Source organism: Rhodanobacter aciditrophus (genome assembly GCF_050026795.1).
GTDB lineage: Bacteria > Pseudomonadota > Gammaproteobacteria > Xanthomonadales > Rhodanobacteraceae > Rhodanobacter_A.
This window is the reverse complement of sequence record NZ_JALBWP010000011.1, coordinates 164853-280195: the sequence shown is the minus strand read 5'-3', so window position 1 is coordinate 280195 and position 115343 is coordinate 164853. Positions and strand designations below refer to the sequence as shown.

89 protein-coding genes, 1 tRNA gene and 1 pseudogene (2 of these 91 cut by a window edge) are annotated in these 115343 nt (G+C 70.2%); 35 read left to right on the top strand and 56 right to left on the bottom strand.

The features are described from left to right. The 6 genes from ACQGNW_RS09970 to ACQGNW_RS09945 all read right to left on the bottom strand — a co-directional run. On the bottom strand, positions 1-142 hold the 5' portion of the coding sequence (locus ACQGNW_RS09970) for a nuclear transport factor 2 family protein (protein ID WP_426662997.1). The gene continues 257 nt to the left of window position 1, outside the view; the window shows 142 of its 399 coding nt (coding positions 1-142); it begins with the start codon at positions 140-142; its stop codon lies beyond the left edge, outside the window. Next, positions 139-2100, bottom strand: coding sequence for a DNA repair helicase YoaA (gene yoaA, locus ACQGNW_RS09965; protein ID WP_426662996.1), 1962 nt, complete (start codon positions 2098-2100; stop codon positions 139-141). The genes ACQGNW_RS09970 and yoaA overlap by 4 nt, the downstream gene beginning before the upstream one ends. 546 nt (positions 2101-2646) lie before the next feature. Further along, positions 2647-3177 carry a tetratricopeptide repeat protein gene (locus ACQGNW_RS09960; RefSeq protein ID WP_426662995.1) on the bottom strand — a complete coding sequence of 177 codons (531 nt, stop codon included), beginning with the start codon at positions 3175-3177 and terminating at the stop codon, positions 2647-2649. Between the two features lie 2 nt (positions 3178-3179). Continuing rightward, complete coding sequence (gene mrcB / locus ACQGNW_RS09955) at positions 3180-5528, bottom strand: penicillin-binding protein 1B (RefSeq protein WP_426662994.1); 2349 nt, start codon at positions 5526-5528, stop codon at positions 3180-3182. A gap of 252 nt (positions 5529-5780) precedes the next feature. Continuing rightward, positions 5781-8378, bottom strand: a complete 2598-nt coding sequence (locus ACQGNW_RS09950) for a glycosyltransferase family 2 protein (protein ID WP_426662993.1) — start codon at positions 8376-8378, stop codon at positions 5781-5783. Positions 8379-8541: 163 nt separating this feature from the next. Beyond that, positions 8542-10014, bottom strand: a complete 1473-nt coding sequence (locus ACQGNW_RS09945; protein WP_426662992.1) for an alpha-L-fucosidase — start codon at positions 10012-10014, stop codon at positions 8542-8544. 395 nt (positions 10015-10409) lie between these two features. On the opposite strand from ACQGNW_RS09945, the gene ACQGNW_RS09940 reads away from it, so the two are divergent. Then, positions 10410-13076, top strand: a complete 2667-nt coding sequence (locus ACQGNW_RS09940) for a M16 family metallopeptidase (protein WP_426662991.1) — start codon at positions 10410-10412, stop codon at positions 13074-13076. Positions 13077-13146: 70 nt separating this feature from the next. Here the strand turns inward: ACQGNW_RS09940 and ACQGNW_RS09935 are convergent, their stop codons facing one another. After that, a complete protein-coding gene (locus ACQGNW_RS09935; RefSeq protein ID WP_426662990.1) occupies positions 13147-13614 on the bottom strand; it encodes a Dps family protein in 468 nt (155 codons plus the stop codon). 146 nt (positions 13615-13760) lie between these two features. Here ACQGNW_RS09935 and hrpA point away from each other — a divergent pair, with 146 nt between their 5' ends. Then, positions 13761-17915 (top strand): ATP-dependent RNA helicase HrpA, encoded by a 4155-nt coding sequence (hrpA, locus tag ACQGNW_RS09930; protein WP_426662989.1) that lies wholly within the window; start codon positions 13761-13763, stop codon positions 17913-17915. Here hrpA and ACQGNW_RS09925 read toward each other — a convergent pair. After that, positions 17907-18122, bottom strand: coding sequence for a hypothetical protein (locus tag ACQGNW_RS09925; protein ID WP_426662988.1), 216 nt, complete (start codon positions 18120-18122; stop codon positions 17907-17909). The two genes, hrpA and ACQGNW_RS09925, sit on opposite strands and share 9 nt — an antisense overlap. Positions 18123-18234: 112 nt before the next feature. Here ACQGNW_RS09925 and ACQGNW_RS09920 point away from each other — a divergent pair, with 112 nt between their 5' ends. The 3 genes from ACQGNW_RS09920 to ACQGNW_RS09910 all read left to right on the top strand — a co-directional run bounded on the left by ACQGNW_RS09920 (position 18235) and on the right by ACQGNW_RS09910 (position 23152). Next, the gene (locus tag ACQGNW_RS09920) at positions 18235-20370 is read left to right on the top strand and encodes a RelA/SpoT family protein (protein ID WP_426662987.1); all 2136 of its coding nucleotides are present in this window, start codon (positions 18235-18237) and stop codon (positions 20368-20370) included. A gap of 211 nt (positions 20371-20581) precedes the next feature. After that, the gene (locus ACQGNW_RS09915) at positions 20582-22294 is read left to right on the top strand and encodes a tetratricopeptide repeat protein (protein ID WP_426662986.1); all 1713 of its coding nucleotides are present in this window, start codon (positions 20582-20584) and stop codon (positions 22292-22294) included. A 6-nt stretch (positions 22295-22300) separates the two neighbouring features. Beyond that, positions 22301-23152: an NAD-dependent epimerase/dehydratase family protein gene (locus ACQGNW_RS09910; RefSeq protein ID WP_426662985.1), complete on the top strand. Its 852-nt coding sequence runs from the start codon at positions 22301-22303 to the stop codon at positions 23150-23152. A 457-nt stretch (positions 23153-23609) separates the two neighbouring features. Here the strand turns inward: ACQGNW_RS09910 and ACQGNW_RS09905 are convergent, their stop codons facing one another. Then, positions 23610-24140: a hypothetical protein gene (locus ACQGNW_RS09905; RefSeq protein WP_426662984.1), complete on the bottom strand. Its 531-nt coding sequence runs from the start codon at positions 24138-24140 to the stop codon at positions 23610-23612. Positions 24141-24194: 54 nt separating this feature from the next. Between ACQGNW_RS09905 and ACQGNW_RS09900 the strand changes: the two genes are divergently transcribed. From ACQGNW_RS09900 to ACQGNW_RS09875, 6 genes are all read left to right on the top strand, one after another. After that, on the top strand, positions 24195-25271 hold the full coding sequence (locus ACQGNW_RS09900; RefSeq protein WP_426662983.1) for a GlxA family transcriptional regulator: 1077 nt from the start codon (positions 24195-24197) through the stop codon (positions 25269-25271). Between the two features lie 344 nt (positions 25272-25615). After that, on the top strand, positions 25616-27394 hold the full coding sequence (locus ACQGNW_RS09895; RefSeq protein WP_426662982.1) for an autotransporter assembly complex protein TamA: 1779 nt from the start codon (positions 25616-25618) through the stop codon (positions 27392-27394). Positions 27395-27605: 211 nt separating this feature from the next. After that, on the top strand, positions 27606-31349 hold the full coding sequence (locus ACQGNW_RS09890; RefSeq protein WP_426662981.1) for a translocation/assembly module TamB domain-containing protein: 3744 nt from the start codon (positions 27606-27608) through the stop codon (positions 31347-31349). 113 nt (positions 31350-31462) lie between these two features. Then, the gene (locus ACQGNW_RS09885) at positions 31463-33529 is read left to right on the top strand and encodes a M13 family metallopeptidase (RefSeq protein WP_426662980.1); all 2067 of its coding nucleotides are present in this window, start codon (positions 31463-31465) and stop codon (positions 33527-33529) included. A 67-nt stretch (positions 33530-33596) separates the two neighbouring features. Beyond that, positions 33597-35207: a tetratricopeptide repeat-containing sulfotransferase family protein gene (locus ACQGNW_RS09880; RefSeq protein ID WP_426662979.1), complete on the top strand. Its 1611-nt coding sequence runs from the start codon at positions 33597-33599 to the stop codon at positions 35205-35207. Positions 35208-35352: 145 nt separating this feature from the next. Next, positions 35353-35730 carry a YciI family protein gene (locus tag ACQGNW_RS09875; protein WP_426662978.1) on the top strand — a complete coding sequence of 126 codons (378 nt, stop codon included), beginning with the start codon at positions 35353-35355 and terminating at the stop codon, positions 35728-35730. Positions 35731-35743: 13 nt separating this feature from the next. On the opposite strand, the gene ACQGNW_RS09870 is transcribed toward ACQGNW_RS09875, so the two are convergent. The 5 genes and pseudogenes from ACQGNW_RS09870 to ACQGNW_RS09850 form a co-directional block, all read right to left on the bottom strand. Continuing rightward, the gene (locus ACQGNW_RS09870) at positions 35744-36094 is read right to left on the bottom strand and encodes a RidA family protein (protein ID WP_426662977.1); all 351 of its coding nucleotides are present in this window, start codon (positions 36092-36094) and stop codon (positions 35744-35746) included. A 70-nt stretch (positions 36095-36164) separates the two neighbouring features. Continuing rightward, entirely contained in the window at positions 36165-37523 is a 1359-nt protein-coding gene (gene murD / locus ACQGNW_RS09865; protein ID WP_426662976.1) for a UDP-N-acetylmuramoyl-L-alanine--D-glutamate ligase, read from the bottom strand. Then, positions 37523-38947 (bottom strand): UDP-N-acetyl-alpha-D-muramoyl-L-alanyl-L-glutamate epimerase, encoded by a 1425-nt coding sequence (gene murL, locus ACQGNW_RS09860; RefSeq protein WP_426662975.1) that lies wholly within the window; start codon positions 38945-38947, stop codon positions 37523-37525. The genes murD and murL overlap by 1 nt, the downstream gene beginning before the upstream one ends. Before the next feature lie 127 nt (positions 38948-39074). Further along, positions 39075-39344, bottom strand: a pseudogene (locus tag ACQGNW_RS09855) (endonuclease domain-containing protein); the annotation flags it as partial. 86 nt (positions 39345-39430) lie between these two features. Then, positions 39431-42061 carry a bifunctional aspartate kinase/diaminopimelate decarboxylase gene (locus tag ACQGNW_RS09850; protein ID WP_426662974.1) on the bottom strand — a complete coding sequence of 877 codons (2631 nt, stop codon included), beginning with the start codon at positions 42059-42061 and terminating at the stop codon, positions 39431-39433. Between the two features lie 179 nt (positions 42062-42240). Here ACQGNW_RS09850 and ACQGNW_RS09845 point away from each other — a divergent pair, with 179 nt between their 5' ends. After that, a complete protein-coding gene (locus tag ACQGNW_RS09845; RefSeq protein ID WP_426662973.1) occupies positions 42241-43668 on the top strand; it encodes an FUSC family protein in 1428 nt (475 codons plus the stop codon). A gap of 157 nt (positions 43669-43825) precedes the next feature. On the opposite strand, the gene ACQGNW_RS09840 is transcribed toward ACQGNW_RS09845, so the two are convergent. After that, the gene (locus ACQGNW_RS09840; protein WP_426662972.1) at positions 43826-45343 is read right to left on the bottom strand and encodes a fumarate hydratase; all 1518 of its coding nucleotides are present in this window, start codon (positions 45341-45343) and stop codon (positions 43826-43828) included. A gap of 315 nt (positions 45344-45658) precedes the next feature. Between ACQGNW_RS09840 and ACQGNW_RS09835 the strand changes: the two genes are divergently transcribed. The 3 genes from ACQGNW_RS09835 (at position 45659) to ACQGNW_RS09825 (ending at position 50518) form a co-directional block, all read left to right on the top strand. Continuing rightward, positions 45659-47581: a S53 family peptidase gene (locus ACQGNW_RS09835; protein WP_426662971.1), complete on the top strand. Its 1923-nt coding sequence runs from the start codon at positions 45659-45661 to the stop codon at positions 47579-47581. Positions 47582-47717: 136 nt separating this feature from the next. Continuing rightward, positions 47718-48251 carry a (2Fe-2S)-binding protein gene (locus tag ACQGNW_RS09830; RefSeq protein WP_426662970.1) on the top strand — a complete coding sequence of 178 codons (534 nt, stop codon included), beginning with the start codon at positions 47718-47720 and terminating at the stop codon, positions 48249-48251. Continuing rightward, on the top strand, positions 48248-50518 hold the full coding sequence (locus ACQGNW_RS09825) for a xanthine dehydrogenase family protein molybdopterin-binding subunit (protein WP_426662969.1): 2271 nt from the start codon (positions 48248-48250) through the stop codon (positions 50516-50518). Before ACQGNW_RS09830 ends, ACQGNW_RS09825 begins: the two co-directional genes overlap by 4 nt. Positions 50519-51259: 741 nt before the next feature. Here ACQGNW_RS09825 and ACQGNW_RS09820 read toward each other — a convergent pair. From ACQGNW_RS09820 to ACQGNW_RS09805, 4 genes are read right to left on the bottom strand one after another with little or no spacing between them, the layout of a single operon-like run. After that, complete coding sequence (locus ACQGNW_RS09820; RefSeq protein ID WP_426662968.1) at positions 51260-51541, bottom strand: hypothetical protein; 282 nt, start codon at positions 51539-51541, stop codon at positions 51260-51262. A gap of 55 nt (positions 51542-51596) precedes the next feature. Further along, on the bottom strand, positions 51597-52091 hold the full coding sequence (locus ACQGNW_RS09815; protein ID WP_426662967.1) for a GFA family protein: 495 nt from the start codon (positions 52089-52091) through the stop codon (positions 51597-51599). 19 nt (positions 52092-52110) lie between these two features. Continuing rightward, positions 52111-54075: a hypothetical protein gene (locus tag ACQGNW_RS09810; RefSeq protein ID WP_426662966.1), complete on the bottom strand. Its 1965-nt coding sequence runs from the start codon at positions 54073-54075 to the stop codon at positions 52111-52113. Positions 54076-54097: 22 nt separating this feature from the next. After that, positions 54098-54985, bottom strand: a complete 888-nt coding sequence (locus tag ACQGNW_RS09805) for a hypothetical protein (RefSeq protein WP_426662965.1) — start codon at positions 54983-54985, stop codon at positions 54098-54100. Positions 54986-55345: 360 nt separating this feature from the next. Here ACQGNW_RS09805 and fusA point away from each other — a divergent pair, with 360 nt between their 5' ends. Further along, positions 55346-57385, top strand: coding sequence for an elongation factor G (gene fusA / locus ACQGNW_RS09800; RefSeq protein ID WP_426662964.1), 2040 nt, complete (start codon positions 55346-55348; stop codon positions 57383-57385). Between the two features lie 157 nt (positions 57386-57542). On the opposite strand, the gene ACQGNW_RS09795 is transcribed toward fusA, so the two are convergent. From ACQGNW_RS09795 to ACQGNW_RS09740, 12 genes are all read right to left on the bottom strand, one after another. Beyond that, entirely contained in the window at positions 57543-57920 is a 378-nt protein-coding gene (locus ACQGNW_RS09795; protein WP_426662963.1) for a hypothetical protein, read from the bottom strand. 100 nt (positions 57921-58020) lie between these two features. Next, positions 58021-58407, bottom strand: coding sequence for a VOC family protein (locus ACQGNW_RS09790; RefSeq protein ID WP_426662962.1), 387 nt, complete (start codon positions 58405-58407; stop codon positions 58021-58023). Positions 58408-58452: 45 nt separating this feature from the next. Beyond that, positions 58453-59010, bottom strand: a complete 558-nt coding sequence (locus tag ACQGNW_RS09785) for a hypothetical protein (RefSeq protein ID WP_426662961.1) — start codon at positions 59008-59010, stop codon at positions 58453-58455. 79 nt (positions 59011-59089) lie between these two features. Further along, on the bottom strand, positions 59090-59290 hold the full coding sequence (locus ACQGNW_RS09780; protein WP_426662960.1) for a hypothetical protein: 201 nt from the start codon (positions 59288-59290) through the stop codon (positions 59090-59092). Positions 59291-59573: 283 nt separating this feature from the next. Continuing rightward, positions 59574-60881, bottom strand: coding sequence for a DUF58 domain-containing protein (locus ACQGNW_RS09775; RefSeq protein WP_426662959.1), 1308 nt, complete (start codon positions 60879-60881; stop codon positions 59574-59576). Continuing rightward, a complete protein-coding gene (locus tag ACQGNW_RS09770) occupies positions 60878-61891 on the bottom strand; it encodes an AAA family ATPase (RefSeq protein ID WP_426662958.1) in 1014 nt (337 codons plus the stop codon). Before ACQGNW_RS09770 ends, ACQGNW_RS09775 begins: the two co-directional genes overlap by 4 nt. Beyond that, the gene (locus tag ACQGNW_RS09765; RefSeq protein WP_426662957.1) at positions 61888-62985 is read right to left on the bottom strand and encodes a DUF4350 domain-containing protein; all 1098 of its coding nucleotides are present in this window, start codon (positions 62983-62985) and stop codon (positions 61888-61890) included. The genes ACQGNW_RS09770 and ACQGNW_RS09765 overlap by 4 nt, the downstream gene beginning before the upstream one ends. Next, the gene (locus ACQGNW_RS09760) at positions 62982-64475 is read right to left on the bottom strand and encodes a DUF4129 domain-containing protein (protein WP_426662956.1); all 1494 of its coding nucleotides are present in this window, start codon (positions 64473-64475) and stop codon (positions 62982-62984) included. Before ACQGNW_RS09760 ends, ACQGNW_RS09765 begins: the two co-directional genes overlap by 4 nt. Then, on the bottom strand, positions 64465-65442 hold the full coding sequence (locus ACQGNW_RS09755; protein ID WP_426662955.1) for a stage II sporulation protein M: 978 nt from the start codon (positions 65440-65442) through the stop codon (positions 64465-64467). The genes ACQGNW_RS09760 and ACQGNW_RS09755 overlap by 11 nt, the downstream gene beginning before the upstream one ends. Next, positions 65439-66119 (bottom strand): RDD family protein, encoded by a 681-nt coding sequence (locus ACQGNW_RS09750; protein WP_426662954.1) that lies wholly within the window; start codon positions 66117-66119, stop codon positions 65439-65441. Before ACQGNW_RS09750 ends, ACQGNW_RS09755 begins: the two co-directional genes overlap by 4 nt. Then, positions 66119-66640, bottom strand: coding sequence for an RDD family protein (locus ACQGNW_RS09745; RefSeq protein ID WP_426662953.1), 522 nt, complete (start codon positions 66638-66640; stop codon positions 66119-66121). The genes ACQGNW_RS09750 and ACQGNW_RS09745 overlap by 1 nt, the downstream gene beginning before the upstream one ends. Before the next feature lie 137 nt (positions 66641-66777). Further along, positions 66778-67245, bottom strand: a complete 468-nt coding sequence (locus ACQGNW_RS09740; protein WP_426662952.1) for an SET domain-containing protein — start codon at positions 67243-67245, stop codon at positions 66778-66780. Between the two features lie 122 nt (positions 67246-67367). On the opposite strand from ACQGNW_RS09740, the gene ACQGNW_RS09735 reads away from it, so the two are divergent. The 3 genes from ACQGNW_RS09735 (at position 67368) to ACQGNW_RS09725 (ending at position 70534) form a co-directional block, all read left to right on the top strand. Next, positions 67368-67850, top strand: a complete 483-nt coding sequence (locus ACQGNW_RS09735) for a hypothetical protein (protein WP_426662951.1) — start codon at positions 67368-67370, stop codon at positions 67848-67850. Between the two features lie 34 nt (positions 67851-67884). Then, positions 67885-69660, top strand: a complete 1776-nt coding sequence (locus ACQGNW_RS09730; protein ID WP_426662950.1) for an acyl-CoA dehydrogenase C-terminal domain-containing protein — start codon at positions 67885-67887, stop codon at positions 69658-69660. Positions 69661-69928: 268 nt separating this feature from the next. Beyond that, on the top strand, positions 69929-70534 hold the full coding sequence (locus ACQGNW_RS09725; protein ID WP_426662949.1) for an OmpA family protein: 606 nt from the start codon (positions 69929-69931) through the stop codon (positions 70532-70534). 114 nt (positions 70535-70648) lie between these two features. Here ACQGNW_RS09725 and ACQGNW_RS09720 read toward each other — a convergent pair whose 3' ends face one another. Further along, positions 70649-72124: an RNB domain-containing ribonuclease gene (locus ACQGNW_RS09720; protein WP_426662948.1), complete on the bottom strand. Its 1476-nt coding sequence runs from the start codon at positions 72122-72124 to the stop codon at positions 70649-70651. 135 nt (positions 72125-72259) lie between these two features. Between ACQGNW_RS09720 and ACQGNW_RS09715 the strand changes: the two genes are divergently transcribed. Then, positions 72260-72733, top strand: coding sequence for a GNAT family N-acetyltransferase (locus ACQGNW_RS09715; protein ID WP_426662947.1), 474 nt, complete (start codon positions 72260-72262; stop codon positions 72731-72733). A gap of 13 nt (positions 72734-72746) precedes the next feature. On the opposite strand, the gene ACQGNW_RS09710 is transcribed toward ACQGNW_RS09715, so the two are convergent. From ACQGNW_RS09710 to ACQGNW_RS09695, 4 genes are all read right to left on the bottom strand, one after another. Beyond that, positions 72747-73094 (bottom strand): GFA family protein, encoded by a 348-nt coding sequence (locus tag ACQGNW_RS09710; RefSeq protein ID WP_426662946.1) that lies wholly within the window; start codon positions 73092-73094, stop codon positions 72747-72749. Positions 73095-73170: 76 nt separating this feature from the next. Next, the gene (locus ACQGNW_RS09705) at positions 73171-76245 is read right to left on the bottom strand and encodes an efflux RND transporter permease subunit (protein WP_426663644.1); all 3075 of its coding nucleotides are present in this window, start codon (positions 76243-76245) and stop codon (positions 73171-73173) included. Positions 76246-76256: 11 nt separating this feature from the next. Beyond that, a complete protein-coding gene (locus ACQGNW_RS09700; protein WP_426662945.1) occupies positions 76257-77348 on the bottom strand; it encodes an efflux RND transporter periplasmic adaptor subunit in 1092 nt (363 codons plus the stop codon). After that, positions 77345-78712, bottom strand: a complete 1368-nt coding sequence (locus ACQGNW_RS09695) for a TolC family protein (protein WP_426662944.1) — start codon at positions 78710-78712, stop codon at positions 77345-77347. Before ACQGNW_RS09695 ends, ACQGNW_RS09700 begins: the two co-directional genes overlap by 4 nt. Before the next feature lie 115 nt (positions 78713-78827). Here ACQGNW_RS09695 and ACQGNW_RS09690 point away from each other — a divergent pair, with 115 nt between their 5' ends. Next, on the top strand, positions 78828-80789 hold the full coding sequence (locus ACQGNW_RS09690) for a CocE/NonD family hydrolase (protein WP_426662942.1): 1962 nt from the start codon (positions 78828-78830) through the stop codon (positions 80787-80789). A gap of 150 nt (positions 80790-80939) precedes the next feature. On the opposite strand, the gene ACQGNW_RS09685 is transcribed toward ACQGNW_RS09690, so the two are convergent. Beyond that, complete coding sequence (locus tag ACQGNW_RS09685) at positions 80940-81719, bottom strand: SapC family protein (protein WP_426662941.1); 780 nt, start codon at positions 81717-81719, stop codon at positions 80940-80942. 304 nt (positions 81720-82023) lie between these two features. Between ACQGNW_RS09685 and ACQGNW_RS09680 the strand changes: the two genes are divergently transcribed. The 5 genes from ACQGNW_RS09680 to ACQGNW_RS09660 all read left to right on the top strand — a co-directional run bounded on the left by ACQGNW_RS09680 (position 82024) and on the right by ACQGNW_RS09660 (position 85921). Next, entirely contained in the window at positions 82024-82623 is a 600-nt protein-coding gene (locus ACQGNW_RS09680; protein ID WP_426662940.1) for an HNH endonuclease, read from the top strand. A gap of 75 nt (positions 82624-82698) precedes the next feature. Beyond that, positions 82699-84591: a 1-deoxy-D-xylulose-5-phosphate synthase gene (gene dxs, locus ACQGNW_RS09675; RefSeq protein WP_426662938.1), complete on the top strand. Its 1893-nt coding sequence runs from the start codon at positions 82699-82701 to the stop codon at positions 84589-84591. Positions 84592-85051: 460 nt separating this feature from the next. Next, positions 85052-85390, top strand: coding sequence for a BON domain-containing protein (locus tag ACQGNW_RS09670; RefSeq protein ID WP_426662937.1), 339 nt, complete (start codon positions 85052-85054; stop codon positions 85388-85390). 26 nt (positions 85391-85416) lie between these two features. Further along, a complete protein-coding gene (locus ACQGNW_RS09665) occupies positions 85417-85614 on the top strand; it encodes a CsbD family protein (RefSeq protein WP_426662935.1) in 198 nt (65 codons plus the stop codon). A gap of 142 nt (positions 85615-85756) precedes the next feature. Beyond that, on the top strand, positions 85757-85921 hold the full coding sequence (locus ACQGNW_RS09660; protein ID WP_077482345.1) for a DUF1328 domain-containing protein: 165 nt from the start codon (positions 85757-85759) through the stop codon (positions 85919-85921). Positions 85922-86109: 188 nt separating this feature from the next. Here the strand turns inward: ACQGNW_RS09660 and prmC are convergent, their stop codons facing one another. The 4 genes from prmC to ACQGNW_RS09640 form a co-directional block, all read right to left on the bottom strand. After that, on the bottom strand, positions 86110-86940 hold the full coding sequence (prmC, locus tag ACQGNW_RS09655) for a peptide chain release factor N(5)-glutamine methyltransferase (RefSeq protein WP_426662934.1): 831 nt from the start codon (positions 86938-86940) through the stop codon (positions 86110-86112). Continuing rightward, positions 86933-91063 carry a hypothetical protein gene (locus tag ACQGNW_RS09650; RefSeq protein ID WP_426662932.1) on the bottom strand — a complete coding sequence of 1377 codons (4131 nt, stop codon included), beginning with the start codon at positions 91061-91063 and terminating at the stop codon, positions 86933-86935. Before ACQGNW_RS09650 ends, prmC begins: the two co-directional genes overlap by 8 nt. Positions 91064-91143: 80 nt before the next feature. Beyond that, entirely contained in the window at positions 91144-92115 is a 972-nt protein-coding gene (locus ACQGNW_RS09645; RefSeq protein WP_426662931.1) for a hypothetical protein, read from the bottom strand. A gap of 134 nt (positions 92116-92249) precedes the next feature. After that, complete coding sequence (locus ACQGNW_RS09640; RefSeq protein WP_426662930.1) at positions 92250-94931, bottom strand: M1 family metallopeptidase; 2682 nt, start codon at positions 94929-94931, stop codon at positions 92250-92252. Positions 94932-95096: 165 nt separating this feature from the next. Between ACQGNW_RS09640 and oxyR the strand changes: the two genes are divergently transcribed. From oxyR to ACQGNW_RS09615, 5 genes are all read left to right on the top strand, one after another. Further along, positions 95097-96068 (top strand): DNA-binding transcriptional regulator OxyR, encoded by a 972-nt coding sequence (gene oxyR, locus ACQGNW_RS09635; protein WP_426662929.1) that lies wholly within the window; start codon positions 95097-95099, stop codon positions 96066-96068. A 118-nt stretch (positions 96069-96186) separates the two neighbouring features. Beyond that, positions 96187-96606, top strand: a complete 420-nt coding sequence (locus ACQGNW_RS09630; RefSeq protein ID WP_426662928.1) for a rubrerythrin family protein — start codon at positions 96187-96189, stop codon at positions 96604-96606. A gap of 85 nt (positions 96607-96691) precedes the next feature. Next, positions 96692-98035 carry a heterodisulfide reductase-related iron-sulfur binding cluster gene (locus ACQGNW_RS09625; protein WP_426662927.1) on the top strand — a complete coding sequence of 448 codons (1344 nt, stop codon included), beginning with the start codon at positions 96692-96694 and terminating at the stop codon, positions 98033-98035. Positions 98036-98173: 138 nt separating this feature from the next. Then, positions 98174-98755 carry a DUF3501 family protein gene (locus tag ACQGNW_RS09620; RefSeq protein ID WP_426662925.1) on the top strand — a complete coding sequence of 194 codons (582 nt, stop codon included), beginning with the start codon at positions 98174-98176 and terminating at the stop codon, positions 98753-98755. Then, on the top strand, positions 98756-99388 hold the full coding sequence (locus ACQGNW_RS09615) for a hypothetical protein (RefSeq protein WP_426662924.1): 633 nt from the start codon (positions 98756-98758) through the stop codon (positions 99386-99388). Positions 99389-99442: 54 nt separating this feature from the next. Here ACQGNW_RS09615 and ACQGNW_RS09610 read toward each other — a convergent pair whose 3' ends face one another. Both ACQGNW_RS09610 and ACQGNW_RS09605 read right to left on the bottom strand, forming a co-directional pair. Beyond that, positions 99443-99961 carry an adenine phosphoribosyltransferase gene (locus tag ACQGNW_RS09610; RefSeq protein ID WP_426662922.1) on the bottom strand — a complete coding sequence of 173 codons (519 nt, stop codon included), beginning with the start codon at positions 99959-99961 and terminating at the stop codon, positions 99443-99445. Between the two features lie 97 nt (positions 99962-100058). After that, on the bottom strand, positions 100059-100343 hold the full coding sequence (locus tag ACQGNW_RS09605) for a putative signal transducing protein (RefSeq protein WP_426662921.1): 285 nt from the start codon (positions 100341-100343) through the stop codon (positions 100059-100061). 254 nt (positions 100344-100597) lie between these two features. Between ACQGNW_RS09605 and ACQGNW_RS09600 the strand changes: the two genes are divergently transcribed. The 4 genes from ACQGNW_RS09600 to ACQGNW_RS09585 all read left to right on the top strand — a co-directional run bounded on the left by ACQGNW_RS09600 (position 100598) and on the right by ACQGNW_RS09585 (position 104722). Beyond that, positions 100598-102358, top strand: coding sequence for a glutamine--tRNA ligase/YqeY domain fusion protein (locus ACQGNW_RS09600; protein WP_426662920.1), 1761 nt, complete (start codon positions 100598-100600; stop codon positions 102356-102358). A 6-nt stretch (positions 102359-102364) separates the two neighbouring features. After that, positions 102365-102925 carry a nucleoside deaminase gene (locus ACQGNW_RS09595; protein ID WP_426662919.1) on the top strand — a complete coding sequence of 187 codons (561 nt, stop codon included), beginning with the start codon at positions 102365-102367 and terminating at the stop codon, positions 102923-102925. After that, entirely contained in the window at positions 102922-103644 is a 723-nt protein-coding gene (locus ACQGNW_RS09590) for a TVP38/TMEM64 family protein (RefSeq protein ID WP_426662918.1), read from the top strand. The genes ACQGNW_RS09595 and ACQGNW_RS09590 overlap by 4 nt, the downstream gene beginning before the upstream one ends. 73 nt (positions 103645-103717) lie before the next feature. Next, the gene (locus ACQGNW_RS09585; RefSeq protein ID WP_426662917.1) at positions 103718-104722 is read left to right on the top strand and encodes a YncE family protein; all 1005 of its coding nucleotides are present in this window, start codon (positions 103718-103720) and stop codon (positions 104720-104722) included. 178 nt (positions 104723-104900) lie between these two features. Here ACQGNW_RS09585 and ACQGNW_RS09580 read toward each other — a convergent pair. From ACQGNW_RS09580 to ruvA, 13 genes are all read right to left on the bottom strand, one after another. Further along, a tRNA-Lys gene (locus ACQGNW_RS09580) sits at positions 104901-104976 on the bottom strand. A gap of 60 nt (positions 104977-105036) precedes the next feature. Continuing rightward, positions 105037-105732 (bottom strand): 7-cyano-7-deazaguanine synthase QueC, encoded by a 696-nt coding sequence (gene queC, locus ACQGNW_RS09575; protein ID WP_426662916.1) that lies wholly within the window; start codon positions 105730-105732, stop codon positions 105037-105039. Between the two features lie 206 nt (positions 105733-105938). Continuing rightward, positions 105939-106628, bottom strand: a complete 690-nt coding sequence (queE, locus tag ACQGNW_RS09570) for a 7-carboxy-7-deazaguanine synthase QueE (protein WP_426662915.1) — start codon at positions 106626-106628, stop codon at positions 105939-105941. 10 nt (positions 106629-106638) lie between these two features. After that, positions 106639-107442 carry a tol-pal system protein YbgF gene (gene ybgF / locus ACQGNW_RS09565; protein WP_483434307.1) on the bottom strand — a complete coding sequence of 268 codons (804 nt, stop codon included), beginning with the start codon at positions 107440-107442 and terminating at the stop codon, positions 106639-106641. A 66-nt stretch (positions 107443-107508) separates the two neighbouring features. Then, positions 107509-108018 (bottom strand): peptidoglycan-associated lipoprotein Pal, encoded by a 510-nt coding sequence (gene pal / locus ACQGNW_RS09560; RefSeq protein WP_077482362.1) that lies wholly within the window; start codon positions 108016-108018, stop codon positions 107509-107511. 242 nt (positions 108019-108260) lie between these two features. Next, positions 108261-109583 carry a Tol-Pal system beta propeller repeat protein TolB gene (gene tolB, locus ACQGNW_RS09555; RefSeq protein ID WP_426662913.1) on the bottom strand — a complete coding sequence of 441 codons (1323 nt, stop codon included), beginning with the start codon at positions 109581-109583 and terminating at the stop codon, positions 108261-108263. An 8-nt stretch (positions 109584-109591) separates the two neighbouring features. Further along, entirely contained in the window at positions 109592-110536 is a 945-nt protein-coding gene (gene tolA, locus ACQGNW_RS09550; RefSeq protein ID WP_426662912.1) for a cell envelope integrity protein TolA, read from the bottom strand. Continuing rightward, the gene (tolR, locus tag ACQGNW_RS09545) at positions 110523-110984 is read right to left on the bottom strand and encodes a protein TolR (protein WP_426662911.1); all 462 of its coding nucleotides are present in this window, start codon (positions 110982-110984) and stop codon (positions 110523-110525) included. The genes tolA and tolR overlap by 14 nt, the downstream gene beginning before the upstream one ends. Before the next feature lie 13 nt (positions 110985-110997). Beyond that, a complete protein-coding gene (gene tolQ / locus ACQGNW_RS09540) occupies positions 110998-111681 on the bottom strand; it encodes a protein TolQ (RefSeq protein WP_426662910.1) in 684 nt (227 codons plus the stop codon). Between the two features lie 32 nt (positions 111682-111713). Next, positions 111714-112124 carry a tol-pal system-associated acyl-CoA thioesterase gene (gene ybgC, locus ACQGNW_RS09535; protein WP_426662909.1) on the bottom strand — a complete coding sequence of 137 codons (411 nt, stop codon included), beginning with the start codon at positions 112122-112124 and terminating at the stop codon, positions 111714-111716. Continuing rightward, the gene (gene ruvB, locus ACQGNW_RS09530; RefSeq protein WP_426662908.1) at positions 112117-113166 is read right to left on the bottom strand and encodes a Holliday junction branch migration DNA helicase RuvB; all 1050 of its coding nucleotides are present in this window, start codon (positions 113164-113166) and stop codon (positions 112117-112119) included. The genes ybgC and ruvB overlap by 8 nt, the downstream gene beginning before the upstream one ends. A gap of 213 nt (positions 113167-113379) precedes the next feature. Then, positions 113380-115278, bottom strand: a complete 1899-nt coding sequence (locus tag ACQGNW_RS09525; RefSeq protein WP_426662907.1) for a potassium transporter Kup — start codon at positions 115276-115278, stop codon at positions 113380-113382. A gap of 5 nt (positions 115279-115283) precedes the next feature. After that, positions 115284-115343: the end of a Holliday junction branch migration protein RuvA gene (gene ruvA / locus ACQGNW_RS09520; protein WP_426662906.1), read on the bottom strand. Its footprint extends 534 nt past the window's final position; only the last 60 of its 594 coding nucleotides appear in the window; its start codon lies beyond the right edge, outside the window — the gene reads right to left on this strand; its stop codon occupies positions 115284-115286.

The following is a 115343-nucleotide window of genomic DNA, read 5'->3' as shown; positions in this document are numbered from 1 at the left end:
AGAAATCCTCCGCCGTCATCGCGCAATGGTCGGCGCGCGTGACGCCGAATTCCGGGCGGTGGAAGATCGGCTCGCGCCGGCGCAGCTCCTCCAGCACGGGCAGCAGCGCGGGATCGGTGTGCAGTTCGGGTTCGCTGTTCATGCGGCGGACTCCTCGCGGCCATCGACGGCTGGTGCGAAGAACGCCCGCACCTCGGCCAGCGCGCGGGTGCGCGGCATCGGCGGCAGGCTGGCAAGGAACAGCCGGCCATAACCCTTGCCGGTGATGCGCGGATCGCACAGCACCAGCACGCCGCGGTCGGTGATGCTGCGGATCAGCCGGCCGGCACCCTGTTTCAGCGCGATCGCCGCGGCCGGCACTTGCCAGCCCATGAAGGGGTTGATGCCCTGCTGCTCCAGCGCCTCCAGCCGCGCCGCCAGCACCGGGTCGTCAGGCGCGGCGAAAGGCAGCTTGTCGATCACCACCACGCCGAGCGCGTCGCCCACCACGTCCACGCCTTCCCAGAAACTGGCCGCGCCCAGCAGCACGCCGTGGCCGGAATGGCGGAACTCTTCCAGCAGCTGGTGGCGCGGCGCCGTGCCCTGCACGAACAGCGGCCAGGGCACGCGCGTCGCCAGCAGCTCGGCGGCGCGGCGCAGCGCGCGGTGCGAGGTGAACAGCAGGAAGGCGCGGCCGTTCGACGCCTGCAGCACCGGCAGCACGGCGTCGAGCACGCGTTCGGTGTAGTCGCGCGCGGCGGGATCAGGCAGGCCTTCCGGCAGGTAGCACAGGGCCTGCCGCGCGTAGTCGAACGGGCTTTCCAGCGCCAGCGTCCGCGGCTCGTCGAGGCCCAGCTGACGCGCGAAGTGGTCGAACTGCCCGGCCACCGACAGCGTGGCCGAGGTGAACACCCACGCGGCCTCGCTGCGCTCGCGCATCGCGCGCAGCGGCGCGGCGAGATCCAGCGGTGTGGCGTGCAGCGCGAAGCCGCGCGGGAACAGCTCGAACCAGCGCACGTCGCGCTCGGAGTCCTGGTCGAGGATGCGCTCCAGCCGTTCCGCCAGCAACGCGGCGCGTTCGTGCGCGTTGGCCAGCCCGCGCGAACGCTCGGCCTGCGAGGCAAGCAGATCGGCCAGCGTGGCCAGCAGTTCGCCGAGTTCGCGCAGGCCTTCGCGCACGGCGGCCACGGCTTCGAGCGCACCGAACGCGCCGCGCGGCGGCAGCGGCTCCATCGCCAGCCGCAGGCGGCGCAGCGCGTCCTGCAGCGCTTCCACCGGCTCCAGCAGCAGGCCGATCGCACCGGTGACGCCGCTGCATTCGCGCAAGGCGTCCTGCGCCAGTTCGGCGAGCTGGCGCGCGCTCACGCTCTGCGAGAAGAACTGCCCGGCCAGCTCGGGCACCTGGTGCGCCTCGTCGAGCACGAAGGCCGCCGCGCCGGGCAGTATCTCGCCGAAGCCCTCCTGCTTCAGCGCGAGGTCGGCGAACAGCAGGTGATGATTCACCACCACCAGCTGCGCCTCCTGCGCCTCGCGGCGCGCCTTCACCACGTGGCAGTCGTCGTAGAACGGGCACTCCACGCCGAGGCAGTTCTCCGGCGTGGAGGTGACGCGCGGCCACAGCGGCGACTCCTCCGGCACCTCGGCCAGTTCCATGCGGTCGCCACGGCGCGTGCGCGCCGACCAGGCGCGGATCGTCGCCAGTTGCGCGGCCTGCGCCCGGTCGAACGAGGCGCCCTCGCGCACCGTCTGGTCGAGGCGGTACAGGCAGAGGTAGTTCGCGCGCCCCTTCAGCAGCGCTGTCTTCAGCCGCGCGCCGAGCACGCCAACGACTTTCGGCAGGTCGCGGAAATACAGCTGGTCCTGCAGCGCCTTGGTGCCGGTGGAGACGATCACCCGCTCGCCCGAGCGCAGCGCGGGCACCAGGTAGGCGTAGGTCTTACCGGTGCCGGTGCCGGCCTCGGCGATCAGCGTCTCGCGCCCCGCGATGGCCTCGGCCACCGCGGCGGCCATCGCCTGCTGCGCCGCGCGCGGCACGAAGTTCGGCAGCTCGCGCGCGAACGGCCCTTCGGCGCCCAGCAGCGCTGCGACGGCGGCGGGCGTCGTGTCGTCGGAGTCGATCATCGTTGCAGTATCGCCCGGCCCGCGCGCGGGGCAAACCCGTTTCGCGCCGGCAGCGCCGCGATCGCGAGGTCTCCCGGCAAGCTGGCGACATGGGGGTGCCGCCAGGTTGCCGGGAAAGCGCCGCTGTCGCACGCACTTCGCGCCCTCCCGGCGCAAACCCGCATGCTTGCCGGGCAAGGCATGCGTACCACTCCCTGACCGCCGATCCCGCCTGCATTGCGGAGCCGACTCCCCGAACGGAAAGCCCGCACCGCCGGCTCGGGCAGGAAATACGTCTTCGCCTGCCGCCGGTTGTCCCGGCACACGCGTCCCGGGTTCGGACGCGCTCGCGCCAGGCGGTGGGCCGCCATAGCCAAGCCGTCCGCCTGCCACGGACCGGGCCGCGTAGTCGCAGGGGATATCCGTGTTGCCGGATCGCCGTTCCGTTGCCGACGAGCCGCTGGCCGTCGCGGCCGCAGGCCGGCTTGCCACCAGTCAGACGTTCGAGGGACGGGAAATTGAAATGGCGGCGACGCGCCCCGGAGCCGTGGCGGCCCGGTCAACCGCTCAGAACCGGTTGACGCCCTGCACGTGGCACTTCGCCACCCATTTCTGCGCGGTGGCCGCGCCGGCGGCATCGGCGGCCTCCTGGCGCAGCTGGACGATGGTTTCCCAGTTGCGCGCGCATAGCGGGCCGAGCTTGGGCCCCAGCGTCCAGGACTGCCGGGCCAGCTTCTGCGCCAGCGCGTAGTTGCGCTGGTACACCGCCACTTCGGCACGGTCCTGCAGCAGTTCCGGCGAATCGGGGCTGCGCTTGAGCGCCTGGTCGAGCAGGGCCGCCGCCGCGTCGTAACGGCCAGCCTGGATGTCGGCCTGGGCCGCCTGGCGCCAGGCGCCGATGCCGGGGTCGGCCAGCGGCTGCACCGCGATCACGGACTGCTCGCGTTCGCCGGCCGCATGGATCGCCGCCACCATGCCGGCGGGTGCCAGCGCAGGGCGCTGCGGCGCCTCGACCGGCGCCGGCGTGGCGCAGGCCGCCAGCAGGGCCGCCGCCAACGGCAGGGGCCACGCGCGCAGGGATCGACGGACGTCGGACATGCTCAATTTCCACCAGGGGGTTGGGCGGCCGCGGGGGCCGCAGCGGGATTGACCGGAACAGCGCCGGAGGCCGCCGCCGGGTTGCCGCCGCCGAACAGCGTCTGCCAGAAGCAGCCCTCGACGTCGCCGGGCAGCGAGCCGGTCACCACCGGCACCTGTTTCGCGCCGGAGCACTGCGGCTCGGTGGGCTTGCCATCGGCGGGATTGACCCAGGCCATCTGCAGGCCATCGCCCGGTGCGGGGGACAGCGGCCGGGTGGGCAGCTTGGCGAACAGGTTGCGCCAGACGCGCAGCGCGCCGGTGGCGCCGAACAGGTGCGCGGGCTTGTTGTCATCGCGGCCCATCCAGAACACCGCGAGGTGCTCGCCGGTGAAGCCGGCGAACCAGCTGTCGCGCAGGTCGTTGCTGGTGCCGGTCTTGCCGGCGACGTGCAGCGAGGCCAGGCTGGAATCGCCGAGCGAATGCGCGGTGCCGTACAGCGCCACCTGCTGCATCGCCCAGGTCACCAGTCGCACCGCCTCCTGGTATTCGCCCTTGCCGCCCCGCACCTCGTAGCGCTTGATGGTGCGCCCGTTGCCGTCCACCACGCCGCGCACGGCCAGCAGCGGCAGCGCGTGGCCGTCGGAGGCGATGTATTCGTACATCTGCGCCACTTGCAGCGGCGCCAGATCCAGCGCGCCGATCAGCAGCGAGGGGCCGGAGTTCACGTCGGTGAGTCCGAACGACTGCAGGAACCCGCGGATGCGCGGCAGTCCCACCGCCAGCCCCAGCCGGATGCTGGCGAGGTTCCACGACTGCGCCAGCGCGTCCACCATCGGCACCATGCCGTGGCTCTGGCCGTCGTCGTTGTGCGGCTCCCACAGCGTGCCGTTCTGCATGCGCATGCTGATCGGGCTGTCGTCCAGCGCGGTGGCGAGATTCCAGCGCGAGGGATCGCTCAGCGCCACCAGGTACACGAAGGGCTTGATGGTGGAGCCGATCGGCCGCTGCGAGTCGAGCGCACGATTGAAGCCCTGGTCGCCGGGGATTTTGCTGCCCACCACCGCCAGCACGCTGCCGTCGTGGGCGTCGGTGACCACGCCGGCGGCCTGCGCGGCGTCGGCGCGCTTGCCCAGTTCCTTCATCGTGGCGGTGATGGCCTGCTCGGAGTAGATCTGCGCGGCCGGGTCCAGCGTGGTGAAGATCGACAGGTTGCCCGCGCGCAGCGTGTCCTCGTCGAAATCGCTGGTGATCTGCTGGCGCACCAGCTGCATGAAGGCGGGGAAGCGGTCGTGCGGCAGCTGGCCGTTCCTGATCACGTCCAGCGGCGTGGCCTGCGCGGCCCTAGCCTGTTCGGGCGTGAGCAGGCCGGTGTCGGCGAACTCCTGCAACACCAGGTTGCGGCGCGACAGCGCGCGATCGGGATAGCGGCGCGGATCGTAGTAGCTCGGCCCCTTCACCAGACCCACCAGCATCGCGATCTCCTGCGGGCGCAGGTCGCGCAGCGGGCGGCCGTAGTAGAACTCCGAGGCCGCGGCGAAGCCGTGCACCGCCTGGTCGCCCTGCTGGCCGAGGAACACCTCGTTGATGTAGGCCTCCAGGATGCGGTCCTTGCTGTAGTGCATCTCCAGCAGCAGCGACATCAGCGCCTCGTTGACCTTGCGCGTGAGCGTCTGCCTGCGGCTGAGGAACAGGTTGCGCACCAGCTGCTGGGTCAGCGTGGAAGCGCCCTGCACGGTATGGCCGGCACGCAGGTTGGCGAAAGCGGCGCGCAAGATCCCGCCGAAGTCGATGCCGATGTTGTGCTTGAAAGTGCGGTCTTCCACCGCCTGCAGGCCGCCCACCAGCAGCGGCGGCAGATCGGCGAGGTGCACGATGCGCCGGTCCACCTGCTTGGCGCCGTACACGGTGGCGATGCGCGCGGGATCGAGATGGGTGAGCGCGATCGGCCTGCCGGTGGCGAGGTCGCGCACCGACGCGACCGTTCCCCTGCCCAGCGTCACCTCGATGCGCTTGGGCAACTCGCCGCCCTCCGGCCCGGCGTAGCCGCGCGAGGAGATCGTGTAGCGCGCGCCCTTCTTCGTCCAGCTGCCCGGCACCTGGCCGTGGCCGTCGTCGTTGTAGCCGGCAAAGGTGAGCTCCAGCTGCAGTGCCGCCGGCGTCATCGGCTCGCCCGCGGCCAGCGGCAGCGGGCGCGCGAACACCCGCGTGGGCACCGCGAACACCAGGTCGTTGAAGCGCTCCTGCACGCGCTTGTTCAGCACCAGCGTGTACGGCAGCACGAAGCCGACCAGCAGGCCCAGGCCGATCCAGAACGGAATGCGCAGCCACGGCCAGCAGGCGCGGACGAACGAGCGGGTTCGGGTCAGCAACGCGGGAAAATCCTGGGCACGGGACTCCGATGATAGGGCCTGCTACCCGGCGCGCATCTGAACGAAATCGGCGCTAATCGGGGCGGAAGCAGTCCCCAGCGCTGCCCGTGGGTCCGGATTCATCCCGACCTGCCCGGCATGTCGGGCTGAAGCCCGTGCCTGCGGCTTGCGGGGGCCGCGTGTGCCTCATTCCGGCGGCCGGATAGCGAAAAAGCGCCGTACCTGATTTCAAGACGTCGCCAAGGCGACGTCTTAGCCGGCCTTGTCCCCCGCCCGGTGCGCGATCCAGGCGCCGATCACGGCCGAGACGTAGGGGACCGATTGCGCCGCGAGGATGAACATCCACAAGGTACCTTCGACGTAGCGCGTGCCGTAGCCGAGCGCCATGCCCACGATGCACAGCATCAGGGCGACCGCCATCAGCAGCTCCTCGCGCACCGGGGCGAACGCGGCGAAGCTGCTGCCGCCCATGCGCCGGCTCTTGGCGGTCACCACGAACGAGGTCTTCTGGCGTGTCAGGCCGTGCAGGATGCCGCGCGCGATGGCGTGGCTGAGCCCCATGCTGGCCAGCGAGGCCATCAGGGTGTCGTACCAGCCGCAGGGCACGCGGGCGCGGTACAGCACGATGCCGAAGATCGCCTTGGCGAAGAAGAAGCCGATCACCGGGATCAGGAACAGCTGCATCGGCAGGCTGAAGTACTGCGGGAACGCCACCATGCCCGCGGTCCAGAACAGCGCCATCAGCGTGAAGATCAAATGCAGCGCATCGGCGAACCAGCTGAACCAGCCGGTGAGGAAGTGGAAGCGCTGGCCGCTGGACAGGGGGCCCTTCCTGGTCATCCAGCTCCAGCGGCCCTTGAGGATCTGCATCGCGCCGAACGCCCAGCGGTAGCGCTGGCTCTTGTAGGCCTTGAAGTCGGCCGGGGTGAGGCCCTTGCCCATCAGCTCGTCGACGTAGACCAGGTCGTAGCCGGCATGCATCAGGCGCAGGCCGAGCTCGGCGTCCTCGCAGATGGTCCACTCCGACCAGCCACCGGTGCCTTCCAGCGCCGAGCGCCGGACCATGGTCATGGTGCCGTGCTGGATGATCGCGTTGCGCTCGTTGCGGTGGTGCATGCCGATGCGGAAGAAGCCGTCGAACTCCCACGCGGTCATGCGGCGGAACCGGTTGTGCTCGAAATCGCGATGCGACTGCGGGCACTGCACCACGGCCACCTTCGGGTCGTGGAAGTAGCCGGTGAGGGTGGACAGCCAGTCCGGCCGCACCACGTAGTCGGCATCGATCACCGCCACCACCTCGGCCTCGGGCGCGGTTTCCTTCAGGCCGAAGTTCAGCGCGCCGGCCTTGAAGCCGGGCCACGGCTCCAGGTGGAAGAAGCGGAAGCGCTTGCCCAGCTTCTCGCAGTACTCCTGCACCGGCTTCCATACCGCCGGGTCCTTGGTGTTGTTGTCGATCACCAGCACTTCGAAGTTGGCGTAGTCCAGTTCCGCCAGCGAATCCAGCGTCACCTGCACCATCTCCGGCGGCTCGTTGTAGCAGGCCAGGTGGATCGATACGAACGGCTGCTTCTCGGGGATGTCCGGGCGCAGCATGCCCGCCTCGCGGACCCATTCCCTCCTCCACAGCACCTCGGTGAACTCGAAGCCGTTGATCAGCAGGATGGCGAGGATCGCGATCTGCGCCGGGAACAGCAGCACCAGCATCGTCCAGTCCACCCAGCTCAGGTAGAACTGGAACGGCAGCGTGGCCGACCACACGATCAGGCCGCAGGCAAGCTGGATCAGCGCGCAGAAGAAGAAACGCCCGGTGAGCTTGAAACGGGCGAAGCGTCGCGCGAACCAGATCATCGGCAGCAGCGCCAGCAGGCTGGCGGCCAGCGCCTTCCACGGCCAGGCGGTGTCCTCGGTCACCGGGCCGGTGAACGGGAACTTCGGCTGGCGGTCGGCGTTGAACATGCCCCAGTACGCCTCGGTGCGGCCCGAGAGCTGCTCCTTCCACGGCTGGTCGAACGCCTCCATCACGTAGTAGTCCAGGTGCAGCTGCTTGGCCACGTTGAACCACTGGCGCAGGAAGATCGCCTCGTCGGACACCGACGGGTAGGCGTATTCGTGCCGGTCGCCGTTCGATGGCCAGCCGATCTCGCCGATCACGATGTGCTTGTTCGGGAACATCCGCTGCAGGTTGTCGTAGCTGCCCAGCGCGGCACCGATGGCGTCCTTGCGCGGGATGCCGTTCCAGTACGGGAACAGGTGCACGGTGATGAAGTCCACGTGCCGGGCGAGCTCAGGGTACTTCTCCCAGATGTAGTCCGGCTCGGCGGTGGACACCGGCTGGTGCAGCGCGGCGCGCACCCGGTCCAGGTAGGCCATCAGCTTTTCGGGCGGGATGTCGTTGCGGAACAGCACCTCGTTGCCCACCAGCACCCGGTTGATGGTGCCTGGGTAGCGCCGCGCCTGGGCGATCAGGGCAGCGATCTCCCTGTCGTTGTTGTCCAGCCGGGCGTCGATCCACGCGCCGGCCAGCACCTTCAGCCCGTCGCGCTCGGCCAGCCGCGGGATCTGCGGGTTCTGCAACATCGAGTAGGTACGGATGTTCGGGCTGTACTGGCGCAGCAGCCTGAGGTCGCCGTCGATCTGCTCGTCGGTGGGGAAGTCGTTCTTCAGCGGGCTCTGGTAGCGCTGGAACGCCGACAGCGCGAAGCCGCCGATCGGGCCATGCCAGTCCTCCGGGCCGTGCGGGCGATTGCTCCACCACCACAGGCCGATGTTCAGCGCGGCCACCACCAGGGCCAGCACGACGGCGGCAAACAGCGAAGGGCGGCGGTGGAGGTTGGAAGGGTCGGCGCTCAAGAAAATCCCCGTGGGCGCCGCTCCGGGCGCGGGCCAAGCCGCGTGAGCTTAACCAATGCATGGCGACGGTCACAATAAACGGCGGCCATGGCGGTCAGCGCAAGCTCAGGCCGGGCGGCGTGCCGCCGACCGCACCGAACGGCAAACGCCCCCTGCCGGAGAATCAGGCTCGCACGGCTGAAATGCGCAGCGTCCAGGCCAGCGAACCCGCCAGTTGCCGGCGCACGGTCTCCGGCAACTCGACATGGATGCCGCCGTCGCGCTGCTGCCACGCCAGCTCGCCACCCGCTCCCAGCACCCGCACGTTCGCGTCCGGTGCCGGCTTGAACGAGCGCAGCATGATGCTGGCCGGCGGCGCCTGCTCGCCCTCGTCGACGAGCCAGATCGCGTTGACGCTGCCGTCCCTGCCCTGCGTGAAGCGGAACCTGCCTTCGCCGTACGGCGCGATGGCCCGGCTGCCGTGGATGGCCGCGCCGTTCACCTGCATCCACGCGCCGATCGCGCGCAGGCGCTCCAGCGCCCCCGCGGGCAGTTCGCCATCCGGCTGCGGGCCGACGCCCAGCAGCAGGTTGCCGCCCTTGGCGACGATGCCGACCAGGGTGTGCACCAGCTCGCGCGGCGACTTGTAGGTGTCGTGCGGATTCCACGACCACGAGCCGCCCGCCGTCATGCAGGTCTCCCACGGGTACGGCAGCGGTTTGTCCGGCACGGCCTGCTCGGGCGTGCGGTAGTTCTCGTAGGGGCCACCCACGTCGCGATCGACCAGCACGATGCCCGGCTGGTTGCGGCGCGCGATGGCCGCCAGGCCCGGCATGTCGATGTCCTGCGCCCACGGCACGTCCATGCCGTAGGCCCTGGCGTCGGGATGTTCGTGCGCGTTCACCCAGCCGGCGTCCAGCCACAGCAGGTCGACGCCGCCGTACTGCGTGGTGAGTTCGTCGATCTGCGCGTGGGTGAAGTCGACGAAACGCTTCCACAGGTCCGGGTACTTGCGCACGTCGTAGTTGTTGTTGCGGGTCGGCGTGGCCCACAACGGCGACCAGTAGTCCGGGTGGTGCCAGTCGGCCTTGGAGAAATACGCGCCGATGCCGAAGCCGCGCCGGCGGAACGCGTCGAACACGGCCTTGGCCACGTTCGCGCGCGGGCTGGCGTGGAACGGCACGTCGGGCGCGGTGACGCGGTAAGCGGTCTGCGCGGTGTCGAACATGCAGAAGCCGTCGTGGTGCTTGGTGGTGAACACCACATAGCGCATGCCAGCGGCGTGCGCGACCTCCGCCCATCGCGCGGGATCGAACTTCAGCGGATTGAACCGCGTCCGCAGCTGTTCGTAGCGCCGCTTCCACTCGACGTAGGCGACGCCGCCGGGACGCTTGATCCAGTCCTCCGAGCACAGCGTCCACGACTCGACGATGCCCAGCACGCTGTAGATGCCCCAGTGCAGGATCAGCCCGAACTTCCAGTCCGACCACTGCGCCAGCTTCGCCTTCACCAGCGGATCGGTGACCGGGACGTAATCCTTGCCCGCGGGCTTGGCATGCTCCTGCTGCGCCACCTGCGCCGCGTCTTTGGCGCGCTCCTGGCCGAAGCCCTTGCCGAAGGGCGCCAGCAGGGCCAGCGTTCCGGCACCTTGCAACATGCGTCGGCGGGTCACCATGGCGATGCCTCGATGGTTGGCGGGCAAAGCCCGAGTCTCGCACAGGCACCACGCCGGCGACGACGCCCTGCCACAGGTCATGCGGCGCCGGGTGGCTTCGCATGGCCATTCCTCGATATCTTTCTTCCGGCCAGCATGATCGGCAGCCAACCCGGTGAGGGCGGAACCCCCATGCGACCATGACGGACGGGCTGGATCGCGATGGCACGGTTGCGCCATGCCCGGCCTGGCGCAACCGACAAAACCGGCAGGCGGTGCGCATCCATTCCTGGCGCCTTGGTGGACTGCCATCCACGCTTGCGGGAAAACCGGACGATGTACACGGCATCGAAGCTGCAGCACGCACTCATCTCCACAAACGACACAAGGACCGCACGATGAAGAAGCAAGCCCTGCGACTGGCCGCCGCGATCGGCCTGGCCCTGGCGGCGGGCAGCGCGATGGCCGCGACCGGCGGCGCCGACGTCACCCGCGCCACGCTGGACAACGGCCTGCGCGTGGTGATCGTGCGCGACACGCTGGCGCCGGTGGTGACCACGGAGATGAACTACCTCGCCGGCTCCGACGAGGTGCCCGCGGGCTTTCCCGGCACCGCGCACGCGGTGGAGCACATGATGTTCCGCGGCAGCCCCGGCCTCAGCAAGGACCAGCTCGCGGCGATCGCGGCGAACATGGGCGGCGCGTTCAACGCCGACACCACGCAGGGCGTGACGCAGTACTACTTCGTGGCGCCGGCGCAGGACCTCGACGTGGCGCTGCACGTGCAGAGCCTGCGCATGCGCGGCGTGGACATGGCGCCGAAGGAGTGGGACAAGGAACGCGGCGCGATCGAGCAGGAAGTCTCGCGCGACCTCTCCAGCCCCGACTTCAAGTTCTACTCGCAGCTGCTGCAGCAGATGTTCGCCGGCACGCCCTACGCGCACACGCCGCTCGGTACGCGACCCTCGTTCGACAAGACCACGGCGACGATGCTGAAGAACTTCCACGACACCTGGTACGCGCCGAACAACGCGATCCTGGTGATCGCGGGCGACGTCGACCCGGCCGCCACACTGGCCAAGGTGAAGCAGGAATTCGGCGACATCGCGAAGAAGACGCTGCCGGCGCGCCCGGCGTTCGACTTCAGGCCGGTGACCGCCAAGACGGTGCAACTGCCCACCGATGCGCCTTACGGCTCGGTCTACCTCGGCTATCGCATGCCCGGCCTCACCTCGAAGGACTACGCCACCGCGATGGTGCTGAGCGGCGCACTGGGCTCGCAGCGCGCGGCGCTGGCCGGCATGCGCTTCGACGGCACCGCGCTGTTCGGCGGCTTCTTCGATCAGGGCATGCCGCAGGCCGGCGTGGGCATGGCGGTGGGCATCTTCCCCAAGGGCGGCAACCCGCAGCCCATCCTTGCCAGGATGCAGTCCATCCTCGCCGAGGCGGCAAGCAAGGGCGTCGACCCGGCGCTGGTGGACGCCGCCAAGCGCAAGGCGATCGCCGCGCTGGAATTCAAGAAGAACTCGGTGGACGGCCTCGCCAATGCGTGGTCGCAGGCGCTGGCCTTCCAGGGCGCGGAATCGCCCGACGCGATCAAGACCGCGATCGAGGCGGTGACGCCGGAAGCGGTGAACGCGCTGGCGAAGCACATCTTCGATCCCGCGCATGCGATCACCGCCATCCTCACCCCGCAAAGCTCGGGCAAGCCGGTGGCGGGCAAGGGCTTCGGCGGCGCGGAAAGCTTCGCCGCCAGCCCCGACAAGCCGGTGCAGTTGCCGGCGTGGGCGGAGCAGGCCTTCGCCAGGCTCGACGTGCCGAAGTCGTCGCTGAACCCCGTTTCCTACACCCTGCCGAACGGGCTCCGGCTGATCGTGCAGCCGGAAACCATCAGCGACACGGTGGAGCTGTTCGGCAACGTCAAGACCAACCAGGACCTGCAGGCCGCCAAGGGCGAGGAAGGCGTGGCCGACGTGCTGGAGGAACTGTTCCCCTACGGCACCGAGCACCTCAGTCGCCTGCAGTTCCAGGCCGCGCTCGACGAGATCAGCGCACACGTGAGCGCCGGCTACGGCTTCTCGCTGTCGGTGCCGTCCACGCACTTCACCGAGGGCGTGAAGCTGCTCGCCGACAACGAACTGCACCCCGCCCTGCCCGCGCAGGCCTTCCCGGTGGTGCAGCGGCAGACCGCCGGCATGCTGGCCGGGGAGTTGCAGTCACCCGATTTCCTGCTGCAACTGGGCCTGGACAAGGCGCTGCTGCCGGCGAACGATCCGCAGACACGCCACGCCACGCCGCAAAGCGTGATGGCGCTGACGCTGGACAAGGTGAGGCAGTACTACGCGCAGACCTTCCGCCCCGACCTCACCACCATCGTGATCGTGGGCAAGGTCGACCCGGCGCAGGCGAGGCAGGTGATCGGGCAGGCCTTCGGCGGCTGGAAGGCCACCGGGCCGAAGCCGGAGACCGCCTACGCCGCCGTGCCCGCCAACGCGCCCGGCAAGCTGCACGTGCCCGACGCCAGCGCGGTGCAGGACAGCGTGGACATGGCGCAGACCATCGCCGTCACCTACGACGACCCCGCCCGCTTCGCGATCAACCTCGGCAACCAGGTGCTGGGCGGCGGCTTCTACGCCTCGCGCCTCACCCGCGACCTGCGCGAGAAGCACGGCCTGGTCTACACCGTGGGCGTCGACCTCGATGCGAACAAGCACCGTGGCACCTACAAGGTGTACTTCGGCTGCGATCCCGACAAGGTGGGCGCCGCCAGCGCGCTGGTGGTGCAGGACCTCAGGCAGATGCAGCAGCAGCCGGTGACCGGGACGGAACTCGAGCAGGCCAAGGGCATCCTGCTTCGCCGCATCCCGCTGGGCGAATCCAGCTTCGGCGGCATCGGCGGCCAGCTGCTCACGCTGTCGCAGCAGGGCAAGCCGCTGGACGCGATGACCATCGCCGCCCGGCACTACCTCGCGCTGACCGCACCCGAGGTGCAGCAGGCGTTCGCGAAGTACGTGCGCCCCGACGGCCTGGTCACCGCGGTGAAGGGGCCGGCGCCGAAGAACTGAAAACGCGCAGGACGCAGCAACGGAAAGGCCCGCCATCGGCGGGCCTTTCCTCATCCGGCTGCCGGCTCGCTCACTTCAGCAGTGCGCGCAGCATCCACGCCGTCTTCTCGTGCGCCTTCAGGCGGCCGGTGAGCATGTCGGCGCTGCCCTCGTCGCCGGCCTTGTCGGCCACCTTGATCGCGGCGCGCGCGGTGTTCGCCACGATCTCGTGGCCTTCGACCAGCTGGCTCACCATCTCCTTCCACTCCGGCACGCCGGATTCCTCCTTGATCGAACTGAGCTTGCCGAACTGGCTGTAGGAACCGGGCGCGAACACGTCGAGCGTGCGGATGCGCTCGGCGATCTCGTCGGCGGCCAGCCAGAGTTCGTTGTACTGCGTCTCGAACATCGCATGCAGGCTGTTGAACTGCGGCCCGGTGACGTTCCAGTGGAAGCTGTGGGTCTTCAGGTAGAGCGAGTAGGTGTCGGCCAGCAGCCTGGACAGCTGCCTGGCGGTTGCTTCGCGATCCTTCTTCGCGATACCGATATTCGTGGCCATGGGCTTCTCCTCGGGTGACGTTGGCTGGAAGGGACGGAGCAACGATAACGACAGCGGCGCCGTGAATGAAATGAATCTTTGCGATGTCTTCGATAGCGACAGGCTATCGGCCCGCCACCGTGCCTGCCGCTATCATGTGCGGTCCCATGAACGACACGAGCCGCCTTCCGCCCGCTGCCGACCGCTCCCTGCGCGAACTGCGCCGGGCGCTGGACGGCGTGGCCAGCCGCGACTTCGGGCGACTGCTGGGGCGCTGGCGCGGGCTGTCGAAACGGCCCGACGAGGCGCGCCTGGCGGCGCTCGCCACGGACATCGAGGCGTCCGCGGCCCGGCGCCGCGCGCGTGCCGAGGCCAAGCCCGCGATCCGCCTGGACGAGTCGCTGCCGATCGCCGCGCGCGCCGACGAGATCGTCAAACTGATCCGCGAACACCAGGTGGTGGTGATCGCCGGCGAAACCGGTTCGGGCAAGACCACGCAGCTGCCCAAGCTCTGCCTCGCCGCCGGCCGCGGCGAGGCCGGGCTGATCGGCTGCACCCAGCCGCGCCGGCTCGCCGCGCGCTCGGTGGCGCGCCGCGTGGCGGAGGAACTGGGCACGCAGCTCGGTGACCAGGTGGGCTTCCAGGTGCGCTTCACCGACCAGGTGAGCGAACGCACGCTGGTGAAGTTCATGACCGACGGCATCCTGCTCGCCGAGACGCAGGGCGACCCGTGGCTCTCCAGCTACGACACGCTGATCATCGACGAGGCGCACGAGCGCAGCCTCAACATCGACTTCCTGCTCGGTTATCTCAGGCGCCTCGCCGCGAAGCGACCCGAGCTGAAGATCATCGTCACCTCGGCCACCATCGACACCGCGCGCTTCGCCGCGCACTTCGGCAACGCGCCGGTGGTGTCGGTGGAAGGCCGCGCCTACCCGGTGGAACTGCGCTGGCGGCCGGTCGCCGACACCGGCGAGCGCATGCAGCAGGGCAGCGCCGAGCACATCGCCGCCGTGCTTGACGAGATCGTGGCCGACCGCAGCCTCGGTAGCGGCCCGGGCGACGTGCTGGTGTTCCTGCCCGGCGAGCGCGAGATCCGCGACGCGCACCTGCTGCTGTCGCGCCGCCAGTACCGCGAGACCGAGATCCTGCCGCTGTACGCGCGGCTCTCCGCCGCCGATCAGGACCGCGTGTTCAAGCCCGGCCCGAAACGCCGCGTGGTGCTCGCCACCAACGTGGCCGAGACCTCGCTCACCGTGCCGCGCATCCGCTACGTGGTCGACACCGGCAGCGCGCGGGTGAAGCGCTACAGCCAGCGCAGCCAGCTCGAACGCCTGCACGTGGAGCCGGTCTCGCAGGCCGCCGCGGACCAGCGCAAGGGCCGCTGCGGCCGTATCGGCCCGGGCATCTGCTACCGGCTGTACGACGAGGCCGATTTCGCCGCGCGCAACGCCTTCACCGACCCCGAGCTGCTGCGCGCCTCGCTCGCCAACGTGATCCTGCGCATGCTGGCGCTGAAGCTGGGCGAGGTGGACGACTTCCCCTTCCTCGACGCGCCCGACCCGCGCGTGGTGGCCGACGGCTACCGCCGCCTCGCCGAGATCGGCGCCATCGACGCGGCGCGCACGCTCACCCCGATCGGCCGCACGCTGGCCAAGCTGCCGATCGACGTGCAGCTGGCGCGCATGCTGGTGGAGGCGGAGAAACTCGGCGCACTGCGCGAGCTGCTCACCGTCGTCGCCTTCCTCAGCATCCAGGACCCGCGCGAGCGCCCCGCCGACGCACGCCAGCAGGCCGACGCCGCACACGCCGCGTTCGCCAACCCGAAGTCCGACTTCGTCGGCGTGCTGAACCTGTGGCGCGCGTACGACCAGGCGCACGAGGAGCTCACCCAGTCGAAACTGCGCGACTGGTGCTCGCGGCACTTCCTCAGCTTCATGCGCATGCGCGAGTGGCGCGAGCTGCACCGGCAGCTGCTGCTGGTGGTGCAGGAGCTGGGGTGGAAGCTGTCGTCTTCTGCTCCCGCAGCTGTTTCTTCCCCTCCCCTCCGGGGAGGCCACGCTGTTTCCCCCTCTCCCCTTCGGGGAGAGGGCCGGGGTGAGGGGCCGAGCTCGCGAGGTGCCGGCAAGAACAAGCGCGCTTCGCACGAGCGTTCGCGCGAGCACCCGCCCCTCTCCTCGCTCCTCAAAGCCGGCGCCATCCCTGGCGCCTCCCCGCGTGCCTCCGAGGGGAGAGGAGGCAAGGGCGAAAAGCCCGTTACCGTTGAAAAAGAAGCTGCGCTTCTTTTCGAGACGATCCACCGCAGCCTCCTGGCTGGTCTGCCCACGCAGGTGGGCCGCAAGGACGAGCGCGGCATTTTCCAGGGCACGCGCGAGCGCAAGTTCCAGGTGTTCCCCGGCTCCGCGCTGGCGAAGGTCCCGCCGAACTGGTTGTTTGCCGCGCAGATCCTCGATGTGGGCGGCAAGGTATGGGCGATGATGTGCGCGCGCATCGAACCGGCCTGGGTCGAGCAGCAGGCCGCGCACCTGCTGAAGTCGTCCTGTCGCGACGCGCACTGGTCGCGCAAGCGCGGCTGCGTGGTGGCCTACGAGCAGGTGAGCCTGTTCGGCCTGAACCTGGTCGAGCGCCGCGCGGTGACGTTCGAGAAACAGGACCCCGCCCTCGCCCACGAGATCTTCCTGCGCGAGGCGCTGGCGCGCGGCGACATCGAGGCGAAAGCCGACTTCGTGCGCGCCAACCAGCGCGTGCTGGAGGACGCGCAGGGCATCGAGGCGAAGCAGCGCCGCGAAGGACTGATCCGCCACGAGGACGAACTGGTCGACTTCTTCCGCGGCAAGCTGCCGCAAGACATCGCGTCCAGCCGCGCATTGGATGCGTGGTACCGCCACGCCCGCCCCGCCGAGCAGGCCGCGCTGCGCTGGTCGCTGGACGACGTGATGGCGGGCGGCGCGGGGCTGGACCCGAAGGCGTTTCCCGCCGCGCTGGAGATCGCCCCGAAGGATGGCCCTGCGCAGCGCTACCGTCTCGAATACCGTTTCGTCCCCGGCGACGAGGCCGATGGCGTCACCCTGCACCTGCCGCTGGCGATGTTGAATGCCCTGTCCGCCGCGCGCTGCGAATGGCTGGTGCCCGGGCTACTGGCCGAGAAGGTCGCCGAACTGATCCGCGGCCTGCCCAAGGCGCTGCGCCGCAACTTCGTGCCGGCGCCGGATTTCGCGCGCGCCTTCGCCGAGGCCGAGGCACCGCGCGACGAGCCGTTGGCCAAGGCGCTCGCCGGCTTCCTCCAGCGCACCACCGGCGTCGCCATCGATGCCGGCGAATTCGCCACCGGCGAACTCGCGCCGCATTACCTGATGCGCTTCCGCGTGCACGACGAGAGCGGCCGCACGCTGGCCGCCGGCCGCGACCTCGCTGCCTTGCGCGCGGAGTGGGAGGGCCGCGCGCGCGAAGCGTTCTCGAAGAAGACCGACGTGGAACTCACCCGAGAAGACATCGTCGCCTGGGACTTCGACGAGATCCCGCGCGAAGTGCGTTCCAAGGGCAACCTCATGGCCTTCCCTGCGCTGGTCGACCTCGGCGACGCGGTGGCGCTGCGCGTGTTCGAGCGCCGCGACGAGGCCGCCACGGCGCACGTGGGCGGCGTGTTGCGCCTGCTGCGCAACGCGCTGGCCAGCGACCTGAAGCAGGCGCGCCGGCGCCTGCCCATCGCGAACCCGCTGGCGCTGAAATACGCCGCGCTCGGCAGCGCGGACCGCCTGCGCGAGGACGTCGTCGAAGGCGGTTTCGCCGATCTCGTGGCGCGGCTCGACCTCGACGCGCGCAGCGCCGGCGCCTTCGAGGCCTTGCGCACGCAGGCCGCACGCGAGCTGTTCGCCTGCGCCGTCGAGCGGCTGAAACTCGTCGAACCCGTCATCGAGGCGCAGGCCGAGCTGAGGCCCTGGCTCGAGCCGCCGCTGATGGGCTTTGCCCGTGCCAGCTACGACGACCTGCGCGAGCAGCTCGACGCCCTGCTCGCGCCCGGTTTCCTGCGCGAACTGCCGCTGGCGCGGCTCGCGCACTACCCGCGCTACCTCAAGGCCATGCGCCTGCGCGGCGAACGCCTGCGGCAGGACCCGGCCAAGGACCAGCAGCGCATGCTGCAGGTGCTGCCCTGCTGGCGCGAATACCTCAGGCACCGCGCCGCCGGCGATGCGAACCTCGACGAGCTGCGCTGGCTGATCGAGGAATGGCGCGTGTCGTTGTTCGCGCAGGAGCTGAAGACCGCCGAGCCGGTGTCGGCCAAGCGCCTGGCGAAGGCGCTGGAAGCGCTCCGCTCAGCGTGACCTGCGGCGGCGCCGCTGCCCCAGCGCCGACACCACCACGATCAAGGTGGACAGCACGCCGAAGGCGGCTCCCGCCATGGGATGCCGCTGCGCAAATTCGGTCAGCGACGGCGCGCCCGCCTCGCTCCACGCCATCAGCAGCGACGCGCCGAGCACGGTGACGCCGGCAGCCAGCATGGCGGCCAGCAGGGATCGCAACCAGCGCATGACGCATCCTGCCGAAGTGGAAAGGGAACCGGCGCGATTCTGCGGCCCGAACAGGGCGAAGCCAAGCGCCGCCGATCCACCTAGAATGGGCATCCGCGATACGCCTCCGACCATGACCACCTCCCCGCCCATCCCCCGCCTGCAGGCCTGGCACGACCGCGCCGGCGCGCCGCCCGTGCTGGCCGCGGCGCTGGAGCGCTGTCTGGCACGGCCGGTCGACCAGGCCGAATGCGCCGACGTGCTCGACCTGCTGGCGATGCTGGGCTGCGACGCGCCCACCCAGGCGGCGGCGCTGTGGTTCGCGCTGTCGCGCGTCGATCCGGCCCTGTGGCAAGCCGAGGCACCACGGCTGTCAGGCGAGATCCGCCGGCTGGTGGAAGGCCAGCAGGCGGCGGAGCAGGTATGGGCGCTGCACGCGCAGCGTGCGCCGGGCGGCGGCTCCGAAGGCCTGCGGCGCCTGCTGCTGGCGATCATCCGCGACCTGCGCGTGGTATTCGTGCTGCTGGCGCGCCAACTCGCGCGGCTGCGCGATGCGGCATCGCTGCCCGAAGCCGAACGGATGGAACTCGCCCGGCTCACCCGCGACATCCACGCGCCGCTGGCCAACCGCCTCGGCATCTGGCAGCTGAAGTGGGAGCTGGAGGACCTCGCCTTCCGCCACCTGCAGCCGGACACCTACAGGCGCATCGCGAAGCTGCTCGACGAGCGCCGCGCCGACCGCGAGGCCTTCATCCGCGAATCGCTGGACGAACTGGGCCGCGCGCTCGAAGCCGCCGGCGTCCGCGCCGAGCTGGCCGGGCGGCCCAAGCACATCTATTCCATCTGGAAGAAGATGCAGCGCAAGAACCTGGAGTTCGCCGAGCTCTACGACATCCGCGCCGTGCGCGTGCTGGTGGACACGGTGGCCGACTGCTACGCCGCGCTGGGCGTGGTGCATACGCTGTGGCCGCACCTGCCGCGCGAGTTCGACGACTACCTCGCGCGCCCCAAGGGCAACGGCTACCGCTCGCTGCACACCGCGGTGATCGGCCCGCGCGGCAGGACGCTGGAAGTGCAGATCCGTACCCACGAGATGCACCGCGCCAACGAACTGGGCGTGGCGGCGCACTGGCGCTACAAGGAAGGTGGCGGCGCCGACGCCGAGTTCGAGGCCAAGATCGCCTGGATGCGCAAGCTGCTGGAGACGCGCGGCGAGGACGAAGGCGCGCTGGCCGCCGATCTCAAGACCGAGCTGATGGAGGACCGCGTCTACCTGCTCACCCCGAAGGGCGAGGTGGTGGACCTGCCGCGTGGCGGCACCGTGCTGGACTTCGCCTACCACGTGCATACCGAGGTGGGGCACCGCTGCCGCGGCGCCAAGGTCAACGGCCGCATCGTGCCGCTCACCTTCCAGCCGCAGAGCGGCGACCGCGTGGAGATCCTCACCGCGAAGCAGGCCGAGCCGAGCCGCGACTGGCTGTCGCCACACCACGGCTACCTCAACAGCTCGCGGGCGCGCGACAAGGTGCGCGCCTGGTTCCGCCGGCTGGCGCACGACGCCAACCTCGCGGTGGGCCGCGTGATGTTCGAGCGCGAACTGAAGCGCCTCGCGCTGCCCGAGGTCGACCTGGCAAAGCTGCCCGCGCACTTCCACCTGAAGACCCAGGACGAGCTGCTGGTGGCACTGGCGCTCAACGAGATCAGCACGGGCCAGGTCGCGCGCGCGCTGCAGGAAATCGCGCAGCCGCTGGAAGAGGACGACGCCGTGCCGCTGCCGCCCGCGCGGCCTGCGCCGGCGCGCGACCCCGGCGCGCTCAGCATCGAGGGCATCGGCAACCTGCTCACCACGCTGGCGCGCTGCTGCCAGCCGCTGCCGGGCGACCCGGTGCGCGGCTTCATCACCCGTGGCCGGGGCGTGTCGGTGCACCGCGCGGACTGTGCCAGCCTCGCGCGACTGACGCGGCGCGATCCGGACCGGGTGATCGAGGTGGACTGGGGCAAGCCCAGCGCCCAGGCGTACGAGGTGGACATCGAGCTGCGCGGCTACGACCGCAAGGGCCTGCAGAAGGACGTCACCGGCACCATCAGCAACGCCAGCGTCCCGATCATCGCCTCCTCCAGCCGCGCCTTTGCGAAGAGCGGCGAAGTGGAAATGCGCTTCGCCCTGCGCGTGCGCGACTTCGAGCAGCTTTCCACCCTGCTCGGCCGCCTGCTGGCGCTGCCGAACGTGGTGGAAGCGCACCGCATCGGCAGCCCGCGGGCATCCTGAACGCGCGTTCCTGCGCGAGGCAGCGGCGCCGGGGCGCGATGCTAAGCTGAGCCTGGCGTTTGCGATCATCCATGGGCGCGGGAATCAAACGGGCGGCCATCCATGACCGCACTTCGGGTTTCACTGCGATCATCCCTGATCGCGAGGATCAAACGGGCGGCCATCCATGGCCGCACTCCTCAATGTTTATTTACTTGAACTGCCAACTTCCATGAGCGGACGCCGCGACCAGCACGAATCCGAATCCCGCGGACGCATCGAGCCCACGCTGGGCAATCTCGACCAGCTCGGTGCACCGCAGCGCAGCGCAGCGCCACGCAACGAGCCGCCCTGGGAAGACGACGAACCGCGGCGTCGCTGGCGACGCGCCTCGGCGATGCCGGATCGCGCTCGCCGCCGCTGGCTGGTGCCCGTGCTGGTGCTGGCACTGGTCGGCGTGGCGGGCACCGCTTGGGTCGAACAGAATCGCCTGCGCAGCCTGCTGCCGCGTACCGAGCTCAACGACGTGCTCAGCCGCGCGCAGCAGGCGCTGGCCGCCGGCCACCTGGACGGCGACGACGGCAGCAGCGCGCGCGAACTGTTCCAGGCCGCGGTGGCGCTGGAGCCGGACAACGACGCCGCGCGCAACGGCCTGCACCAGGTCGGCATGGCCGAGGTCTCGCAGGCCGACGCCGCGCTGCAGGCCGGCCAGCTCGATGTCGCCGCGCAGAAGGCCGCGGTGGCGCGCGAACTGCTCGGCGGCGGCAGCGATGTCGACCGCCTCGACCGGCAGATCGCCGCGAAACGGGCTTCGCAGGTGCAGGTCGGCACGCTGGTGCAGCAGGCGCAGCAGGCCTATGCCGCCGGCCAGTACGGCGGCGAGCACGGCGCCGGCACGCTGTACCGGCAGGTGCTCGCCGCCGACCCCGGCAATGCGGTGGCCCGCCACGGCCTGGACCAGGTCGGCGACGCCCTCGCCGCGCAGGCGCAGAAGGCGCTGAACGCGAACGATGGCGCCGGCGCCGACGCCACCATCGAGCAGCTGGCCGCGCTGCAGCCGAACAATGCCGCCCTGCCGGGCCTGCGCGCGGCGCGTGCGCAAGCGCAGCAGCAGGACAGCGCCGCGCTGGACACCGCCCTGCAGCAAGGCGACGAAGCGCTGCGCGCCGGCCGCATCGACGGTGCTGGCGACGACACCGCGCTGGCGCACTACAAGGCCGCGCTCGCGCTGAGCCCGGGCAACCCGCAGGCCGAGGCCGGACTGGGCAAGGTGGCGCAGGCGCTGACCGTGCAGGCCAGCGCGGCGATGGACGCCGGCGACACCGCGCAGGCGGGCAAGCTGCTCGACCGCGCCGCGGCGCTGGCGCCGAAATCCGCCGACCTCGCCGCCGCCCGCGCGCGCCTGCAAGGCATGGCGCACGGCAAGGCCGGCACCGCGCCGGACACCACGCCGGACGCCGCGCCCGCCGACGACGCCGGCATGCTGCATCCCGCCCTGACGCCGCAGCAAACCGCGCAGGTCGCCCGCCTGCTGCAACAGGCGCAGGCTGCCGCGCAGCGCGGCGACATCATGCTGCCGCCCGGCAACTGCGCCTACGACCTGTACCGCAACGCGCTGGCGATCGACGGCAACAACGCCGCCGCGCAGCAGGGCCTGCAGGCGTTGCCTCGCGTGGTGCTGCAGCTGTTCAACCGCGCGCTGGCCGGTGGCGACCTCGTCCGCGCCGGCCAGATGCTGGACAACCTCGCCGATCTCTCGCCCGGCGATGCCGCACAGGGTGTCCTCAGCCAGCGCCTCGCCAGCGCATGGCTGGACCAGGCCGACCGCCAGCTCGCCGGCGGCGACCGCATCGGCGCCGCGCAGTCGCTGCAGCAGGCGCGCAAGCTGGCGCCGAACCTGCCGCGCGTGCTCGACCTCGCCGCCCGCCTGCAGTCGGGAACCTAGCCGCACATGACGGTGTTGGTATTCGGTGGCAGCAGCCAGATCGGCCATTTCCTCCTGCCGCGCCTGCTCGCCCGGGGCGCGACGGTGACGGCGCTGAGCCGCCACGCGCGCGCCCCGCAACCCGGCCTGCGCTGGCTGCAGGGCAGCCTGCCCGACGTGCTGCCCGGCGAGCTGCCGCATCCCGCAGCGATCGTCAGCTTCGGCCCGATCGGCCCGTTCGCGCAGTGGCTGGCGCGCGCGGACTTCGGCAGCGAGCCGCCGCGGGTGATCGCCACCAGCTCGATGAGCGCGGAAACCAAGAGCACCTCCACCGTGCCCGCCGAACGCGCGATGGCGCAGCAGCTGCGCGACGGCGAGCAGGCGCTGGCCGCCGCCTGCGCCCGCCACGGCGCGCCGTGGACGGTGCTGCGCCCCACGCTCATCTACGGTGCCGGGCTCGACAAGAGCCTCAGCCCCATCGCCCGCCGCGCCTGGCGCACGCGCATCTTCCCGCTGCCGGCCGGCCGCGGGCTGCGCCAGCCGGTGCACGCCGAGGACATCGCGCTCGCCGTGCTCGCCGCGCTGGATCGCCCCGCCAGTGCGGGTCGCATCCTGTCCATCGGCGGCGGCGAACGCCTCAGCGCCGGCGAGATGTTCGCCCGCGTCCGCCAGACCCTGCCCCACGCCAACCTGCCGGTGCCGCTGCCCTCGTGGCTGCTGCACGCCGGCCAGCGCCTCGCCCCCGCAAAACTGCGCGGGCCACTCGCGCGGCTCGATGCCGACCTGGTCGCCGACAACGGCGAACTGGAACGCCTGCTGGGGGTGACGCCGCGGGCGTTCCAGCCGACGGCGGAGATGTGGTTTCCGGTGAGGGAATGACACTCGCCCCCCAGCGCGCCCCTCCTATAGAGAAGCTGGGCTGAGGAACGAGCGCTCGCTCGATACTGCTTCAGGCCACGGTGGCGCCAACCAATCGTGGGCGAAAACAAGAGCGAGAGTGTGCGCTCCCGCCGATAAACGTTAGCCCTCACGACACTAGAGCAACAGGCGGCCCGAAAAAAACGGCTTGTATCGGCAGCCGAGGCGTTGTTGCCATTGCGGGCGGGTATCGGTGGGGGGGCGTGTGCATGAGCAGAATGCTCTGTCGACTGGGCTTCCAGGACCATCTGGCGTACCAAGTCTTCGAGCATTTCAATCAAGCAACGTTTCCGCGCAAAGCTGAAAATTCACTTGAGCTAACGTCCCACCATTCGTCCGAGCCGATGCTGCCTTGTGACGTCGGCCCTGTGCTTCGAATGCGCCCCCGTCCGATGCCACGGCGTCGTTGCGGCTAGAGTCACGGCTGCCTGATACCCTCGCCACGGGCCAGCATCGTCCAATGGACCTTGTCGCTGGACAGCTCGACGCTGACCCTTACCTTGGTCGGCGAAGCATAGTGGTAGACGACGCGGTAGGTCTTGTTGTCGGCGTTTCCGTATGCTGTCCACGTATCGCCTTCGATGGTCATGCGCGCAATGAATGGCTCCGCACCGCTTCCGTCGGAGTCGAACATTTCATAATGCCAATAGCTTTTGTCGCTGTAGTTATACGTGCTGACGGCAAGCGACTTCACTACCTTGCCGGGTTCGCTCATGGTGAAGCTGCAAGCCATGAACGCCCGCGTGGCCGACCATTTGCAGTTTTCCAACCAAGTCCACTTGGCGGCCTTCTGCCTGGCGACGGCCAGATTTTCTCCGTGATAGACCCATGTACCGGCCGTGATGTCCAACGGCCGAAGTTCCGGGGCGAGGGGCCGCGCACCTGAGCACCAGGCGGGCGAGGCAAAGGTCAGCATGGCCAGCGCAGCCAAAGCCGTTGAATCGCGCATAAGAAGTTCTCCCAAGGCAGATAAGGGACGGTCGTTGCGAAGCAATTGCCGCGCATGGCGCAGGCACTCGATCGAGACTGGATCTTGACGATTCGATCCCGGCGAGGCAACGCTAATCAGACCTCGTTTCCTGCCAAACCGATGGCCTCCACGAAGACAGTTGCATTCGTCCTCTTCGACGACGCACTGGCGCTCAACGTCGCCGGACCCGCCGAAGCTTTTTGCAGCGCCAATCGACTGTCCGGCGGAAGCGTTCCGCTCTATCGGCTTGTCTATCTGTCCACCACGGGCGGCCTGGTGAGGACCGGTTCCGGCATGTCGATTCACACCGAGGCCATCGCAACTGTCGATGCGGGCGGGCTGGATACGATCATCGTGGTCGGCGGCGCCACAGTTGCCGAGGCAATGCGCGATACGGCACTGATCGATTGGATAGCGCATGCCTCCACCGTGGCGCGGCGCACTTGCAGCGTATGCACGGGCGCCTTCCTGCTGGCCGCCGCACACCTGCTTGACGGGCGCCGCGCCGTCACTCATTGGGCATCCGTGGGCGATCTTCTGGCGCAGTTCCCGACGGTGGACGTGCAGCTTGACCCCATCTACATCAACGACGGCAACATCTGGACTTCTGCGGGCATCTCGGCCGGCATCGATCTGGCGTTGACCCTAGTGGCAGCCGATCACGATCGGCGCCTGAGTCTGGCAGTCGCCAGGGATCTTGTCGTCTTTCTGCATCGTCCCGGCGACCAAGCCCAATTCAGTCTGACCCTGGCATCGCAAACGGAAATGAGTACGCGCGACGTCGCGTCCCGGCTGAGTGTCCTGTACGCCTGGATCGTCGAGCACCTGGATGAGGCACTCACGGTTGAGCGCCTTGCCGAGCGCGTGAAAATGACGCCACGCACTTTCGCGCGCAAGTTTGTCGAGGCGTACGGTCGCACATCGACGAAACTCGTCGAGGACCTTCGTTTTGAAACTGCTCGTCGGCATCTCGAAGAAGGCTGTGTTTCCATCAAAAAAGTCGCCAGCCTTTGTGGCTTCGGCGACGAGGAACGCATGAGAAGGGTGTTCATGCGGCGTTTGCATGTCTCTCCTGCGAGCTATAGGGAACGATTTTCCTCCACTGGCTAGGCACACTCTCCAAGCAGGCCGCTTCAGGTCTGTGCTGTTTCACGGCCGCGGAGCCTGTTGCCAATTCCGTTGAGCAAACCAACTTCCTGGAACGCCTGGTGCAGCAGGAGCCGCGACGGCGGTCCGAAACTGCTTTGTCGCCTGCCGGGACATACAAGCAAGAGCCCTTCCCCTCCTCTCCCGCAAGCGGGAGAGGAGAACGGTGGCAGTGAGGCGCGCGAATCCCCTCGTCGCCAACGCAATCACGCCGGGCTGCGCGTTCGCGGATTCATCCGCACTCCATCCCCCTTCGGTAAGCTGTCCCACAGCTAACCCACGCTCCCTCGAGGATGGATCCCTTGCGCATGCGCCGCCCCCGCCGACGCCTGGCACTGCTCGCGCTGTTGCCGATGCTGCTGTTCGCGTCGCTGGCGCGGGCCGGCGTGCAGCTGGTGGTGCGCGGGGTGGACGAGCCGCTGCAGCAGGCGATCGCCGCCTCGGTGACTCTGTCGCAGTACGCGCATCGCGAGGCCAGCGAGGCGCAGATCCGCCGCCTGTACGCGCAGGCATCGGCGCAGGCGAAGGCGGCGCTGGAGCCCTACGGCTATTACGACGCGGACGTCGTCGCGCAGCTGCAGGCGGTGGGCAGGGACTGGAAGGTGACGCTGGACGTGCGCACGGGCGAGCCGGTCAAGGTCACCACGGTGGACGTGCGGCTCGATGCCGCCGCGCTCGCCTTGCCGTCGATCCGCCGCGCGCGCGGCGCGATCGAGCGCATGCGCGGCCAGCGGCTGGACGACGCCGCATATGACGCGGCGCGCGACGCGCTGTCCGCCGCGCTCACCGCGAGCGGCTTCCTCGACGCGAGGCTCGTCACGCATCGCGTGGAAGTGGACACGGCGCAGCACAGCGCGGCGATCCGCCTGGCCTGGCAGGCGGGGCGACGCTACCGCTACGGTGCGGTGCATTTCGAGGGCTCGCAGTTCCGCGAGGGCTTCCTCCAGCGCTACGTGCCGTTCAAGCCCGGCGACTACTTCGACCAGGACCAGCTGCTCCAGCTGCAGCAGGCGCTGAACGGCGCGGACTACTTCGCCGTGGTCAACGTGCTGCCGCAGATCGACGAAAAGGCCGACGGCAGGGTCGACGTCAAGGTGGAGCTGGTCCCGGCGAAACGGACGATCTACACCGGCGGCCCGTTCATCGGCACCGACACCGGCTTCGGCGTGCGTGCAGGCATGGAGCGGCGCTGGGTGAACCGGCGCGGCCACAAGTGGAAGAACGAGCTGGTGCTGGCGCAGCGGCTGAAGACGCTGTCCACGCTGTACTCCGTCCCGATGCCCGGCGCCGACCAGCGCAGCTTCAACGTCGGCGCGAACTTCCGCGACGCGAACACCAGCACCTCGCAGTCGCGCACGCTGGAGCTGGTGGGCAACGAGACGCGACAGTGGCACGGCTGGACCCGCACCGTCGGCCTGCACGCGCTGTCCGGCAGCTTCACCGTGGGCAAGCGCGGCGACGAACCGGACTCCACGCCCGGCATCGAGCGCGGCAGCAGCACGCTGCTGTTCGCCGAGGCCTCACTGTCGCGCAAGCAGGCGGACAACTTCGATTTCGTGCACCGCGGCTGGTCGTTCGGCTTCGCGGCGCGCAGCACCGCTGGCGACCTGCTCTCCTCGGCCAGCTTCAGCCAGCTCACCGCCGACGCCAAGTGGATACGCGCATTCGGCGCGAAGCGGCGCAACCGGCTGATCCTGCGCGGCAGCGCAGGGCACATCTGGACCGACGATTTCGCCGCGCTGCCGCCGCAACTGCGCTTCTTCGCCGGCGGCGACCGCTCGGTGCGCGGCTACGGCTTCCAGTCCATCGGCCCCGAGAACAGCTACGGTCGCGTGCTCGGCGGCGTGAACCTGCTGGTGACCAGCGCCGAGGTGGAGCACTACTTCACCCGCAACTGGGGCATCGCCACCTTCCTCGACGCGGGCAACGCCTTCGACGGCACCGACTACCGGCCGAAGCTCGGCGCCGGCCTCGGCGTGCGCTGGCGCTCGCCGGTGGGCATGATCCGGGTGGATCTGGGTACGCCGATCCACGATTCGCAACGCCACGGCATCGTCCTCCACCTGGTGATAGGGCCGGATCTGTGAGCGGGTGCCACGGCACCCGCTCACAGGCGGCCATGGATGGCCGCACGCGCATCGGTCGCTCTGCGACCGATGCGGCGGATCCGGGTCCGTGCCGCGGACCTGGCGAGTCGAAAACGGGCAGGACAGCCCGTTTTCGACATAGGCAAGGCTCTGCTTTTGATTTCGGGATACGACAAACGAGCACGTGCAAATCACGGAGGCCGTTGGTTTCATGAAATGGCTGAAGCGCCTCGCCATCGCAATCGCCGCCCTGCTGCTGGTGCTGGCCGCCACGCTGTGGTGGCTGCTCGGCACCGGCGCTGGCCTGCGCTTCGCGCTGGCGCGCGCGCAATCGGCCACGCACGGCGCGCTGGAGTGGCGGCAGGCGCAGGGTTCGCTGCTCGGCCCGCTGCGGCTCGACGGACTGCGCTACGACGATGGCCGGGGCACCGTGGCCGAGGTGGCGCAGGCCCGACTCGACCTGCGCTTCTGGCCGCTGCTGCTGGGGCGCGTGCACGTGCGCGACCTCGACGTCGACGGCGTGGCGGTGGTGCTGCCGAAAAGCACGGCCGGCAGCGCAAGCTCCGGCAGCTACCCGCTGCAGCCGCCGGTGGACCTGCTGCTCGATCGCGCCCACGTGGGCGCACTGCGCGTGAGCCGCGCCGGCCAGCCGCTGTTCGTTTCCGACAGCCTCGACCTCGCCGGCCGCTGGACGCATGCGGGCATCGCCATCGACACGCTGAAGCTGCGCGCGCCGGATGGCCACGCCGACCTCCAGGGCGAGCTTGTCCTCGCGCGCCGCCAGCGCGGCAGCGGCAAGGCCGACTTCGCGTGGAAGCTGGGCGGCGTCGACTATGCAGGCCAGCTCGCCGCCCACGGCGACGGCAGCCGGGCGCAGCTGGATCTCGCGCTGCGGCAGCCGATGGCCGCGCGCCTGCACCTCGAACTGGCCCAGAACCGCAACTACGACTGGAAGGCCGCGCTGAGCGCGCCCCGTTTCGATCCGAAACCGCTGCTGGGTGACAGCGCGCCGAAGTCGCTCGCTCTGGCCTTGCAGGGTCACGGCGACCGCCACGGCGGCGAACTCACCGGCACGCTGGACCTCGGCCGCTACCGCCTGCTGCTGCAGCCGCTGCGCGCGCGCCTCAGCGACGACGGCAGGCTGCTGGAACTGCAACAGCTCGCCCTGGCCTCGCCGCAGGTGAAGGGCCGGCTCGACGCCAGCGGCACGCTGCAGCTCGATGCGAAGCCGCTGGGCGGCCGGCTGGCGATCCAGTGGAACGACCTGCAACTGCCCGCCGACCTCGTCGGCCAGCCGCTGGCCAGTGCCGGCAAGCTCGACGTGCAGGGCAACGCGGACCGTTTCCACGCCAGCGGCGACCTCACGATCGGACCGCCCGGCAAACCCGCCCACCTGCGGCTGGACCTGGACGGCACCCCGCAGGCGATCGCCCTGCACCCGCTCGTGCTGCAGCAGCCGCAGGGCAAGCTGAAGGTGCAGGGCACGCTGCAGCTGCGACCCGAGCCGGGCTGGCAACTCGAGGCCAGCGCCAGCCGCTTCGATCCGGGCCAGCTCATCGCGGGCTGGAACGGGGCGCTGGATCTCGCGCTCACCAGCCACGGCCGGCTGACCGGGGCCGGCCCCGACGCCACGCTGGAGCTCATGCAGCTCCGCGGCCGCCTGCGCGGACGCGCGGTCAGCGGCAACGCCAGGCTGCACCTCTCGCCCGACAAGGTGGTCAATGGCCGGCTGCGGCTCGTCTCCGGCGGCAGCACGGTGCAGCTCGACGCCAGGGCGGGTCGCAGCAACGATGCCGATGTCAGGCTCGCCATCGCCTCGCTGGGCGACTGGCTGCCCGGCGCCGGCGGACGTCTGGACGGCCAATTCAACGTGCGCGGCCTGCTGCCCCGGCTGGCCGTCAACGGCCACCTGCACGGCAGCGCACTGGCCTGGCAGCATCAGCGCGTGGACGCATTGCAGCTGGTGGCCGGCGTTCCCGACATCAGCCATCCCGCGGGCAAGCTGGAACTCACCGCCGGCGGCGCCCATCTCGGCGGCCTGGCGTTCCAGCGGCTGCACCTGCTGGCCGAGGGCAGCCAGGGCGACCACCGGCTGGAACTGGACGCGCGCGGCCGCCAGCTCTCCGGCACGCTGGCGCTGCATGGCGCGCTGAAGAACGAGGCATGGAACGGCACGCTGTCCACGCTGAACCTCGAACCGCAGGGCCTGCCGGGCTGGCGCCTGCAACGCCCCAGCCAGTTGGCCTGGCGCGACGGTGCCTTCAGCCTCTCCGAGACCTGCCTCACCGCGGGCGATCCCTTGCTGTGCCTGAGCGCGAAGCAGGACAAGGCGGGCGACCTCGACGCCGGCTACCGGCTGCGCGGGCTGCCGCTGGCGCTGCTGCTCAACGCCGCCGGCGAGTCCGGCCTGCCGCTGCGCGTGGACGGCAGCCTGCACGGCGACGGCCAGCTGCGCCGCAGCGCTGCCGGCGCGCTCGGCGGCCACGCCAGCATCGGCTCCGACCGTGGCAGCGTCACCTATGTCGAACACCCTGACGCGCCAATATTGAGCTACGACCACTTCGCACTGGACGCCGAGCTCGGCGCGGACAGCCGGCGCTTCAGCCTGTGCGCCAACCTCGACCACGGTGGCGGCATCGACGGGCAGGCGACCCTCGGCGGGAAGCAGCAGGCGCTGGCGGGCCAGCTCGACCTGCGCCTCAACAACCTCGCCTTCCTGGAGCTGTTCGGCAACGCGCTGGCCAACGTGCACGGCCGGGCCACGGGCAGCTTCCGCCTCGGCGGCACGCTGGCGCAGCCCGCCGTCAGCGGCCATGCCGCGGTGGACGATTTTGCCGCCGAGATTCCGGCTGCCGGACTCAGGCTCGCCAACGGCAGGCTGGCCGTGAGCGCGATCGGCGCGCACAGCCTGCGCGTCGACGGCAGCGTGCAATCCGGCGCGGGCACGCTGACCGTGGCGGGCGTCGCCGGCCTCGGCGGCGATGTCGCCACCGACATCGCGATCAAGGGCAACCGGTTCACCGCCGCCGACATCCCCGCCGCCACGGTGGCGATCAGCCCCGACCTGCGCCTGCGGCGCAACGCGCAGGGCCTCGATCTCGGCGGCTCGGTGCTGCTGGACAGCGCCGACGTGAACCTCGACAAGCTGCCCGGCGCCGGGGCCAGCAAGGCGTCGCCCGACGTGGTGGTGGTCGACCGCCCGCCGCCCGCGCCCGGCGCGGCGTTGCCGTTCACCGCCACGGTGAAGGTGGACCTGGGCCGCAGCACGCACCTCACCGGCTTCGGCCTGGACGGCCGCCTCGGCGGCATGCTCACGGTGAACGAGCGTCCCGGCCGCGCCACCACCGGGCAGGGCCAGGTCACGGTGAGCGGTACCTACAAGGCCTACGGCCAGAGCCTCGCGATCCAGCGCGGCAAGCTGCTGTTCGCCGGCACGCCGATCGACAACCCCGGCCTGGACATCCGTGCGGTGCGCAAGCTCAACCCCAACGCCACCATCGACGAAGGCCAGGAAGTGGGCCTGCAGATCTCCGGCACTGCGCGGCGGCCGGTGCTCACCGTGTTCTCCAACCCGCTGATGGAACAGTCCGACGCGCTTTCCTACCTGATCACCGGCAAGCCGCTGTCGCAGGTGAAGGGCGGCGAGGGCAACATGGTGGGCGCCGCGGCGCAGGCGCTGGGCTCGGCCGCGGGCAACCTGCTCGCCAAGAGCGTCGGCGCGAAGATCGGCGTGGACGACATCGGCGTGTCCAGCAACGAGGCGCTCGGCGGCAGCTCCGCGTTCACCGTGGGCAAGTACCTCTCGCCGCGGCTCTACCTCAGCTACGGCGTGGGCCTGTTCGAGCCGGGCGAGGTGGTCACCCTGCGCTACCGGCTCAGCCAGCGCTGGAATTTCGAGGCGCAGAGCGCCACCGGATTCAATCGCGCGAGCTTCAACTACCGCTACGAGAAGTGACCGCCGCAAGGGCTTGCGCGGACGATTCCGCAGCGCCGCGTGCCGCACGCGGCGGGCGATGGCATGCTGCGGAGCGTTTTTACACCGATACCCGACACTGACGAGGTGATCCCATGCAGCACACCCGATGGATCCTGGCCGCGGCGATCGCCGCCGGTCTCTGCGGCACTCCCGCCCTGGCGGCGGCACCCGCCGCGCACAGCCCCGACATCGGCATCGACCTCGCCGGCATCGACCACGCCGTGAAGCCGGGCGACAACTTCTTCGACTACGCCAACGGCGGCTGGCTGAAGACCGCACAGATCCCCGCCGACCGCTCCGGCACCGGCACCTTCCTCAAGATCTTCGAGCTCACCGAGAAGCACACCGCCGACCTCATCCGCAATGCCGGCGCCAGCCACCCCGCCGCGGGCAGCAACGCGCGCAAGATCGCCGACTACTACGCCGCCTTCATGGACGAGGCCGCGATCGCGAAGCATGGCCTTGCGCCGCTGAAGCCGGAGCTCTCCGCGATCGACGCGATCGCCACGAAGGACGACCTCGCCCGCGTGCTGGGCAGCCGCCTGCGCGCCGACGTGGATCCGATCAACGCCACCAATTTCCACACCGAGCACCTGTTCGGCCTGTTCGTGACGCAGGGCCTGGAAGATCCCTCGCGCAGCGTCGCCTACCTGCTGCAGGGCGGCCTGGCCATGCCCAGCCGCGACTACTACCTCTCCACCGATCCGCACATGGCGGCGTTCCGCGACAAGTACCACGCCTACGTGGTGGCGCTGCTGAAGCAGGCCGGCATCGCCGACGCCGAGGCGAAGGCGAACACCGTCGTCGATCTCGAAACTAAGATCGCCAAGGCGCAGGAAAGCCTCATCGAAAGCCAGGACGTGCACAAGGCGAACAACCTGTGGACGATGGCCGACTTCGCGCGCAAGGCGCCGGGCCTCGACTGGGCCGCCTACTTCAAGGCCGCCGGCCTGGACGGCCAGAAGCAGATCGACGTGTGGCAGCCCAGCGCCACCACCGGCCTCGCCGCACTGGTGGCCAGCCAGCCGCTGGACGCGTGGAAGGACCTGCTCACCTTCCACACCCTGGACAGCGCCGCACCGCTGCTGCCCAAGGCCTACGCCGACCTGCACTTCGGTTTCTATGGCCGCACCCTGCAGGGCACGCCCGAGCAGCAGCCGCGCTGGAAGCGCGCGGTGGGCGCCACCAACGTCGACCTCGGCGACGCGGTGGGCCAGCTGTACGTGCAGAAGTACTTCCCCGCCTCGTCCAAGGCCGAGGTGCAGCAGCTGGTGAAGAACCTGATCGCCGCCTTCGACGAGCGGCTCGACACGCTGAGCTGGATGACCCCGGCCACGCGCGCCAAGGCCAAGGAAAAGCTGGTCACGCTGAAGGTCGGCGTGGGCTATCCGGAGAAGTGGCGCGACTACGCCACGCTCAAGATCAGCGCCGACGATCCGCTGGGCAACCACCTGCGCGCGGTGAAGCACGAGTACCAGCACCAGCTCGCCAAGCTCGGCCAGCCGGTGGACCGCGGCGAGTGGTGGATGACCCCGCAGACGGTGAACGCGGTGAACCTGCCGCTGCAGAACGCGCTGAACTTCCCCGCCGCGATCCTGCAGGCGCCGTTCTTCGATCCGAAGGCCGACGCCGCCGCGAACTACGGTGCGATCGGCGCCATCATCGGCCACGAGATCAGCCACAGCTTCGACAACACCGGCGCCGACTTCGACGCGCAGGGCAGGATGGAGAACTGGTGGACGCCGGCCGACGAGGCGCATTTCAAGGCCGCCACCGCGCAGCTCGCCAAGCAGTTCGACCAGTACGAGGCGCTGCCCGGCCTGCACGTGAACGGCGAGCAGACCCTGGGCGAGGACATCGCCGACGTCTCCGGCCTCACCATCGCCTACCTTGCGTACCACAGGTCGCTTGGCGGCAAGCCCGCGCCGGTGATCGACGGCCTCAGTGGCGACCAGCGTTTCTTCCTCGCGTTCGGCCAGGCCTGGCGCTCGAAGATCCGCGACGCCGCCCAGCGCCAGCGCCTCGCCACCGACGTGCACGCGCCTGCGCAGTTCCGTGCGCTGACCGTGCGCAACCTCGACGCGTGGTACCCGGCCTTCAACGTGCAACCCGGCCAGAAGCTGTACCTCGCACCGGACCAGCGGGTGAAGATCTGGTAAGCCGGCCACGGCCGAACCCGCGAAAAGCCGCGCCCGCAAGGGCGCGGCTTTTCCCATAATGGGCGTCATGGACAACACGCCCCCAACCTCCCCGGCCCTGCGCCAACTGCTGGACGTCGCCCGCCAGGCCCACGCCCGCGGCGACCACGCGCAAGCCGGCCAGTTCGCCGTGCAGGCCACCCAGCTGGATGCCAGCTGCGCCGAAGCGCACTACCTCGCCGGTCTGGCCTGCCTCGACACCGGGCAGCTGGGCCGGGCGCTGGAACACCTCAACCGCGCCGTGGCCATCGAAACCGAGAACGCCGAATACGCCACGCATTTCGCGCGCGCACTGGCGGCGGCGGGGCGCTACGGCCACGCCCTGCAGGTCGCCAACATCGCCTACGCGCTGACCCCGGCCGATCCGCTGACGCTGGACGTGCTGGGCGGCGTCTACATGCAATGCAACGCCCACGAACGCGCCAACGCCATGTTCCGCCGTGCGGTGGCCGCGCTGCCGGACCGCGCCCTCTGCCGGTTCAACGCCGCGGTGACCTCCACCTTCACCGGCAACCTCGCCGCCGCCGAAGCGCACTTCGACGCCTGCATCGAACGCATGCCGACGTGCTGGCCGGCCTACGGGCTGCGCTCGCGCCTGCGCCGGCAGACGGCGGACGACAACCACGTCGACGCGCTGCGCGCGCTGCTGGCCGCGCACGCCACCGAGGTCGATGCGCAGATCCACCTGCGCAGCGCGCTCGCCAAGGAATGCGAGGATCTCGGCGACTACGCGGCGGCCTTCGAGCACATGCGCCTGGGCAAGGCCGCCGCGCGCACGCGCGTGGACTACCGGCCCGAACAGGACCGCGCGATGGTCGATGCGCTGATCGCGGCGTTCCCGGACACCGTGGCCACCGGCACCGGCTACGGCAGCGACGAACCCATCTTCGTCGTGGGCATGCCTCGCTCCGGCACCACGCTGGTGGAGCGCATCCTGTCCAGCCATCCGGAGGTGCATTCCGCCGGCGAGCTGACGGAGTTCGGCACCCAGCTTTGCCGCCTCGCCCCCGCAGGCGCGCCGACCACGCTGTGCCCTGAACTGATCGCGCAGTCACACCGCTACGACTGGCACCAGCTCGGCCTGCGTTACGTGGACGGCACGCGCCCGCAGACCGCGCTCAAACCCCGCTTCATCGACAAGCTGCCGCGCAACTTCCTCTACCTCGGACTGATCGCCAGGGCGCTGCCGAACGCGAAGATCGTCTGCCTGCGCCGCCACCCGCTGGACACCTGTCTCAGCAACTTCCGCGAAGCGTTCGCGGAAGACTCCGCCTTCCACGGCTACAGCTTCGACCTGCTCGACATCGGCCGCTTCTACGTCCAGTTCGACCGCATGATGGCGCACTGGAACGCCGTGCTGCCCGGACGCATCCTGCAGCTGGACTACGAAGCCCTGGTGTCCGGACAGGAAGCCGCCACGCGCCAGCTGCTTGCCCATTGCGACCTGGAATGGCACGACGCCTGCCTCGACTTCCAGCACAACCGCGCCGCCGTGGCCACCGCCAGCACGGTGCAGGTGCGCGAAGGGATCCACCGCCGCGCCGTGGGGCGCTGGGAGAAATTCCGCCCCTGGCTGGGACCGCTGGAAGAGCTGTTGCGCGATGCGGGCATCGACGCCTCGGCGGCGGCACGGAGCTGAAGGACGGGAACCCCGGCCGGGACTGGGCAGCGCGCCGCAGGCCCCAACACGTGGCGCAGCGCGGGCGGCGCGCGGAGTCCCCATGTCGAATGCGGCATCCCTCGTTCGTCGCACTGTCACAGCCCGGCCGATGAGGAGAACCCCCATGCAGTTCATGATGTTCGTGGTGCACGACCCTGGCGCGGAGCCCTACGTTCCCGAGCAGGACAACATCGCCGAATGGGTGGCCGGTACGACGGCCAGCGGCACGCGGATCACCGGCGACCGGTTGCGGCCACCGGCCTACGCGACGACCGTGCGCGTGCGGGGCGGCAAGGTGCTGGCCAGCGACGGCCCGTTCGCCGAAGCGAAGGAATGGATCGCCGGCTTCGACCTGCTGGACTGCGCCAGCCTCGACGAGGCCGTCGCCATCGCCGCGCGCCACCCGATGGCCCGTTTCGGCAGCATCGAACTGCGGCCGTTCTGGCCGCTCGACGTGGAAGAGGATCCGCGCCGGCGCAACGAGCGCGAGTCCGGCGCGTAAGCCGGAGCGGCGGCTACGGCTGCAGCGCGGCCGTCACCACGATCTCCACCTTCCACGCCGGGTCGGCCAGCCGCGCTTCCACGGTGGCGCGCGCCGGCGCCTGGCCCGGCGTCACCCAGGCGTCCCACGCGCGGTTCATGCCCGCGAAGTCGCCGATGTCGGCGAGGAAGATCTGCGCGCGCAGGATGCGCGTCTTGTCGCTGCCCGCCTGCGCCAGCAGCGCGTCGATCGCCGCCAGCACCTCGCGGGTCTGGGTTTCGATGTCGGCGCCCGCGGTTTCGGGCACCTGCCCCGCCAGATGGACCACGCCGCCGTGGATGCAGGCCTCGGACATGCGCGGGCCGGGTTCGATGCGTTGGATCATGGCCATACCCTCGGAAAATGCTGCAATGGCGCCCCGCGGCGGGGCGCGAATCCACGGCCCCGCGGGGCCGTCACGCCACGCCGAGCCCCTCGATGCCCGCGATGCCCTGGGCGTCGAAACCGGCCAGCCCGGCAAAGCACCGGCCGCGCTCGGCGTAGTCCTTGAACTGGTCGAAACTGGGGGCGCCCGGCGACAGCAGCACCACGCCGCCGGTGGGCGTCACCGTTCGCGCCATCGCCACCGCGTCGGCGAAATCCTCGGCCTCGCCCAGCGGCAGCTCGGTCTTCGCCTGCCGCAGCGCCCGTGCGATGCGCGGGCCGTTGGCGCCCTGCGCCACGATGCGCAGGCCGGCGCGGTCCTTCACGGCCTGCACGAAGTCCGACCAGTCCAGCCCGCGGTCGTGGCCGCCCACGATCACCGTGACCTCGCGCCCGGCCAGGCTGTCCAGCGCGGCCAGCGTGGCCTGCGGGGTGGTGCTGATCGAGTCGTTGATCCAGTCGAGTCCGTCGCGCGCGCCCAGCGGCTGCAGGCGGTGCGGCAGCGGGTGGAAATCCGCCAGCGCGGGCGCGGCCCTGATCGCGTCATGGCCCAGCGTTTCCAGCGCGGCCAAGGCGGCGCAGGCGTTGAGCGCGTTGTGCACGCCGGGCGCGGCCATTGCATGGATGTCGAACACGGCCCGCTCGCCGCGGCGGATCGCGCCATCCGCCACATGCCAGCCCGCGGGCGTGCCGAACACGAGGCGGTGCGGATGCGCGGCGGTGCGTTCCAGCAACGGCGCCTGCAGGCCGTTGACCAGCAGCGTGCGCGACACGTCGGCGAGCCTGAGCTTGTCGGCGACATAGCGCTCGCGCGAACCGTGCCAGTCGAGATGCTCCTCGTACAGGCTGGTGACCACGCCCAGCTCCAGCGCTCCTGCTTCGCCGGTCTGGAAGCTGGACAGCTCGATCGCCCACAACTCGGCGGACTGGCCCAGCAGCTCCAGCAGCGGCAGGCCGATGTTGCCGGCCAGCGCGGTGCGCACGCCCAGCGCGCGCGCGAGGTGCGCGACGAGGGCAGTGGTGGTGCTCTTGCCCTTGGTACCGGTGACGGCAACCACGCGCGCCTGCGGGTTCTCCGCGAACCACAGCGCGGTGCCCGAGGTGAACACGGTGCCCTGCGCCTGCGCGGTGGTCACCGCGGGCTTGTACGCGGAGATGCCGGGCGACTTCACCACCACGTCGTAGGCGCACAGCGCCACCGAACCCGGCTCCTGACCGTAGACGGTGAGCGTGGCGTCGAACGCGCGCGCCGCGGCGGCCTCGCCCTCGCCGCAGTACAAAGCCAAGGGCAGCTGCGGCAGCTGTGCATGGATGGCGCGGATCGCGGCGCGGCCTTCGCGGCCGAAGCCCCACACCGCGACGCGCTTGCCCGCCAGGTCGGCGATGCGCATCAGGCGATGGCCTTCAGCGCCGCCTGCAGGCGGGCCGGCACGCGGTGCTCGGAGGAAGGCTGCAGCCACGGCTCCAGCGCGAGTTGCGTCGCATCGAGCTGCGGCAGGATCTCGGCACGGAAGCGCGCCACCAGCGCGTCCTCCTGCCACTCGGGCCGTTGGCTCAGCGCGTACATCGCGGCACGCGCCTCGGCGCCCTCGCCCACGCATTCGAACGGCTTGTGGTCCTGGTATTCCAGCAGGGCGTCGAAACCGGCGGCCTGCGTCTCGTCGTCCAATAGGTTGCGGCCGAAGATCGCGAGCAGGCGCGGCTTGGGCAGGAACGGCGCCAGCGCGAGGAACACGAAATGGCACTTCGGGCACTGCCCGCACCAGCGGTCCGCCGGCTTGGGGCCGAGGATCCTGAAGTTGCGGTTGCAGCTGGAGAAGGCATCGAAATACGGCGTGAGCCTGGCGAACGCGCGGGTGATCGCCAGTTCGGAATACGGGCGCAGCAGCGAGCAGTAGTCGAGGTCGGCGGCGACGTGCGTGTGCAACCAGTCGCCGAGCAGCTGCTCGAACGCGTAGCCCTTGCTCCACTGGTGGTTCACCTGCTGGCCGTCGTACTCCAGCGTGGCGGCGGAGGCTGAGCGCTCGTTGGCGAAGGCGATGGAGTCGTGGCCGTAGAGGATCGCCGCCACGGCGAGGATCGCCGAGTTCACCGCGGTGACCGGGATGTGGCCGTTCCACGCGCCGCGCTGGTTCAGCTCGAACAGGGCGGGTGCCAGCTCGCGCTGGATGTTCAGCATGGGCAGGCCGGTGCGCGCGGCGCAGGCGGCGATCAACGCGGAGTTGCCCACCCACACCGCAGTGGCTTCGCCGCCGATCGACTTGATCGCCTCCACCGCGACGAGGGAATCCTTGCCGCCGCCGATGGGGACCAGCGTGCGCTTGGGCAAGCCGAGCGATGGGGCTTGCGGCGAGCTTGCCCCCTCGCCACGACCCTCTCCTCGCTCCTCAAAGCCGACACCATCCATGGCGTCTCCCCGCGTACCCCGGAGGGGAGAGGGAGAAAGGCGCGGGAAGGCGATGCGTCCCCGCAGGTCCAGGCCATTGCGGTAAGCGAATTCCGCGAGACCGTGCAGGTAAAGCGCGTCGAGCAGGTTCGCGGTGGCGTCGTCCAGCGGGCCGTCGACCACTTCGATCTTCGGCGGTACGCCGGCCTTGTAGTAGCTCACGCCGGCAATCAGGTGGAGCAGCTTCAGCACGGCGTCGAAGGCCGCCTGCCGCTCGCGCGGCAGCTCCGGCGCATGTGGGAACGTGATGCGCTCCACCATCGGCACGCCGTCGTCGAAGGCATAGGCCAGCTCGGCCACGCCGTCGGCGTAGCGCGCGTGCAGGAAGCGGAACACCTGGGTGAGGCGGGGGTTGGTGCTGGTCGTCACTTGTCAGTCTCCGCGGCGTACTCCCTCTCCCCTGCGGGGAGAGGGCCGGGTGAGGGGCCGGACTTGCCAAGGCCGCCAGGATCACCTCAAGCACGCCCTCGATATTTGTCAGTACGTCATTGTCCCAGAAACGCAGCACGCGGTAGCCCATGGATACCAGCTTGCGCGTGCGCACCGCGTCATATGCCATCTGTTCGCCATGCTGGCTGCCGTCCAGCTCCACGATCCGCGCCGCATCGGGGCAGAGGAAGTCGGCGATGTAGCGGTCGATCTCGTGTTGGCGGCGGAATTTCCATCCCTGAAGCTGGCGGTTGCGCAGGTGGTACCAGAGCTTTTGTTCGGCATCGGCTTGACCGCTTCTCAGACTGCGCGCTCGATCCACGTTCAGGCGGTTCATCCTTGCCCCGCTTCGTTGGTCACAATTCCGCGAGCACCCACCCCTCACCCCACCCCTCTCCCCCAAAGGGGAGAGGGAGTAGAGCTTCAGGCGTCGATCACCACTTCTTCCGTTTCACCGCGCAGGTTGTACGGCGAGGACATCACCTTGCCGTAGGCGCCGGCCTGGGCGATCAGGATCACGTCGCCTTCCTGCGGCTCGGGCAGGCGACGGTCGCTGCCCAGCACGTCGCCGCTCTCACAGATCGGGCCGACCACCTGGAACAGTCCGGTGGCGTCTTCGTCCAGCCGCGTGAGGTTGGCGATCTCGTGCCAGGCGTCGTACAGGGCGGGACGGATCAGGCTGTTCATGCCGGTGTCCACGCCGAGGTAGCGCCAGCTGCCCTTGCCCTTGGTCTGGGTGACGCGCGCCAGCAGCACGCCGGCGTCGGCGACGAGGTAACGGCCCGGCTCCATCCACAGCTGGTAATGCGGATAGGCGGCCTTCACCTCGCGCAGCACCTTGTCCAGCGCGGCGATGTCGAGCTTCGCCTCGCCCGGATGCGAGGGCACGCCCAGGCCGCCGCCGATGTTGAGGAACGCGATGCTGCCGATGCGTTCGGCAAGGCTGGCAAGCTGGTTGAACACCTCGCCCCAGTGCTTCGCGTCGAGCACGCCCGAACCCAGGTGCGCGTGCAGGCCGCGAACGGTCACGCCATGCGCGTCGGCAAGCCGCAGGAAGGCGTCGAGCTGCTCCAGTGGCAGGCCGAACTTGCTGCCGCTGCCGCCGGTGCGCACCTTCTCGTGATGGCCTAGGCCGCGGCCGAGGTCCACGCGCAGCGCGATCTCGCGACCGCGGAGCAGCTCGCCCCAGTGCTCGATCGGATGCAGCGCATCCAGCGTGATCGTGGCGCGGGTGGCCAGGCCGCGCTCGAAATCCGCGCGCGAGGCGAAGTTCGGCGTGAACAGCAGCGGCGCGCTTTCCGGCACCGCCGCCGACACCGCTTCCAGCTCGCCGGGCGACACGCACTCGAACGCAAAGCCTTCCGCGGCCAGCACACGCAGGATCGCCGGATGCGTGTTCGCCTTCACCGCGTAGTGCAGCCGGTCCACCGCCGCCAGCGATTTCAGCTCGCGCGCCTGGGCGCGCACGGTGGGCAGGTGGTAGACGTAGCGCGGCGTGGCCTCGGCGGCGATGTCGAGCAGACGCCGGCGCTGCGCCGGCTCACGCCACCATGCGGCAGACATGGCCACTTCGCCGCTGCCGTACAGGTTCTGCCAGCTGGGACCGAACAGCACGCTGTCGTCGGTGCGCAGAGCGCCGGCGGCGATCAGCAGCTCGTGCAGGTGCGGCAGCAGGTCGTCCACCACGTCCTCGTCCACCACGAAGGTGAGGTTGAGGTTGTTGGACGACTGCGAGATCAGGTGCACGCGCAGCTGGTCGAACTCGGCCAGCACGCTGGACAGCGTATGCAACATCGAGCGCATGCCGCGGCCGACCAGGGTGATCGCGGCGCAGGGCGCGATCACCTTGACCCGGCACACCTTGGCGAGGTCGCCGGCCAGCGCGGCGATCGCGTCGGAGTCGAGCAGGTTCTCGGTGGGGTCCAGCGACACGGTGACGTTGGTTTCGGCCGAGCCGATCAGGTCCACCGACAGGCCGTGCTGCTTGAAGTGCGCGAACACGTCGGCGAGGAAGCCGACCTGCTGCCACATGCCCACCGACTCCATCGACACCAGGGTGATGCCCTTGCGCGCGCTGATCGCCTTCACCGACGGCGCGTGGTCGCGCACCTCGGGGCCGATCACGGTGCCCTCCAGTTCGGGACGGTTGGTGTCCTTCACCAGCAGCGGCACGCGCGGCTCGCGCAACGGCGACAGGCAGCGCGGATGCAGCACCTTGGCGCCGGTGGAGGCGATTTCCTGCGCCTCCTCGTAGTCCAGCTTCTGCAGCAGGCGCGCGCCCGGCACCTGGCGCGGGTTCGCGGTGAACATGCCGGCCACGTCGGTCCAGATCTCCACCCGCGCCGCCTTCAGCAGCGCGCCGAAGTAGGACGCCGAGGTGTCCGAGCCGCCGCGGCCGAGCAGCACCGTGCGGCCTCCGCTGCCGTTGGAGGCGGTCTCGCGCGCGATGAAGCCCTGGGTGATGAACACCTCGCCCTGCGCGGCAAGCCGCGCATTGAGCGCGGGATCGGGCTTGGCCTCGACCATCGCCGACAGCAGGCGGGTGCGCTCGTTCTGGTTCGGCAGCACGGCCGCGGCGAGGCAGTCGCGCGCATCCAGCCAGCGCGTGGGCAGGCCGCTCCCGCTGAGGAAGGCTGCGCCCAGCGCGCTGGACATCAGTTCGCCGTGCGCCTGCACCAGCGCCGACCAGGCCAGCTCGCCCAGCCGTGCCGGGCCTTCCGCGGCCAGCGCGGCCAGCTCGTCCAGCCGCGCGCCCAGCGTGGCCGGCAGCGGCAGCTGCATGTGCCCGAGCAGCTCGTGGTGGCGTTGCGCGATCGCGCCGGCCGCCGCCTTGCGTTTGCCCTGGTCACCCTCGCCGCACAGCTGTTTCAGCGCATCGGTGATGCCGGTGAGCGCGGACACGACCACCAGCACGCGCGCGCCCTCGGCGCGGCGGCTGGCGACCAGCTCACGGATGTTCTGCCAGCGCGGCAGGGTGGCGACACTGGTGCCGCCGAACTTCATCACGATCCAGGGGGCGTCCGCAGGCAGCGGCGCGGGGGCGTTGGGATTCACGGCTCTCTTGGGTGGTTGGAGGGAAAGCGATCCCGCCAGTGTTGCGCTGCGGCAACGGGAATGCAACTACGCCCCCATGCGTCGGCGTTTGGACGTCCAGACGTCCACTTGCACGGACCCGCGGCCCCGATCGCGGCGCTGCTAGACTGCCCCCTTTCCGGAAAGGAGCCGGTCCGCGCATGGCCAACGCGTTCCACGTTCCCGTGCGCGGCGCGGCCGCCGCGCTGCACGCGCTGCCCGAGGCGGTCGTGGCGCTGGTTGCCGCCCTGCTCGCGCTGGCCTGCGCGCAGCTGCTGGCGCCGGGCCCGGGCAGCGCGGTGCTGGCGGTGGTGCTGAGCTTGTCGCTCGCCCGCAGCCGGCTCGACCGCGACCGGCGCGGCCGGCTGGAGGCCGCCATCGCCCTGCCCGTGGTGGGTCTGGCCGCCACCGGCGTCGGCCTGCTGCTGCGCGACGCGCCCTGGCTCGGCGCCGCCGCCTTCACCGTCGGCGTGGCGGCATCGGTGTGGTTGCGCCAGTTCGGCGAACAGGCGCGGCGCGCTGGCCGGCTGATTGCGCTGCCTTTCGTGACCGTGCTCACCGTGCCGCACCTGTCAGCTGCGCAACGCGGACCCTTGCCGGCCGTACTGGTGCCGGTGGTGATCGCGTTGCTGGCGCTGGCCTGGGTGTCGGCGCTGGACGCGCTGGGCCGGCGGCTACGCCTGTTGCCCGACGCGGTGCCGCCGGCACACCGCGCCGCAGCGGCGCCGGTCCAGCCAGCGCCGGGCCGGATGCGGCCCTCGGCCACCACCCGCATGGCGCTGCAGATGGCGGTGGCGCTGGCCGGCGCATTCGCGATGGGCCACGCTGGCTTCGGCAGGCATTGGCCGTGGGTGGTGCTGACCGCCTTCATCGTGCACAGCGGCAACCGCGGCCGGCTGGAGGTGGCGTACAAGAGCCTGCTGCGCCTGGGCGGTGCGGCCGGCGGCAGCCTGGCCGCCGCCCTGCTGGCCGCCCCGGCCGGCACGCACGGCAGCGCCGCCGCGGCGCTGATCCTGCTTGCGGTCTTCCTGGGCACCTGGCTGCGCCCGCTCAACTACGCGTGGTGGGCGCTGTTCGCCACGGTGGCGCTGGCCCTGCTGCAGAACTACGCCGGGTTGCCCGCGGCAACGGAGATGACCTTGCGCCTGGCGGCGATCCTGGCCGGCGCCGCGATCGGCGTGGCGGTGGCCTGGCTGGTGCTGCCGGTGCGCTCCACCGATGTGCTGCGCCGGCGCCTGGCCGATGCACTGGCGGCACTCGGCGATGCGCTGGACCCGGCGATCACGCCGCGCAGCGCGGCACCCTTCACGCAAGCGCTCGATGCCGTGCGGCAACTGGCGCCGGCCTTCCGCGCCGCGCGCGTGCTCGGCCTGCAGTCGCGCTGGCGCCAGCCGGCGGACTGGATCGATGCGTTGGCCGCCTGCCACCGGCCGGCAGTGGCGTTGATCGAGCGCGGAGCCGCACCGGGCGACGCGCGGCGCGCGGTCGGCATGGCACGGCGCGCGCTACGGGAGCCGGAGCGCTTGCTCGGTGCGTTGGAGGCGCTGCGCGCTTCACTCCCTCTCCCCGCTGGGGAGAGGTTGGGGTGAGGGGGCGGGCGAAAGGCCCTGATGGAGCGCCGCATGCTGTTGATGTGATTCCTTCGCGAGCACCCTCCCCTCACCTCGATCCTCTTCCTCGCTCCTCGGAGCAGGGCCATCCATGACCCTTCCTCGCGTCCCGGCGGGGAGAGGAAGCAAAGCGGTGTTACACCAGGACCACGGGGATCTTGCCGATCTTCGTGCGCCACTCCGTCGGCCCGGTCTGGTGCACCGAGGTGCCGGCGCTGTCCACCGCCACGGTGACCGGCATGTCCTTCACCTCGAACTCGTAGATCGCCTCCATGCCCAGGTCCTCGAAGGCCAGCACCTTCGAGGCCTTGATCGCCTTGGACACCAGATAGGCGGCACCGCCCACCGCCATCAGGTAGACGGAGCGGTGCTTCCTGATCGCCTCGATGGCCGCGGGGCCGCGCTCGGCCTTGCCGACCATGCCGAGCAGGCCGGTCTGCGCCAGCACCTGTTCGGTGAACTTGTCCATGCGGGTGGCGGTGGTGGGGCCGGCGGGGCCGACCACCTCGTCGCGCACCGGATCGACCGGGCCCACGTAGTAGATGAAGCGCCCGTTGAAATCCACCGGCAGCGGCTCGCCCCTGTCGAGCATCTCCACCATGCGCTTGTGCGCGGCGTCGCGGCCGGTCAGCAGCTTGCCGTTGAGCAGCAGCACCTCGCCCGGCTTGAAGCTGGCGACTTCTTCGCGGGTGATGGTGTCCAGGTTCACGCGGCGCGCGTTGGCCGGGTTGTAGGTGAGCCTGGGCCAGTGCTCCAGCGAGGGCGGATCGAGCGCCACCGGGCCGGAGCCGTCGAGGGTGAAGTGCGCGTGGCGGGTGGCGGCGCAGTTCGGGATCATCGCCACCGGCAGGTTCGCCGCGTGGGTGGGGTAGTCCTTGATCTTCACGTCGAGCACGGTGGTGAGGCCACCCAGGCCCTGCGCGCCGATGCCGAGCGCGTTGACCTTCTCGTACAGCTCGATGCGCAGCTCCTCGATGCGGTTGCTGGGGCCGCGCGCGATCAGCTCCTGGATGTCGATGTGCTCCATCAGCGACTCCTTCGCCAGCAGCATCGCCTTCTCCGCGGTGCCGCCGATGCCGATGCCGAGCATGCCCGGCGGGCACCAGCCGGCGCCCATGGTCGGCACGGTCTTCAGCACCCAGTCCACGATGGAGTCGGAGGGGTTCAGCATCACGAACTTCGACTTCGCCTCCGAGCCGCCGCCCTTGGCCGCCACGATCACCTCCACGGTGTCGCCCGGCACCACCGACACGTTCACCACCGATGGCGTGTTGTCCCTGGTGTTGATGCGCCTGCCGGCCGGATCGGCCAGCACGCTGGCGCGCAGCCTGTTGTCCGGGTGCAGGTAGGCGCGGCGCACGCCCTCGTTGACCATCTCCTCCACGCCCATGGTGGCGTCGTCCCAGCGCACGTTCATGCCGATCTTCAGGAACACGGTGACGATGCCGGTGTCCTGGCACAGCGGGCGGTGCCCCTCGGCGGCCATGCGCGAGTTGATCAGGATCTGCGCCATCGCGTCCTTCGCGGCGGGCGACTCCTCGCGCTCGTACGCGGCGGCGAGGCTCCGGATGTAATCGACCGGGTGGTAGTAGCTGATGTACTGCAGGGCATCGGCGACGGACTGGATCAGGTCGGCTTGCTTGATGGCGGTCATGGCGTTGGCTTTGGCGTGGACGAGGAGCGCCGCGGCGGTGAACCGGCGGCGCCAACCGCCTATTGTGCCGCAGCCCGCTCGCGCCCCCAAGCCGCAGCCGGGTTTCCTGCGAGCACTACCGGCGGCCCGACCGGCGCAGTAGGCTCGCCGGGCGGCGCAACGCCAGTCGTCAGGGGAGACCGACGACGTCGCTTGGGGAAACCCGGATTCCACCGCTCGTCTCGACGAAACGCCCGCGCGGATCGTGCGTAAGGCGCCGCAACGACGCCGCACCGCCCGCGCATGCCCGAATCTTTGCCATCAGGAGGAAGCGCAATGTTCGTGAAGCTGCAACGCAAATCACTGGCCGGCTGCCTCGCCCTGCTGCTTGCAGGCGCGGGCGGCACGGCACTGGCCGCCGACGTGCGGCCGAGCATCGACATGGGCGTGGCCACGTCCGCCCGGCCCGTGCACGTCACGCTGTTGCTGAAGCTGCGCAACGCGGCGGCGCTGCAGGATTACATCCGGCAGACCATCACGCCCGGCAGCGCGCATTACCGCCGCTTCCTCAGCACCGGCGAGTTCGCCAGCCGCTACGGCGCCAGCGACGCCGACATCGCTCGGGTGCAGGCGTTCCTGCGCCGGCACGGTCTGGGCGGCCAGGTGCTGGCCAGCCACCTGGCGATCGAGACCAGCGGCACGCTGGCCCAGTTCGGCGCGATCTTCCACGCGCCGATCCACGATTACGTCGCGCCCGACAGCGGCCGGCACTTCCATCGCCCGGCCACCGCACCGCAGATGCCGGCCGCGCTGGCCGGCAGCGTGATCTTCGCCAGCGGCCTCAGCAACGAGCGGCAGTTCCTGTCGCACCGCATCCGCGCACCTCAGCTGCCGGCCACGCCGCAGCCGGCGCTCACGCTGAAGGCGCTGAGCAAGACCACCAGCGGCAACCCCACCGCCACCGGCCAGCCGGGCAACTACACCGTGGGCGACGTGGCTGACTTGTACAACATCAATCCCCTGTACCAGCACGGCATCAACGGCAAGGGCTCGACGGTGGCGATCGTGACCCTGTCGAACTTCTACCCGGCCGACGCGCAGACCTACTGGGACACCATCGGCCTGGCCACCAAGCCGAACCGCATCACCCAGGTCCACGTGGACGGCGGCGGCGCCATCGACGGCGGCAGCGGCGAGACCGCGCTGGACGTGGAGCAGTCCGGCGGCATCGCGCCCGATGCGGACATCATCGTGTACGACGCGCCGAACGCCGGCAACGGCTTCATCGACGCGTTCGCGCAGGCGGTCGCCGACAACAAGGCGGACAGCATCTCCACCAGCTGGGGCCTGCCGGAGATCTACAACTTCGCCGCGCTGAACACGCCCGGCGCCAGCGTCACCGACACCACCGACGTGGGCGACCTGCGCGCGTTCCACCAGATCCTGATGGAGGCCGCCGCGCAGGGGCAGTCGGTGTTCGCCGCCTCCGGCGACTCGGGCGCCTACGACACCGTGCGCAGCCTGGGCACCGGCACCGGACCCGGCGAGTTCAGCGCGCCGCTGACGGTGGACTCGCCCGCCTCCGATCCGTACATCACCGCGGCCGGCGGCACCACCGTGCCGTACACTTACAGCTTCTTCGGCGGCCCGAGCGCCTCGCTCTCGCAGGAAAGCGTGTGGGGCTGGGACTACCTGCAGACCTACCTCGACGCCAATCATCCGATCACGGGCGGCTGGCGTGCCCGGCTGTTCTCGGTCGGCGGCGGCGGCGGCGTCAGCGTGTACTGGCACGAACCGTCCTACCAGTGGCTCACCCGCGGCGTCCGCCGCAGCGAGCGCAAGCAGTCGCTGGTCTACAACGATCCCGCGGCAGGTCCCACCCCGCTGCTCGATCTGCCCGCCAATTTCCGCGGCCGCAACGTGCCGGACATCTCGCTGAACGCCGATCCGGAAACCGGCTACGTGGTGGTGTCCACGTCCGACGGCGGCGTGGTCTCGGAGGGCGGCACCAGCTTCGTGGCGCCGCAGCTCAACGGCATCAGCGCCCTGCTCGCGCAGAGCACGGGGCACCGCGTCGGCTTCTGGAATCCGCAGGTGTACCTGCTGCAGAACATCTTCGGCTACGGCCCGTGGTCGGCCTTCCACAGCGTGGATGCGGGCGACAACTGGTTCTACTCCGGTGCGCCGAACTACGCCCCGGGCGCCGGCATCGGCACGCTCGACGTGGCCAACCTCAACCTGTTCCTGGGCGGCCGCTGAGGTTCCGCCGCAACGGCTTCACCCGGACGACGGCCGCGCAGGCGGCCGTCGTCCCCCGCCGACCGTTCAGCGCCGCGCATTCCTATGCCGGCCGCGGCAATGCCACAATGCGCGGATACGATTGAGGAGATCCCGCATGGCGCCAGCCCAAGCCCACGGTGTGCCGCTCGCGGCGGACAGCGGCGCCGCGCCCGCGGCGCACGACGGCATCGCGGTCGAGGTCAACGGCGAACGCTTCGTCCATGCCGGCGATCCGCAGATGCCGCTGCTGTGGTACCTGCGCGACGTGCTGTGGCTCACTGGCACCAAGTACGGCGGCGCGCACGGCGGGAACGGCGCCGACCTGGTGCTGGTGAACGGCAAGCCGGTCTCCGCGATCACGCAGCCGATGGCGAAGCTCGACGGCAAGCGCATCACCACGGTGGAGGGCCTCGCCGCCATCGACGGCACCCTGCATCCGCTGCAGCAGGCCTTCATCGACGAGGACGCGATCGGCTGCGGCTACTGCACGCCGGGCTGGCTGATCGCGGGCTGCGAGCTGCTGCAGCGCAAGCCGCAGCCCACCGACGCCGACATCGACCAGCTGCCCAACACCTGCCGCTGCGGCTGCCAGACCCGCGTGCGCGCCGCGATCAAGCGCGCCGCCGCCGGCAAGGCGGGCCAGGCATGAGCGCGCGCACGTCGACCGGCATCCGGCTGTCGCGCCGGCGCTTCCTGCAGATCCTCGCCGGCACCGCCGGCGCGCTGGTGGTCGGCGTGCGCATGGCGCATGCCGACGAGTCGCCGCTGCCGCCGGAGTGGCTGGGCAACCATTTCCACGAACTGGGCGCCTACGTGCGCATCGACGCCGAGGGCAACGTGCTGATCGGCGCGCGCGACCCCGACACCGGCACCGGTGTCGCCACGTCGCTGCCGATGATCATCGCCGACGAGCTGGACGCCGACTGGAACCGCGTCAGCGTGGTGCAGCTGGGCCTCGGCGTGGCGGCCGGCGCCGATGGCCAGCCGCAGTGGACCTATGGCCGCCAGCGCGGCGGCACCGGCGATTCCATCCCCGCCGCCTGGGCCGACCTGCGCCAGGCCGGCGCGCTAGCGCGCTGGCTGCTCACCCAGGCCGCCGCGCGCCGGCTCGGCGTGGCCGCGGACCGCCTGCGCTGCGAGGCCGGCACGGTGATCGCGCCCGACGGCCGCCGCGTCACCTACGGCAGCCTGGTCGACGACGCCAGCAAGCTCGACCTGCCGAAGCAGGCGCCGACGCCGAAGCCACCCGAGCGCTACACGCTGATCGGCAAGCCGGTGGGCGACACCGACGCGCACGCCATCGTCACCGGCCAGGCGAAGTACGCGATCGACCACCACGAGGCCGAGGCACTGGTCGCCGTGCTGCTGCACTGTCCGTGGCCGGACGGCACGCTGGCGCGCATCGACACCGCGCCCGCGCTCGCGGTGAAGGGCGTGGTCAAGGTGATGCAGCTCAAGCCCGAGCCCGGCCAGCCGCCGGGGCAGACCGTGATCGCACCCGCGGTGGCGGTGCTCGCCGAGAACACCTGGGCGGCGCTCCAGGGCCGCGACCAGCTCAAGCTGGAATGGAAGCCCGGCGCCAGCGCCGCCGCCAGCAGCGGCGCGCTGGAACAGCAGGCCACCGCCCTGCTCGACGGCCAGGCCGCGCCCACCACGCGGGTGCGCGACGACGGCGACGTGGAGAAGGCCGGCAAGCACGCCGCCCGCCGCTTCGAGGCCAGCTACTACCAGCCGTGGCTGGCACACGCCTGTCCGGAGCCGATGAACTGCCTCGCGCGCATCGACAAGGACCGCGCCCAGCTCGTGGTGCCCAGCCAGGCGCCGCAGCAGGCCTGGGCCGTGGTGCAGCGCCTCACCGGCCTCGCCCCCGGCCAGATCGAGATCCGCGTGCCGCGCGTGGGTGGCGGCTACGGCCGTCGGCTCGACCATGACTACGTGGCCGAGGCGGTGATGCTGGCCAAGGCGGCGAACAGGCCCGTGCGCCTGCTGTGGACGCGCGAGCAGGACTTTGCCCACGACTTCTACCGCTCCGCCAGCGTGCACAAGATCAGCGCGATCATCGACCGCAAGCGCAACGTGATCGCCTGGAACCAGCGCCTCGCCAGCGCCTCCGCGCTCGGCGGCCGCGGCGTCCCCGCGGACCGGCTGTGGAGCTCGGAGGTGCTGCCCGACCAGCTGCCCGCCGGGCTGGTGCCGAACTACCGCAGCGACTGGTACGCGCTGGAATCCGCCCTGCCGCGCGGCCCGCACCGCGCGATGCCGCACCTCGCCAACGCGTTCGCGGCGGAAAGCTTCGTCGACGAGATCGCGCACCAGCTGCGCGAGGACCCGCTGAAGACCCGCCTGCGCCTGCTCGGCGAACCGCGCACGATCGCGCTGAAGAACGGCGGCACGCTCGACACCGGCCGCCTGCGCAACGTGCTGCAGCTGGTCGCCGACCGCATCGGGTGGAAGAACTGGCTGCGCAGCGTCAACGGCCTCGGCATCGCCTGCTGGCACATGGACGGCGCCTACGTGGCGCATGCCGTCGAGACCTCGCTGCAGGGCGACAAGCTCGGTATCGCCCGCGTCGTCTGCGCGGTGGACGTGGGCCGCGTGATCAACCCGCTCGGCCTCGAGGGCCAGGTCGCCGGCGCCACGCTGGACGCACTGTCCACCGCGCTCAACCTCGCCATCACCTACAAGGACGGGCAGATCCAGCAGCGCGACTGGAAGGACTATCCCCTGGCCAGCATGGCCCAGCTGCCCGACAAGGTGGAGGTGATCGTCGTCCCCGACGACAACCGCCCACCCCTCGGCGCCAGCTTCCTCGCCATGCCCACCGCCGCCCCCGCGCTCGCCAACTCGGTGTTCCGCGTCAGCGCGGTGCGCGTGCGTCGGCTGCCGCTGATGAAGGAATTTTTGCGATTGTCGTAGCTGGATGGGGGCGCTGTCGCGACTCGGAGCGCCTGCGGGTTTTGTTTGCGCTCGACGCGAGGGATGGTGGTCGGTTGCCGCGAGGGACAGCAAGACGGTTTTGGGCGCCTGCCGCTTGGGACAAAGCGGTTTCGAGCGCCTGCCGGCGCCCGAGTTACCTCTCTTTGCTGGCCCACGCCGCCGCAGGAGCTGCGGCGAACGGCGAAGCCGGCCCGAAGGGCGAAGGGCGGGATGCCCGGAGTCAAGAGAAGTAACCAAGAGAGAATGGCCTGATTCAATCCGCCGAAACTACAAGCCGGTTGTGTCGAGGTTTTGGGAGCCACTCCCGCCTGCGCGATAGACGGAGTGGCCACGCCGCGCCGTATCTGGGGACTGAGGGCATAAAGACTTAAACCCTCGCGGCGCCTAGCGCCGCCTTGGCTCCGCTCTGGCCGTTGCCGTGGCTTTTGCGCGCCGGAAGCGCGCTGCTTTTCCGGGGCCCCTGGGCGGCGGTGAGGCGGGGACGAGGAGGCCGCGCAGCGGGCGAGTCCAGGGAGGGACTCGCCTTTTCGCGCGGGCACGATGCCCGCTCCAAAAGCCCGGCACCGCCTCACGCACTCGCAGGGCAGGATGCCCGCAGAGCGCCAACCGGGGTGGCCTTCCCTTTTGGTTACTTTTCTCTTGGCCACGCAAGAGAAAAGTAACTCGGGTGCCGGCAGGCGCACGAAAGCCCGCCGCAGGCGAGCCATCCCGCCGATGCGCTCATCTTGCCCCAAGCCACGAAACGATTAGCGCGACTGGGACAAAGAGCAGCCATATCGCACCAAGCACCCTGCCCACCGTGGTCCGCTGCCGCATTCCTTCATCCATCAACAGTCGACTGAAGAACACGGCATTGAGCTGGTTGCCCATGCTGAGCCGCTCGTAGTCCGGGTGTTGTTTGTCGAAGTAGCGCGACGAGAAAATCACGAACCTCGCCGCGAAAAAGAACACGATGAACTCGGTGAGGAACATCGTCAGCACAAACACGGTCGATATCTGCATGCTGCCTCGCCCAATCATTGATTGCCATGCGTCGGATTGCCCACGACAGCCACCACTAGCCACCTCTTGAAGCCCGCAGTACCCGCCACCGCGCCAGGCTGGCCGCCGGCCAATGGCTCTCCCTGTCGTAATACTCCGCCATCGCCGGCACGCCAGGAGGCAACCGGACCCATGGTTGCTTCGAGGCGGTGAAGATGTGGATGTCAGGCGGGAAGCGGTCGGGGTCGTCCAGCGTGCCCACGCGCACGAAGCTGACCGCGTCGCCGGCGCCGCTGTAATGGCTCCACAGGGCAACGCGGCAATGCGGGCAGCGCGCGATCTGCTGGCCACGGCCGCTGCTGGACGGCGTCGGCACCCGCTCGGGCTCGCCGCCCAGCAGCAGCACGCGGTCCGCCTCGACCATCGCGTTGAGCGCGAAGGCACTCCCGGTTTCGCGCTGGCACCAGCGGCAATGGCAGCAGTGCACGAACAGCGGCGTGGCGGTCATGCGGTAACGCACCGCGCGGCAGTCGCAGCCACCGTCGAAGACATCCACGGATGTATCGCCCATCGTCACTCCCTCCGCCTGATCAATGGAACTGGTCGCTGGCCGGTACCCAAGAGCTAGACGACGCGGCGGGCACGTAGCGCTTCACCACCGGCTCGGTCGGCGGGCAGCCGGGCGGCGGCGGCCCCCCGGCGACGCGCGCCTCCGCGCACTGCACGCTGTTGTCCAGCACCACGCGCGCCGGTGTCGCCGCGCTGGCGGCCGGTGCGGGCGGCGGCACGCCGGGCACGCTGCCGCCGGCCACGGCCGGCAGGTTGAGCCGGTCGTAGACCTTCGGCGCCGCAGCGGCGGGCGGCGAGTCGGCGTCGCCGCAGCCCAGCAGCGCCACCGGCACCAGCGGCATCACCTTGCACTTGATGCGGATGCCGCGCGGCAGATGGAAGGTGTGCTGCAGCGTGGTCTTTTCCGCGGCGTGGCGCAGCGCGGTGTCCACCGAGCTCTCGCCATCGGGCGTCCAGTACGGATCGAAGCGCGTGGCCTTGTAGCTGATGCCGTTGATCTTGTGGCGCATCACCGTGGTGTCGCCGGTGGGCTTGAGCTGGACGTATTCCGGCACGCCGCGCGGCTCGTTGCCCGACGGCTGCGCGCCGGCACCGGCTGCACCGGCCCCGGCGCCCGGCTGCGTCCCCGCGCGCTCGCCCTTGCCGGCGGCGCCCGCGGTGGCATGGCCCAGGCCGTGCGACTCCGGCGGTCCGTTGCCGTGCACGGTGGCCGTCTCCGCGGCGCTGGTCGTGCCCTGCGGTTCACCGGGGCGGGCGTAGTCGCTGCCCTGCGGCCTGGCGTTCGGCGCGGTGCTGACGTCCGGCGCCGCGGTTTCGTCCGGCTTGCCGACGGGCGCGCTTGCGGCGCTTGCCGCCGCGGACTCCGCTGCCGACGCATTCGACGCGCCCGTCGCCGCCGTCGCGCCCTGCGCGGGCGACAGGGCCACCGGCGCAGGCTGGCTGATCCGGGTGAGCGCCTGCTCGCTGGCGATCCGGATCGTGACCGCGGACGACGGCGTCACGCTGGGCGCGGCCGGCGCCGCCAACGGGATCGCGGCGAGCGGCTGCTCCGGCGCCGGAAGCGGCGCGGGGGCCTGCACCTCCGGCAGATGCCGCGGTGCGGCCGGTGCGGGCGCGTTCAACCGCGCCTGCAGGTTCACCTGCGGTGCGGCCTGCGCCGGCAGGGGCACGGCCTGCAGTTCGGGCGCAGGCGGTGCCGCGGGCAGGTCCACGTGTACCGGCTGCGTGATGGCCGGCGCCACCGTGGTCGGCGCCACGCGATCCAGCGCCACGCTGGGCGGCGCGATCGCGGGCGGCGCCTGCGGCGGCAGCCTGGGCATGGCCAGCGACGGTGGTGGCGGCATCGGCTGGTTGCCTTCGAGCTGCGGCGCGCGCACGGGCTGCGGCTGGAATTTCGGCGGCACCGGCGGCTGCAGCGTGGGTGTCGACAGGCTCACCGGCGGCGGCTGGTTCGCCACCGGCACCGGCTGCAGCTGCGGCACCGGTGCCGGCTGCGGCAGGCTGGGCGGCGGCACCGGTGCCGCGACCGCCTTGGCAGGCCTGGCCGCCACCGCGTGCGCGGCGACGGCGGGCGACGTCGGGGCCCTGCGCGCGGCGGAAGCCGCCGCGACACGGCGCACGGCGGGATTCGCCGCGTGGCCCTGGTGCGCCGGCCCCACCCGGCGCGGCGGCTCGCCCTTCGGCGGCGGCGGCGGCGCGAGGTCGGGCAGTTCGATGAAGCGCGCCTGCAGCTTGGCCGGCGGCCCCTCGCGCGGCGGCGGCGGTTCCCAGGCCGGCCCCAGGATGAAGGCGAACAGGAAGAACAGGTGCACCAGCAGGCTGCCCACGACGGCCAGCACGCGCCGCCACAGCACGCGCGGCTGCTCGTTGCGTCGCGCACGCTGGATGCGCAGGCGCGCGGAGGCGGCCAGCGGCGAGCTCAGCAGTACCTGCGCCGGCCGCTGGGGGGACGGGCGCGGCGCGTTCGGGTCCGTGGGCAGCGGCATGCGGCGAGTGTAGCGGGCAAGTTCACTGCCCCGCCGGCTGCCTGGCCTGCCGCGCGCGCTGCCCGCGGAGCTCCTCGTCCACCGCCCGGATCGGCGTGTCGGCGGGACAGCCGCTGGCGAGCGGCTTGCCGGCGCGGTACAGCGCGATGCACTCGGACAGCGGCGGCGGCTTCGGCGCGCTCGGGTTCGGCGCCAGCGGTGCCGGCGCCATGTTCAGGCGCACGTCGCCGTCCTTCGGCGATGGCGGTGGCGGCGGGTCGCCGCCGCAACCGCCGGCCAGCATCGCAAGCGCGACCGCGCAATGGATGCGGAGGCCTGGAAGCGGATGGAAGGTGTGCTTCACCGTGGTCTTGTCCACCGCCTTCTGCAGCACGTCGTCGATCGCATTGGTGGTGCCGTTGCCCCAGTCCTTGTCGAAGCGGGTGGCCTGGTATTTCACCGGGCTGTCGTGCCGCATGATCCGCGTGTCGCCCTGCGGCAGGCGCTGCACGTATTCGGGCGCGGGCGCGCTACCGGTGGCGGCCGGCAGGATCGCCTGCCCGTTGCGGTCGAACAGCCGCGGTGGCGCCACGCTGGCGGCCGACGCGGGCAGCTGCACGCTGAGCGCGTTCTTCGCCGCGGGTTCGGCGGCATGCCGCGACGGCCTGCGCGGCGGCGGCGGCGACGGTACCGGTGGCGGCGGCGCCTGTGCGGCCGGAGCGCTGGCGGCGGGAATGAACCGCACCTCGAGCACGCCGGTGACCGGCGCAACCGGCTCCCCGCGCGACGGCGGCGGACGCATCGCCCACCACACCATCAGCGCGAACAGCAGGTGCAGCAGCACCACGACGGCCAGCACCAGCCACGCCAGCCGGTAGCCGCGCGGCGGCTCGCGCCAGCGCAGCTGGCGCAGGCGCGCGAGGGTCGCCATGTCGAGCGCGAGCGTGCCGTCCCGGTCGGGGCCGGGCGGCGGCGTGGCGCGGGTTGCGGCCTGCGTGCGGTGGACGATGGGAGTGCCTTTGCGCCGGGAAAATGGAGAAGTATGGACGGCGCTGATTGAACCGTATCCCCAAGACCACGGCACGTGGCGGCGGTTCCCGCCGCGCCGCGCCGCCAGCGTTGACGCGAGGCTAACCCCGCCGCGACGTACCATCGCCCGACTCACCCGCCATGACCGCCCCCGCGTCCGCGCCCGGACGACCATGACGGCCCGCCAGTCGCCACGCGCGGCTTTCGTGCGGCGCCGCTCATGCCACACGATCCCGTGCCTTCAACAGAGGAGGGTCGCATCGTGTCCTACAACACGGAAAGCATCCGCAACATCGCGCTCGCCGGCCATGCCGGCAGCGGCAAGACCACGCTGTTCGAGGCCTTGCTGCACGCCGGCGGCGTGATCCAGGCGCAGGGTTCGGTGGAGCGCGGTACCACGCAGTCGGACACCGACGCGCAGGAGAAGGCGCGCGGCCATTCCATCGACAGCTGCATCGCCGGCATCGACCGCGGCGGCTGCCACATCAACCTGATCGACACCGCCGGCTACGACGACTTCCGCGGCGGCACGCTCTCCGCCTTCGCCGCGGTGGAAACCGTGATGGTGGTGGTGAACGCCGTCAACGGCATCGAGCACGGCACCCGCCGCATGATGGAGCACGCGCGCTCGCGCGGCCTCGCCCGCGTGCTGGTGGTCAACAAGATCGATTTCGAGGGTGCCCGCCTCGGCGCGCTGGTGGAGGCGCTGCGCGAGGAGTTCGGCCCCGAGTGCCTGCCGGTGAACCTGCCCGCGCAGGGCGGCAAGCAGGTGCTGGACTGCTTCTTCCACACCGAGGGCGCCACCGACTTCTCCTCGCTGGCCACGGCGCACCAGCACATCCTCGACCAGGTGGTGGAGATCAACGAGGCCACCATGGGCGCCTACCTCGACAACGGCGAAGCCGCGCTGACCCGCGAGCAGCTGCACGACGCGTTCGAGCAATGCCTGCGCGAAGGGCACCTGGTGCCGATCTGCTTCGTCAGCGCGCGCAGCGGCGCCGGCGTGGCCGAGCTGCTGGACATCGCCGAGCGCCTGCTGCCGAATCCCGCGGAAGGCAACCCGCCGCCCTTCGTCAACGGCGAGGGCGAGGCGATCACCGTCAACGCGGACCCGGCGCAGCACGTGATCGCCGACGTGTTCAAGATCGTCAACGACCCCTTCGTCGGCAAGCTCGGCATCTTCCGCGTGTGGCAGGGCACGGTGCGCCGCGACGCGCAGCTGCTGGTCGACGACGGCCGCAAGCCGTTCCGCGTGGGCCACCTGTTTCGGCTCAACGCGAAGAACCACGTGGAGATCGAGCAGGCGGTGCCCGGCGACATCGCCGCGGTGGCCAAGGTGGAGGAGATCCACTACGACGCGGTGCTGCACGACGCGCACGAGGAGGACCGCATCCACCTCGCGCCGATGCGCTTCCCGCAGCCGATGTTCGGCCTTGCGCTGGAGCCGAAGCACAAGGGCCAAGAGCAGAAGCTGGCGAACGCGCTGGCGCGGCTGGCCGAGGAAGACCCCTGCCTGCGCATGGAACACCACAAGGAACTCAACGAGACCGTGCTACGCGGCCTCTCCGAGCTGCACCTCAAGGTGACGCTGGAACGCATGCGCGAACGCTACGGCGTGGAAGTCGTCACCCACCCGCCGCGCATCGCCTACCGCGAGACCATCGCCGCGCAGGCCGAAGGCCACCACCGCCACAAGAAGCAGACCGGCGGCGCCGGCCAGTTCGGCGAGGTGTTCCTGCGCGTGGAGCCGCTGGAGCGCGGCGCCGGCTTCGAGTTCGTCGACGCGGTGAAGGGCGGCGTGATCCCCGGCACCTTCCTGCCCGCGATCGAGAAGGGCGTGCGCCAGGCAATGGAACGCGGCGCGGTGGCCGGCTACCCGCTGCAGGACCTGCGCGTCACCGTGTACGACGGCAAGTACCACCCGGTCGACTCCAAGGAAGTGGCCTTCGTCAGCGCGGGCAAGAAGGCCTTCCTCGACGCCGTGGGCAAGGCGCGCCCCATCGTGCTGGAACCGATCGTGGACGTGGAGGTGTCGATCCCCGAGAGCGACGTGGGCGACGTCACCGGCGGCCTCGCCGGCAAGCGCGCGCGCATCCTCGGCACCGACAGCCGGCGCGGCGGCGAACTGATGATCCGCGCCCAGGCCCCGCTGGCCGAACTCATCGACTACCCCACCGAACTCAAGGCCATGACCGGCGGTCGCGGTCGCTACAGCCTGGACTTGAGCCACTACGAACCGGTACCGGCGCCCGTGCAGAAGCAGCTCAGCGAGGCGTGGAAGCCGAAGCTTGAAGAGGACTAGCGGTCCATGGATGGACCGCTCGCGACTCAAGCGCCCTGGCGCTTGAGTCGGCGGAGCCGGGCCGTGGCCCGGCGAGTCGAAAGCGGGCAGGACAGCCCGCTTTCGACATCAGGCACGCGCTCTTGCTTGAGTTCGACCCTGAGCGGCGGCCCTGCACCTAGTAATCCCGAGCCCCCAGCAACCCCACCGAGTACCCCGCCTTGCGCAGCCGCGAGGTGGCCTTGGAACTCAGCACGAGCAGCTCGATCAGTCCCACCAGCGGAATGAGCATCAGCACCAGCAGCACGATCCGCCACCCCATCGGATACTCCAGGCCGCGGGCGATCTTGTAGATGCCGACCCACGACATGACGAGGCAGGCCAGGAAGGCAAGCGCGGCGATGGGACCGACCGCGGCGCGCAACGCGGCGGCGAGGAAGTACAGCAGGATCGCGTAGATCACCAGCTTTTGGCCGGACGCCACGTCGCCCAGCGACGAGCTCGGCTTTTCCCGGTCTTCCACCACGGCACCCGGACTCTGATACGGATTTTCCATGACTCCCCCTGATCGGTTTTGAATGACGTGCGGGCAGGCGCAACACCCTGCCCCGACTTGCCCGCAATGGGCTTGCTCGTGCCGCTCCCCTCGCTCCGGCTCACCGGCCGGCCGGCGGCTCCCACAGCTCCGCCTTGTTGCCTTCCGGGTCGATGACCCAGCCGAACTTGCCGAATTCCGACTCGTCGACCTTGTCGACCACGTTGCAGCCTTCGCTGCGCAGGGCAGCCAACAAGGCGTGCAGATCGGCCACCCGGTAATTCACCATGAAAGGCGCTTGGCTGGGCGCGAAGTAGTCCGTGTCGGCCGCGAACGGATTCCACGCCGTCGTCCCGGTGCCGGAGGGGTTGTCAGGCGACGCCCAGCAGAACGCCGCTCCGCCCCACGCCTCGACCGGGACGCCCAGGTGGACCCGGTACCACTCGGCCAGGGCCTTCGGGTCCCTGGCCTTGAAGAAGATGCCGCCAATGCCTGTTACTCGTTTCATGCCGGCCTCCAACCAAGATGCGCTTATTCAATCCCCTTTGTCGCACTAAGGCGCTTTTAGGGCTTCCACCCAATAACCGGCCCGCGGGTCCACGGAAGCGTCAAGAACCATGCCGGCATGTTGTGCAAAGGACTCAAGGACATCTATGGGCGCGTGACTTGGAACTGAGGGCGCCGCCATTGCGTCTCTCAACGCTCGAAACAAGTCGACACTCAAGAATACATCACGATCTTCCTCCGTGACACCCTCATTAAGACTGTGGGCGAGGCGATTCCGAATTTTGTTTAAGCGACGAATGCCGGGGATGAGATAAGCAACGGCCCGATCATTTCGGTCAATCAGATCGACTTTTTGCGCAAAAGACAGGCGAGCATCATCAACATCACCGAGGCTCGGATTGTGCAGCTGTAGATATCGCCCCAAATAATACTCGACAAACAGGTGCGATCTAAGAATCAGGCCCATTAACGCAGAATCTTGATTCCACCTCAAATTTAGTTCTGCGACTTGGGCATCTGTATGCGCAAGAAACGCTGCTCGACCTCCGTGAAGTGCGATGACTTTTGCCGCAACCGCATCAGGGGCGAGCCGATAAATGGACATGAGTTCTACGCCTGAGTTAAGCGGACGCCGGAGGCGTCCGCTTTGAACGATTGTTATGCAGCAACGTCACGCACTCAGGTTACTTCTTTGCCGCAGCCTTCTTTGCTTCTACCAAGGCGATACGGAGTTCCTTCTTCTCAGCATCCTTTACCTTACCCTTCAATTTTTCCGCTGCGAGACTCCCCTTTAATGCTGCAACTTGGGCTATCAGTCGCTCCTCACGGGGCGAGTGGTTCTTGCTTCCAGGCCTGCGGCCATTTGCACCTTTCGTAGTTGCCATAAATCTCCCCTTGTTGACGAGTTACGAACTTTGGACCATCGAGTCCGTTGGCTTTACCACCTAATTCAGATTCGCTTGTTAAATGAAACCTAATCCCACAGCCAACCCAAGAAAATCGAGCCGAAGCCAAGAAAAGCTTTCTGATGCAAATCAATGCCCACCTGATCGCACCGCCTAATCTCACCATCTAATCTCGCAGCCTTTACCGATGATGGCCACCGCGCAACGATACTCTCACCCAAAGCCCACGGCGCAAGCTAAGGACACTTGTGTCCCCGCCCCCTCACAACCGATTCCCCCGCTTGATCGCCAGATACCTCTCGATCAACGCCCCCGACAACTCGCTGCACCGCACATCCAGCACATTCACCCCCTCCCGCCGCAGCGTCTCGTGCACCCGCTCGCGTTCGGCGAGGTAGTGCATCGCGGAGGCGCTGCGGATGGCGGTTTCCAGTTCGGCGCCGGTGTCGTGGGCGGCATCGTCCAGCGCCTGTTCGCGCAGGCTGGCCAGCACCACCAGGTGCTGGCGGGAGAGCAGGCCCAGGGCCATGCGCAGCTCCTTGTCGTCCTCGTCGCGCACGTTGGTGACCACGATCACCAGGGCGCGGCGGCGCTGGTGGGCCTGCAGCGCGCCGGCGGCGGCGAGGTAGTCGGTGGCCAGCGGCTGCGCGTGCAGGTCGTAGCCAGCGGCGAGCAGGTGGTCCATGCCGCCGCTGCCCTGCTGCGGCGGCAGCCAGCGTTGCTGCTGGCCGAGGCAGGCCATGAGGCCCACGGCGTCGCCTTCGCGCAGCGCGATGCCGGCCAGCGCCAGCGAGGCGTTGAGCACGTGGTCGAAGTGCGCCAGCGGGCCGTCCTGCGCCAGCATGCGGCGGCCGCAGTCGAGCATCAGGATTACCTGCTGGTTGCGCTCCTCGCGGTATTCGCGCGAGATCAGCCGGTGGCTGCGCGCGGTGGCCTTCCAGTCGATCCTGCGCAGGCTGTCGCCCACACGATAGTCGCGCAGTTCCTGGAACTCGGTGCCTTCGCCGCGGCGCCGTTGCAGGCGCGCGCCCACGCTGCGCGAGGCGAGCTCCACGCTGAGCCCGGCCAGTTCGGCGAGCACGGCGAAGTTCGGGTACACGCGCGTGGAGGACGGCTCGCCCAGCACGCGCCGCGCGTGCCACAGCCGCCACGGCGACGGCAGCAGCGCGTGGCAGCCGCCGAAGTGGAACTGGCCGCGCGCGTCGGGCGTGGTGGCGTAGTCCAGCCGCAGCGCGCCGCCGGGCGGCAGCGCCACGCGGCGCGGCATGCCGCGCACCGCCCAACCGCCGGGATGCAGGTCGTGCACGCGCAGCGACTGACGGCGGCGCGTCGGATTGCGCAGGTGCAGCGCCACCGTCGCCTCCGGTCCCAGCGGCAGCACCGGCGCCAGCTCGCGGTGCAACTCGGGCGAGGCGGTGCGGCGCAGGCGCCAGGCGTCGAGCATGCCCAGCACGGCGAGCACGGCGCCGAAGGCGGACCATGCCGACAGCGGCAGCCGGCCGAGGCTGGCCGCCGCGCCGAGCACGGTCCAGGCCAGCAGCAGCCACAGCAGTAGCGGTGCGGGCCTCATTGCTTGGGCGCGGCCACCTTGTGCAGCAGCGCGCCCAGCACGTCGTCCGCGCGCTGGCGTTCCAGCAGCGCCTCCGGCGCCAGCAGCAGGCGATGGCGCAGGGCCGGCAGCACCACCGAGCGCACGTCGTCGGGCACCACGAAATCGCGGCCATCGAGCGCGGCGTGCGCGCGCGCCAGCCGCGCCAGCGCCAGGCCGCCGCGCGGGCCGGCGCCGCCGATCACGCCCGGCCACTCGCGCGTGGCGCGCACGATGCGCACGGCGTAGTCGGTCACCGCCGCGTCCATGCGGATCGCGGCCACGCCGCGCTGCATAGCCAGCAGGCCGGCCTGGTCAACCACCTGGCCCACGTTCGAGACGTCGAGGTCGGCGGCCACCTTGCCGTCCACCACCGCGGCCACCATGCGGCGCTCGTCCTCCAGGCCGGGATAGCCGATCAGCACCTTGACCAGGAAGCGGTCGAGCTGCGCCTCGGGCAGCGCGTAGGTGCCCTCCTGCTCGATCGGGTTCTGCGTGGCCACCACCATGAACGGCGCGGGCAGCGGCAGGCGGCGGCCCTCGATGGTGGCCTGCCCTTCCTGCATCGCTTCCAGCAGCGCCGCCTGTGTCTTCGCCGGCGCGCGGTTGATCTCGTCGGCCAGCAGCAGGTTGGCGAACACCGGGCCGCGGCGAATGCGGAAGGCCTCGGTCTTGGGGTCGTACACCGCGTGGCCGGTGACGTCGGCCGGCATCAGGTCGGGGGTGAACTGGATGCGCCCGAAACTGCAGCCCACCGCCGCGGTCAGCGCGCGCACCAGCAGGGTCTTGCCCAGCCCGGGCACGCCCTCCACCAGTACGTGGCCGGCGGCCAGCAGGGCCAGCAGCGCCTGCTCGAACACCTCGGGCTGGCCGATGAAGGCGCGCCCCACCTGGTCGCGCAGGGCGCGGGCGCGCTCGCCCAGTTGTTCGACCGGCATCGGCACCGGGACGGCCGGCGCGGCGGCCGGGGCGGCGAGGGTTTCGGTGGTCATGGGCGGCTCCTGAGTCGCGCCAGGGTGATGAGGGAGGCGCGGAACGCCTGCGCGTTCGCGGGTGACTGGAAGGCCTGCGCGACCTGTGCGGCGTCGAGTCCGCCGCGTTCGGCGAGGCGCTGGTACAGGGCCTCCCCGTTGAGACGCACGCAGGCGGGATCGCGCCGGCGCAGCCGCGCCAGCACGGCCTCGCAGGCCAGCTGGTGCAGGCTGCGGCCGCCGTCGCGGCGGTAGAGGAATTCGCCGGCCGCCTGCACGTGTTCGAGCAGCGCGCGGCGATGCGGCGTGGGCGCGGGCAGCAGCGGGCCGAGGCGCGCGCTGCGCATCGCCATCCACGCCGCCAGCAGCAGGGCCAGCGCCAGCAGGGCGGGCCAGCCCCGCGTCGCCAGCAACTGCAGGAACGGCTGGCCGTCCAGCGCATAGACCAGGTAGATCTGGCCCTGGCCGCGGTTCGGCGCCAGCAGGCGCCAGGCGAAGCGTTGCGCCTCGACCTGCTTCAGCTGCAGCCGTTCGAGCGGCACGAAGCTGGCGAGCAGGCTGACGTGGCCGCGGCCGACGGCGACGCGCGCAAACAGATAGCCGTCATCCGCGTTGCCGATCGCAGCATCCGCCGCCTGCGCGGCCGCCGGCTTCAGCCGGAAGCGCAGGCCGCACAGGCTGGCAGCCTTCGGCGCGTCGCCGAGGCGGCTGCAGGCGAAGCCGGTCGGGTGCGGATCGAGCAGGCCCAGCGCCACGACCACCGGCGCGCGCGCGCCGGCGCCGGGCGCCAGCAGCAGATGGCCGCCCTGCCGCACCCAGCTGGCCAGCCGCGCGGCGGTTTCCGCATCGATGCGCCCCGCGTCGGCGCCGACCAGCACGGTGTCGCCGGGCTGCAGCGGCACCTGGGCCGGATCCAGCGTGGTCAGCGACGCCGCCGGTTCGCCCATGTTCCGCAGCACCTGCTCCAGCGCGAAGAACGGGTTGCTCAGCGCCATGCCGCGGGGCGGGGTCGGCTCCACCACGTCGCGCCGCTCGAAGGTGGCGAGGAACACGCCCGCGAGCAGCCCCGCGCCCAGCAGCACCAGCACGGCGACGAGCAGGCCGCGATGCTTCATGCGGCGCCTCCGTCCCAGCCGGCGAGCAACTGCTCGAACGCGACCTGGTCGGGATAGCGGCCGGCGTAGGCGGCGAACTGCCAGGTGCGCACGATCGCGGTGGCGCGCTGCGTGCGTACCGGATCGCCCAATGCGGCGGCGTGGCGCAGCCAGTCCGCCTCGGTGGCCTCGAGCGCGAACGGCAACTGCAGCTGCTGCGCGATGCGCTCCGCGCAGCCGCGGTAGAGCAGCGCCAGCGCCTCGCGCCGGCGCTGCGCCTGCCACAGCGTGCGGGCGGCGCCAGCTACGTCCCGCGGCAGCGCCTCGGGCGTCTCGTCCACCGTCATCGACAGCTTCGCCCCGGACGGCGGCGGCGGCGACTCCTCGCGCAAGCCGCCGCGCCAGCGCCACGCAAACCACGCCAGCGCGGCCACCACCGTCGCCAGCACCAGCCACAGCAGAAGATTGAACACGCCGGACAGCAGCCGCAGCGGCGCCATGCCCGTGTTGACCGGCTGCCGTGCGGGCTGGCTGTACTTCAATTCCCAGCGGCGCACGTGCCGTTCGCCGCCGAAACGCGGATCGCGATACACCTGCGCCGCGGCCGCCGCGAAACGCTCGTCGCCCTCGTCCAGCGGCTGGCGGAACACCTGCTGCGGCGTGTTCACCGGCGCCGCCTTTGGCGCGGGCGTCGCAGCATGGCCGGCCAGTGGCAGGCCCAGGCACAGCAGCAGGCACAGCACCCGGCCCAGGTCCTGCAGGCGCGCGCGCAGGCGGCGGAACGCGAGGTCGATGTCCCAGGCCTCCAGCTCGGTACGCCGGTTGAGGTACAGCGCGAAACCGCAGGCCACGTACAGCGGCTCGATCACGCTCATCGCAAGGTAGTCCACGGCGGACGCCGCCAGCGTCCAGGCGGTGGCGGCACCGCGCACGTCGTGGCGGAAAAAACTGGCGAACGAGACGGGCCGCCATTCCTGCGGCAGCAGCCACAGCGCCAGCAGCCAGACGCTGAGGAACAGCACCAGCTCGAACTGCAGGCAGCCCCAGGTGAGCAGGCTGGCCTCGCCCACCAGCTTGCGGCGCAGCACCTTCCAGCGCGCGGCGCGCTGCCGGCGCGGCGCGCCTTCGAGCAGTTCCAGCGGCAGGCGCAGCGCGCGGTGGCTGTCCACGCGCAGCCAGCTGAGCCCGGCCACGGTCGGCCCCCACGGCAGCGCGCGCTGGCCGCGCAGGGTCTCGCGCCAGCGCGGCGCACGGTCGAACACGGCGCGCGAGAGCACGTACAGCGGCCCCCGGTCGAACAGCGGCTTCAGCCACCACACCAGCAGCAGGCCCAGCCACGGCAGGCCCAGCAGCACACCCAGCGCGTTGCACAGCACGAACACCGGCAGGGTGAACGCGAACCACGCCGACCACACCGCGCCGGCGTTCGCGCGCAGCATCGCGGCACCCAGGTCGAGCGCTTCGCGCGATTCGCGCGGGCGCAGCACCACGCTGATCCGCTCAAGCTCCATGCCGCCCCGCCCTGCCGCCGAAACCCAGCCAGCCCAGCACCAGCAGCCAGGCCAGCGCGGCGCTGCCGAAGCGCAGCGCATCGGGCAGCGACGCCTGCGACGACCAGTACGCCTCGATGCACGCCGCCGCCACCAGCATCGCGAACGCGCCCAGCGCCAGCTTCGCGCCGATCCAGCCGGCCTCCACCAGCGCCGGTCCGCGCCGCCGGCGGCCGGGCGCGAGCAGGGTCAGCCCCAGCTGCAGGCCGGCGCCGCCGGCGATCACCAGCGCACTCAGCTCGAACGCCGAATGCGTCGCCACGAAGCGCCAGAACGGCCCACCGTAGCCGATCGCGGTGAGATGGCCGGCCACACCGCCGATGAGGATGCCGTTGGCGCCCAGCACGTAGACCGCACCCACGCCGAACAGCAGGCCGGAGGCGAACGTGCGGAAGGCGATGCCGACGTTGTTGAACACGTAGAAGCCGAACATCTGCAGGTTGGTGCCGCTGCTGCGGCCCAGGTGCGGGTTGGCCGGGTCGTACATGCGCTCGAACTGCGCCAGCCGCGCGCTGCTGAACAGCACGTGCGCCAGTTCCGGATGCACCTGCAGCCAGGCCAGCAGCAGCAGCGCCGGCACGTAGAACAGCGCCGCCGCCAGCGCCATGCAGCGCCACTGCGAGCGCACCAGGCGCGGAAACTCGGCGACCAGGAAGGCGGCCGCGCGATGCCAGCGCGGCGGCGGCGGGCGGTACAGCACGCGGTGCCCGCGCTGCACCAGCAGCTGCAGCCGCTCGGTCACCTCGTGGCTGTAGCCGCGTCCGCGCGCCAGCGCGAGGTGATGGCAGACGCGCCGGTACGCGGCCGGGAAATCCAGCGCCTGCTCGCGGCGCATGCCGCGCTTCGGCTGGCGGTCGAGTTCGCCCAGCCAGGCCTGCAGGCCGTCCCACTCCTGCGCGTGCATGGCCACGAAGCGCTCCTGTTTCACGGGCGCCCCAGCAGGCCGTTGGCGTAGCCGAGCAGGCGTCTCACCGCGGCGGTGTCGCGGCAGCCGGTCAGCGGTTCCAGCAGGTTCGCCAGTTCCTCCTGGCGCTGCGGAGTGAGCCGCTCGGCACGTTCGGCGAAGTCCACCAGCGCCGCCTGCTCCCCGGGCGCCAGCGACACGGGCAAGGGTTGCGCCGGCGCGGCCGGCACCTGGTGGCCGACCGACGGCTCCTTCGCGTGCACCACCAGCGTGCCCGCCACCACGTCGCCGAGCCGACGCGCGCAGGGATCGACCAGGGTGCTGGCCAGGCCCACGCCGTACACGCCCGGCAACGCATCCACCACGCGCAGCAGGTTGCGCGTCACCGACGGCAGCCAGGTCACCGGCGTGCCGTCCAGGTTGACCACGCGCAGGCCCAGCGCCCGCTTGCCCAGGCTCTGCCCGTCCAGCCACAGCTCGCAGACCACCCAGTACACCCACAGCAGGGCGAACATCGCCAGCAGCGCCAGTCCGCGGCCGCCGGTGCCGAGCAGCCCCAGCGGGATCATCGCCAGCATCAGCAGCACGAGGCGGATGATGGTGTCGATCATCCAGGCCTGCGCGCGCGGCAGCGGGCCGGCCGCACGCAGGCGCAGCGAGATGCCCTCGGGCGTCTCGATCTCGCGGACGGAGTCCAGCATCAAACGTCGACGACGATGGTGTCGGCGATCAGGTCATGCAGGCAGCGCCGTTCCTTGCCGAAGATCAGCAGCGGGTCGATCAGGCCGACAAAACGCCCCACCAGCGGGATCGCGGCGAGCAGCGCGACCGGCACCACGCGCAGGAAGATGTAGCGCAGCAGCGTGATCGGGCTGCCGTCGCTGCGCACCACGGCCATGTCCAGCACGCGCTTGCCGATGGTCTGGCCACTGCGATGGATCATCACGCAGTTGACCACGAACAGGCCGAGCATCAGCAGGAAGCCGAGGAAGATCAGCATGCCGCTGGTTTGCGGCATCGGAAGCTGCTCGCGCGTCGCGCTGATGCGCATCTCGAATGCCCACACGAACAGGCCGGCCCAGGGCAGGTTGGTCAGGCCATCGATGACCGCCGCGCCGAGGCGCTTGCCGCGGCCGGCCTTGCGGCTTTCCAGATCGTCGGCGTGACCGCCGCCCACATCCTCCACCACCGCGGCTGGCGCGGCATACGGATTGCTTTCCATCGTCATCCCCTGTTGCAGTCCCTGGCCGCCCGTCCCCATGCCGGGCGTCGCGCGAGTATAGGGGTGCCTTTCGCCGGCTGGCTAGCCGGCGCGGCGGGGAGCGTTCGCGTGGCGGGAAGGCCGCCGCCGGCGGGCCGTCAGCGCTTGGGCCTGAGCAGCGTGCCGGTACAGTTGGGGGCGCCGCACAGGCACTTCCACAGCTTCTTCAGGCGCGCGGTGTGCGGCACGTCGAGGGTGATGCCGTAGTCGTAGGTGAGTTCCTCGCCCGGCTTGATGGCGCGGATCGCCTCGATCAGCACCTTGTCGTGGCGCGGGTTGCCGTCGGCGCTTTCCTCCACCACCGCGCGGCAGTTCGGCGCGCAGCTGTGGTTGATCCAGCGCGCGGTGTTGCCCTTGCGGTTGGCGTCGATGATGTAGTCGTCGTTGAGCGTGAACAGGAAGGTGTGCCCGGTTTCGCCGCCGTCGCCGTACATCTCGTCGGCCTCGGCGTGGCTCATCAGCGTGCCCTTGTACTGGATGATTTCCTCGCCCTTCCGGATCGGGGCGGCGGCGAACACGCCGTTGCCGTGGATGGGGGAGCGGCGGGCGACGATGCGACGGGTCATGGCGTTCTGCGTGGAGAGGGAACGCAACATGATGCCCGCAGTCCATGACGCTGAAAACCTCCCGGCATTGACGCGCGCGCCGGCGACGGGTCAAGATTCAAACAATCGTTTGAGGTGCATCCATGAAACGACTGCTCCGCTGCCTCGTCCTCGTCGCCCTCGCCGCCGGCCTGGCGGCCTGCGGCCCGCCGCGCAAGAGCGTGTTCCCGCCCACGTTGTCCGTGCAGCAGCTGCAGGTGCTGCCGAACGGCCTGTGGCGCCTCACCCTGCGCATCCAGAACAACAGCTACGGCGAGATGGACTTCAAGTCGCTGGACGGCCAGCTGCAGGTCGCCGCGCTGATCCCGGTGCGGCTGCACGCCACCTTCGAGCGCGACATCCCCGCCTTCGCCGGCGACACGCTGCCGCTGGACGTGCTGCCCACGCCGGAGATGGCCAAGGCGCTCGCGGCGGTGGAAGCCAAAGGCAGCGCCGGCTCGCTGGCCTACCGCATCAGCGGCCGCACCAGCGCGAAGCCCGAGCAGGAAAAGCAGCCGCGCGACTTCGACTTCAACGGCCACGACTGGCTGTCGCCGGTGCCCGGCATCGCCCACACCTTCCGCTGATCCCTTCACCTTTTCGCAGTCCAAGAGGCAACCCATGACCATCTACAAGGCCCCGCTCGACGACCAACGCTTCGCCCTGTTCGACCTGCTCGACGCCGAGGCGACCCTCACCCGGCTGCAGGGCGGCGCCGAGCACGGCCGCGATGTCATGGACGCGGTGCTGGAGGAAGCCGGCAAGCTCGCCGAACAGGTGCTGGCGCCCACCAACGCGCCGGGCGACGCCGAGGGCTGCCACTACGACAAGGCCACGCACACGGTGACCACGCCGAAGGGCTTCAAGGAAGCGTTCAAGGCGTTCGCCGACGGCGGCTGGGCCGGCCTCACCGCGAAGGAGGAATTCGGCGGCCAGGCGCTGCCGGGCGTGCTGGGCATCGCGACCACCGAGCTGTTCCAGAGCGGCAACCTGTCGTGGAGCCTGTACCCGCTGCTGTCCGAGGGCGCCTGCCACGCGATGGAGCTGCACGGCACCGCCGAGCAGCAGCACACCTACATGAAGCCCATCGTGGCGGGCCGCTGGACCGGCACCATGTGCCTCACCGAGCCGCAGGCCGGTTCCGACCTCGGCCTTCTGAAGACGCGCGCCGAGCCGAACGCCGACGGCAGCTACGCCATCACCGGCACCAAGATCTTCATCAGCGCGGGCGAGCACGACCTCGCCGAGAACATCGTGCACCTGGTGCTGGCGCGGCTGCCCGACGCGCCGGCCGGCAGCCGCGGCATCTCGATGTTCATCGTGCCGAAGTTCCTGGTGAACGCGGACGGCTCGCCGGGCGAACGCAACAGCGCCTACGCCGGCGCGATCGAGCACAAGATGGGCATCAAAGGCTCGGCCACCTGCGTGATGAATTTCGACGGCGCCAGGGGCTGGCTGATCGGCCAGCCGCACAAGGGCCTGGCCGCGATGTTCACCATGATGAATGCCGCGCGCCTGTCGGTGGGCGTGCAGGGCCTCGCACTCGCCGAGCGCGCGTACCAGAACAGCCTCAACTACGCGCGCGAGCGCCTGCAGGGCCGCGCGCTGTCCGGCGCGAAGTTCCCCGACAAGCCCGCCGACAACCTGCTGGTGCAGCCCGACGTGCGCCGCATGCTGCTCACCCAGCGCGCCTTCGTGGAAGGCTCGCGCGCCCTCCTCTACTACACCGCGCTGCAGACCGACATCGAAGCGCGCGGCGCCGACGAGGCCAGCCGGCAGCGGGCCGGTGAACTGGTGGCCTTCCTGATCCCGATCGCCAAGGGCGTGGTGACGGAACTGGCGCAGGAGTGCACCAAGGAAGCGCTGCAGGTGTACGGTGGGCACGGCTTCATCGGCGAGAACGGCATGGAGCAGTTCGTGCGCGACGCGCGCATCATCACGCTGTACGAAGGCACCACCGGCATCCAGGCCGCCGACCTGCTGGGCCGCAAGATCCTCCAGCTGCAGGGCGTGGGCTTCCGGCACTTCGCCGCCGAGATCGGCGCATTCTGCAAGGCGCACGCAGGCGACGCGAAGCTCGCCGCGTACGTCGCGCCGCTGGGCGCCGCGCTGAAACAGTGGGGCGATCTCACGCTCGCGCTGGCGCAACGCGTGCAGGCCAACCCGGAGGAACTGGGCGCCGCCGCGACGGATTACCTGTGGTACTCGGGCTACGTCACGCTGGCCTACTTCCAGGCGCGCAGCGTGGCCGCCGCCGAGGCCAGCGCGCAATCCGAGGCGTTCAAGCAGGCCAAGCGCGACACCGCCGCGTTCTACTTCGCGCGCATCCTGCCGCGCACGCTGATGCACAAGGCGGCGATCGAGGCCGGCGTGGCCACGCTGCCCGACATCGCCTGAGCACGGCCCGCACCGGCGTCGAAGCGAAGCCCGGCGATCGCCGGGCTTCGTTTTTCACGCGGCGCGCACGCGCGTGCGGCGGCCTTCGCCGCCGCCGCGAGGGCGCGCGGAAAAACTGAACACAACCGTAGCGATGGATCATCGACACGCGCGGTTTCGTGCCGACATGGGTTAGGTTCCGAAAGACAGCACACGACAGGGGGCATCCATCAACGGCCGGCGCCGTCGCTGTCACCCACGACGCCGGCACGCAGACCAGGAGACCTCGATGAACATCCGAACCCCACGCCTCGCCATGCTGGCCGCGGGCATCACGGCCGTCGCCCTGGCGGGCTGCTCGCAGTACGTGAAGAAGGACGAGCTCAACGCCGCCATCCAGCAGATCCAGCAGAAGCAGCAGGACCAGCAGCAGCAGATCGACGCGATCAAGCAGCAGATGCAGTCGCAGTTCTCCAAGTACGACTCGCAGATCACCGCCATGCAAGGCCGGGTCAGCGTGGACACCGTGGCGCACTTCGCGTTCAACAGCGCCGACCTGAACGACCAGGACAAGCCTGCGCTGCAGAACTTCGCCGAGACCATCAGCAAGTACCATCCGAACGTGCTGATCACCGTGGAAGGCTTTGCCGACCCGGCCGGTTCGCGCGCCTACAACAAGCGGCTGGGGATGAAGCGCGCCGAGGCGGTGCGCGACTTCCTGGTCTCCAGCGGCATCAACGCCGACCAGATCCGCGCGGTGAGCTACGGCGAGGATGCGAACCGGCAGGTGGCGAAGGGCGCCACCCGCGACCGCGGCGCCGACAACCGCCGCGTCTCGCTGACGGTGGACTCCACCGGCGCCGGTGCCGTGGCCTCGGCGGCACCGGCCGCCTGAGGCGGCGGCCGCCGCACGCCGCACGCACGAAAACGCCCGGACCAATCCGGGCGTTTTCGTTCATGCCGTCGGCCGGCCGGCCGATGGTGGCGCGCATCGCGACCTCGCGAACCCTCACTCCGCCAGTTCGAAGCGCACCACCCGCTTCGCCGGATCGGCCTCGGCCAGCCGCACCGTCACCTCCTGCCCCAGCGGCAGCGGCGCGGCGGAACCGACGCGGGCCTCGATCGCGGGATCGCGCAGCATCACCACGCCGCTGTGCGCGGCGGCGACTCCGGCGGTGTGGCCGTTGCCGCGCTCGCGCTCCGCGCCGTTCGCCTCGACGATCGCGCCCCGGAACGTCTCGCCCACGCGCGGCGCCAGCAGCACCGCCTCGACCAGGTCGATCACCTGGCGCTCGTAATGCCTGGCGCGGTGGTCGGCCTCGGCCATCAGCCCGGGCAGCGCCGGCAGCGCGCCGCGCGCCCAGTCCGGCACCGGCAGGTTGGCGCACAGCGCCACGCAGACCTCGCCCACGTAACGGTCCACCAGCCGGCGCAGCGGCGCGGTGGCGTGGCTGTACTCCGCTGCCAGCGCGAACTGCACGGGCTGCGCGGGCAGCTCGCCGTCGAACGCCACGTAGCCGGCGCCGCGCAGCACGGTGGTGCATGCGGTGAGCATCGCCACGTGGGTGTCCTTGGCGGGATCGAGCGAACGGATGAAGTCCGGGTAGCCCTGCGCCGCCGGCCAGGCGATGCCGAGCGCCTGCGCGGTGAGCTTGAGCCGCGCGATCGCCTGCGGCTCGGGCGCGGGCAGCGTGCGCAGCAGGCCCACCCGGCCCTTCACCATCAGCTGCGCCGCGGCCATGCCGGTGAGCAGCGAGATCTGCGCGTTCCAGTCCTCGACCGGGTGGTTGACGCGGTACGCCAGCCGCCACTGGCCGTCCGTCACGCTGATCTCCTGCTCGGGCAGCGCGAGGCTGACGCCGCCGCGCGCCTGCTCGCGGCGTTGGCGCAGCCCGCCCACCTCGCGCAGCAGCGACCACAACGGGTCCGCGGTGCCGGCGTCGAGCTGCTGCTGCACGCCCGCATAGTCGAGCCGCGCACGGCTCTTCACCCGCGCCCGGCGCACGTCGACCGCGGCGATCTCGCCGCCGGCATCGAGGTCAATCGTCCACAGCAGCGCGGGCCGCAACTGGTCCGGCAGCAGCGAGGCGGCGCCCTCGGACAGCACCGGCGGATGCAGCGGGATGCGTGAATCGGCGCCGTACAGCGTTTCGCCGCGGCGGTGCGTCTCGGCGTCCACCGCGTCGCCGGGCGCCACGAACGCGGCCACGTCGGCGATCGCGTAGAACACCCGGTAGCCGCCGGCGCGCCGCTCCAGGTGCAGGGCCTGGTCCAGGTCCATCGATCCGGGCGGGTCGATGGTGACCAGCGGCACGTCCGTGCGGTCCAGCTCCGGCAGCCGCGGTGCTCGTGCCGCCTGCGCCGCCGCGACCATGGCCTCGGGCGGGAACGCGGTTGGCAGCTTCATCTCGCGCTGGATCGCGTCGATGCCTTGCGCGAGCGTGCCGTCGGCGCCGGCCTGCAGGCGGATGCGGGTGGGGGGCATGGGGCGTCCCTGGCACAGGTGCGACGGCGCGCGAAGGAGGCACTATAGCCGCGACGCCGATGGCCGGCGCCACGCACTTCCGCCGCGCGCCGCGACGGTGTAGAACCTGCCGAGGTTCCCGCATCCGCAACAGCCATGAACGACCCGTCCCTGCTGATCCGCCTGGCCGAAGACGACGACGACTTCATCCTGGCCCTGGTGCCGCGCTTCGTGGATTTCCCGCTGCCCGGATGGCGGCGCCGGCACGAGTGCATCGAGGGCATCCGCGACGACCTGCTGCGCCACCTGGAGGAACAGCCGCCGAACAGCCACTTGTTCGTGGCCGAGGATGCCGACGGCACGCGGGTAGGCTTCATCCACCTGCAGCGCACCGAGGATTTCTTCACCGGCCGCAGCAATTGCCACATCTCCGACCTCGCGGTGGTGCCGGCGCATGAGGGCCGCGGCGTGGGCAAGGCGTTGCTGGCGCATGCCGAGCAGTGGGCGCGCGAGCACCAGTGCCAGCTGGTGACGCTGGCGGTGTTTCCCGGCAACGAGCGCGCACGCAAGGTGTACGAGGCGGCGGGCTACGGCACGGACCTGCTGCGGCTGGCCAAGCCGGTGCGCTGAGGAATTCCGGGCGTCAGAGCTTCCGGCCGTCGAACGGCACGCGCTTGACCTCATCCAGCGCCACGCCTTCGAGGCAGCGCACGTTGATCGCCGCCATCGGCCTGCCGTCCGGGCCGCTACCCAGGCCGAACGGCGCGCAGCCGCATTGCGGGCAGAAGTGGTGGTCGATCACGTGCCTGTTGAAGCGGTAACTCGCCATGTCCGCTTCCGGCGTGCTCACGTGCAGCTGCTCGCGCGGCACGAACCACAGCAGGTAGCCCTTGCGGCTGCAGTGCGAGCAGTTGCATTCCATCACCGCATCGAATTCGCCTTCGACGTCGAATGCGATGCGCCCGCAGTGGCAGCTGCCGTGGTGTGTCATGGGAGGCTCCGCATTGAAGACGGCCGGAGCAGGAGTATTCCACGGGCTGCGACGGCCTGCACGGCGGCGGGCGATCTCAGTGGCCGGTGGCGGCGCGCGGTCCGGCCGGCGGGTTCGCGGGCGATCTGCACAGCACCGCGTAGATCACCGGCATCACCAGCAGCACCAGCGGCACCTGCACCAGCATGCCGGCGATGATCGCCACCGCCAGCGGTTGCTGCATCTGCGAACCTTCGCCGACGGCCAGCGCCAGCGGCAGCAGGGTGAGGATCGCGGCGATGGTGGACATCAGGATCGGCCGCATGCGGTGGTGCCCGGCATAGCGCAGCGCCTCGTGCAGCGGCATGCGCTGCTCCGCCTCGCGCATCTCCGTGAAGTAGAAGATCGCGATCTCGGTGACGATGCCCACGATCATCGTCATGCCCATCATCGCGGAGATGTTGAGCTCGATGCCGGTGACCCACAGGCCCACGAACACCGCCGACAGCGCCAGCAGCGGCGCGGCCATGATCGCCAGCGCCACGCGGAAGCTCTCGTACAGGAACAGCAGCAGCGTGAACACCAGCGCGATCGCCGCCAGCATCACGACGCTGAGGTCGTGGAAGGCGATCTGCTGCTGCGCGTAGAGGCCTCCCAGCTCGTGGTACATGCCCGGCGGCAGCAAGCCCGGTTTCGCCAGCACCCGCTTCACGTCGGCCACGGTGGAGCCGAGGTCGCGGCCCACGATGCGCGCGGTCACCGCCACCATGCGCTTCAGGTTGTCTCGGTCGATTTCCGGTTGGCCCTGCACTGCCTGGATCGTGGCGACCTCGGACAACGGCACCACGTGGCCGTCGGCAGCGCGGATGGGCAAGGCCTGCAGTTGCTCCAGCTGCGCACGCGCGGAAGGCGGCAGCCACACGCGCACGCCGATCATCTTCGGCCCCCGCGGAAGCTGCGCCGCCACGCTGCCGGCTACCGCATCCGAAACCTGCTGGGCCACCGACACCGGATCGAGCCCGAACAGGCCCGCCTTGACCGGGTCGACGCGAACGTCCAGCGCATCGCCGGCGGGATTGATGCCGTTGCGCACCTCCGCCACGCCATCGACCTTGGCGATCGCCGCGGCCACCCGCTTCGCGGTGGCGTCGAGCTGCGTCTGGTCGTCCCCGTAGAGCTTGATCTCGATCGGCTGCGGCACCTCGGTGAGATCGCCGATCATGTCTTCCATCAGCTGCGCCACGTCCACGTCCAGTCCGGGCACCTGGGCCACGACCTGCTCGCGGATCTGCTCCATCACCGTGGAGGTGGGCGGCCGCGAACCGTTCTTCAGGCGCACGAAGATGTCACCGGTGTTCGCTTCGGTAAGGCCGCCGCCCAACTGCAGGCCGGTGCGCCGCGAATAGGTGTCCACGTAGGGGTTGGAGCTGATGATCCGCTCGACCTGCTGCAGCAGGCGATCGGTCTCGTCCAGCGAAGTGCCGGGCGGCGAGAGGTAGTCGAGCGTAAAGCCGCCTTCGTCCATGTTCGGCATGAAGCCGCTGCCCACCTGGTGGTAGGCCAGCACGCCCACCAGCAGCAACGGGATCACGCCGGCCAGCACCAGTGCCGGCCGCCGCAGCAGCCGTCCCAGCGTGCGCTCGTAGCCCGCCAGCAGGCGTTGCGAAACGTGGCCCGGGGGATGCTCCGCGGCGTGCCGCTCGTCGATCAGCCACTCGGCCAGCAGCGGCACCGCCACCCAGGTGAGCAGGTAGGAGATCACCAGCGCGCTGGCCATGGTCAGCGACAGCGCCTTGAAGAACGCGCCGGTGACGCCGGTGAGGAAGGCCAGCGGCAGGAAGATCACCACCGTGGCCGCGCTGGAGCCGGTGAGCGGCCGGGTGAATTCCCACGCCGCGCCGGCGATGCGCTCACGCACGGGCCCGGTGCCGTCGCGCAGCCGGCGCATGATGTGCTCCAGCATCACGATCACGTCGTCGATCAACAGGCCGACCGCGGCGGCCATGCCGCCCAGCGTCATCATGTTGAAGCTCATTTTCAGCAGGTGCAGCAGCAGCACGGTGATCGCCAGCGTGGCCGGCACCACGATCATCGCCACCAGGATCACCCGCGCGTTGCGCAGGAACACGAACAGCACCAGCCCCGCCAGCACAATGCCGATCAGGATCGCGTCGCGCACGCTGCCGGCCGCCCCCAGCACCAGTTGGGTCTGGTCGTACCAGTTGGCGATGTGCAGGCCCTGGGGCGCCTGCTTCTGGTAGTCGGCCAGGCGCTGTTTCACGTCGCGGGCGATCTGCACGCTGTTGCCGCTGGGCTGCTGGAACACCTGCAGCAGCACCGCGTTGTGGCCGTCGGCGGTGGTGCGCACCCACTGTGGCTGGTGGCTCATGCCCACGGTGGCCACGTCCTTGACGCGCAGCACGCCGCGGGCGTCGGCACGCAGCACGATGTCGCCCAGCGCCGCGGTGGTGGCCGGCTGGTTGTTCGCCAGCAGCAGGTAGAGGCGGTAGTGGTCCTGCAGGTGGCCCATCGCCTGGATGGTGGCGGCGTTCGCCACCGCATGGCTGAGATCGGCGAGCGTGAGGCCTTGCGCACGCAGCCTCGCCGCATCGGCGTCCACGTGGAATTCGGTTACGTCACCGCCCTGCACGTCCACCTGCGCCACGCCGGTGACGCCGGACAGCAGCGGACGCAGCTGGAACTCCGCGATGTCGTGCAGCTGGGCGGAGCTGAGCGTGTTCGAATTGAGGCTGTATGCCAGGACCGGATCAATCGTCGGATCCAGCCGTCGGGCCCGCACGTTCACCCCGGCGGGCAGTTCGGGCAGGACCTGACTGACCGCGGCCTCGACATCGAGCAGCGATCGCCCCATATCGGCGCCCCAGTCGAAACCGACATTGATCTCGGCACTGCCGCGACTGGTGGTGGAGCGCACCTCGCGCACCCCGCGCACGCGCCGGATCGCCTCCTCCACCGGGCGGGTGATGCTCGCCACCATCTGGTCGGCAGGCTGGTCGCCGGCATCCAGCGCCACCCGCACGCGCGGGAACGACACGTTGGGAAACAGCGCAACCGGCAGGCTGAACGCGCTGGCGATACCGCCGATAGCAAGGATGAGGGCGAGGAACAGCAGCGAACGCCGATGTTTGTGCATCCACTGGGTGATCGTCATCGGTGCTTCGCTCACGGCTTGGGCTCGGGGTTGCCCTGGCTTTTCCCCTGGCGCACGGCCGCGCCCTCGTCGACTTCGTAGGCGCCCTGCACGATCACCGGAAGCTTCACATCGAGCTTGCCGAGCACGCCCACGGTGTCACCGGCGGGCTGACGCAACTGCACGTGCACGCGATGCGCCTTGCCCTGGTCGATCTGGTACAGGTAATCGCCCTTCTCGTCGTGCAACACGGCGGCGCGCGGCACCGCCCAGGCGGTGAAGTCGTCGCTTTGGATGCTGGCCTGCAACGCGGCACCGGCCACCAGTTCGGCGTCGGCCGTCGCGGGAATCTGGACCTGCACGGGCAACAAGTGGGTCTGCGGGTCGATCGCGCGCCCCACCATGCTGAGCTTGCCCTCGAACGCTTTGCCATCGCCGTAGACGCCATGCAATTCCACCGGCATGCCAACACGCAGCCGGGTGCCGGCGTCGGGCTGCACGCCCAGCGCCGCGATCAGCGCGTGCGCAGGCATGAAGCCAAGCAGGGGCGCGTTCGCGGTAAAGCGTTCACCCAGCGCCACCGTCAGGGCGGTGACCACACCGTCGTCCGGTGCGGACAGGATTTCCTCGGCGGTGCCGCCGCCGAGCGCGCGCTGTGCCTCCAGCGCGGTCTGTGCATCTGCCAGCGACTTGCGCGCCGTGGCGACTTGCGACTGCGTGGCCAGGTGTTGCGCGGCCAGCTGTTCGGTGCGCTGCAGTTCGCCACTGGCCAGGACCCGCGCGGTCTGCGCCTGCCGGTAGGCGCTGCGCGCCGTCGGATCGGGCGCGATCGTCAGCAGCGCCTGGCCGCGCTTGACCGTCTGCCCGGCGCTGACCTGCAGCGCGATCACCTGGCCGCCGTGCGCGAGGCTGATCGCCCGCGCATGGTGCGGATCGGCCATCGCGCTGCCCCAGGCCGCCACGCTGTCGTGGAAGCTGCGCTGCACCGGCATCGCCGTGGTGACCTGCGCCACGCCCTTGGCGTCGTCGGCCGCATTGTCGTCGTCGCCGCCCTTGCCGCAGGCGGCCAGCAGCAGGGCCGTGACGGCCAGCGCGGCACAGCGCGCGAGCAAGGCTTGTCTCATCGTTTGGACATCCGTGGGTTGACGAAGTCGGTGCGGCCGAGCAGGGCCTCCAGCGCGATCGCCGCGGTGGCGCGTGCCTGCCGCAGCGCGATCAGGTCGGCGTCGGCGGCGAGCGCGTTGCCGCGGATGGCAAGGTAGGTGGGCCAGTCCAGCAGGCCCTTGCGCCAGGCCTGTTCCGCCGCGGTGCGCGCCGCGTCGAGACGCTGCGCGTGCGCAACTTGCGCCGCTTGCTGCGCATCCAGCGTCTTGAGATCGGCCGCGAGGCGCTGCATGTCGCCGCGCGTGGCCAGCAGCCGCGCCGCGTAGTCGTCCTTCAGTTGCTGGCGGGTGGCGGTCTCGATCGCGATGTTGCCGCGGTTGCGGTCGAACAACGGCAGGGTGAGGCCGATGCTGAAACCGTTGGTGGTGATGTTGCTGGTGTCGCGCGCACGGTTCAGGCCCAGCGTGATCGCGGGGAACTGGGCGAGGATGGCGCCGCGCAGGGTCGCCTCCTGCGCACGATAGCCCGCCTGCAGCGCCAGCAGGTCGGGGCGTCGTTCCGGCAGGTCGGCCAACGCCTTCGCAAGCTGCGCGGCGTCGGGATCGGCTTCATACGGCGCGCCCACCAGGTCCAGCGGCGCCGTGGGCGCGAGGCCCAACAGCTGGCGCAGGTCGCCCTCGGCCTGGTGCAGGGCGACCGCGTTGTCGACCGCGCGCTTGCGCACGTCGGCCATCGCGTTGAGTCCCGCGCTGGCGCTGTCGTAGTTGAGGTTGCCCGCGGCGAGCGCCGCCTGCACCGACTTGTCCACCGGCGCCAGCGCCCGCTGCTCGGCGTCGAGTTCGAGCTGCTGCGCGCGCAGGCTCAGCACCCGGTCGAACAGCAGGCGCGCCTGCGCAATGGTCTGCCACTCCGCCCACAGCAGGTCGAGGTTCACCTGCTCGGCCTGCGCGCTCGCCGCGCGCTTGCGCGACGAGCGGAGCAGCAGTGCGCCGATGTCTTCGCTGAGGCCGAGGTTGTAGGCCTTGGTGAGGCCACTGCCGGAGTTGTGCGGAAAATCCGCACCGATGCCCAGCTGCGGATCGGGCAGCAGGCCCGCGGCGAACGCCTGCGCGCGGGCGATGCCCAGCGCGTCGCGCTGCACCTTCAGGTCGGGGCTGTTCGCCACCGCCAGCATCGCCGTCTCGGTGGCATCCAGGCCGTCGGCGGGATCGAAGCGGTGCGTGGCCAGTTCCGGCAGCGGCATCGCGCCGGCCGGCACGCTGAGCCGCGCGGCGCTGGCGGCACCCTCGCCCTGCTCCAGCGGCAGCGGATGGTACGTGGCGCAACCGCACAGCAGGCCCGCCACGGCGAGCCATGCGGCACGGACGGATGGACGCCAACGCACGTCGAAGATCATCGCCACAGCTTGCCGGGAGGCGCTTAGGGCTTTCTTACCGCGACCGCCGGGGCCTCGCGCGGTAAGCTGGGCCGGCCACGTCACTCCAGGGGAGTCGATCGCCATGACATCGCGTCGCATCGCCGCGGGACTGAAGCCCGCGCTGTTCGCCTTCCTGCTCGCCGCCAGCGGCGCGCTGCCGGCCACGGACACGACCGCCGGATATCCCGACTACCCCAGCGAGACGCCGGCCAGCTTCAAGCCCGCCACCGGCAGCTTCGACTACGTCGAGCGCGACGTGATGATCCCCATGCGCGACGGCGTGAAGCTCAACACCGTGATCCTGATCCCGAAGGGCGCGAAGCACGCCGGCATCGTGCTCACCCGCACGCCCTACGACGCCCACCAGCTCACCCACAACTTCATGAGCGGCCACCTGGAACCGCTGCTGCAGGGCTACGACAACGCCGCCGACGTGATCGCGGAGGACGGCTACATCCGCGTGGTCCAGGACATCCGCGGCAAGTACGGCTCCGAAGGCGACTACGTGATGAACCGGCCGCTGCACGGCCCGCTCAACCCCACGCCGGTGGACGACGCCACCGACACGTACGACACCATCGACTGGCTGGTGAAGAACATCCCCGAATCGAACGGGCGCGTCGCCACCATCGGCATCTCCTACGACGGCTTCGAGCCGCTGATGTCGCTGGTGCATCCGCATCCCGCGCTGAAGGCGGCGGTGCCGATGAACCCGATGGTGGACGGCTGGATGGACGACGACTGGTTCCACCACGGCGCCTTCCGCCAGCAGAACCTGAGCTACATCTACGAGCAGGAAGCCAGCCGCGACAACAAGTACAAGTGGTGGACCAGCTACCACGACGAGTACGACCTGTTCATGCACTACGGCTCCGCCGGCGCGCTGGGCGACGCCTACGGCATGCGCCAGCTCGGCTTCTGGAACAAGATCCTCGCCCATCCCGCCTACGACGCGTTCTGGCAGCAGCAGGCGGTGGACAAGGTGCTCGCCGCGCAGCCGCTCACCGTGCCGGTGATGCTGGTGCACAGCCTGTGGGACCAGGAAGACATCTACGGCGCGCTGGCGGTGTATCGCGCGATCAAGCCGAAGGACACCACCGGCCACATGGTGAAGCTGGTGATGGGCCCCTGGCACCACGGCCAGGAGATTGCGGAAGGCAGCTCGCTGGGCGCGATCCGCTTCGGCAGCGACACCGCGAAGTACTTCCGCGAACACATCCTGCGCCCGTTCCTCGCGCAGTACCTCAAGGACGGCGCACCGAAGGCGGACCTCGCCCCTGTCACCGCCTTCCAGACCGGCACCGACCGCTGGCAGCGGCTGGACCGCTGGCCGCTGTCCTGCGGCAGCGGCTGCCCCGACAAGAGCCGCGCGCTGTACCTGGAGCCAGGCATGCAACTCGGCTTCGAGGCGCCCGCGGGCGGCAACGCCTACGACGCATACGCCTCCGATCCCGCGCATCCGGTGCCGTTCCGTGCGCGGCCGATCCAGCCGGTCGGCTACGACCACGGCCTCACCTGGTCCGAGTGGCTGGTGGACGACCAACGCGAAGCCTCCGGTCGCACCGACGTGCTCAGCTACGAGACGGCACCGCTCGACAAGCCGCTGGCCATCGCCGGCGTGCCGGTGGTGCACCTGGTCGCGTCCACCAGCGGCACCGACAGCGACTGGGTGGTGAAGCTGATCGACGTGTATCCCGACCAGGTGGCCGCGCAGCCGGAGATGGGCGGCTACCAACTGGCGGTGGCCATGGACATCTTCCGCGGCCGCTACCGCACCGGTTGGGACAAGCCCGAGGCGTTGACGCCGGACAAGCCGCTGGCCTACCGCTTCGACCTGCCCGCCGCCAACCACGTGTTCCTGCCCGGCCACCGCATCATGGTGCAGGTGCAGTCCAGCTGGTTCCCGCTGTACGACCGCAACCCGCAGACCTTCGTGCCCAGCATCTTCGAGGCGAAGCCGGCGGACTACGTCAAGGCCACCCAGCGCATCTACCACGCGCCGGGGGAGGCCAGCTACATCGCGTTGCCGGTGGTGGGGCACTGATTCTCGGCAAGCGCGCCACGCTGCCGCCCGTCTTCGGGTCATTGAAGAGCGCGGCCACGGATGGCCGCCCGTTCGGTCTTCGCGATCAGGGACGAGCGCAAAAGCGAGCGCCGCGACGGAAACCGTCGCGGCGCTCGCGGAGGCGACGCCTCAGTTCTTGCGGCCGGTGGCCGCTTCGGCCTGCTCGCGCTGGTCCAGGCGCTGGGCCAGGCGATCGATGTTGTTCATCGACATCAGGTGCGCGTAGATCCAGCCGAGCACGCCCTCGCGCAGGAATTCGTGGGCGGTCTTCTCGTCCAGCTGGCGCAGCTTTTCCTCGTTGACCACGAACAGGCCGTTGAGGTTGATCACGTGGCCGTCCTGGCTGTCCGGCGCACCCTTGCGCAGGCTCATGGTGCGCGGCTCCAGCAGGTCGTGCTTGCGCAGCTGCTCCATGAACCAGCGGGTGCGCGCCACGTGCTGCTGGAACTCGCCGAGGAAGCCCACCGCGCGGGCCAGCAGCTCGGTGTCGCTGCCGTCCTCGTTGAACAGGCGGTCGCCCTCGGTGGTGCCGAAGCCCTCGTAGCCCTCGTCGAGGAACACCGCGAAGTCGTCGCCTTCCTGGCCGGCCGGCTTCTCGGCCAGCACGAACGGATAGCGGCGCACGAAGGCGGGGATGTAGACGTTCGGCGCCCACTGGCCCTCGGCGTCCACGAACAGGTTCTCGCTCTGGCGCAGGCCCAGCAGCGCCACCGGACCGGCGTCGCCGATGTCGTTGCCGGCGAACACGATCGGCAGGTCGCGCGCGGCCAGGCCGAACTCCACGCCGGTCAGCGGCACCGAATGGGCGCTCAGCGCGAACTTCATGTTCGGGATCGGCTTCAGGCGCAGATCCTTGTGGTCGTTGCGGTTGAGCGGTACCGGGCGCTCGTAGAAAAGAACTTCAGCCACGTCGTTTACCTCTGCCCCGCCGTGCCGGGGTTGCCACCAGCGGCTTCCCCTCCCAAACCCGGCGTCGGGTCTACAGATGAACGATCACTATATCAGCGCCCGCGTCCGGTCGCGAATCCCCGGGCCGGCAGGCTATCTGCTTGACCGCAAAGAGATAGCTGTACTTTTGCGATCGTCCCTGATCGCAGGATCACACGGGCGGCCATCCATGGCCGCACTTTTCAATCTTTTGTTCTATGCTGCAGTGCATCCGAGCACCGTTGCATGGCCGCAGCGCTCTTTCTGACGAGGAAGGACGAACCGCATGCTGATGGAAGTCACGAACCGGGCCGATCTGTATTCGACCCGCGTGCTGTCGCTGGACGCCGCCGGCCGCATCCTGGACTGGATCAGCTGGCAGGACGCCGTGTGCCTCTATGTGCGCGGCGCGGTGGCCTGGACGCTGGGCGACCCCTGCCTCACCGTGCACGGCGGCCACAACCGGGTACTTGGCGCGCAGAGCCGCCTTGAGCTGCACCCCATCGTCGCCAGCACCGGCCAGTGCCACGAGCACGCGATCGATCCCGCTCCCGCGCTCACCAACAGCGCGCTGTTCGCCCGCGACCGCCACCTGTGCCTGTACTGCGGCGAGCACTTCAACCGCGGCGAGCTGACCCGCGACCACGTGCAGCCGGTGTCGAAGGGCGGCCGCGACGAATGGGAGAACGTGGTCAGCGCCTGCCTCGCCTGCAACCTGAAGAAGGGCAGCCGCACGCCGCAGCAGGCGCACATGCCGCTGCTGGCCGTGCCCTACCGACCGAGCTGGGTGGAGCACCTGATCCTGTCCAACCGCAACATCCTGGCCGACCAGATGGAGTTCCTGGTCAGCCACCTGCCGCGCGACCGCCGGCGGGCGATGAGCTGAACGATCCGGCGCCCGTCCCGCCACGGCCAGCCCGCCGCCCTTGCCCCGCCCCGCCGCTGGGCCAACAATACGCGGATGAAAGATCCCGCACGCTACCCGCTCCTGGCGGCCATCGAGGCGCCGGCCGACCTGCGCCGCCTTCCCGACGAGGAACTGCCCGCCGTCGCCGATGAGCTGCGTGCCTACCTGATCGAGTCCGTGGCCAGCTCCGGCGGGCACTTCGGCGCCGGCCTGGGCGTGGTGGAGCTCACGGTGGCGCTGCACCACGAGTTCGACACCCCCGTCGACCGCCTGGTGTGGGACGTGGGCCACCAGTGCTACCCGCACAAGATCCTCACCGGCCGCCGCGACCGCATCACCACGATCAAGAAGAAGGACGGCCTGGCGCCGTTCCCGCGCCGCGAGGAAAGCGAGTACGACACGTTCGGCGTGGGCCACTCGTCCACCTCGATCTCGGCCGCGCTGGGCATGGCGATCGCCGCGCAGCGCAAGGGCGATCCGCGCAAGGTGGTGGCGGTGATCGGCGACGGCGCGATGACCGCGGGCATGGCGTTCGAGGCGCTGAACCACGGCGGCGACGTCGAGCCGGACATGCTGGTGGTGTTCAACGACAACGGCATGTCGATCAGCGAGAACGTGGGCGCGATGACCCGCATGATGTCGCGCGCGCTCGCCAGCCGCCGCCTGAACGCCGTGCGCGAGAAGGCCAAGCGCGCAATCCCCAGGCAGTCCTTCGCCGGCCGCTTCTTCAAGCGCTGGGAGGAGCACGCCAAGGGCATGTTCGTGCCGTCCACGCTGTTCGAGGAACTGGGCTTCCACTACACCGGCCCCATCGACGGCCACAACATTCCGCAACTGCTGGCCGCGCTGCGTACGGTGAAGAACCTGCCCGGCCCGCAGCTGCTGCACGTGATCACCACCAAGGGCAAGGGCTACGCGCCCGCCGAAGAGGCGCAGATCGAATACCACGCGGTCGGCCCGTTCGATCCCGAGGCCGGTCTGGTGAAGAAAGCCGCACCCGCCAGGCCCACCTACACCGACATCTTCAGCGACTGGCTGTGCGACCAGGCCGCCGCCGACGAGCGCCTGTTCGGCATCACCCCCGCGATGCGCGAGGGCTCGGGCCTGGTGCGCTTCTCGAGGGAATACCCCGAGCGCTACTTCGACGTGGCGATCGCCGAGCAGCACGCGGTGACGCTGGCCGCGGGCATGGCCTGCGAAGGCGCCAAGCCGGTGGTGGCGATCTACTCCACCTTCCTGCAGCGCGCCTACGACCAGGCGATCCACGACGTGGCGCTGCAGAACCTGGACGTCACCTTCGCGATCGACCGCGCCGGCGTGGTCGGCCCCGACGGTGCCACCCATGCGGGCAGCTTCGACCTCAGCTTCCTGCGCTGCCTGCCGAACATGGTGATCATGGCGCCGGCCGACGAGAACGAGTGCCGGACGATGCTCAGCACCGGCTTCCGGTACGCCGGCCCAGCCGCGATCCGCTATCCGCGCGGCACCGGCCCCGGCATCGCGATCCGGCCCGAGCTCGACACCCTGCCGATCGGCAAGGCCGAGCTGCGCCGGCGCGGCCGCGGCCTCGCCCTGCTCAGCTTCGGTGCGATGTTGGCGCCCGCCGCGGTGATCGCCGGCGAGATCGACGCCACGCTCGTCAACATGCGCTTCGTGAAGCCGCTGGACGAGGCACTGCTCATGGAACTGGCAAAAACCCACGACGCCTTCGTCACGCTGGAGGACAACGCGATCGCCGGCGGCGCCGGCTCGGCCGTGGCCGAATGCCTCGCCGCGCACGGCATCGTGAAGCCGATCCTGCACCTCGGCCTTCCGGACGTCTATCTGGAGCACGGCAGCCGCGAGGAAGTGCTCAGCATGGCCGGCCTCGACCTGCCCGGCATCCGCCACGCCATCCACGCGCGCTTCCCGCAGCTCGCCGGCAGCAGCCTCGCCAGCGCGGGCTAGAAGCCCGGCAGATCAGATGCGGTAACCCGCTGCCGACGCCTCGTCGGTGTCGAGGCACGGCGTGACCACGCGCGCATCTACGCAACCGGCCTGCAAACGCATGCCATGGCGTGCAGCCGATACCGCGCGATCCGGTGCGGGGACCATGCTGGTCCGTGCAATGGCGCGGCAGCGGGCTTTCGCAGCAGGCGACATTCCGGGCGCCACGCACGCCGGCCCCTCGATCTCGCCGCGCCTTCCGCACATGAATGCCGCTTGATTCGCTCGACGGATCATTCACCCCCACCTAACCACGTGCCCTCTATCACTGAGGCCGTCCCGTTTCGCTGCGCGCGCAAATCCGTCCTGAAACGGGACATTCGCAAGGCGGCCCCGATGCCTCCGGCATCGCATCACCGACGGCTTCCGCCGCAGCTCCCCGCGCCGTCGGAAAAATCCACTTTCGAGATGGGAGGTCATCATGAAAACCTCAGTCGCCCTGTCAGCCGTGGCCCTTGCAGTCGCCACCGCCCTGGGCTCGTTCGCCGGCATGGCGCAAGCGCAAGACGCGCCGGCCAGCGACCACTCCACCAACATGCGCCAGGCTGGCAGCGACGCCTGGATCACCACCAAGGTGAAAACCGAGCTGGCGACCACCAAGGGAGTCTCCAGCAGCGACGTTTCCGTCAACACCGTCGACGGCGTAGTCACCCTCACCGGCGTGCTTCCCACCAGGATCGCGGTGAACAAGGCGGTCGCCGCGGCCAAAAGCGTCAAGGGTGTGAAGAGCGTCGATGCTTCCGGCCTGAAAGTGAAGTGAACACTTCCCAACATGGAGAGCCCCTGATGAACGAAGACAAGCTGAAGGGTCAGTGGAAACAGCTCCGCGGCAAGCTCAAATCCCGCTGGGGCAGGCTGACCGATGACGACATCGAGGTGGCCGACGGCAACGCCGAGTACCTCATCGGAAAACTGCAGGAACGCTATGGCATCGCCAAGGACGAAGCGATGAAGCAGTTGCGGGACTTCAATTCCGGGCTGTGATGCAACCAGCCGTGCCGCGGCGCCGGAGAGGGCAGGCAGCTTTCGGTCGCCCGCCGCACGGCCTTTCGGGTTGCAGGCACGGACGGGCTTGAGTCCACGATTACGGCACCGAAACCCGCTTGATGGGCCACGGGAGAAAATCATGCTCTATTACGCAATCGTCTTTCTGATCATCGCGCTGGTTGCCGGCTTCTTCGGATTCTTCGGCATCGCCGGCCTCGCCGCGAGCATCGCCAAGATCCTGTTCGTCGTCTTCATCATCCTGTTCATCGTGTCGCTGATCTTCGGGCGCCGCCGACCACTCTGACGAAGGCCGCCGCACGATCCACCTGCCCGAAAACCGCGGAAAACCGCCGTCCCGGCACGCACCGGAGACGGCGGTTTTCTCATGACGTGGTCTTCGCGCCGACAACGCGGCGGATGCGCATCGCCCTGCCCGCCTCCCGTCGCACGCCGACGGCTACCGACGCATCAGGGCATGCGCGCCAACCGGGATCAGCTGCCGGTTTTGCGCCCGCCGCTCACCCGGTCGCGTGCTTCCAGGTCCTGCGCAGTGAACGCCTGCGCGTAGCCCGCCGCGTGCAGCAGCGCACGGGCGGCGTCGCCCTGGTTCCAGCCGTGCTCGAACAGCAGCCAGCCACCGGGTTCGAGATGCGCGGATGCGCCGGCGACGATGCGACGGATGGCGTCGAGGCCGTCCGCGCCGGAAGCCAGCGCCGCGGCCGGTTCGAAACGCAGGTCGCCCTGCGCGAGGTGCGGATCGCCCGCCTCGATGTACGGCGGGTTGGAGACGATCAGCGCGAAGTGCTCCGTCGCCAGCGGCGCCAGCCAGTCGCCCTGCACGAAACGCACGTTGCCGATGCCCAGCCGTTGCGCGTTGCGACGCGCCACCGCCAGCGCATCCGTGCTGGCATCCGTGGCGACGACGCGCGCGTGCGGGCGCTCGCTGGCGATCGCCAGCGCGATCGCGCCACTGCCGGTGCCGAGGTCGGCCACGCCCGCCGCCGCATCGGACGGCAGGCGCTCCAGCGCCAGTTCCACCAGCAGTTCGGTCTCCGGCCGCGGGATCAGCGTGGCCGGCGTCACCTCCAGCTCCAGCGTCCAGAAGCCGCGCCGCCCGGTGAGGTAGGCCACCGGCGCACCGGCGGCACGGCGCGCGACCAGCGCCTCGAAGACCGCGCGGACCTCCGGGTCCAGCACGTCGTCGGCATGCGCAAACAGCCAGCTGCGCGGCTGGCCGAGCACGTGCAGCAGCAGCGCTTCGGCATCGGCGCGCTCGCCGAGCCGCGTGGCGGCGGCGGCCAGCACGGTGCGCAGGTCAGCCATGCGGCGGCGCCTCCGGCGAGGACGGCAGCGGCGGGGGAGGCGTCGCCGGCTTCGGCGCGTGCCGGCGCCAGTAGCCGCCATGCGACCACGCGGCGAAGGCCCACTGCAGCCAGCCGATCAGTGCGAACGCCAGCCACAGCGCCCATGCCAGCATCGCCAGCTTGTACCACCACAGCGACACGCTGAGCACGCCGCCTGCGGGCAGCACGCCCATGCTCCGGTCGGCGAACCAGCGCAGTTGCCAGGCGCTGGAACCGTTGCCGGCCACATGCATGTCCGGCACGCCCAGCAGCCCCTTGGGCACCGCGGCCACCAGCACGGCCAGCGCCAGCACGGTGAGCAGGGCGAGGCCGAGTTGCGCGAGGTTGAACTGCGTCGCGGGCAGTTGCCCGGCGGGCGTCCAGCGCGCGCGCAGGCCGGTGAGGATCAGCCACGCCACCACCAGCGCGAACGCGCCCCAGGCGAAGGCGGAGAAGCCCAGCCCCAGCAGCAGCCAGTGGCGCAGGCGCAGCGGCGTCGGCGCGTACCTGGCCAGCAGCCACGCCGCCAGCAGCAGCACCACCAGTTGCGGCCAGTACAGCACGGCCGGACCGGTGGTCGGCCCCCAGGTCCACAGCACCCAGCGATCCTGCGGCAGGTCGAGTTCGCTGCCGATGTTCGCCGCCGGCGCATCCAGCGCGAACGATGGCGTGGCGGTGCGCGCCGCCACGCCATGCGGCTCGCGCAGGCGCACGAGGTAGTCGTGCACGCCGGGCAGCAGCGGCAGGCCGAGCTTGCCGCCGCGCACGGCGAGGTTCACCGGTTCGCCGTCGCGACTCGCCTCCAGCAACTCCGCGCCCGCCGGCAGCGTGATCGCGTGTTCGCCGCCGCGCGTGCTGCGCGCCTTGAGCGCGAGCGTGGTCTCCGTGCTGCGTTCGCCCACGCTGCTTTGCACCGCCACGTGGTCGAAGGCGAGGCTGCCGCCGTCGACCGCGACCGGCTGGCTGAAACCGAGCTGCAGGGTTTCGCCGGGCAGCGGCTGGAAGCGCAGGCCGTTGTCGCTGGCGCTGGTCGGCACGCCCTGCGCATCGACATGCCACATCGGCGCGGCGACGACTTCCCACACCTCGGCGCGTTCGCCCAGCGCGGGCGCGGTGAGCGCAAGCCTGGCCGCGTGGTCCAGCCGGCTCGTCCAGCGCACCTCGTTGCTGCCCGCGTTGAAGGTGACGTCGATGCGGCCGTTCTTCACCACCGCGCCGTCGCCCTGCGGGTGCTCGCCAGGCAGCAGCGGCAGGCCGAGGCTGAAGCCGCCGTGCGCCGGCGCGATGCGCTCGACCGTGTTCTCCACCCGCCAGTCCACGCCCAGCAGCAGGCGACGGGTCAGCCGCACGTAAGGGGGGAAATCCTGCGCGGGCGCCGGCTGGTTGCCGTTGCCGGCGGCGCGCACGCGCTGCAGCGCGAGACTGTCGCCCAGCATGCGCCCGCTTTCCACACCATCCAGCGACCAGCCCTGCCCGCCGAACGCCACCAGCCGCGGGCGCAGCGCGAAACGCAGGCTGGTGCTGTCAGCCGCACCGATGCGGTAACGCAGGGCGACGCGGTGCACGCCGCGGTCGAGGCGCAACAGCGCCCCGCCGCCACCGCGGGCCAGCACGGCGGGATGGCCGTCGGCACTGGCGTCGAGCAACTGCAGCGCGGCATCGGGTTGCGGCAACGGCAGCGCCACCGCGGCGCCGGCATCCACCTCCATCGCCAGGTCCAGCGCATCGCCGTTGGCCTGCAGTTGCGCCTGCGTCACGCTGGCGCAATCGGGCGCGCACTTCGGCGCCTCGGTGAGGCGGGCTTTCAACTGGTCCAGCAGTTGTTGGCTGGGCAGGCTCTGTGCATGCGAGGCCGGGGGCAGCAGCGTGACCGCGAGCAGCAACGCAGCGGCGGTCCTGGAACCGCGCGCGGCAGGCCAGGGCAGACGCCACGGACGCAGGCTGGTGCGCAGCTTCGCCAGCAACACCGCCAGCAAGGCGATCATCGCCACGCGCAGCAGCCGTACCAGCCAGCGCGGAGCGATCAGCAGGCGCGTGGTTTGCCCGGCGCTCACCGGACCGGACCAGCCGAGCCGATAGTCGTTGCCCTGGTCCCAGTCCGGCCTGCCCGCGCCGGCCTGGATCGTGCTGCGGCTGTCGAAATCGTTGAGGCCGATCCCTCGCACAGCCGAGGCAGTCACGACGACGGAGGAGAGCATCTGGCTCCCGGCCATCGCGCGCGGCGGCGGCTGCGTCGGAGCCACGGGCTCGCCGAGCGTTTGCGCAGGCGGAGCGGCGGGGGCGGGCAGCGGTGGAGGCGGTGCCGCGGCGTTGCCGGGAGCCAATTCCGCCTGGGGCGGCATTTCCTGCCTGAGCCTCTGGCGCGATAGCGCATCGGCAAATTCCACCCGCACGAATGGTCCACGTTCCAGCTGCGGATGCAGGGCGTACTGCAATTGCCGCGCGGCGAACGGCAGGCTCCACAGCACGGCCAGCGCGAAGACTGCGATGGCGGCGCCACGCAGCACGGCGCGCAATCGCCCTTCCGGCAGGGCGCGCAGCAGCCATGCGAGCAGCAGCACCAGCGCCAGCGTCCACAGCGGCGCGCCGTCTTCATGGCGGCCCAGCGCGAGGTACAACCCCGCCAGCAACGCCCAGGGCCAGCCCAGCAGGCGGCCGGCCAGCAAGGCGACCAGCGCGAGCACGAACAGGTCGAGCAGGCTCCATTGCGCCACCCAGGTATCGGGTGCGCGATCCGCCCCCGGCGCCGCGATCAGGCGATAGCCGTACGGCAGGTGCAAGGTGGCGTCGATGCCTTCCAGCGGCAGTTGCCAGCCGGAGCTGGGCATCGCGCCGCCGTGCCAGGGCAGGCGCAGGCCGGCGTCGAGATCGAGCCTGCGCGTGCGCAGCTCCACGCCGCTGCGGCCGTCGCCGCCCTTGCTGACCAGCAGCGGCGTGTCGCCCTCGCTGGCGCGCTGCAGTTGCCACGGCGCGGTCACGTCCAGCCGTTGACGGTGGCGCAGCTCGCCACCGAGATGGTCGGCCGTGCGCAAGCCGCGGCCGTCGAAGTCCAGCCACATCTCGCGCTGCAGGCGGATCTGGTCGCCCTTGCCGCCTTCGTCGCCGCGGGCACCCGCGGCAATCGCCAGGCCTGCGCCGTCATCCAGCGCGAACGCCGGCAGCTCGCTCCAGTCGTCCGGCACGCCGGCCTGCGCGGCGTCGACCGCCCGGCCTTCGGCACGGCTGGTGCGGAACGCCGGGTCGTCCGCGTAGCTCCACACTTCCTGCCGCGGCCACGGCGCGGCGGGCAGCTTCAGCGCCACCTTTTCCAGCGGCGCGACGGCGCGCGCGGCCAGCGTCAGCGTCCACTGCCCCGGCCGCAGCTGCACGCGCAGCCGGCCATCGCCTTCCAGCCGCGCCGGCAGCTCGCCCGACAGCTCGGTGGCGACGAAACCCGCGGGCAGCACCGGGCCCAGCACCGCTTCGCGCGCGCTGCCAGCCACGTCGAGCTGCAGACGTGTCTGCAGCATCGCCGGCAGACCGTCGTCCAGCCGACGGTAGACGCGCAGCGACAAGGCGTCGGCGGCGCGCTGCGCGGCGGCGGCCTCGCCCAGGGTGAGCTCGTCGCCGTTGCGCTCGATGCGCGTCACCGCCACGCCGTCCACGCTGAGCGCGACGAGGCCGATCGCCGCCGGCACGCGCACGCGCGCAGGCCGGTCCGTCCATGGCAGCGTGCCGCGCAGCTGGTAGTCGCCGGGCGCCAGCCGCAGCATCGGCCGGCCTTCACGCGATAGCACCACGGCAGGCTGGTTGTTCGCGGTCACTGCCTGCGGCCAGGCGCGCGCGTCGCCGGGCAAGGCCACCCAGTCCGGCGCGTCCACGTGCACGTCGAGGCTGAAGTTCGCGCCACCCTTGCCCGCGTCCAGGGTGAGGCGGCCGGGCCACGCGCACTGGTAGCTGTCGGCGCCCGGCAACTGGTTGGCGAGGAACGGGCAGGCGTGCTGCGGCACGTCGTGCAGCACCCAGCCCTGCCAGTCACGCAGGGGCGGCGGCACGTCCTGCGCGGGCAACGGCGCGGCCAGCAGCAGCCACAGGCCCAGCAGTCCGATCAGTCGAGCTAGCATGCGCTTCTCCCTTACGCCGCGTGGCTGGCACAGTGTAAGTGGAACATGGCGCCCGCCGGCGGGACTCTCCCGCCCGCGGCTTATTCGGCCACCGCCAGCACGCATTCGTCCGCGCCGCAGCTGCGGCAACAAACGGCGATGATCGAGAGACTTCCGGGCGCGATGGCCGGACCCAGCAGGCCTTCGAGGAAGCCGCTGAAGAAGCTGCAGCCGGAGCGGCCGTGCTCGGCGCACAGCGGGCTGTGCCGCAGGTGCAGCTGGCCGCCCTGCAGGTCGATCTCGGCGAACGCATGCAGGGCGGGCGCACCGATCGAGGCGAGCGCCGCTTCCAGGTCCAGCCCGGTGTCCAGCGCGTACTCGCGCGCGAACAGCCATGCGCCGATGCGCTGCCCCGCCAGGTGCAGCGACGACGCGCGCGCACCGGCGGCGACGGCGCGATCCAGCGCAAGCAGGTGCGGCACGATGTGCGGGTAATCCTGTTGCAGCGTGGCCAGCGCCTGCTCGACGGCGGGCACGTCCGCCGCGAGCACCGGCACGTCGTCGAACGGTTCGGGCGCCGGCTCCGCAGGCCTGGAAGCCGGCGCGGGTGCCGGGCGGCGGACCAGCAGTTCCTCGAACGACTCCGCCGGTTCCGCCGGTGCGGCCACCCGCGGCACCGCGGCGGCCTCGCTCCCTGCCGGCGTGACCGCCGCAGGCGCGGCCGCCGGTTCGGGCACCGCCTCGGCAACGGGATCGGGTTCGGGCGGTGGTGCCGGCGGCGGCACATAGCCGCTGGTGACCTTGTGCGTGGCGGCGAAATGCGGACGCGACTCGCCATCCTGCACCGGCAGCAGCTCGAAGCTGACGAGGCGCTCGCAGCCTTCCAGCGCACCGCGCAGCGCGCGCTTCCGGAACCACGAGCCACGCACCACCATGCTCAGCAGGGTGCCGTGCGGATCCTGCATCAGGCGCTGCCGCACGAGCGTGTAGCCGCAGCTGCCGGCCAGCCGGCCGACCTCGACGAGCAGGCCCTCGCGCTGCAGCGCGAGCGCCTGGATTTCCAGCTCGATCATCAGGCCCCCCTGTATTCGATGCCGGTGAGTTGGATTGTGCCGCCCATGCTACGGCATGCGACCGCCGGCGGCGCGCCGGCCGCAAACGACAAGCCCCGCCGCGGCGGGGCTTGTCGCGCGGGGCACGCCGGCGATCAGCGCAGGATCGAGGCCGGGTCCTGCTTGGCTTTCAGCGCCGCGCACAGCTCGATCGACTCGCTGGTCTGCGCCAGCCCGCGCGCGATGCCGGCGGCGTCGTTGATGCGCGGCTTGAAGAACGCCTGCAGGCGCTGCGCCTCGGCGGTGGAGCAGCCGCCGCCCGCGGCCAGCAGCGGCAGATAGCCGCCGGCAAAGCTGCCGGTGCGCTTGAGGATCTGCGGATAGTGGCCGGTGAACCAGGTCCACATCGCGTCGCGCTGTGCCTCGGTGTCGCGGCCCGACCGCAGCAGTGCGGCCATCTCGCCCACCTTGACCGGCTTGCTCAGGGCGAAGTCGCGTACCTGCCCGGCGAGCGCGGGGTCCTCGACGCTGGCGAGGCCGCCGAGGATGCCGTTGCGCAGCGCCGGGTCGCTGGTCTGCGGCAACTCGGCGATCAATGCATCCACCGCGCTCTTGCCCTGCGTCTGCACGGCCACGCCGAGCGCGTCGCCGAGCAGGTCGGGATTGGCGGCGGCGAGGTCGAGGCGGCCGCTGGCGTTCTTCTTCAGCGCCGCCTCGCCCTGCTTCAGCAGCGCCGCGCGCACGTCGGGCAGCTTGTAGTCGAAGGCCAGCGCGCCGGCGAGCGTGCTGCGCAACAGCGAGTCGTCCTCCGACTCGCCCGGCTTGCGCTGGTAGCCCAGCCGCTCGAGCTTCGGCAGGTAGGCGGCCTTCACCCAGGCCGCGACGCGCGCACGCTGTGCGTCGGTCTTCGCCACGTGGTGGTAGATCCAGTCCAGCCGTGCCAGCGGCGCGGTGAACACCTGCGGCGTCTTCGACTCGGTGAGCGGCTTCAGCGCGGCGAGCACCTGGCCGGCGTCGAGGTCGCCGTGCTGGAAGCTGGCGCCGATCGCGTCGGCGTAGGCGAGCTGTTCGGCGTCGCTGAGCCGGGCGACCTGCCTGACCAGCGCATCCAGCTCGCTCTTGTCGAGGCTGAAGCGATAGTAGCCGGCGGCGTTCGCGTTCGGCATCACCCAGGTCGGGGTGCTGGCACCCGCGAGCACCATCGAGCCGGTGGCCTTGTCCAGCATGTCGCAGGCCACCTTGCTGCCGCCGGCGATGCCGTAGCGCACGCAGACCGGCACGCCCCAGATGCGCTGGCTGTCGCCGCGGCTGCCCAGCGGCAGGTAGCGGCTCTGCTTCAGCGTGAGCACGGTCTGGCCGTTCTCGCGCGCGAGCTTCGTCTGCACGTAGGGCACGCCGGACTGGTCGAGGAAGCTCTTGAACGCGTGCTTGAAAGCCTCGCCCTTGCCCGCGGCCGTGGCGATCGCGCCCACCAGGTCGTCCGCGTTCGCATTGCCGAACTTGTGCGCCTGGATGTAGGCGCGCATGCCCTGCTGGAAGGTCTTGTCGCCCACGTAGTTCTCGAACATGCCGATGACGGCGGCGCCCTTCTGGTAGGTGATGCCGTCGAACGCGGTCATGATGTCGCCGTTGCCGGTGATCGGCTGGCGGATCTTGCGCGCGCTGACCAGGCTGTCGTTGGCCATCGCACCCTGCGCGCCGCGCACGCGGTCGAGGTCGGCGCGGTATTCGGGATGGACTTCCTCGGTGACCTTCTGCTGCATCCAGGTGGCGAAGGCCTCGTTGAGCCAGATGTCGTTCCACCAGGCCAGCGTCACGGTGTCGCCGGTCCACTGGTGGGCCAGCTCGTGCGCGGTGACGTTGAAGGAGCCGCGCACGTCGCGCGCCGGCGAATCCTTGTCGAGCAGCAGCAGCCAGTCGCGGAAGGTGACCAGGCCCGCGTTCTCCATCGCGCCGGCGGCGAAATCCGGCGCGGCGAGCACGTCCAGCTTGTCCCATGGGTAGCCGAAGCCGTAGTAGTTCTCCAGCGCGTGGATGATGCTCGGCGTCTCGGAGATCACGTGGCTCATGCGGTGCGCCTCGCCGGCGGCGGCGATGCCGCGCAGCGGCAGCGGCTTGCTGCGGTAGGCGTCCGGCGAGATTTCCGCGGTCGGCGTGATGTCCCACGGGCCGACCGCAAAGGCCACGAGATAAGTCGGCAGCGGCAGGGTCTGCGCGAAGGTCACCGTCTTCCAGCCCTTGCCGGCAGGCTTCTCGCTCACCTGCTGCGTGTTCGCCACCGCCACGTCCTTCTCGGGCAGGGTGATCGAGATGTCGAACGGCGTCTTGAAGCCGGGCTCGTCGAAACTGGGGAACGCGTAGCGCGCGCTGATCGGCTCCATCTGCGTCATCGCGTAGGGCTGGCCCTTCGCGGTGACCTTGTACAAGCCCTGCAGCTGCGCGTTGAGCGGCGCGGTGTACTCGAACTTCAGCGTGATTTCGCCGGGTTGCAGAACGCCGCCGAAATCCACCCGCACCACGCCGGCCCTGGGATCAGCCTCGACGTACTTCGCGCCGCGCGTCTTGCCCGCAGCGTCGGTGACCGTCACCTTGGACACCGTAAGCGAAGCGCCGTCCAGCCACACGTGGTCGGCGGCCCTGGCGAGCTTCACCCTGATCGTGGTGGTGCCGGAGAAATCCTGCTGCGCCGGATCCACCTTGAACGCGATCTGGTAGGACTGCGGCACCGCCCAGGACGGCAGGCGGCCCTTGGGCGCCTGGTCGGCGCCGGCGGCGAGGGCCACGCCGCAGCTGGCAGCCAGCGCGGTAAACAGGAGAGGACGGACGTGACGGCGCATGGCGGGTTCCCCATGGAGTGGATGGCAACCCCGGACGCTAGGCCCGGCATGACTTTCCACACAGTGCCATAAGGCATGTCGACGCCGGCAGGCGGACTCGCTTGCGTCAATCGGTTCAATCGCTACTATGATCTTTCATAGCTCAAACCTATGACGAGGCTGGCCATGAACCTGCGCGACCTGCACTACCTGGTGGCCCTCGCCGAGCAACGCCATTTCGGCCGCGCGGCCGAGGCCTGCTTCGTCAGCCAGCCCACGCTGTCCACCCAGATCAAGAAGCTGGAGGACGAGCTGGGCGTGGCGCTGGTGGAGCGCACGCCGCGCAAGGTGCTGCTCACCGACGTGGGCCGCGAGATCGTGGCGCGCGCGCGCGACGTGCTGAACGAGGTGGAACAGATCAAGGGCATCGCGCGGCGCACGCTCGATCCCGAGTCCGGCACGGTGCGACTGGGCATCTTTCCCACGCTCGGCCCCTACCTGCTGCCGCACGTGGTGCCGCTGCTGCGCCAGCGTTTTCCACGGCTGGAGCTGCTGCTGGTGGAGGAGAAGACCGAGGAGGTGCTGCGCCGCCTGCGCGAGGGCCGGCTCGACGCGGGGATCCTCGCCCTGCCCGTGCACGACGACAGCCTGCACGCGGAATTCCTGTTCGAGGAACCGTTCCTGCTGGCGGTGCCGCAATCGCACCCGCTGGCACGGCGCTCCTCGCTGAAGCTGGCCGACCTCGGCGACCAGAGCCTGCTGCTGCTGGAAGACGGCCACTGCCTGCGCGACCAGGCGCTGGAGGTCTGCCACCTCGCCGGCGCGGGCGAGAAAAGCGGCTTCCGCGCCACCAGCCTGGAGACGCTGCGCCAGATGGTGGCTGCCGACGTGGGCATCACCCTGTTGCCCACGCTGGCGGTGAAGCCGCCGGTGGCGCAGGCGCCGAACGTGCAGCTGGTCGAATTCCGCGGCAGCCACCCGCCCAGCCGGCGCATCGCGATGCTGTGGCGCAAGAGCTCGGCGATGGGCGGCTTCCTCAAGCAGCTCGCCGGGGTGTTCCGCGAACTGCCGAAGGACCTGCTGGATCCGCACGGCGCGGTCACGCCGGCTCCTGCCGCGGACATGCCCGCGAAGCCGCGCCGCGATAGCCGGCAATGATCCCCCTGATAAGCACAATCAATTTCAACGAAGCCCGCCACGGCGCTAGGCTCGCTCTGTCGCGACCGCCAGGCCGCTCCCGCATTGCCCTCCCAGCCCGATGCCACGAGGTGATGTCATGAGCAAGCTGAAAGGCTCGAAGACCGAGCAGAGTCTGAAGGACGCGTTTGCCGGCGAATCCATGGCCAACCGCCGCTACCTCTATTTCGCCGCCAAGGCGGACGTGGAGGGCTACAACGACGTCTCCGCCGTGTTCCGCTCCACCGCCGAAGGCGAGACCGGCCATGCCCACGGCCATCTCGAATACCTCGAGCAGTGCGGCGATCCCGCCACCGGCCTGCCGTTCGGCGAGACCCACGCCAACCTGAAGAGCGCGATCGCCGGCGAGACGCACGAGTACACCGACATGTACCCGGGCATGGCCAAGACCGCGCGCGAGGAAGGCTTCGACGAAGTCGCCGACTGGTTCGAGACGCTCGCCAAGGCCGAGCGCTCGCACGCCAACCGCTTCACCAAGGCGCTGAACGAACTGGGCTGAATCGCCTGCCGGCAGCCTGCAGCGGCTGCCGGCATGGCCGTCGCAATGCATGGGGCGCCGCGCCGCGGCGCCCGCGGAGATGCCCATGGCGGAACCCGTCGACAGCAGCCGCGAGGGCAACCTCGAGGCGCCCACCCGCCACCCGCTGGGCCAGGACGATCCCGCGTTCCGGGACCGCGCCGCGCTCGACGCGGAACTGCAACGCGTGTTCAACATCTGCCACGGCTGCCGCCGCTGCGTGAGCCTCTGCCACGCCTTCCCCACCCTGTTCGACCTGATCGACGGCTCGAAGACGATGGAGATCGACGGCGTCGACAAAGCCGACTACCCCAGGGTGGTCGAGCAGTGCTACCTGTGCGACCTGTGCTACCAGACCAAGTGTCCGTACACGCCGCCGCACCCGTGGAACGTGGATTTCCCGCACCTGATGCTGCGCGCCAAGGCGGCGCATTTCCACGAGCACGGCGTACCGCTGTCGGCGCGGATCCTTTCCAACACCCGCGCGGTGGGCAAGCTCGCCTCGATCCCGGTGGTGGTCGAGGTGGTCAACGCCGCCAACCGCAACCCGGTCGCGCGCAAGCTGCTGGAGAAGACGCTGGGCGTGGACGCGAACGCCCGCGTGCCCGAGTACCACGCACCCACCGCGCGCAGGCGCCTGCGCGCGCTCGACGGCCATGGCGAAGCACAAGCCGCCGGCCGCACCCGCGGCAGGCTGGCGGTCTTCGCCACCTGCTATTGCGACCACTCCGCGCCGGGCGTGGTGGAAGACCTCGCCGCCGTGCTGGCGCACAACGCGATTCCGCACCGCCTGGTCGAACAGGAAAGCTGCTGCGGCATGCCCAAGCTGGAACTGGGCGACCTGAAGACGGTGACCAAATACAAGGAACGCAACATTCCGGCGCTGGCGAAGATGGCGCGCGAAGGCTGGGACTTCACCGCGGCGATTCCCTCCTGCGTGCTGATGTTCAAGCAGGAACTGCCGCTGATGTTCCCCGACGACGCCGATGTGGCGCTGGTGCGCGAACGCTTCTTCGACCCGTTCGAATACCTCGCCGAACGCCACAAGGCCGGTCTGCTGCAAACCGATTTCAAGGCGTCGCTGGGCAAGGTCGCCTGGCAGGTGCCCTGCCACCAGCGCGTGCAGAAGATCGGCCCGAAGACGCGCGAGATCCTGCAGCTGGTGCCGGACACCGAAGTCGTCACCATCGAGCGCTGCTCCGGCCACGACGGCACCTACGGCGTGAAGAAGCAGACCTACGCGCTCTCGCGCAAACTGGCCAAACCGGTGGAGAATCGCGTGCAGCAGGCCGAACCCGCCCACTTCACCAGCGACTGCCCGATGGCCGGTGGCCACATCGCGCACGGACTGGGCGACCAGCCGCCGGCCGAGCATCCGCTCAGCCTGCTGCGCAAGGCCTACGGAATTTGAAGCCCCTCTCCCTGTGGGAGGGGGGGTGGGGTGAGGGTTCGGCCAAACCGGCAACGCTTCGCTCCGCCCGTACCCTCACCCGCCCTTCGGGCACCCTCTCCCACAGGGAGAGGGACAAAGGCAAACTGGGGAACTCCCATGGACCAGCTGGAACGCGGCGACCTGCTCAGCCTCGAGAACTACGCGCTGGAGCGCGCGGAATTCCGCGCCCGCGTGATGGCGCACAAGCAGCGGCGCACCGTGCACCTGGGCGAGCATCTCACGCTGGTCTTCGAGGATCGCCTCAGCATCCAGTACCAGGTGCAGGAGATGCTGCGCATCGAGCGCATCTTCGAGCCCGCCGGCATCCAGGACGAACTGGACGCCTACAACCCGCTGATCCCCGACGGCGACAACCTCAAGGCCACGCTGCTGATCGGGTACGACGACGTGGAGCAGCGCAGGCGCGAGCTGGTGCGCCTGCGCGGCGTCGAACATGCGATCGCGCTCACCGTGCACGGCCACGCGCCGTCCGTCGCGGTCGCCGACGAGGACATGGAACGCGGCAACGGGGAAAAGACCGCTGCGGTGCACTTCCTGCGCTTTCCGCTCGACGCGGCGCGCATCGCCGCGTGGCGGGCCGGCGTACCGGTGCTGCTGGCCTGCAGCCTGCCGGCAATGCCGCTCGAGACGGCGCTGACGCCCGAACAGCGCGACGCGCTGGCCGCGGATTTCGACTGAATGCGCCGGCCCTGGCTGGTCGCTGCCGCCCTGCTGGCACTGTGGGGCGGCTGGTCGTGGTGGCGGACACGTCCGCTGCATCCGCCGCCGGGCGTGCTGGCGCCGGACGATCCCGTACAGGCGCCGCTGGACGCGCCGCTGGCAACGATCCGCACGGGCGACTTCACGCTCACCCCGCGCGCGCGTTTCGACCTGGTGGCGCGCGTGCTGTCCACCGAACGCTACCGCTTCGATGCGGGTGCCGCGCTGGTACCGGAGGACTTCGCGCTGGGCTGGGGCCGCATGTCCGACAGCGCCGTGCTCAGGACCGTCGACATCTCGCAGGCGGGCCGCTTCTACCACTGGAGCGTGCAGGCATTCCCGATCCCGCGCCGCGAGATCGAGACGCACAGCGCGAACATGCACCTGATCCCCGCCGACGCAGGCGTGCGCCGCGCGCTGGGGCGCGTGCGGGTCGGCCAGCTGGTGGCGCTGGACGGCTACCTGGTGGACGCCGACCGCGCCGACGGCTGGCACTGGCGCACCTCGCTGACCCGCGACGACACCGGCGCCGGTGCCTGCGAACTGTTCTACGTGACCTCGGCGACCACGCCCGCCGCACAGGACACGCCCCTGCCGCCCGGGTCGCAGTAGCCCTATCGCGTCAGCGGCTTGGATCGCGGGGCCGGCGGGCCCGCGACACGACGATCAGTAGCGCAACAGCGCGCGCAGCGGCTGTGCGCCGCTCCAGCGCGCGCGCCCGCCAAGCGCCTCCAGCTCGATCACCACGGCCGCGCCCGCGAGTTCGGCGCCGAAGCGCCCCACCAGCGCCTGCGCCGCGGCCAGCGTTCCCCCGGTCGCCAGCACGTCGTCCACCAGCAGCACGCGCTGGCCGGGCTGCAGTGCGTCGCTGCGCGCCTCCAGCCGGTCGTTGCCGTATTCCAGCCGGTAGTCCACCGCCAGCACCGGCGGCGGCAGCTTGCCCGGTTTGCGCAGCGGCATGAACCCCGCCCCCAGCGCCTGCGCCAGGGCAGCGCCGACGATGAAGCCGCGCGCCTCGATGCCGCACACCGCCTGCACGCCGGCATCCCGCCACGGCGCCGCCAGCGCGGCGATGCACTCGGCAAAGCCGTCGGCATCGGCGAGCAACGGGGTGATGTCGCGGAACAGCACGCCGGGCCTGGGGAAATCCGGCACGGCGCGGATCAGGGCGGCGAATGCGTGCATCGTGCCTTCCATCGTCGATCAGTTTCACCACGGAGGCGGGCGCAGCCAGCGGGCAGCGCGACCCGCTCCGATCGCATCGCGCCGGACGCCATGCGGCTCAGCAGGGCACGGCCAGGGGGCCGTCCGGCTCGTCGCCGCCATCGAGCTCCTGCAGCGCTGCGCGCGCCTCGGCCAGCTGCGCCTCGACATGGCGCACGATGCCTTCGGCGACGTCCACGCTGGAGTCGGGCACCATCACCGCGAGGTAGTCCAGCGCCGGCAATTGGCCCACGCCGCCGGTGAGGTACTCGCCGGCGATGAAGGCGGGAATCTGCGCATGCTCCAGCGCATCCTTCACCAGGTGCGCGTCGAACAGGTTTTCGGCGCGGTAGACGGTATGCATGGCTGCACGCTAGCCCCGCCGCGCGCCGACGGCAAGCCCCGCCGTGCCGGCTCGAGCGGTCGCCGCGCGGCGCCCCCGCGCCCTGTCGTCCCGCCGACGGCGCCGGCATGCCGCGGGGCGACGCGCGACCGGGCCAGGGCACGAGGTCGCAACCGGGTCTGCGCCCACCCGGCGAACTGGCCCGTCCGCCTTCGGTCGCCGACGGGGACAGGGTAAACTTGACGGATTCCATTGCCTTGCGCGAGCCGTTTCCGATGTCGAGCCCGTCCAGCCCCGCCGAGTCCGCCACCGCTGCCGCGACGGCCGACGGCCCGCGCGACTTCATCCGCCAGATCGTCCGCGAGGACCTGGCCACAGGCAAGCACGCTGCGGTCCACACCCGCTTCCCGCCGGAGCCGAACGGCTACCTGCACATCGGCCACGCCAAGGCGATCTGCCTCAGCTTCGGCATCGCCCGCGAGTTCAACGGCTGGTGCAACCTGCGCCTGGACGACACCAACCCCGGCAGGGAGGACCCGGAGTTCGTGCAGGGCATCAAGGACGACGTGCGCTGGCTGGGCTACGAGTGGCACGAGCTGCGGCACGCCTCGGACTACTTCGACGTGTTCTACCGCGCCGCGCTGAAGCTGATCGCGGACGGCCTCGCCTACGTGGATGACCTCAGTGTGGACGAGATGCGCGAATACCGTGGCACGCTCACCGCGCCCGGTCGCAACTCGCCGTACCGCGAGCGCAGCGTGGAGGAGAACCTCGACCTGTTCCGGCGCATGCGCGCGGGCGAATTCGCCGACGGCAGCCGTACGCTGCGCGCGAAGATCGACATGGCCGCGGGCAACATCAACCTGCGCGACCCCGCGCTGTACCGCATCCGCAAGGTGACCCACCAGAACACCGGCGACGCCTGGCCGATCTACCCGATGTACGACTTCGCGCACGCGCTGTCCGATGCGATGGAGGGCATTACGCATTCGCTGTGCACGCTGGAGTTCGAGGACCACCGCCCGCTGTACGACTGGTGCGTGGACAAGGTGGACCTGCCCAACCACCCCGAGCTGTGGCAGTCGGTGGTCGCCGCCGGGTTGGAAGCGAAACCGGCCAAGCCTCGCCAGATCGAATTCTCGCGCCTCAACCTCAGCTACTGCATCACCAGCAAGCGCAAGCTGGCGCAGCTCGTCGCCGAGGGCCACGTGGACGGCTGGGACGACCCGCGCATGAACACCCTGCGGGGCCTGCGCCGGCGCGGCTTCACCGCGGCCGGCATCCGCCTGCTGATCGAGCGCGTGGGTGTCTCCAAGCAGAACAGCGTGATCGACTACGCGATCCTCGAGAACTGCGTGCGCGAGGACCTCGATGCCACGGCGCCGCGCCGCATGGCGGTGCTCGATCCGCTCAAGCTGGTCATCACCAACCTGCCGGAAGGCCACGTGGAGACGCTCGGTTTCGCCAACCACCCCAAGGACGAGGGCTTCGGCTCGCGCGATGTGCCGTTCGCGCGCGAGCTGTGGATCGAACGCGAGGACTTCGCCGAGGTGCCGCCGAAAGGCTTCAAGCGCCTCGTGCCCGGCGGCGAGGTGCGCCTGCGCGGCGTGGGTATCGTGAAGTGCGAGGAGGTGCTGAAGGATGGCGACGGCAACGTTGCCGAACTGCGCTGCACGCTCGACGCCGAGTCCCGCAGCGGGCTGCCCGGCGCCGACCGCAAGGTGAAAGGCACCATCCACTGGGTCGGCGCGCCGCATGCGGTGGCCGCCGAGGTGCGCATCTACGATCGCCTGTTCGACGTGCCCGCGCCGGACGCCGAGGACGACGGCCGGCCGTGGACCGCGCACATCAATCCCGAGGCCAAGCGCGTGGTGCAGGGCTGGGTCGAGCCGGCCGCCGCGCAGGCTGAGCCGGAACAGCGCTTCCAGTTCGAGCGGCTGGGTTACTTCGTGGCCGACCGCGTGGACCATCGCGCCGACGCGCCGGTGTTCAACCGCGTGGTGACGCTGCGCGATACCTGGGCCAGGCAGGGCTGAGCCGCCATGCTCCTGCCGATGCAGGTCCACCTCACGCTGCCGCCCTGGATCGGCGAGATGGTCGACCACAGTCGCCGCTACACCACCGACGAGGACCGCATGGGCCTCGCCATCGCACTCGCCCGGCGCAACATCGAGCACGGGCTGGGCGGGCCGTTCGGTGCTGCGGTGTTCAATGCCGAGGGACGCGTGGTATCGGTGGGCGTGAACCGGGTGATCCCGCAGACCTGCTCCGCGGCGCACGCCGAGATGATGGCGTACATGAGCGCGCAGCAGCGCCTCGCCAGCTACCGCCTCAACGCGAACGGCGGCCGCTATACCCTGGCCAGCAGCGCGCAGCCCTGCTGCCAGTGCTACGGCGCCACCGTGTGGGCCGGCATCGACGAGCTGCTGATCGGTGCGCGCGCCGAGGACGTCGAGGAGCTCACCGAGTTCGACGAAGGCCCGCTTCCCGCCGACTGGGCCGGCGAACTGGAACGCCGCGGCATCGCCGTGCGCCGCGACATCCTGCGCGACCAGGCGTGCGACGTCCTCGCCAGCTATGGCGCCCGCGGCGCATCGTATTGAAACGCCTGCGCGCCGCCCTGCCGCTGATCCTGTTGCTGCTGGCCGGGATCGTGCTGTACGCCTCCGGCTCGCTGGACAGCCTGGGCCCGCGCCACCTGGTCGCCCACCAGCACGAGCTGCGCGCGCATATCGCCCAGCACCCGTGGCTGAGCCGGCTGGCCTATGTCGGCCTGCTCACGCTGGCGATGTCCACCGGCATCCCCGGCACCATCGTGATCATCCTTGCCGGCGGCTTTGCCTTCGGCGTGGTCGACGGCACGCTGTGTTCCTCCGCAGGCCTCACCCTGGGCTCGCTGATCCTGTACCTGGCCAGCCGTTACGCCTTCGGCGCCGGCACGCGCCCGCCACCGCCGCTCGCGGCCCGGCTGCACCAGGGTTTCGAGCGCCACCCGGTGAGCTATGCGCTGTTCCTGCGCTTCGTGCCGGTGATGCCGTTCGGCGCGGTCACCGTGGGGCTGGCGTGGCTGCGCTGCCCGCTATGGCTGTTCCTCGGCGCCAGCTGGCTGGGCGGTACCGTGTCGCTGGTGTTCGAATGCTCGATCGGCGCCGGACTGGGCGAGGTGCTGGGCCATGACGGCGCGCTCGACGCGGGACTGTTCCTGCAGCCTGCGGTGCTGCTGCCGATGGGCGCACTGGCCCTGCTGGCGCTGCTGCCGCTGCTGATCGAACGTTTCGCCCGGCGCCGGCGGCGGGCCACGCCGCCGCACGCACAGGATTGAGCACCCACAGCGTTTGCTAATCGTCCGGCGCGCATGCTTGGCGGACTCGTCGTCCACGCCGCCGGAGCGCGCCATGAAGCCGTTCGCCACGCTGCTGTTCCTCGTCACCGGCAGTGCCGCCACCGCGACCGCCCTGGCCGCAATGCCGCAGTACGCCGTGCTGCAGCGCCATCCGCTGGGTGGCAGCGGCGGCTGGGACTACCTCACCATCGACCCGGCCACGCATCACCTGCTGATCGCCCGCCAGGACCGGGTGATGGTGGTGGACACGCAAGATGGCAAACTGACCGGCGAAATTCCCGGCATGCGGCACATCCATGGCATCGCCCTGGTACCGAGGCTGCGCCACGGCTACGTGAGCGACGGCGCCGCCGACAGCGTCCACGTGATCGACCTGGACAGCCTGAAGAAGCTGCGCGACATCCCGATCGACGGCCAGGGCCCCGACGCCATCGTGTTCGACCCGGCCAGCGGCCACGTGCTGACCATGAACGGCCACAGTGGCAACGCCAGCGTGATCGACCCGGCCAGCGACAAGGCCATCGACGACATCGCCCTGCCCGGTCGCCCCGAGTTCGCGGTCAGCGACGGTCGCGGCCACGTGTACGCCAACATCGAGGACAAGAGCGAACTCGCGCGCATCGACACCCGGACGAACAGGGTCGATGCCGTATGGAAGCTCGCGCCCTGCGAATCGCCCAGCGGCCTGGCCATCGACACGAAATCCCGTCGCCTGTTCTCGGTCTGCGAGAACCGGCTGATGGCGGTCACCGATGCCGACGACGGCCATCGGGTCGCCACCGTGGCGATCGGCAAGGGGCCGGACGCGGCGCGCTTCGATCCCGCCACCGGGATGGTCTACAGCTCCAACCACGACGGCACGCTGACCATCGTGCACGAGGACGATGCCGACCATTACCGCGTGGTGGCGACCGTGCCCACCCAGGTCGGCGCCCGCACCATGGCGCTGGACCGCGCCACCCATCGCATCTGGCTCGTCGCCGCTGCGCCGGCGCCGCGCGGCGCCCCGGTGAGGGATTTCACCGCGCTGGTGGTCGGCCTGCACCGCGGGCCGTGAATTTCCAGCCTCCCGGCCCGGCCGCGATGGCCGGTCGCGGATCGGCCGCGGCGAACAACGGTTCGTGGGGCAGGCACGGAGAGGCTCCGGTGGAAAACCCCGCAGGACGCGGAATCCCTCACCGGCGCCCAAGCCGGCGCACAAACAAAAGGAGCGCCCGCGGGCGCTCCTGAAATCCTGGTGGGCCGTGACGGATTCGAACCGTCGACCAATAGATTAAAAGTCTACTGCTCTACCGACTGAGCTAACGGCCCGCGGTCAGGACAAGCGCACGATTTTATGGGGTGGCCGCGGCAGGCACAAGCAAAGGCGCCTCAGGCGTAGCGCGTGGGATCGGGCAAACCCGCGTCGCGGAAACCCTGTGCCCGCAGGCGGCAGGCATCGCAATGGCTGCAGGCGCGCCCCTCGGCGTCGGCCTGGTAGCAGCTCACGGTAGCCGCGAAATCCACGCCGAGCCGGGCGCCCTCGCGCGCGATGTCGGCCTTGCTCATGCGCATCAGCGGTGCATGGATGCGGATGCCCGCGCCTTCCACGCCCGCCTTGGTGGCCACGTTGGCAAGCCTTTCGAAGGCCTCGATGAAGGCGGGCCGGCAGTCGGGGTAACCCGAGTAATCCACCGCGTTGACGCCGCACCAGATGTCGTTGGAACCAAGCACCTCGGCCCAGCCCAGCGCGATCGACAGCATGATGGTGTTGCGCGCCGGTACGTAGGTCACCGGGATGTGGCCGTCGCCGTCGTGCGCGTCGTCGTCCAGCGGCACGGCGATGTCGGCGGTGAGCGCGGAGCCGCCGATGCTGCGCAGGTCGACATGCACGGTCTTGTGCTCGACTGCGCCGAGCATTTTCGACACGCGCCCGGCAGCTTCCAGCTCGGAGCTGTGGCGCTGGCCATAGGCGACGCTCAGGGCGTGCACCCGGTAGCCCTGCTCGCGGGCGATGGCGACCGTGACCGCCGAATCCATGCCGCCGGAGACGAGCACGACGGCCTTGCGGGGGGACGTTTCAGACATGGCATTCATCCAGTGAAGGGCGGCCGGTCACCGGCCGGGAAAGCGCATGCGGCGACACAGGCCGCAGCGCGGATTCTGTCGAAGGGCGCAACCATCGAGGACTGCCGTCTGGCCGTGGCGTTCCGGGACGGAGACGCCGGTGCGCAATGCAGGCATGGATGGCCGCCTTCGCGCTGCCGCGTCCAGGCACCAACGCGCCCGTTGCCTCACCTGCCGGGCTCGTCGTTCCACAGCAGCTTGTGCAGCTGCAGCTGGAAGCGCACGGGCAGCTTGTCGGCAATGATCCATTCGGCCAGTTCGCGCGGCGCGACCTTGCCCCACACGGGCGAGAACAGCACCATGCAGCGCCGGTCCAGCGCATGCCGGGCCGCGATCTCGCTTGCCCACTCGTAGTCGGCGCGGCTGGCGAGCACGATCTTCACCTGGTCGTGCGGCAGCAGGTGGTCGAGGTTCGACCACAGGTTGCGCGCGCTTTCACCGGAATCCGGCGCCTTCAGGTCCATCACCTTGCGCACGCGCGGATCGACGCCCGACACGTCCAGCGCACCGGAGGTTTCCAGCGAGACCTCGTAACCGGCGTCGCACAGGCGCTGCAGCAGCACCAGGCAGCGCTTCTGCGCCAGCGGCTCGCCGCCGGTGACGCAGACGTGGCGCGCGCCATGGCCGGCCACCTCGGCGAGGACGTCGTCGATGGCGCGCCATTCGCCGCCGTGGAACGAGTAGGTGGTGTCGCACCACACGCAGCGCAGCGGGCAGCCGGTGAGGCGCACGAACACCGTGGGCCAGCCGATCGCGTCGGCCTCGCCCTGGATCGAATGGAAGATCTCGGTGATGCGCAGCCGCTCGGCGGCGACCGGGGGCGCGGCGGAAGCCGCGCTGGTGCTGGCATCGCTCACGGCCACGCCCTCAGCCGGCCGAGGTCTGGATGCGGCGCAGCCGCTCCTTCGCCAGGCTGGCGGCCTTGGAGCCGGGATACTTGCGGATCACCGCATCGAGCGTGGCCTTGGCGGCCGGCACCTGCTTCAGCTCGTACTGGCAGTAGCCCACCTTGAGCAGCGCATCGGGGGCCTTCTCGCTCTGCGGGAACTGGTTCAGCAGGCGCTGGAACGCCTCCAGCGCCACCTTGTAGTTGGTGGTGACGTAATACGACTCGCCCAGCCAGTAGAAGGCGTTCGAGGCGAGCGGATGATCGGGATACTGCTCGATGAACTTGCGGAAGTCGCGCGACGCGCCGACGTAGTCGCCGCCGCGCAGGGTCTTGAAGGCGGCATCGTAGGCCGCCTGCGCCGCAGCGTTGTCCGCGGCCGGGGGCGTCTTTCCGCCCTTCACGACAGGCGCCTTGGCGGCCGGTGCCGCATCATTGCCCGCGGCGGCGGTCGCGCCTGCGGCGGCTCCCGCGGCTCCCGCGGCGGTCGGCGCGCTGTCGGCGGAAGCCGGCGCTGCGCCCTTGCCGGCGGCCTCGAGGCGTCCCACGCGGGAGTCGAGGTCGACGTACTGGTCCTTGCTCTTGTCCTGGAACTGCTGCAGCTGGTGCTGCAGTTCCTCGATCTGGCCCTGCATGTCGCGCAGCTGCGACTGCATCTGCTGCAGCTGGTTGACCATGGCGGCGCTGCTCTGGTCCTTGTTCTGCGCGCGCTGCTCGAGCAGCGAAACGCGGTCGGCAAGGCTCAGGCGCGAATCCTGCGCGAACACCGGCAGCACGAAAAGCATGGCGGACGCGATAGCGCCCGCCATGCCGATCCTGGCTGCTGGTCTGCTGGCCAGAGGCTTCATCGCTTACTCGGCCGTGTAGACGATCTCGACGCGACGGTTCTTGCTCCAGCAATCCTCGTTGTGCTCGCGGCACACCGGCTTCTCCTTGCCGTAGGAGATCACGCTGATCTGGCTGGCGGAACCGCCGTTGGCCTGCAGCGCGCTGGACACGGCGTTCGCACGACGCTCGCCCAGGCCCAGGTTGTATTCCTTCGAGCCGCGCTCGTCGGTGTTGCCTTCCAGGCGCATCTGGGCCATCGGGCGATCCTGCAGGTACTTGGCGTGGCAAGCCATGATCTGCTGGAACTCCGGCTTGATCTCGGACTTGTCGAAGTCGAAGTACACGACGCGCTGGCGCAGGCAGGCATCGGTGTTGAGGTCGGCCGGCGTGTACTTGCCGCTGGTCTCGGCCGGCTGGGTCTGGGCGACAGGCTCGCTGGCGGGAGCCTGCGGCTTGACTTCCTGCTTCTTGGAACAGGCGGCCGCGCCAACGCAAAGCAGGGCGACCAGGGCGACGCGAACGGTCTTATTCATGGTGACGTTCCTTCAAACGTGTTGAGTTCCGGCATACAGTGACGGACTGGTTACGGGACGAAATCGCCGGTGGGCCGGCTGTTATTTATTCTGGTGTTGCAAGATCAACGGCGTGTGATGCGCGCCTTCAATGGCTGACCCTGGCGCGCGAAGGCGTTGCGGCCGGCAAAACATGCCGGGCGCAACCCTCGCGGGCCGTCCCCGGCATCGACCGCCGCGGGTGAATGCGGCGGCGCGAAAACCTACTGCTGTCGATAGGGCCCCCAAGCAGGATCGCTCACGCTGCCGTTGGCAAGCGCAAGGCGCTGGCGCACCATGCCGTCGGCCGAGGTGGCGTACAGCACACCGCGCGGACCTTCGGTGGCTCCGTATAACAGCATGCTGGCGTTCGGGGCCCAGCTGGGACCGAAATCCAGCGGCCCCGGCGACAGGAAATGCACCTGACCGCCCAAGCCAAGATCCATCACCGCGATACGATACACGTTCCCGTTGCCCTGCACCATGGCAAGTTCCTTGCCGTCGTAGCTGATGCTGCAGTTGGAGTTGTACGTACCCTGGAAGCTGATGCGCTGGCCCGTACCGCCGCTGGCCGGGATCTGGTAGATCTGCGGCCGGCCGGAGCGGTCGGAGGTGAAGTAGATGCTCTGGCCGTCCGGCGCCCACACCGGCTCGGTGTCGATCGCCAGGTTGTGGGTCAGCCGGGTCTCCTGGTGGGTGGCCAGGTCGAGCACGAACAGCTCGAGGTTGCCCACGTAGGAGAGCGCCACCGCCAGCTTCTTGCCGTCGGGCGACCATGCCGGTGCGCCGTTGATGCCCTTGGCGTGCGACTCCACCAGCTGGCGGGCGCCGGTGGTGAGGTCCTGCACGTAGATCTGCGAGTTGCCGCTCTCGAACGACACGTAGGCGATCTTCTTGCCGTCCGGCGACCACGCCGGCGACATCAGCGATTCGTGCGAACGCGCCACCACCTGCGGGTTGTAGCCGTCCGAATCGGCCACCACCAGCGAGTACGTCGTGTTGTTGCCCAGGCCGACCTGGGTGATGTAGGCGATGCGGGTCCAGAACGCGCCACGCACGCCGGTGATCTTCTGGTAGATCGCGTCGGCGATCTGGTGCGCCACGCCGCGCAGGTCGCCCGCCGGCGCGGTGTAGTACGCCGCCAGCAGGTTCTGCTGCTTGTTCACGTCCCACAGCTCGTAGCTGACCTTCACCATCCCGCCGCCGGCGTCGCTGATGCTGCCCACCGTGATGAAGTCCTGCTTGAGCAGGCGCCAGGTGGCGAACTTGATGTCCGCACCCTTGGACGGAAACTCCACGATGTCGCTCTTGGCCAGCGCACGGAACTTGCCGCAACGGTTGAGATCGTTGCGGATCACGTCGGCCACGTCGGTGGGCAGCGGCGCCACGCCGGGCTGCGCGAACGGCACCACCGCGATCGGGGTCGCGGTCTTCACGCCGCCGACGATCTGGATGTTGAGCCCGGAGGTCTGGGCTGCCGCCGGGCCGGCGAACAGCGCCGCCGCGAGCAGCAGGACAAGGGCGTGGAGCAGGTTCGGTTTGCGCATCGGGCTCATCATTGCGGCGTGAAGGTGAAGGTCAGGTTGCGCTGGAACACACTCTCGAAACCCTTGTAAGGCAGGGTCTTGGTGCGCAGGATCGCATTCTCCACCGAACGCCGGCCTGCCTCGTCGTACGGGCAGCTGGAATCGACCGTGGCGCTCATCACGTCACCGCCGGGCAGCTGCACGATATGCACCTTGCACGGAGCATTCGGCATGTTATCCGGCCTTAACCAATTCGGCGTGACCGCATTCTGAATGGCCGCCGCGTACTCGTCGGCGAGGTTGCTGTTCTGGGCATTGTTGCCGGTCTGCCGCTGCGCGGCGTTGGGCAGGTCGGCCTGGCCGTTCTCCTGGGCGTTCTTGAGGTCGGCCAGCTGCTGCCTGGCCTGTTTCGCCTTGCTGTCCGCCTTCTTGGTCTGCGCCGAGGCGGCGTCCATCTTGGCGAACAGCTCGTCGATCTTCTTCAGCTCTTCCTGCTTTTTCTTCTGCGCGGCCTGCGCGTCCAGCTCGGCCTGGCGCTGGCGCTGCTTCTCCTCCTGCACCTTCTTTTCCTCGGCCTGCTGCAGGCCCTGCTCCACCACGCGCTCCTGGTCCTTGAGGTCAGGGTGCTGCGGCGGGGGCGGCAGCGGGGCGACCTTGGGCTTGATCTCGGGCGGCGGCGGGGGCGGCGGTACCGCCGGCGGGGGCGGCACGGTGTCCGGGACCGGCTTCGCCTTCGTCGCCTTGGGCGGCGGGCTGCCGGTGGGGCCGATCAGGGTGGCCTCGATCACCGGCCCCTTGAGCTGCAGCGGGCGGGAGCAGGTGATCGGGTTCATCCACGCCGGCAGGTGCAGCGCGTTGAAGAACGCCTCGTAGCTCGCGCACGGCAGCACCGCGAGGAACAGGAACGCCACGATGCCCAGGTGCAGCAGGGCGGACAGCACCACTGCCCGCGGGGTCGCCTTACGGTCGTCCATGGGACCCCTGACCCTGGCCGGAACCGTCGCCTGGCGTACTCATCAGGCCCACCTTGTCCACGCCCGCCTGCTGCAGATCCGCCAGCACCTTGTACACGCCGCCGTAGTTGCCGGCGGTGTCGCCGGCCACCAGCACGCTGAGCTGCGGATTGGCGTCCCTGAAGGCCTTGACCTTGGCCTGGAGATCGGCCTCGTCAACCGGCTGCGGCTTGCCGTTGCCGATGACGAGGGCCAGCGTGCCGTCCTTCGCCACCTGCACGACCAGTGAGTCCTTCTTGCCCTGCAGCGCCTTGGCGTTGGCCTGCGGCAGGTTCACGTCGACGTTGGAGTTCAGCATGGGGGTGGTGACCATGAAGATGATCAGCAGCACCAGCATCACGTCGATGTAGGGCACGACGTTGATCTCGGACTTCAGCTTGTAGCGCCGGTGGCGCTTCGCGTTGCGCATGGCAGGGCTCCGCTCAGGCCGCGTCGTCGGACTGAATCTGCCGCTGCAGCACGGAGGAGAACTCCTCCTGGAACACGTCGTAGCGCGAGGCGATGCGCTCCACCTTGGTGGCGTAGCGGTTGTAGGCCCACTGCGCCGGGATCGCCGCGAACAGGCCCATCGCGGTGGCGATCAGCGCCTCGGAGATGTGCGGCGCGACCACGGCGATGGTGACGTCCTTCATGTCGCCCAGGCCCTGGAACGCGCCCATGATGCCCCACACCGTGCCGAACAGGCCCACGTAGGGGCTGATCGAGCCGACGTTGGCGAGGAATTCCAGGTTGCGCTCCAGCGCGCCGATCTCGCGGGTGCCGGCCACCTGCATCGCGCGCTCGGAGCCCTCGATCGCGCTGCGCGGATCGTGCGTCTTGCGCTGGCGCTGGCGGGCGAACTCGCGGAAACCCGATTCGAAGATGTTCTCCATGCCGTCGCTGGCGCCGCGGTGGCTCACCTCGCGGAACAGCTGGGCAAGGTCGCCGCCGGACCAGAAGCGTTCCTCGAAGCTCTCCGCGTTTTCCAGCGCCGCCTTGGTCTGGCCGTACTTGCGGATGATGATCACCCAGGACATGAAGGAGAACACGAGCAGGATCAGCAGCACGCCCTTCACCGGCAGGCTGGAATTGGCGATCAGCTCGAAAACATTGAGTCCGCCGTTCATGGGCTTGGGGTACTCCGCACGGTGCAGGTAAGTCAGGGGGATGGTTCGGGGATCAGATCCGCGGGTATCGCCACGGCACGCATGCGCCGGGTGTCCACGCAGGCCACGCGCACCTCGGCGCGGACCAGGCAGGCACCATCGGCGCGGGCTATCGTCTGGCCGAACAGGATACTGGCAGCGCGGCGCTCCTTGACGGCCACCGTCACCGCCAGTTCATCGTCCAGCAGGGCAGCGCGCAGGAAGTCCAGGCGCATCTCGCGCACCAGGAAGGCCAGCCCGGTGGCCTCCTTGAACGCCATCTGGCCGATGCCCAGCGTGCGCAGCCACTCGGTGCGTGCCCGCTCCAGGAAGCGCAGGTAGCTGGCGTGGTAGACCACGCCGCCGGCATCGGTGTCCTCCCAGTACACCCGCACCGGCCAGCAGAAGGGCGCGGGTTCAGCCATCGGGGGTATCCCCGGCGAACAGGTCGGCCGCCTGCGGCTGGCGCGGCGGCGGATTCAGGCCCAGGTGGCGCCAGGCCCGCGCGCTGGCCATACGGCCGCGCGCGGTGCGCACCAGGAAGCCCTGCTGGATCAGGTAGGGCTCGACCACGTCTTCCAGCGTGCCGCGGTCCTCGCTGAGCGCGGCTGCCAGCGACTCCACGCCCACCGGGCCGCCGTCGAAGCTCCCGATGATGGTGCCGAGCAGGCGGCGGTCCAGTTCGTCGAGGCCGTCCGGGTCGATCTTCAGCATGTCCAGCGCCGCCTGCGCCGCGGCCAGGGTGATCTGCCCGCCCGCGCGCACCTCGGCGTAGTCGCGCACGCGGCGCAGCAGGCGGTTCGCGATGCGCGGCGTGCCGCGCGAACGGCGGGCGACCTCCTGGGCGCCGTCCAGCGCGCAGGCGATGTCGAGGATCTTCGCCGCGCGGCGCACGATCGCGGTGAGCTCGTCCACCGTGTAGAACTCCAGCCGCTGCACGATGCCGAAGCGGTCGCGCAGCGGCGCCGTGAGCATGCCGGCCCGGGTGGTGGCGCCGATCAGGGTGAACGGCGGCAGGTCCAGCTTGATCGAGCGTGCGGCCGGCCCCTCGCCGATCATGATGTCGATCTGGAAGTCCTCCATCGCCGGGTAGAGCACCTCCTCCACCGCGGGCGACAGCCGGTGGATCTCGTCCACGAACAGCACGTCGTTGGGTTGCAGGTTGGTCAGCAGCGCGGCGAGGTCGCCGGCGCGCTCCAGCACCGGACCGGAGGTGGAGCGCAGGTTCACGCCCAGCTCGTTGGCGATCACGTGACTGAGCGTGGTCTTGCCCAGTCCGGGCGGGCCGAACACCAGCACGTGGTCCAGCGCGCCTCCCCTTTTCCGTGCAGCCTCGATGTAGATCTCCAGCTGCTCGCGCACCGCCTGCTGGCCGAGGTACTCGGCGAAACGACGCGGGCGGATCGTCGCCTCCAGCGCCTCGTCGTCGAGCTGGGAGACGGGGGTCACGATGCGGGGTTCGGTCATGGCGCCATTATGGCGGCACTAGCTCCGGAAAGGAGCAAAAAGCAAGAGCAAGAGCGCCGTGTCTGTGAGCCAAAGGCGGGCTCTCCTGCCCGTCTTTGGCTCGCCCGGCCGGGCCATGCCCGACCAGGCTCCGCAAGCCGATCGCACAGCGATCGACCTGCGTGCGGCCCATCCATGGGCCGCGCGCAGGTGGAAATCTGATCCGCCCGCGGATCAGATCTCCACCTGCGCACCCAGTTCGATCAGGCGATTGCCCGGGATCTGGAAGTACGCCGTGGCCGGCAGCGCGTTGCGCGCCATGAAGGCGAACAGCTTGTCGCGCCACAGCGCCATGCCGGGGCGGCGCTTGTCCGCCACGATGGTTTCGCGCGAGAGAAAGAAGGTGGTGTCCATCATGTCGAACGGCAGGCCCGCGCGGGCGCATTGCGACAGGGCCAGCGGCACGTTCGGATCCTCGGCGAAGCCGAAGCGCAGCTCGATGCCATGGAACTCGTCGCCCAGCGCACTGATGTGGATGCGCTCCTCGGCGTCGGCCACCGGCGACTCCAGCATCTCCACGGTGAGCAGCACATTGCGCTCGTGCAGCACCTTGTTGTGCTTGAGGTTGTGCAGCAGCGCGTGCGGCACGGCCTGCTGGTTCGCGGTGAGGAACACCGCCGTGCCCGGCACGCGCAACGGCGGATGCTCGCGCATCGCGGCGATGAACGGCGCCAGCGCCAGGCCGCCCTGCTTGATCTCGCGCACCACCAGCTCGCGGCCGCGACGCCAGGTGGTCATCCAGGTGAAGATCGCCACGCCCAGCACCAGCGGGAACCAGCCGCCGTACTCGATCTTGATCACGTTCGCGCTGAAGAACGACAGGTCGATCGTCAGGAACAGCACGCCCGCCGCGATCACCGCCGGCAGCTTCCAGCGCCACTGCCGGCGCGCCACGATCAGCGCCAGCACCGTGGTGATGCTCATGGTGCCGGTCACCGCGATGCCGTAGGCCGCGCTCAGGCGCTCGGAACTGCCGAAGCCCAGCACCGCCAGCAGCACCATCACCAGCAGGAAACCGTTGACCCAGGGCACGAAGATCTGCCCGGACAGCTCCCGCGAAGTGTGCACGATCGGCATGCGCATCGAATAACCCAGCGACATCGCCTCGCGGGTCATCGAGAACGCGCCCGAGATCACCGCCTGCGAGGCGATCACCGCGGCCGCGGTGGCCAGCGCGATCATCGGATACAGCAGCAGCGGCGGAGCCAGCTTGAAGAACGGGTTGTCGATCGCCTCCGGACGCATCAGCAGCAGCGCCCCCTGGCCGAAATAGTTCAGCAACAGCGCCGGCAGCACGAAACCGAACCAGGCCACCCGTATCGGCTTCTTGCCGAAATGCCCCATGTCGGCGTAAAGCGCCTCGGTGCCGGTCACCGCCAGCACCACGCCGCCCAGCGCAATGAACGCCTGCAGCCCATGGCTGAAGAAAAACCTCACCCCGTACCACGGGTTGACCGCCAGCAGCACCTGGGGATGGCGCGCGATCATGCTCACGCCCAGCAGAGCGATCACCACGAACCAGATCGTCATCACCGGGCCGAACAGCTTGCCCACCCGGTCGGTGCCGTGCCGCTGCAGCAGGAACAGCACGAACAGCACCACCACGGTGATCGGCACCACCCATTCCTTCAACTCGGGCGCGGCCACCTTCATGCCCTCCACCGCGCCAAGCACCGAGATCGCCGGCGTGATCACGCCGTCGCCGTAGAACAGCGCCGCGCCGAAGATGCCGAGCGTCACCAGCACCCAGCGCAGCGTCGGCTGCTCCCGCGCGCAGCGCTGCGCCAGCGCCATCAGCGCCATGATGCCGCCCTCGCCCTTGTTGTCGGCGCGCATGATGAACACCACGTACTTCAGCGACACCACCAGGATCTGCGCCCAGAAGATCAGCGACAGCACGCCGTAGATGCTGGCCGGCGTGGGATGCATGCCGTCGTGGCTGAGCGTGGTCTGCAGCGTGTACAACGGGCTGGTACCGATGTCGCCGTAGACCACGCCGACGGCACCCAGGGTCAGTACGGCAAGGCGCCGCTTGGTCTCGGCGGCATCGCCGCTCACGACGGTATGGCTCACTTCGCTCAACTCCCCAGCGCGGCGCGCAGCGCCTTGCGGATGATGGCCTCGGCGCTGTCGCCGTC

Coding starts and splice junctions, on each gene's coding strand:
- ACQGNW_RS09925 (WP_426662988.1), bottom strand. CDS start 18,122: ATGCGCTGGTTGCGATCCCTGCTGGCCGCCATGCTGGCTGCCGGCGTC.
- ACQGNW_RS09610 (WP_426662922.1), bottom strand. CDS start 99,961: ATGCACGCATTCGCCGCCCTGATCCGCGCCGTGCCGGATTTCCCCAGG.
- ACQGNW_RS09640 (WP_426662930.1), bottom strand. CDS start 94,931: ATGCGCCGTCACGTCCGTCCTCTCCTGTTTACCGCGCTGGCTGCCAGC.
- ACQGNW_RS09705 (WP_426663644.1), bottom strand. CDS start 76,245: ATGACGATCACCCAGTGGATGCACAAACATCGGCGTTCGCTGCTGTTC.
- ACQGNW_RS09765 (WP_426662957.1), bottom strand. CDS start 62,985: ATGAAGCATCGCGGCCTGCTCGTCGCCGTGCTGGTGCTGCTGGGCGCG.
- ACQGNW_RS09665 (WP_426662935.1), top strand. CDS start 85,417: ATGAACGAAGACAAGCTGAAGGGTCAGTGGAAACAGCTCCGCGGCAAG.
- ACQGNW_RS09820 (WP_426662968.1), bottom strand. CDS start 51,541: ATGCAGATATCGACCGTGTTTGTGCTGACGATGTTCCTCACCGAGTTC.
- hrpA (WP_426662989.1), top strand. CDS start 13,761: ATGAACGACACGAGCCGCCTTCCGCCCGCTGCCGACCGCTCCCTGCGC.
- ACQGNW_RS09940 (WP_426662991.1), top strand. CDS start 10,410: ATGAAGAAGCAAGCCCTGCGACTGGCCGCCGCGATCGGCCTGGCCCTG.
- pal (WP_077482362.1), bottom strand. CDS start 108,018: ATGAATAAGACCGTTCGCGTCGCCCTGGTCGCCCTGCTTTGCGTTGGC.
- ACQGNW_RS09780 (WP_426662960.1), bottom strand. CDS start 59,290: ATGGCAACTACGAAAGGTGCAAATGGCCGCAGGCCTGGAAGCAAGAAC.
- ACQGNW_RS09810 (WP_426662966.1), bottom strand. CDS start 54,075: ATGCCGCTGCCCACGGACCCGAACGCGCCGCGCCCGTCCCCCCAGCGG.
- ACQGNW_RS09920 (WP_426662987.1), top strand. CDS start 18,235: ATGACCACCTCCCCGCCCATCCCCCGCCTGCAGGCCTGGCACGACCGC.
- ACQGNW_RS09620 (WP_426662925.1), top strand. CDS start 98,174: ATGGACCAGCTGGAACGCGGCGACCTGCTCAGCCTCGAGAACTACGCG.
- ACQGNW_RS09805 (WP_426662965.1), bottom strand. CDS start 54,985: ATGGCGACCCTCGCGCGCCTGCGCCAGCTGCGCTGGCGCGAGCCGCCG.
- ACQGNW_RS09790 (WP_426662962.1), bottom strand. CDS start 58,407: ATGAAACGAGTAACAGGCATTGGCGGCATCTTCTTCAAGGCCAGGGAC.
- ACQGNW_RS09895 (WP_426662982.1), top strand. CDS start 25,616: ATGCGCCGCCCCCGCCGACGCCTGGCACTGCTCGCGCTGTTGCCGATG.
- ACQGNW_RS09885 (WP_426662980.1), top strand. CDS start 31,463: ATGCAGCACACCCGATGGATCCTGGCCGCGGCGATCGCCGCCGGTCTC.
- ACQGNW_RS09740 (WP_426662952.1), bottom strand. CDS start 67,245: ATGACCCGTCGCATCGTCGCCCGCCGCTCCCCCATCCACGGCAACGGC.
- ACQGNW_RS09630 (WP_426662928.1), top strand. CDS start 96,187: ATGAGCAAGCTGAAAGGCTCGAAGACCGAGCAGAGTCTGAAGGACGCG.
- ACQGNW_RS09795 (WP_426662963.1), bottom strand. CDS start 57,920: ATGGAAAATCCGTATCAGAGTCCGGGTGCCGTGGTGGAAGACCGGGAA.
- ACQGNW_RS09650 (WP_426662932.1), bottom strand. CDS start 91,063: ATGCTAGCTCGACTGATCGGACTGCTGGGCCTGTGGCTGCTGCTGGCC.
- ACQGNW_RS09905 (WP_426662984.1), bottom strand. CDS start 24,140: ATGCGCGATTCAACGGCTTTGGCTGCGCTGGCCATGCTGACCTTTGCC.
- ACQGNW_RS09825 (WP_426662969.1), top strand. CDS start 48,248: ATGAGCGCGCGCACGTCGACCGGCATCCGGCTGTCGCGCCGGCGCTTC.
- ACQGNW_RS09700 (WP_426662945.1), bottom strand. CDS start 77,348: ATGAGACAAGCCTTGCTCGCGCGCTGTGCCGCGCTGGCCGTCACGGCC.
- ACQGNW_RS09680 (WP_426662940.1), top strand. CDS start 82,024: ATGCTGATGGAAGTCACGAACCGGGCCGATCTGTATTCGACCCGCGTG.
- ACQGNW_RS09725 (WP_426662949.1), top strand. CDS start 69,929: ATGAACATCCGAACCCCACGCCTCGCCATGCTGGCCGCGGGCATCACG.
- ACQGNW_RS09750 (WP_426662954.1), bottom strand. CDS start 66,119: ATGCTGGACTCCGTCCGCGAGATCGAGACGCCCGAGGGCATCTCGCTG.
- ACQGNW_RS09735 (WP_426662951.1), top strand. CDS start 67,368: ATGAAACGACTGCTCCGCTGCCTCGTCCTCGTCGCCCTCGCCGCCGGC.
- ACQGNW_RS09935 (WP_426662990.1), bottom strand. CDS start 13,614: ATGGCCACGAATATCGGTATCGCGAAGAAGGATCGCGAAGCAACCGCC.
- ACQGNW_RS09585 (WP_426662917.1), top strand. CDS start 103,718: ATGAAGCCGTTCGCCACGCTGCTGTTCCTCGTCACCGGCAGTGCCGCC.
- oxyR (WP_426662929.1), top strand. CDS start 95,097: ATGAACCTGCGCGACCTGCACTACCTGGTGGCCCTCGCCGAGCAACGC.
- ACQGNW_RS09595 (WP_426662919.1), top strand. CDS start 102,365: ATGCTCCTGCCGATGCAGGTCCACCTCACGCTGCCGCCCTGGATCGGC.
- ACQGNW_RS09645 (WP_426662931.1), bottom strand. CDS start 92,115: ATGATCGAGCTGGAAATCCAGGCGCTCGCGCTGCAGCGCGAGGGCCTG.
- ybgF (WP_483434307.1), bottom strand. CDS start 107,442: ATGCTTTTCGTGCTGCCGGTGTTCGCGCAGGATTCGCGCCTGAGCCTT.
- dxs (WP_426662938.1), top strand. CDS start 82,699: ATGAAAGATCCCGCACGCTACCCGCTCCTGGCGGCCATCGAGGCGCCG.
- ACQGNW_RS09690 (WP_426662942.1), top strand. CDS start 78,828: ATGACATCGCGTCGCATCGCCGCGGGACTGAAGCCCGCGCTGTTCGCC.
- ACQGNW_RS09710 (WP_426662946.1), bottom strand. CDS start 73,094: ATGACACACCACGGCAGCTGCCACTGCGGGCGCATCGCATTCGACGTC.
- ACQGNW_RS09775 (WP_426662959.1), bottom strand. CDS start 60,881: ATGAGGCCCGCACCGCTACTGCTGTGGCTGCTGCTGGCCTGGACCGTG.
- ACQGNW_RS09785 (WP_426662961.1), bottom strand. CDS start 59,010: ATGTCCATTTATCGGCTCGCCCCTGATGCGGTTGCGGCAAAAGTCATC.
- tolB (WP_426662913.1), bottom strand. CDS start 109,583: ATGCGCAAACCGAACCTGCTCCACGCCCTTGTCCTGCTGCTCGCGGCG.
- ACQGNW_RS09870 (WP_426662977.1), bottom strand. CDS start 36,094: ATGATCCAACGCATCGAACCCGGCCCGCGCATGTCCGAGGCCTGCATC.
- ybgC (WP_426662909.1), bottom strand. CDS start 112,124: ATGGCTGAACCCGCGCCCTTCTGCTGGCCGGTGCGGGTGTACTGGGAG.
- ACQGNW_RS09605 (WP_426662921.1), bottom strand. CDS start 100,343: ATGCATACCGTCTACCGCGCCGAAAACCTGTTCGACGCGCACCTGGTG.
- ACQGNW_RS09815 (WP_426662967.1), bottom strand. CDS start 52,091: ATGGGCGATACATCCGTGGATGTCTTCGACGGTGGCTGCGACTGCCGC.
- ACQGNW_RS09830 (WP_426662970.1), top strand. CDS start 47,718: ATGGCGCCAGCCCAAGCCCACGGTGTGCCGCTCGCGGCGGACAGCGGC.
- ACQGNW_RS09910 (WP_426662985.1), top strand. CDS start 22,301: ATGACGGTGTTGGTATTCGGTGGCAGCAGCCAGATCGGCCATTTCCTC.
- ACQGNW_RS09660 (WP_077482345.1), top strand. CDS start 85,757: ATGCTCTATTACGCAATCGTCTTTCTGATCATCGCGCTGGTTGCCGGC.
- prmC (WP_426662934.1), bottom strand. CDS start 86,940: ATGGCTGACCTGCGCACCGTGCTGGCCGCCGCCGCCACGCGGCTCGGC.
- yoaA (WP_426662996.1), bottom strand. CDS start 2,100: ATGATCGACTCCGACGACACGACGCCCGCCGCCGTCGCAGCGCTGCTG.
- murD (WP_426662976.1), bottom strand. CDS start 37,523: ATGCGCATCGCCGACCTGGCGGGCAAGCGCGTCGCGGTGTGGGGCTTC.
- tolR (WP_426662911.1), bottom strand. CDS start 110,984: ATGCGCAACGCGAAGCGCCACCGGCGCTACAAGCTGAAGTCCGAGATC.
- ACQGNW_RS09770 (WP_426662958.1), bottom strand. CDS start 61,891: ATGACCACCGAAACCCTCGCCGCCCCGGCCGCCGCGCCGGCCGTCCCG.
- ACQGNW_RS09600 (WP_426662920.1), top strand. CDS start 100,598: ATGTCGAGCCCGTCCAGCCCCGCCGAGTCCGCCACCGCTGCCGCGACG.
- ACQGNW_RS09730 (WP_426662950.1), top strand. CDS start 67,885: ATGACCATCTACAAGGCCCCGCTCGACGACCAACGCTTCGCCCTGTTC.
- ACQGNW_RS09670 (WP_426662937.1), top strand. CDS start 85,052: ATGAAAACCTCAGTCGCCCTGTCAGCCGTGGCCCTTGCAGTCGCCACC.
- ACQGNW_RS09760 (WP_426662956.1), bottom strand. CDS start 64,475: ATGGAGCTTGAGCGGATCAGCGTGGTGCTGCGCCCGCGCGAATCGCGC.
- ACQGNW_RS09615 (WP_426662924.1), top strand. CDS start 98,756: ATGCGCCGGCCCTGGCTGGTCGCTGCCGCCCTGCTGGCACTGTGGGGC.
- queC (WP_426662916.1), bottom strand. CDS start 105,732: ATGTCTGAAACGTCCCCCCGCAAGGCCGTCGTGCTCGTCTCCGGCGGC.
- ACQGNW_RS09835 (WP_426662971.1), top strand. CDS start 45,659: ATGTTCGTGAAGCTGCAACGCAAATCACTGGCCGGCTGCCTCGCCCTG.
- ACQGNW_RS09915 (WP_426662986.1), top strand. CDS start 20,582: ATGAGCGGACGCCGCGACCAGCACGAATCCGAATCCCGCGGACGCATC.
- ruvB (WP_426662908.1), bottom strand. CDS start 113,166: ATGACCGAACCCCGCATCGTGACCCCCGTCTCCCAGCTCGACGACGAG.
- ACQGNW_RS09625 (WP_426662927.1), top strand. CDS start 96,692: ATGGCGGAACCCGTCGACAGCAGCCGCGAGGGCAACCTCGAGGCGCCC.
- ACQGNW_RS09890 (WP_426662981.1), top strand. CDS start 27,606: ATGAAATGGCTGAAGCGCCTCGCCATCGCAATCGCCGCCCTGCTGCTG.
- ACQGNW_RS09875 (WP_426662978.1), top strand. CDS start 35,353: ATGCAGTTCATGATGTTCGTGGTGCACGACCCTGGCGCGGAGCCCTAC.
- tolA (WP_426662912.1), bottom strand. CDS start 110,536: ATGGACGACCGTAAGGCGACCCCGCGGGCAGTGGTGCTGTCCGCCCTG.
- ACQGNW_RS09715 (WP_426662947.1), top strand. CDS start 72,260: ATGAACGACCCGTCCCTGCTGATCCGCCTGGCCGAAGACGACGACGAC.
- ACQGNW_RS09745 (WP_426662953.1), bottom strand. CDS start 66,640: ATGGAAAGCAATCCGTATGCCGCGCCAGCCGCGGTGGTGGAGGATGTG.
- ACQGNW_RS09880 (WP_426662979.1), top strand. CDS start 33,597: ATGGACAACACGCCCCCAACCTCCCCGGCCCTGCGCCAACTGCTGGAC.
- ACQGNW_RS09720 (WP_426662948.1), bottom strand. CDS start 72,124: ATGCCCCCCACCCGCATCCGCCTGCAGGCCGGCGCCGACGGCACGCTC.
- ACQGNW_RS09945 (WP_426662992.1), bottom strand. CDS start 10,014: ATGTTGCAAGGTGCCGGAACGCTGGCCCTGCTGGCGCCCTTCGGCAAG.
- ACQGNW_RS09845 (WP_426662973.1), top strand. CDS start 42,241: ATGGCCAACGCGTTCCACGTTCCCGTGCGCGGCGCGGCCGCCGCGCTG.
- tolQ (WP_426662910.1), bottom strand. CDS start 111,681: ATGAACGGCGGACTCAATGTTTTCGAGCTGATCGCCAATTCCAGCCTG.
- ACQGNW_RS09960 (WP_426662995.1), bottom strand. CDS start 3,177: ATGTCCGACGTCCGTCGATCCCTGCGCGCGTGGCCCCTGCCGTTGGCG.
- ACQGNW_RS09840 (WP_426662972.1), bottom strand. CDS start 45,343: ATGACCGCCATCAAGCAAGCCGACCTGATCCAGTCCGTCGCCGATGCC.
- ACQGNW_RS09900 (WP_426662983.1), top strand. CDS start 24,195: ATGGCGCAGGCACTCGATCGAGACTGGATCTTGACGATTCGATCCCGG.